This is a genomic window from Pseudomonas helleri (assembly GCF_045830615.1).
Lineage (GTDB): Bacteria > Pseudomonadota > Gammaproteobacteria > Pseudomonadales > Pseudomonadaceae > Aquipseudomonas > Aquipseudomonas helleri.
Window position 1 is genome coordinate 55,442 of record NZ_CP174501.1, and the last position, 112,467, is coordinate 167,908.

Annotated in this window: 105 protein-coding genes and 1 pseudogene (2 of these 106 only partly in view); 53 read left to right on the top strand and 53 right to left on the bottom strand. The window is 58.7% G+C overall.

All coding sequences use genetic code 11. From position 1 onward, the window contains the following. On the bottom strand, positions 1-154 hold the start of the coding sequence (locus ACJJU9_RS00285; RefSeq protein ID WP_048372446.1) for a 2OG-Fe(II) oxygenase. Its footprint begins 482 nt before the window's first position; 154 of the gene's 636 nt are visible here — the first part of the coding sequence; it begins with the start codon at positions 152-154; its stop codon lies beyond the left edge, outside the window. Between the two features lie 151 nt (positions 155-305). Between ACJJU9_RS00285 and ACJJU9_RS00290 the strand changes: the two genes are divergently transcribed. Further along, positions 306-1,058: a hypothetical protein gene (locus tag ACJJU9_RS00290; protein WP_407729815.1), complete on the top strand. Its 753-nt coding sequence runs from the start codon at positions 306-308 to the stop codon at positions 1,056-1,058. Positions 1,059-1,065: 7 nt separating this feature from the next. Here ACJJU9_RS00290 and ACJJU9_RS00295 read toward each other — a convergent pair whose 3' ends face one another. Further along, positions 1,066-1,419, bottom strand: coding sequence for a YkgJ family cysteine cluster protein (locus ACJJU9_RS00295; RefSeq protein ID WP_407729816.1), 354 nt, complete (start codon positions 1,417-1,419; stop codon positions 1,066-1,068). A gap of 147 nt (positions 1,420-1,566) precedes the next feature. Here ACJJU9_RS00295 and ACJJU9_RS00300 point away from each other — a divergent pair, with 147 nt between their 5' ends. Continuing rightward, positions 1,567-2,868 (top strand): NAD(P)/FAD-dependent oxidoreductase, encoded by a 1,302-nt coding sequence (locus ACJJU9_RS00300; protein ID WP_407729817.1) that lies wholly within the window; start codon positions 1,567-1,569, stop codon positions 2,866-2,868. 80 nt (positions 2,869-2,948) lie between these two features. Here ACJJU9_RS00300 and ACJJU9_RS00305 read toward each other — a convergent pair whose 3' ends face one another. Continuing rightward, positions 2,949-3,140, bottom strand: a complete 192-nt coding sequence (locus tag ACJJU9_RS00305; protein WP_256677163.1) for a DUF1127 domain-containing protein — start codon at positions 3,138-3,140, stop codon at positions 2,949-2,951. 169 nt (positions 3,141-3,309) lie between these two features. On the opposite strand from ACJJU9_RS00305, the gene ACJJU9_RS00310 reads away from it, so the two are divergent. Then, a complete protein-coding gene (locus ACJJU9_RS00310; RefSeq protein WP_153372468.1) occupies positions 3,310-4,746 on the top strand; it encodes a PLP-dependent aminotransferase family protein in 1,437 nt (478 codons plus the stop codon). Further along, the gene (locus ACJJU9_RS00315; protein WP_048387088.1) at positions 4,746-6,311 is read left to right on the top strand and encodes a phospholipase D family protein; all 1,566 of its coding nucleotides are present in this window, start codon (positions 4,746-4,748) and stop codon (positions 6,309-6,311) included. Before ACJJU9_RS00310 ends, ACJJU9_RS00315 begins: the two co-directional genes overlap by 1 nt. A gap of 2 nt (positions 6,312-6,313) precedes the next feature. On the opposite strand, the gene ACJJU9_RS00320 is transcribed toward ACJJU9_RS00315, so the two are convergent. Both ACJJU9_RS00320 and ACJJU9_RS00325 read right to left on the bottom strand, forming a co-directional pair. Beyond that, positions 6,314-7,459, bottom strand: coding sequence for an MFS transporter (locus ACJJU9_RS00320; RefSeq protein WP_048372432.1), 1,146 nt, complete (start codon positions 7,457-7,459; stop codon positions 6,314-6,316). A gap of 118 nt (positions 7,460-7,577) precedes the next feature. Beyond that, positions 7,578-9,071, bottom strand: coding sequence for an aldehyde dehydrogenase (locus ACJJU9_RS00325; RefSeq protein WP_048372429.1), 1,494 nt, complete (start codon positions 9,069-9,071; stop codon positions 7,578-7,580). 240 nt (positions 9,072-9,311) lie between these two features. Here ACJJU9_RS00325 and ACJJU9_RS00330 point away from each other — a divergent pair, with 240 nt between their 5' ends. Next, positions 9,312-9,674, top strand: a complete 363-nt coding sequence (locus ACJJU9_RS00330) for a cupin domain-containing protein (RefSeq protein ID WP_048372427.1) — start codon at positions 9,312-9,314, stop codon at positions 9,672-9,674. Between the two features lie 71 nt (positions 9,675-9,745). Here ACJJU9_RS00330 and rpmG read toward each other — a convergent pair whose 3' ends face one another. Both rpmG and rpmB read right to left on the bottom strand, forming a co-directional pair. Next, positions 9,746-9,901 (bottom strand): 50S ribosomal protein L33, encoded by a 156-nt coding sequence (rpmG, locus tag ACJJU9_RS00335; protein WP_003437824.1) that lies wholly within the window; start codon positions 9,899-9,901, stop codon positions 9,746-9,748. 11 nt (positions 9,902-9,912) lie between these two features. Beyond that, positions 9,913-10,146, bottom strand: a complete 234-nt coding sequence (gene rpmB, locus ACJJU9_RS00340) for a 50S ribosomal protein L28 (RefSeq protein WP_019410280.1) — start codon at positions 10,144-10,146, stop codon at positions 9,913-9,915. Positions 10,147-10,606: 460 nt separating this feature from the next. Here rpmB and ACJJU9_RS00345 point away from each other — a divergent pair, with 460 nt between their 5' ends. Beyond that, entirely contained in the window at positions 10,607-12,193 is a 1,587-nt protein-coding gene (locus ACJJU9_RS00345; protein WP_407729818.1) for an ABC transporter substrate-binding protein, read from the top strand. A gap of 3 nt (positions 12,194-12,196) precedes the next feature. On the opposite strand, the gene radC is transcribed toward ACJJU9_RS00345, so the two are convergent. Then, complete coding sequence (gene radC / locus ACJJU9_RS00350) at positions 12,197-12,871, bottom strand: RadC family protein (RefSeq protein ID WP_048372417.1); 675 nt, start codon at positions 12,869-12,871, stop codon at positions 12,197-12,199. Between the two features lie 122 nt (positions 12,872-12,993). On the opposite strand from radC, the gene coaBC reads away from it, so the two are divergent. From coaBC to ACJJU9_RS00390, 8 genes and pseudogenes are all read left to right on the top strand, one after another. Next, positions 12,994-14,202, top strand: coding sequence for a bifunctional phosphopantothenoylcysteine decarboxylase/phosphopantothenate--cysteine ligase CoaBC (coaBC, locus tag ACJJU9_RS00355; RefSeq protein ID WP_048372415.1), 1,209 nt, complete (start codon positions 12,994-12,996; stop codon positions 14,200-14,202). A gap of 5 nt (positions 14,203-14,207) precedes the next feature. Further along, on the top strand, positions 14,208-14,663 hold the full coding sequence (gene dut, locus ACJJU9_RS00360) for a dUTP diphosphatase (protein WP_407729819.1): 456 nt from the start codon (positions 14,208-14,210) through the stop codon (positions 14,661-14,663). 69 nt (positions 14,664-14,732) lie between these two features. Beyond that, positions 14,733-16,109: pseudogene (locus ACJJU9_RS00365) on the top strand (phosphomannomutase/phosphoglucomutase); the annotation flags it as partial. Positions 16,110-16,135: 26 nt separating this feature from the next. Beyond that, on the top strand, positions 16,136-17,044 hold the full coding sequence (gene argB / locus ACJJU9_RS00370) for an acetylglutamate kinase (protein WP_048387078.1): 909 nt from the start codon (positions 16,136-16,138) through the stop codon (positions 17,042-17,044). A gap of 211 nt (positions 17,045-17,255) precedes the next feature. Beyond that, entirely contained in the window at positions 17,256-19,286 is a 2,031-nt protein-coding gene (locus ACJJU9_RS00375; RefSeq protein ID WP_407729820.1) for a type VI secretion system tip protein VgrG, read from the top strand. Next, the gene (locus ACJJU9_RS00380; RefSeq protein ID WP_407729821.1) at positions 19,283-20,119 is read left to right on the top strand and encodes a DUF4123 domain-containing protein; all 837 of its coding nucleotides are present in this window, start codon (positions 19,283-19,285) and stop codon (positions 20,117-20,119) included. The genes ACJJU9_RS00375 and ACJJU9_RS00380 overlap by 4 nt, the downstream gene beginning before the upstream one ends. After that, complete coding sequence (locus tag ACJJU9_RS00385; protein WP_407729822.1) at positions 20,116-23,448, top strand: toxin VasX; 3,333 nt, start codon at positions 20,116-20,118, stop codon at positions 23,446-23,448. Before ACJJU9_RS00380 ends, ACJJU9_RS00385 begins: the two co-directional genes overlap by 4 nt. Then, positions 23,445-24,401, top strand: coding sequence for a hypothetical protein (locus tag ACJJU9_RS00390; RefSeq protein WP_407729823.1), 957 nt, complete (start codon positions 23,445-23,447; stop codon positions 24,399-24,401). Before ACJJU9_RS00385 ends, ACJJU9_RS00390 begins: the two co-directional genes overlap by 4 nt. A 68-nt stretch (positions 24,402-24,469) precedes the next feature. On the opposite strand, the gene pyrE is transcribed toward ACJJU9_RS00390, so the two are convergent. After that, entirely contained in the window at positions 24,470-25,111 is a 642-nt protein-coding gene (gene pyrE / locus ACJJU9_RS00395; RefSeq protein ID WP_407729824.1) for an orotate phosphoribosyltransferase, read from the bottom strand. 82 nt (positions 25,112-25,193) lie between these two features. Here pyrE and ACJJU9_RS00400 point away from each other — a divergent pair, with 82 nt between their 5' ends. Beyond that, a complete protein-coding gene (locus ACJJU9_RS00400) occupies positions 25,194-25,973 on the top strand; it encodes an exodeoxyribonuclease III (RefSeq protein WP_048372400.1) in 780 nt (259 codons plus the stop codon). A 60-nt stretch (positions 25,974-26,033) separates the two neighbouring features. Here the strand turns inward: ACJJU9_RS00400 and ACJJU9_RS00405 are convergent, their stop codons facing one another. Then, positions 26,034-26,972 carry a GlxA family transcriptional regulator gene (locus tag ACJJU9_RS00405; protein WP_407729825.1) on the bottom strand — a complete coding sequence of 313 codons (939 nt, stop codon included), beginning with the start codon at positions 26,970-26,972 and terminating at the stop codon, positions 26,034-26,036. A gap of 109 nt (positions 26,973-27,081) precedes the next feature. Between ACJJU9_RS00405 and ACJJU9_RS00410 the strand changes: the two genes are divergently transcribed. Next, a complete protein-coding gene (locus ACJJU9_RS00410; RefSeq protein WP_407729826.1) occupies positions 27,082-27,882 on the top strand; it encodes an SDR family NAD(P)-dependent oxidoreductase in 801 nt (266 codons plus the stop codon). A gap of 68 nt (positions 27,883-27,950) precedes the next feature. Here ACJJU9_RS00410 and ACJJU9_RS00415 read toward each other — a convergent pair whose 3' ends face one another. Together ACJJU9_RS00415 and rph are read right to left on the bottom strand one after the other, a co-directional pair. After that, a complete protein-coding gene (locus tag ACJJU9_RS00415) occupies positions 27,951-28,319 on the bottom strand; it encodes a DUF4870 domain-containing protein (RefSeq protein ID WP_048372394.1) in 369 nt (122 codons plus the stop codon). 34 nt (positions 28,320-28,353) lie between these two features. Then, positions 28,354-29,076, bottom strand: coding sequence for a ribonuclease PH (gene rph, locus ACJJU9_RS00420; protein ID WP_048389122.1), 723 nt, complete (start codon positions 29,074-29,076; stop codon positions 28,354-28,356). Positions 29,077-29,269: 193 nt separating this feature from the next. Here rph and ACJJU9_RS00425 point away from each other — a divergent pair, with 193 nt between their 5' ends. The 7 genes from ACJJU9_RS00425 to ACJJU9_RS00455 all read left to right on the top strand — a co-directional run bounded on the left by ACJJU9_RS00425 (position 29,270) and on the right by ACJJU9_RS00455 (position 36,004). Continuing rightward, positions 29,270-30,133 (top strand): YicC/YloC family endoribonuclease, encoded by an 864-nt coding sequence (locus tag ACJJU9_RS00425; protein WP_048389125.1) that lies wholly within the window; start codon positions 29,270-29,272, stop codon positions 30,131-30,133. A gap of 12 nt (positions 30,134-30,145) precedes the next feature. Then, the gene (gene gmk / locus ACJJU9_RS00430) at positions 30,146-30,766 is read left to right on the top strand and encodes a guanylate kinase (protein ID WP_407729827.1); all 621 of its coding nucleotides are present in this window, start codon (positions 30,146-30,148) and stop codon (positions 30,764-30,766) included. A gap of 168 nt (positions 30,767-30,934) precedes the next feature. Continuing rightward, entirely contained in the window at positions 30,935-31,198 is a 264-nt protein-coding gene (gene rpoZ, locus ACJJU9_RS00435; protein WP_016782707.1) for a DNA-directed RNA polymerase subunit omega, read from the top strand. Positions 31,199-31,258: 60 nt separating this feature from the next. Continuing rightward, entirely contained in the window at positions 31,259-33,364 is a 2,106-nt protein-coding gene (spoT, locus tag ACJJU9_RS00440) for a bifunctional GTP diphosphokinase/guanosine-3',5'-bis pyrophosphate 3'-pyrophosphohydrolase (RefSeq protein WP_048372386.1), read from the top strand. Positions 33,365-33,388: 24 nt separating this feature from the next. Further along, entirely contained in the window at positions 33,389-33,769 is a 381-nt protein-coding gene (locus ACJJU9_RS00445; protein WP_153432836.1) for a RidA family protein, read from the top strand. 72 nt (positions 33,770-33,841) lie between these two features. Next, on the top strand, positions 33,842-34,591 hold the full coding sequence (locus tag ACJJU9_RS00450; RefSeq protein ID WP_407729828.1) for a hypothetical protein: 750 nt from the start codon (positions 33,842-33,844) through the stop codon (positions 34,589-34,591). A 288-nt stretch (positions 34,592-34,879) separates the two neighbouring features. Further along, the gene (locus tag ACJJU9_RS00455) at positions 34,880-36,004 is read left to right on the top strand and encodes an IS481 family transposase (protein WP_407729199.1); all 1,125 of its coding nucleotides are present in this window, start codon (positions 34,880-34,882) and stop codon (positions 36,002-36,004) included. 368 nt (positions 36,005-36,372) lie between these two features. Here the strand turns inward: ACJJU9_RS00455 and ACJJU9_RS00460 are convergent, their stop codons facing one another. Beyond that, positions 36,373-37,233 carry an SDR family oxidoreductase gene (locus ACJJU9_RS00460; protein ID WP_407729829.1) on the bottom strand — a complete coding sequence of 287 codons (861 nt, stop codon included), beginning with the start codon at positions 37,231-37,233 and terminating at the stop codon, positions 36,373-36,375. Between the two features lie 188 nt (positions 37,234-37,421). On the opposite strand from ACJJU9_RS00460, the gene exbB reads away from it, so the two are divergent. From exbB to ACJJU9_RS00490, 6 genes are all read left to right on the top strand, one after another. Next, positions 37,422-38,402, top strand: a complete 981-nt coding sequence (exbB, locus tag ACJJU9_RS00465; RefSeq protein ID WP_048371195.1) for a tonB-system energizer ExbB — start codon at positions 37,422-37,424, stop codon at positions 38,400-38,402. Between the two features lie 6 nt (positions 38,403-38,408). Continuing rightward, a complete protein-coding gene (gene exbD / locus ACJJU9_RS00470) occupies positions 38,409-38,834 on the top strand; it encodes a TonB system transport protein ExbD (protein WP_019828186.1) in 426 nt (141 codons plus the stop codon). Next, on the top strand, positions 38,831-39,577 hold the full coding sequence (locus ACJJU9_RS00475; protein WP_048371193.1) for an energy transducer TonB: 747 nt from the start codon (positions 38,831-38,833) through the stop codon (positions 39,575-39,577). Before exbD ends, ACJJU9_RS00475 begins: the two co-directional genes overlap by 4 nt. Before the next feature lie 266 nt (positions 39,578-39,843). Continuing rightward, positions 39,844-40,764, top strand: coding sequence for a hydrogen peroxide-inducible genes activator (locus ACJJU9_RS00480; protein WP_153331249.1), 921 nt, complete (start codon positions 39,844-39,846; stop codon positions 40,762-40,764). A 9-nt stretch (positions 40,765-40,773) separates the two neighbouring features. Further along, positions 40,774-42,849, top strand: a complete 2,076-nt coding sequence (gene recG / locus ACJJU9_RS00485) for an ATP-dependent DNA helicase RecG (RefSeq protein WP_048371189.1) — start codon at positions 40,774-40,776, stop codon at positions 42,847-42,849. A gap of 80 nt (positions 42,850-42,929) precedes the next feature. Further along, positions 42,930-44,330: an HDOD domain-containing protein gene (locus tag ACJJU9_RS00490; RefSeq protein WP_407729830.1), complete on the top strand. Its 1,401-nt coding sequence runs from the start codon at positions 42,930-42,932 to the stop codon at positions 44,328-44,330. Positions 44,331-44,797: 467 nt separating this feature from the next. On the opposite strand, the gene ACJJU9_RS00495 is transcribed toward ACJJU9_RS00490, so the two are convergent. The 7 genes from ACJJU9_RS00495 to ACJJU9_RS00525 form a co-directional block, all read right to left on the bottom strand. Then, entirely contained in the window at positions 44,798-45,430 is a 633-nt protein-coding gene (locus tag ACJJU9_RS00495) for an ABC-type transport auxiliary lipoprotein family protein (protein WP_407729831.1), read from the bottom strand. After that, positions 45,427-46,365 carry an MlaD family protein gene (locus tag ACJJU9_RS00500; RefSeq protein WP_048371185.1) on the bottom strand — a complete coding sequence of 313 codons (939 nt, stop codon included), beginning with the start codon at positions 46,363-46,365 and terminating at the stop codon, positions 45,427-45,429. The genes ACJJU9_RS00495 and ACJJU9_RS00500 overlap by 4 nt, the downstream gene beginning before the upstream one ends. 1 nt (position 46,366) lies before the next feature. Beyond that, on the bottom strand, positions 46,367-47,170 hold the full coding sequence (locus ACJJU9_RS00505) for an ABC transporter ATP-binding protein (protein ID WP_048371183.1): 804 nt from the start codon (positions 47,168-47,170) through the stop codon (positions 46,367-46,369). Continuing rightward, a complete protein-coding gene (locus ACJJU9_RS00510; RefSeq protein WP_048371181.1) occupies positions 47,167-48,297 on the bottom strand; it encodes an ABC transporter permease in 1,131 nt (376 codons plus the stop codon). The genes ACJJU9_RS00505 and ACJJU9_RS00510 overlap by 4 nt, the downstream gene beginning before the upstream one ends. 79 nt (positions 48,298-48,376) lie before the next feature. Continuing rightward, positions 48,377-49,420, bottom strand: coding sequence for a DUF5924 family protein (locus tag ACJJU9_RS00515; protein ID WP_407729832.1), 1,044 nt, complete (start codon positions 49,418-49,420; stop codon positions 48,377-48,379). A gap of 185 nt (positions 49,421-49,605) precedes the next feature. Beyond that, positions 49,606-50,271, bottom strand: a complete 666-nt coding sequence (locus tag ACJJU9_RS00520) for a fumarylacetoacetate hydrolase family protein (RefSeq protein ID WP_407729833.1) — start codon at positions 50,269-50,271, stop codon at positions 49,606-49,608. Between the two features lie 23 nt (positions 50,272-50,294). Continuing rightward, positions 50,295-51,689, bottom strand: coding sequence for an FAD-binding oxidoreductase (locus ACJJU9_RS00525; protein ID WP_273221912.1), 1,395 nt, complete (start codon positions 51,687-51,689; stop codon positions 50,295-50,297). Positions 51,690-51,895: 206 nt separating this feature from the next. Between ACJJU9_RS00525 and serA the strand changes: the two genes are divergently transcribed. After that, the gene (gene serA / locus ACJJU9_RS00530) at positions 51,896-53,125 is read left to right on the top strand and encodes a phosphoglycerate dehydrogenase (RefSeq protein WP_048371173.1); all 1,230 of its coding nucleotides are present in this window, start codon (positions 51,896-51,898) and stop codon (positions 53,123-53,125) included. A 56-nt stretch (positions 53,126-53,181) separates the two neighbouring features. Here serA and ACJJU9_RS00535 read toward each other — a convergent pair whose 3' ends face one another. Further along, on the bottom strand, positions 53,182-53,607 hold the full coding sequence (locus ACJJU9_RS00535) for a DUF4399 domain-containing protein (protein WP_048371171.1): 426 nt from the start codon (positions 53,605-53,607) through the stop codon (positions 53,182-53,184). Between the two features lie 138 nt (positions 53,608-53,745). Here ACJJU9_RS00535 and ACJJU9_RS00540 point away from each other — a divergent pair, with 138 nt between their 5' ends. Further along, on the top strand, positions 53,746-54,246 hold the full coding sequence (locus tag ACJJU9_RS00540; RefSeq protein ID WP_407729834.1) for a transporter substrate-binding domain-containing protein: 501 nt from the start codon (positions 53,746-53,748) through the stop codon (positions 54,244-54,246). Positions 54,247-54,296: 50 nt separating this feature from the next. Here the strand turns inward: ACJJU9_RS00540 and ACJJU9_RS00545 are convergent, their stop codons facing one another. The 3 genes from ACJJU9_RS00545 to ACJJU9_RS00555 are packed head-to-tail and all read right to left on the bottom strand — an operon-like array spanning position 54,297 to position 58,096. Then, a complete protein-coding gene (locus ACJJU9_RS00545; RefSeq protein WP_407729835.1) occupies positions 54,297-55,550 on the bottom strand; it encodes a c-type cytochrome in 1,254 nt (417 codons plus the stop codon). A 12-nt stretch (positions 55,551-55,562) separates the two neighbouring features. Beyond that, on the bottom strand, positions 55,563-57,347 hold the full coding sequence (locus ACJJU9_RS00550; protein WP_048371167.1) for a GMC family oxidoreductase: 1,785 nt from the start codon (positions 57,345-57,347) through the stop codon (positions 55,563-55,565). A 2-nt stretch (positions 57,348-57,349) separates the two neighbouring features. Beyond that, complete coding sequence (locus ACJJU9_RS00555) at positions 57,350-58,096, bottom strand: gluconate 2-dehydrogenase subunit 3 family protein (RefSeq protein WP_153355300.1); 747 nt, start codon at positions 58,094-58,096, stop codon at positions 57,350-57,352. 296 nt (positions 58,097-58,392) lie between these two features. Here ACJJU9_RS00555 and ACJJU9_RS00560 point away from each other — a divergent pair, with 296 nt between their 5' ends. After that, the gene (locus tag ACJJU9_RS00560; protein WP_407729836.1) at positions 58,393-59,031 is read left to right on the top strand and encodes a dual specificity protein phosphatase family protein; all 639 of its coding nucleotides are present in this window, start codon (positions 58,393-58,395) and stop codon (positions 59,029-59,031) included. Here the strand turns inward: ACJJU9_RS00560 and ACJJU9_RS00565 are convergent. Next, positions 59,028-60,095, bottom strand: coding sequence for an aminopeptidase (locus ACJJU9_RS00565; protein ID WP_407729837.1), 1,068 nt, complete (start codon positions 60,093-60,095; stop codon positions 59,028-59,030). The two genes, ACJJU9_RS00560 and ACJJU9_RS00565, sit on opposite strands and share 4 nt — an antisense overlap. Positions 60,096-60,220: 125 nt before the next feature. Between ACJJU9_RS00565 and ACJJU9_RS00570 the strand changes: the two genes are divergently transcribed. Beyond that, complete coding sequence (locus tag ACJJU9_RS00570; protein WP_314916220.1) at positions 60,221-60,637, top strand: hypothetical protein; 417 nt, start codon at positions 60,221-60,223, stop codon at positions 60,635-60,637. Positions 60,638-60,641: 4 nt separating this feature from the next. On the opposite strand, the gene ACJJU9_RS00575 is transcribed toward ACJJU9_RS00570, so the two are convergent. Both ACJJU9_RS00575 and ACJJU9_RS00580 read right to left on the bottom strand, forming a co-directional pair. Then, entirely contained in the window at positions 60,642-60,875 is a 234-nt protein-coding gene (locus tag ACJJU9_RS00575) for a DUF1161 domain-containing protein (protein ID WP_048371159.1), read from the bottom strand. Between the two features lie 145 nt (positions 60,876-61,020). Then, the gene (locus ACJJU9_RS00580) at positions 61,021-61,452 is read right to left on the bottom strand and encodes an OsmC family protein (RefSeq protein WP_048371157.1); all 432 of its coding nucleotides are present in this window, start codon (positions 61,450-61,452) and stop codon (positions 61,021-61,023) included. Between the two features lie 215 nt (positions 61,453-61,667). On the opposite strand from ACJJU9_RS00580, the gene ACJJU9_RS00585 reads away from it, so the two are divergent. Next, the gene (locus ACJJU9_RS00585; protein WP_331368064.1) at positions 61,668-62,672 is read left to right on the top strand and encodes an LLM class flavin-dependent oxidoreductase; all 1,005 of its coding nucleotides are present in this window, start codon (positions 61,668-61,670) and stop codon (positions 62,670-62,672) included. An 83-nt stretch (positions 62,673-62,755) separates the two neighbouring features. Here ACJJU9_RS00585 and ACJJU9_RS00590 read toward each other — a convergent pair whose 3' ends face one another. Both ACJJU9_RS00590 and ACJJU9_RS00595 read right to left on the bottom strand, forming a co-directional pair. Then, a complete protein-coding gene (locus ACJJU9_RS00590; RefSeq protein ID WP_048371153.1) occupies positions 62,756-62,980 on the bottom strand; it encodes a DUF1161 domain-containing protein in 225 nt (74 codons plus the stop codon). A 118-nt stretch (positions 62,981-63,098) separates the two neighbouring features. Continuing rightward, on the bottom strand, positions 63,099-63,314 hold the full coding sequence (locus ACJJU9_RS00595) for a dodecin (protein WP_048371152.1): 216 nt from the start codon (positions 63,312-63,314) through the stop codon (positions 63,099-63,101). Positions 63,315-63,469: 155 nt separating this feature from the next. On the opposite strand from ACJJU9_RS00595, the gene ACJJU9_RS00600 reads away from it, so the two are divergent. Further along, positions 63,470-63,793 (top strand): YqjD family protein, encoded by a 324-nt coding sequence (locus ACJJU9_RS00600; protein ID WP_048371150.1) that lies wholly within the window; start codon positions 63,470-63,472, stop codon positions 63,791-63,793. On the opposite strand, the gene ACJJU9_RS00605 is transcribed toward ACJJU9_RS00600, so the two are convergent. Further along, positions 63,790-64,680 carry a LysR family transcriptional regulator gene (locus ACJJU9_RS00605; RefSeq protein WP_048389163.1) on the bottom strand — a complete coding sequence of 297 codons (891 nt, stop codon included), beginning with the start codon at positions 64,678-64,680 and terminating at the stop codon, positions 63,790-63,792. The two genes, ACJJU9_RS00600 and ACJJU9_RS00605, sit on opposite strands and share 4 nt — an antisense overlap. A gap of 113 nt (positions 64,681-64,793) precedes the next feature. On the opposite strand from ACJJU9_RS00605, the gene trpB reads away from it, so the two are divergent. The 3 genes from trpB (at position 64,794) to ACJJU9_RS00620 (ending at position 68,087) form a co-directional block, all read left to right on the top strand. Further along, the gene (gene trpB, locus ACJJU9_RS00610; RefSeq protein ID WP_331368062.1) at positions 64,794-66,014 is read left to right on the top strand and encodes a tryptophan synthase subunit beta; all 1,221 of its coding nucleotides are present in this window, start codon (positions 64,794-64,796) and stop codon (positions 66,012-66,014) included. Continuing rightward, a complete protein-coding gene (gene trpA / locus ACJJU9_RS00615; RefSeq protein ID WP_048389165.1) occupies positions 66,014-66,820 on the top strand; it encodes a tryptophan synthase subunit alpha in 807 nt (268 codons plus the stop codon). The genes trpB and trpA overlap by 1 nt, the downstream gene beginning before the upstream one ends. A gap of 121 nt (positions 66,821-66,941) precedes the next feature. Next, entirely contained in the window at positions 66,942-68,087 is a 1,146-nt protein-coding gene (locus tag ACJJU9_RS00620; RefSeq protein WP_407728679.1) for an IS481 family transposase, read from the top strand. 375 nt (positions 68,088-68,462) lie between these two features. Here ACJJU9_RS00620 and ACJJU9_RS00625 read toward each other — a convergent pair whose 3' ends face one another. The 8 genes from ACJJU9_RS00625 to phoB form a co-directional block, all read right to left on the bottom strand. Next, positions 68,463-68,888 carry a Bro-N domain-containing protein gene (locus tag ACJJU9_RS00625; RefSeq protein ID WP_407729838.1) on the bottom strand — a complete coding sequence of 142 codons (426 nt, stop codon included), beginning with the start codon at positions 68,886-68,888 and terminating at the stop codon, positions 68,463-68,465. Between the two features lie 470 nt (positions 68,889-69,358). Then, positions 69,359-69,784 (bottom strand): Bro-N domain-containing protein, encoded by a 426-nt coding sequence (locus ACJJU9_RS00630; protein WP_407729839.1) that lies wholly within the window; start codon positions 69,782-69,784, stop codon positions 69,359-69,361. A 479-nt stretch (positions 69,785-70,263) separates the two neighbouring features. Next, the gene (gene epsC / locus ACJJU9_RS00635; protein ID WP_048371143.1) at positions 70,264-71,190 is read right to left on the bottom strand and encodes a serine O-acetyltransferase EpsC; all 927 of its coding nucleotides are present in this window, start codon (positions 71,188-71,190) and stop codon (positions 70,264-70,266) included. Between the two features lie 89 nt (positions 71,191-71,279). After that, complete coding sequence (locus ACJJU9_RS00640) at positions 71,280-72,662, bottom strand: M16 family metallopeptidase (RefSeq protein WP_407729840.1); 1,383 nt, start codon at positions 72,660-72,662, stop codon at positions 71,280-71,282. A gap of 109 nt (positions 72,663-72,771) precedes the next feature. Beyond that, positions 72,772-74,430: a Na/Pi cotransporter family protein gene (locus ACJJU9_RS00645; protein ID WP_407729841.1), complete on the bottom strand. Its 1,659-nt coding sequence runs from the start codon at positions 74,428-74,430 to the stop codon at positions 72,772-72,774. 231 nt (positions 74,431-74,661) lie between these two features. Beyond that, complete coding sequence (locus tag ACJJU9_RS00650; RefSeq protein WP_048371137.1) at positions 74,662-76,002, bottom strand: hemolysin family protein; 1,341 nt, start codon at positions 76,000-76,002, stop codon at positions 74,662-74,664. A gap of 123 nt (positions 76,003-76,125) precedes the next feature. Continuing rightward, positions 76,126-77,448, bottom strand: a complete 1,323-nt coding sequence (phoR, locus tag ACJJU9_RS00655) for a phosphate regulon sensor histidine kinase PhoR (RefSeq protein ID WP_407729842.1) — start codon at positions 77,446-77,448, stop codon at positions 76,126-76,128. 64 nt (positions 77,449-77,512) lie between these two features. Beyond that, positions 77,513-78,205, bottom strand: coding sequence for a phosphate regulon transcriptional regulator PhoB (phoB, locus tag ACJJU9_RS00660; protein ID WP_407729843.1), 693 nt, complete (start codon positions 78,203-78,205; stop codon positions 77,513-77,515). 151 nt (positions 78,206-78,356) lie between these two features. Here phoB and ACJJU9_RS00665 point away from each other — a divergent pair, with 151 nt between their 5' ends. From ACJJU9_RS00665 to ACJJU9_RS00680, 4 genes are all read left to right on the top strand, one after another. After that, a complete protein-coding gene (locus ACJJU9_RS00665; protein ID WP_048371131.1) occupies positions 78,357-78,734 on the top strand; it encodes a hypothetical protein in 378 nt (125 codons plus the stop codon). 152 nt (positions 78,735-78,886) lie between these two features. Next, positions 78,887-81,703, top strand: coding sequence for a C2H2-type zinc finger protein (locus tag ACJJU9_RS00670; protein WP_407729844.1), 2,817 nt, complete (start codon positions 78,887-78,889; stop codon positions 81,701-81,703). Between the two features lie 3 nt (positions 81,704-81,706). Continuing rightward, positions 81,707-84,400: a C2H2-type zinc finger protein gene (locus ACJJU9_RS00675; RefSeq protein WP_407729845.1), complete on the top strand. Its 2,694-nt coding sequence runs from the start codon at positions 81,707-81,709 to the stop codon at positions 84,398-84,400. 3 nt (positions 84,401-84,403) lie between these two features. Then, the gene (locus ACJJU9_RS00680) at positions 84,404-87,235 is read left to right on the top strand and encodes a C2H2-type zinc finger protein (protein ID WP_407729846.1); all 2,832 of its coding nucleotides are present in this window, start codon (positions 84,404-84,406) and stop codon (positions 87,233-87,235) included. A 92-nt stretch (positions 87,236-87,327) separates the two neighbouring features. On the opposite strand, the gene ACJJU9_RS00685 is transcribed toward ACJJU9_RS00680, so the two are convergent. The 8 genes from ACJJU9_RS00685 to ACJJU9_RS00720 all read right to left on the bottom strand — a co-directional run bounded on the left by ACJJU9_RS00685 (position 87,328) and on the right by ACJJU9_RS00720 (position 96,569). Continuing rightward, positions 87,328-88,218, bottom strand: coding sequence for an ABC transporter permease subunit (locus ACJJU9_RS00685; protein ID WP_048371124.1), 891 nt, complete (start codon positions 88,216-88,218; stop codon positions 87,328-87,330). Further along, on the bottom strand, positions 88,215-89,135 hold the full coding sequence (locus ACJJU9_RS00690; protein WP_048371123.1) for an ABC transporter permease subunit: 921 nt from the start codon (positions 89,133-89,135) through the stop codon (positions 88,215-88,217). The genes ACJJU9_RS00685 and ACJJU9_RS00690 overlap by 4 nt, the downstream gene beginning before the upstream one ends. Further along, entirely contained in the window at positions 89,132-90,274 is a 1,143-nt protein-coding gene (locus ACJJU9_RS00695) for an ABC transporter ATP-binding protein (RefSeq protein ID WP_048371122.1), read from the bottom strand. The genes ACJJU9_RS00690 and ACJJU9_RS00695 overlap by 4 nt, the downstream gene beginning before the upstream one ends. Before the next feature lie 69 nt (positions 90,275-90,343). Continuing rightward, positions 90,344-91,438, bottom strand: a complete 1,095-nt coding sequence (locus tag ACJJU9_RS00700) for a polyamine ABC transporter substrate-binding protein (protein ID WP_273222166.1) — start codon at positions 91,436-91,438, stop codon at positions 90,344-90,346. 239 nt (positions 91,439-91,677) lie between these two features. Beyond that, a complete protein-coding gene (locus ACJJU9_RS00705) occupies positions 91,678-92,790 on the bottom strand; it encodes a polyamine ABC transporter substrate-binding protein (protein WP_407729847.1) in 1,113 nt (370 codons plus the stop codon). A gap of 184 nt (positions 92,791-92,974) precedes the next feature. Further along, positions 92,975-94,339, bottom strand: a complete 1,365-nt coding sequence (locus ACJJU9_RS00710) for an aspartate aminotransferase family protein (RefSeq protein WP_262125315.1) — start codon at positions 94,337-94,339, stop codon at positions 92,975-92,977. A 58-nt stretch (positions 94,340-94,397) separates the two neighbouring features. Next, entirely contained in the window at positions 94,398-95,756 is a 1,359-nt protein-coding gene (locus ACJJU9_RS00715) for a glutamine synthetase family protein (RefSeq protein WP_048371116.1), read from the bottom strand. A gap of 36 nt (positions 95,757-95,792) precedes the next feature. Then, entirely contained in the window at positions 95,793-96,569 is a 777-nt protein-coding gene (locus tag ACJJU9_RS00720) for a gamma-glutamyl-gamma-aminobutyrate hydrolase family protein (protein WP_048389183.1), read from the bottom strand. 278 nt (positions 96,570-96,847) lie between these two features. Here ACJJU9_RS00720 and ACJJU9_RS00725 point away from each other — a divergent pair, with 278 nt between their 5' ends. Both ACJJU9_RS00725 and ACJJU9_RS00730 read left to right on the top strand, forming a co-directional pair. Continuing rightward, positions 96,848-98,224, top strand: a complete 1,377-nt coding sequence (locus tag ACJJU9_RS00725; protein ID WP_048371112.1) for a glutamine synthetase family protein — start codon at positions 96,848-96,850, stop codon at positions 98,222-98,224. A 114-nt stretch (positions 98,225-98,338) separates the two neighbouring features. Further along, a complete protein-coding gene (locus tag ACJJU9_RS00730; protein WP_194289213.1) occupies positions 98,339-98,983 on the top strand; it encodes a TetR/AcrR family transcriptional regulator in 645 nt (214 codons plus the stop codon). Positions 98,984-99,141: 158 nt separating this feature from the next. Here the strand turns inward: ACJJU9_RS00730 and tauD are convergent, their stop codons facing one another. Genes tauD through tauA form a run of 4 tightly spaced genes read right to left on the bottom strand, consistent with a single transcriptional unit; the run spans position 99,142 to position 102,663 of the window. After that, positions 99,142-99,975 carry a taurine dioxygenase gene (gene tauD, locus ACJJU9_RS00735; RefSeq protein WP_048389187.1) on the bottom strand — a complete coding sequence of 278 codons (834 nt, stop codon included), beginning with the start codon at positions 99,973-99,975 and terminating at the stop codon, positions 99,142-99,144. Between the two features lie 55 nt (positions 99,976-100,030). Continuing rightward, positions 100,031-100,864 (bottom strand): taurine ABC transporter permease TauC, encoded by an 834-nt coding sequence (gene tauC / locus ACJJU9_RS00740; protein WP_048371105.1) that lies wholly within the window; start codon positions 100,862-100,864, stop codon positions 100,031-100,033. Beyond that, positions 100,861-101,655 carry a taurine ABC transporter ATP-binding subunit gene (gene tauB, locus ACJJU9_RS00745; protein ID WP_407729848.1) on the bottom strand — a complete coding sequence of 265 codons (795 nt, stop codon included), beginning with the start codon at positions 101,653-101,655 and terminating at the stop codon, positions 100,861-100,863. The genes tauC and tauB overlap by 4 nt, the downstream gene beginning before the upstream one ends. 27 nt (positions 101,656-101,682) lie before the next feature. Continuing rightward, on the bottom strand, positions 101,683-102,663 hold the full coding sequence (gene tauA, locus ACJJU9_RS00750) for a taurine ABC transporter substrate-binding protein (RefSeq protein WP_407729849.1): 981 nt from the start codon (positions 102,661-102,663) through the stop codon (positions 101,683-101,685). Between the two features lie 498 nt (positions 102,664-103,161). On the opposite strand from tauA, the gene ACJJU9_RS00755 reads away from it, so the two are divergent. The 9 genes from ACJJU9_RS00755 to ACJJU9_RS00795 all read left to right on the top strand — a co-directional run bounded on the left by ACJJU9_RS00755 (position 103,162) and on the right by ACJJU9_RS00795 (position 111,014). Beyond that, positions 103,162-104,511 (top strand): OprD family porin, encoded by a 1,350-nt coding sequence (locus tag ACJJU9_RS00755; RefSeq protein ID WP_048389194.1) that lies wholly within the window; start codon positions 103,162-103,164, stop codon positions 104,509-104,511. 311 nt (positions 104,512-104,822) lie between these two features. Beyond that, positions 104,823-105,461, top strand: a complete 639-nt coding sequence (locus ACJJU9_RS00760; RefSeq protein WP_048371098.1) for a peroxiredoxin — start codon at positions 104,823-104,825, stop codon at positions 105,459-105,461. Positions 105,462-105,662: 201 nt separating this feature from the next. Beyond that, entirely contained in the window at positions 105,663-106,256 is a 594-nt protein-coding gene (gene ssuE / locus ACJJU9_RS00765) for an NADPH-dependent FMN reductase (protein ID WP_048371096.1), read from the top strand. Between the two features lie 104 nt (positions 106,257-106,360). Continuing rightward, on the top strand, positions 106,361-107,326 hold the full coding sequence (locus tag ACJJU9_RS00770; RefSeq protein ID WP_048371094.1) for a sulfonate ABC transporter substrate-binding protein: 966 nt from the start codon (positions 106,361-106,363) through the stop codon (positions 107,324-107,326). 31 nt (positions 107,327-107,357) lie between these two features. Further along, positions 107,358-108,506: an FMNH2-dependent alkanesulfonate monooxygenase gene (ssuD, locus tag ACJJU9_RS00775; protein ID WP_407729850.1), complete on the top strand. Its 1,149-nt coding sequence runs from the start codon at positions 107,358-107,360 to the stop codon at positions 108,504-108,506. Between the two features lie 7 nt (positions 108,507-108,513). Further along, positions 108,514-109,320: an aliphatic sulfonate ABC transporter permease SsuC gene (gene ssuC / locus ACJJU9_RS00780; RefSeq protein WP_048390911.1), complete on the top strand. Its 807-nt coding sequence runs from the start codon at positions 108,514-108,516 to the stop codon at positions 109,318-109,320. After that, positions 109,317-110,123 (top strand): aliphatic sulfonates ABC transporter ATP-binding protein, encoded by an 807-nt coding sequence (ssuB, locus tag ACJJU9_RS00785; RefSeq protein ID WP_048371090.1) that lies wholly within the window; start codon positions 109,317-109,319, stop codon positions 110,121-110,123. Before ssuC ends, ssuB begins: the two co-directional genes overlap by 4 nt. A 31-nt stretch (positions 110,124-110,154) precedes the next feature. Further along, positions 110,155-110,370 carry a molybdopterin-binding protein gene (locus ACJJU9_RS00790; RefSeq protein ID WP_003444581.1) on the top strand — a complete coding sequence of 72 codons (216 nt, stop codon included), beginning with the start codon at positions 110,155-110,157 and terminating at the stop codon, positions 110,368-110,370. A gap of 185 nt (positions 110,371-110,555) precedes the next feature. Next, positions 110,556-111,014 carry an REP-associated tyrosine transposase gene (locus tag ACJJU9_RS00795; protein WP_048390913.1) on the top strand — a complete coding sequence of 153 codons (459 nt, stop codon included), beginning with the start codon at positions 110,556-110,558 and terminating at the stop codon, positions 111,012-111,014. Positions 111,015-111,106: 92 nt separating this feature from the next. On the opposite strand, the gene ACJJU9_RS00800 is transcribed toward ACJJU9_RS00795, so the two are convergent. The 3 genes in view from ACJJU9_RS00800 to ACJJU9_RS00810 are tightly spaced (at most 40 nt apart) and all read right to left on the bottom strand, a layout consistent with a single transcriptional unit that may run on beyond the window. Further along, a complete protein-coding gene (locus tag ACJJU9_RS00800) occupies positions 111,107-111,730 on the bottom strand; it encodes a class I SAM-dependent methyltransferase (RefSeq protein WP_153335948.1) in 624 nt (207 codons plus the stop codon). A 40-nt stretch (positions 111,731-111,770) separates the two neighbouring features. Further along, complete coding sequence (locus tag ACJJU9_RS00805; protein WP_407729851.1) at positions 111,771-112,415, bottom strand: methionine ABC transporter permease; 645 nt, start codon at positions 112,413-112,415, stop codon at positions 111,771-111,773. Beyond that, positions 112,405-112,467 carry the 3' portion of a methionine ABC transporter ATP-binding protein gene (locus ACJJU9_RS00810; RefSeq protein ID WP_153372532.1) on the bottom strand. The gene runs 1,059 nt beyond the window's last position, so the window shows 63 of its 1,122 coding nt (coding positions 1,060-1,122); its start codon lies off the right edge, out of view — the gene reads right to left on this strand; its stop codon occupies positions 112,405-112,407. The genes ACJJU9_RS00805 and ACJJU9_RS00810 overlap by 11 nt, the downstream gene beginning before the upstream one ends.

The window sequence follows — 112,467 nt, forward strand, 5'->3', positions numbered from 1 at the left end:
CGCCCTCAGTTGCACGTTTATGGCACTCAGCCGCCAGTTCGAGGGTCAAAGCCTCGGGCATAAAAATGTTTTGCTGTGACCATCCCTGCGCGTACAGGTCGTCGACGATGCGTAGCAACAGCGGGTGATCAGAGGGTATTTGCATGGCGCGCATAATATCGATACGCCTGAAAATCTGACAGCTCCGTCTAGCTGGCCACGCAGAAATATTTCATCTGGTCATTTAAAGCCTCTGGGGCGAGACGAATTCTCGACAAGTCCTACGCTGGCCCCGGACAATAGCGCCTAGCTGACAGGAGTCCTTCATGCGCCGCTTGTTTTTACTGTTAATGATGTGTTGTTCGTTACCCGCATGGGCAGACCACCTCGATGATCTATTCACCGTTGCCGGTTGGCCTGAGCAACGCGCGCATTTCACTGACGCCCTAAATGCCGCTCAAGAGCGCTACCGCAACAACTTGCCGCCTGCGGTTTACCAGGCGCTGGTCAACAACAGCAGCCAGCGTTTTGCCGCGCAGGCGATGGACCAGCGCGCCAAAGGGCAGATGCGCGAGAAGCTGCCGAATCCTGATCCAGCCCTGGCTTTTTTCCAGACAGAGCTGGGCAGTAAAATTGTGGCCGCTGAATTGTTGGCCACCCGCCGTGATCAGTTGGCCAAGCACGCGCAAGGCTTGCCGCGGGTTGAGGCGAGTGCCACGCGTCAGTTGCTGATTAACCATTTGTCCAATGCCTTGCCAGCGAGCGAGGCAGGGGCTGAGGTCACGCTGGCCATTGCCGGTGTGGCAGCAGACAGCCTGAGTGCGATGATTCCTGGCCTGCTGGGCAGCACGCAGGTACAAGGCGCGCTCAATGGCCAGCGCCAGCGGCTGATGGAGCAGATCGCAGGGGAGCTGGATAACACGTTGCTGTACGTGTACCGCGACTTGTCGGACCCGGAGCTGGAAGAGTTTGTGACGTTCGCGGAGTCGCCTGACGGCAAAACCTACTACCTGGCCGCATTGGCCGCGATCCGCGCCGGTTTGGCCGTAGGGCAAAGCACTTCAAGCCTGGCCCAATAACGGTGCGTTAAACCAGCACCTGACGGGTCCTGGCAATGTACTCATGCACCAGCTTCTCCGCGCTGGGGTGAATCATCTCCAGCGGGCGACGGCCATTAGGGCAGGGCAGCGTCGGCGTGGTGCCGAACAGACGGCAAATAAGCGGGCGTTCGTCATACACCGTGCAGCCATTCGGCCCCAGGTGCACACAGTTCAGCTCATTCAGGGCGGCTTCTTGCTCGGCTGCGGTCTTGCGCGGCAAACGGGCCATTTCCTCCGATGACGTGGTCACAGGCCCACAGCAGTCATGGCAACCCGGCACGCATTCAAACGATGGAATTTGCTGCCTGAGAAAGCGGATTTTATGACTGTTGCAGCTCATTTGTTGCCCATTGCACGTGAAAAGGCCGCAGAGTCTGCCTGAAAAGCTGCGGCCTAGACAGCACCGTACGGCCGGTCTTGCCCCTCGCGATTGGCACGGCTTATGCTCCGTAAAATTTTCCAAACATAAACAATCAGGATTACGCACATGAGCGCCCCCGTTCAGCGCAGCCAGCACACCGCCTCTTATTACGCCGCCAGCAGCTTGCCGCAGCCTGATCATCCGGCGTTGCAAGGTGACGTGGTGGCTGATGTGTGCGTGGTCGGTGGCGGGTTTTCCGGGCTGAACACGGCGCTGGAACTGGCCGAGCGCGGCATGAGTGTGGTCCTGCTTGAAGCCCATAAAATCGGTTGGGGCGCCAGCGGGCGTAACGGCGGGCAACTGATTCGCGGTGTCGGCCATGGCCTGGACCAGTTTGAAGGGGTGATCGGCAAAGACGGCGTGCGGCAAATGAAGCTCATGGGGCTGGAGGCGGTTGAGATCGTCCGCCAGCGCGTCGAGCGGTTCAACATCGCCTGCGACCTGACGTGGGGTTACTGCGACCTGGCCAACAAGCCCCGCGACCTCGAAGGCTTTGCCGAGGAGGCGCAAGAACTCCGCGATCTGGGCTATCGCCACGAAACCCGCCTGCTGCAAGCCAACGAAGTGCACACCGTGGTGGGCTCGGATCGCTATGTGGGCGGGTTTATCGACATGGGCTCGGGCCACCTGCACCCGCTTAACCTGGCCTTGGGTGAGGCCGCTGCTGCGGCGCAATTGGGCGCAAAACTGTTCGAAAACTCGGCCGTCACCCGTATCGATTACGGCCCCGAAGTGCGTGTGCACACCGCGCAAGGCTCGGTCCGGGCCAAAACCCTGGTGCTGGGCTGCAACGCTTACCTTCAGGGTTTGAACCCGCACCTCAGCGGGAAAGTCCTGCCGGCGGGCAGCTACATCATTGCCACCGAGCCGTTGACCCAAGCGCAGGCCCACGCCTTGCTGCCGCAAAACATGGCGGTGTGCGATCAGCGCGTGGCGCTGGATTACTACCGGCTGTCAGCAGATCGCCGCCTGCTGTTTGGCGGTGCCTGCCATTATTCGGGCCGCGACCCGCAGGACATTGGTGCTTACATGCGGCCCAAGATGCTGGACGTGTTCCCGCACCTTAAAGACGTGAAGATTGATTACCAGTGGGGCGGCATGATCGGGATTGGCGCCAACCGTTTGCCGCAAATTGGCCGCCTGCCGGATCAACCCAACGTGTATTACGCCCAGGCGTACTCCGGTCACGGGGTGAACGCCACGCACCTGGCGGGCAAGTTGCTGGCCGAAGCCATCAGCGGCCAGCACAGCACCGGTTTTGATCTGTTCAATCAGGTCCCGCACATCACCTTCCCGGGAGGCAAATACCTGCGCTCGCCGTTGCTGGCGCTGGGCATGCTCTGGCACCGGCTCAAAGAACTCGCCTGATTACTGTAGGAGCGAGCTTGTCTCGCGATCTTTTGATCTTTAAAAGCTCGCGAGGCAAGCTCGCTCCTACAGGGATTGTGTCAAGAGCGCCAAAACGGTTTGCGGCCTTCGTGTCTGGCCACTTCGGCGCTCAAGCCCACGTCTTGCAGTTGCTGCGCGTCCAGCTTGCGCAAGGCGCGGCGGGTGCGGGAGCGATGCCAGAACAGACTCCAGCGTCCCAAGTGTGTGGGCTGGCTGTTAGGTTTCGGGTGTACATCGCTAAAGGCATTCATCGCGCAGCTCCTTTTGACTCCATTGCATTGAGTCAGCATGATGGCCTTGCGCCGAAAACCATGACAGATTCAGCATTCAGCTATTAACTGCATACAGATGCGGGCTTTTAAGCGCTGAATCCTTGGTTTTTACCCTATCTGTACTGGTCCTCCTTTCAAGAGCCCCGCCATGACCCTTTACATCAACCTCGCCGAGTTGCTGGGTACACGCATCAAGCAGGGCTTTTACCGGCCCGGCGACCGCCTGCCGTCGGTGCGGGCCTTGAGCGTCGAGCACGGTGTCAGCTTGAGCACGGTGCAGCAGGCGTATCGCGTGCTGGAGGACCAGGCACTGGCGTCGCCGCGGCCCAAGTCGGGTTATTTCGTGCCGATGGAGCGCGAGTTGCCCGCTTTACCGGGCATGGGCAAACCGGCGCAGCGTCCGGTGGAGATTTCGCAGTGGGAGCAGGTGCTGGAACTGGTGCGTTCGGTGCCGCAAAAAGACGTCATACAGCTGGGGCGCGGCATGCCGGACGTGTACACGCCGACCATCAAGCCGCTGCTGCGTAGCTTGGCGCAAATCAGTCGGCGCCTCGACTTGCCCGGCCTGCATTACGACAACGTCTACGGCGTGCTGGCCCTGCGTGAGCAAATCGCGCGTTTGCTGCTCGATTCAGGCTGCCAGCTGGGCGCACAGGACCTGGTGATCACCACCGGTTGCCATGAAGCCCTGTCGTGCAGCATTCGGGCGGTGTGTGAGCCGGGCGATATTGTCGCGGTCGACTCGCCGAGCTTTCACGGCGCCATGCAAACCCTCAAGGGGTTGGGCATGAAAGCGCTGGAGATCCCCACCGACCCGCTCACCGGCATCAGCCTCGAAGCGCTGGAACTGGCGCTGGAGCAGTGGCCGATCAAGGCGATTCAGGTCACCCCCAGTTGCAACAACCCGCTGGGCTACATCATGCCCGAGGCGCGCAAGCGGGCGCTGGTGGCCTTGGCGCAGCGCTTTGACGTGGCCATTATCGAGGACGATGTGTACGGCGAACTGGCCTACACCTACCCGCGCCCGCGTACTGTGAAGTCGTTCGATGATGATGGCCGCGTGCTGTTGTGCAGTTCGTTTTCCAAGACCCTGGCCCCCGGCCTGCGCGTGGGTTGGGTTGCGCCGGGGCGGTATCTGGAGCGGGTGCTGCACATGAAATACATCAACACCGGCTCAACGGCGCCACACCCGCAACTGGCCGTGGCCGAGTTCTTGAAAAATGGCCATTTCGAGCCCCATTTGCGCAAGATGCGCACGCAATACCAGCGTAATCGCGACTTGATGCTCGGTTGGGTAAGCCGCTATTTCCCGCCGGGCACTCGCGCCAGCCGACCTCAGGGCAGCTTTTTGCTCTGGCTGGAGCTGCCGGACGGTTTTGACAGTTTGCGCCTCAACCGCGCGTTGCTGGCGCAAGGCGTACAGATTGCCGTGGGCAGTATTTTTTCGGCGTCCGGCAAGTACCGTCATTGTTTACGAATGAACTACGCTGCCAAACCGACGCTCCAGATCGAAGAAGCGGTGCGTAAAGTCGGCGAAGCTGCCAGCGCACTGTTGGCGCAAGCCACGAATCACGCCGAGCATTAATGGGGCACCACACGTTGAAATCACTGTGCATATTGCTGTTCGCGTTGTGGCTGGGAGGGTGTAGCACTGTGCAAGTCAACCGTGAGCCGAGTCAGGCATTACCGGCGTCGGGCTCGGCCTTTGGCCGTTCGATTCAGGACCAGGCGGCGGCGTATCAAGGCCGCTCGGGGTTTCGTTTATTGCCCAGGGGCAGTGAAGCGTTTTGGGCGCGCGCCGAGCTGATCCGCAACGCGCAGACCAGCCTCGATTTGCAGTACTACATCGTCCATGACGGGCTCAGTACGCGCATGTTGATCGACGAATTGCTCAAGGCTGCGGATCGCGGGGTGCGCGTGCGCATCTTGCTGGATGACACTGCCAGCGATGGGCTGGACGACATTCTGGCGACCCTTGCGGCCCATCCCAACATTCAAATCCGCCTGTTCAACCCGCTGCAACTGGGCCGCAGTACCGGCGTGACCCGGGCCATGGGGCGGCTGTTCAACCTGTCGCGCCAGCACCGGCGCATGCACAACAAGCTGTGGCTGGCCGACAACAGCGTGGCGATTGTTGGCGGGCGCAATCTGGGCGATGAGTATTTCGATGCTGAACCGGATTTGAACTTCACCGACATCGACCTGCTCAGTGTGGGGCCGGTGGCCGAGCAGTTGGGGCACAGCTTTGACCAGTACTGGAACAGCGCGCTGAGCCAGCCGATTGGCGATTTTGTTTCTTCGCGTCTGTCCCACGTGGAGTTGACCAAGGCCCGTGGCGCGCTGGAGGCTTCGCTCAAACAGTCGAAAGCGGCGCATCAGGTGCTGTATCAGCAGCTCGCCGCTTACGAAACCGATCCGCAACTGGACGTGTGGCGCAGTGAGTTGATCTGGGCGTGGAACCAGGCGCTGTGGGATGCGCCGAGCAAGGTGCTGGCGGAGGGCGAGCCGGATCCGCATTTATTGCTGACCACCCAATTGGCCCCGGACCTTTCCGGGGTCAACAAAGAGCTGATCCTGATTTCGGCGTACTTTGTGCCCGGTGAGACGGGCTTGGTGTACCTGACCGGGCGCGCCGATGCCGGGGTTGATGTGCGCTTGTTGACCAACTCGCTGGAAGCCACGGACGTGCCGATTGTGCACGGTGGCTACGCGCCGTATCGCAAGGCGCTGTTGGAACATGGGGTCAAGCTGTATGAGCTGCGCCGTCAGCCGGGGAGTACGGGCGGCAGCGGGTTGCACCTGTTCAAGCCGGGCTTGAGTTCTGATTCGAGCTTGCACAGCAAGGCGATGATCTTCGATCAGCGAAAGTCGTTTATCGGCTCGTTCAATTTCGACCCGCGCTCGGGTTTGTGGAACACCGAAGTCGGCGTGTTGGTGGACAGCCCGGAACTGGCCGCCCAGGCGCGCGACCTGGCCTTGCAAGGTATGTCGCACGCGTTGAGTTATGAGCCGGTGCTGGAGAAAGGGCAGATCGTCTGGGTGACCGAAGACCACGGCCAGTTGCACACCCTGACCCGCGAGCCGGGCAGTTGGTGGCGCCGGCTAAATGCGTGGTTCAGCAAGACGGTTGGGCTGGAGAAGATGTTGTAGTGCTAGGTGGCGGTTTGCTCCGCCCCGAATGCGCCTTGGCGCAGTACCAATATCACCAGGCCAAATGCCCCGGCGGCCATAAACAGCGGCAAGGCGTGGCCGCTGATCCATTGGCTGCCAGCGCCTGCAGCCAGCGGCCCGATCAGGCAGCCAATGCCCCACAACTGCGCCACGTGGGCGTTGGCCCGCACCAGGGCGTCGTCGCGGTAGCGTTCGCCAATCAAGATCAGCGACAAGGTAAACAGCCCGCCCGCGCTGGCGCCAAAAATCACCCACAGCGGCCAGATCAGCAAAGTGTTGAGCAGCAAAGGTACCGCCAGGCTCGACAGCATCAGCAGGACCGCACAACCGGTAAACAGCGAGCGCCGTGACACGCGGTCAGCCAGCGCGCCAATCGGCAGTTGCAGCAGGGCATCGCCCACCACCACGGTGCTGACCATCGCCAGAGCGATGTCGGCAGTAAAGCCCTGGCGCAGGCAATAGATCGGCAGCAACGTCAGAATCATCGCCTCAAAGGCGGCAAACAGCGCCACGGCCCAAGCAATGGCTGGCAAGCCGCGACAGAACTCCAGCAAGTCCTTGAAAGTCACTCGATACGCTTCAGTGACGGGCGCGCCGTCGCGGCCCAGCAACAGCAAGGGCGCCAGTGTCAGCAGGGCCACGCCGATCCAGAAGCCGTAATCGCCCTCTGAACCCACTACGCCCAGCAACAGCGGCCCGGACAGTTGGCTCAGGGCGTACGCGCAGCCATACAGCGCGACCAGGCGGCCGCGCCATTGCTCGACCACCAGTTGGTTGATCCAGCTTTCGCCCAAAATAAAAATGACCGTGAGTACCACCCCGATCAGCAGGCGCAGCACCAGCCACACCGGGTAGCTGGGCAGCAATGCCAGCAAGCCGATCGACAGGGCGCCCGCCCATAAGCACAGACGCATCAGGGCCGGTGTGCCTACGCGTGCCGCGAGCTTGCTGGCCACGCTGGCGCCTACCAGCACGCCGATGGCCGGCATGGCGGCCATGACGCCAATGGCAAACCCGCCGTAGCCCCAGCTTTCGAGGCGGAACGACACCAGCGGCATGCTCACGCCCAGCGCCAAGCCGACGCTGAGCACGGAGGCCAGCACGGCAAAATAGGTCGCCCAACGCATGTCTGTGCTCCAAAAAAAGATCAATGCAATGTGAGAGCGGGCTTGCTCGCGATGCCAGCGCAGCGAAGCGCCAGTACCGCGGGCAAGCCCGCTCCCACAGGGTGTTACACGTGTTGTGTTACAGCTTGATCCAGGTGGATTTCAGCTCGGTGTACTTGTCGAACGCGTGCAGCGACTTGTCGCGACCGTTACCCGACTGTTTGAAGCCACCAAACGGCGCGGTCATGTCGCCGCCATCGTACTGGTTGACCCACACGCTGCCGGCGCGCAGGGCTTTGGCAGTCAGGTGCGCCTTGGAGATGTCTGCTGTCCATACCGCTGCGGCCAGGCCGTATGGCGTGTCGTTGGCAATCTGGATGGCTTCGGCGGCGGTGTCGAAAGCAATCACCGACAGGACGGGGCCGAAGATTTCTTCCTGGGCGATTTTCATCGCGTTGCTCACGCCGTCGAAAATGGTCGGCTCAACGTAGGTGCCGCCGGTTTCCTGAAGGATCTGCTTGCCGCCAGTGACCAGTTTGGCGCCTTCGCTGTGCCCCGACTGGATGTACGACAGCACGGTGTTCATTTGCTGGGTGTCGACCAGCGCGCCCACGGTGGTCGATGGGTCCAGCGGGTTGCCCGGCTTCCACTCTTTGAGCGCTTCGATAACCAGCGGCAGGAAGGTGTCTTTGATCGAACGTTCGACCAGCAGGCGCGAACCTGCGGTGCAGACTTCACCCTGGTTGAAGGCAATGGCGCTGGCCGCCGCCTTGGCCGCAGCGTGCAGGTCCGGGGCGTCGGCAAAGACGATGTTCGGGCTCTTGCCGCCGGCTTCGAGCCAGACGCGTTTCATGTTGGACTCGCCCGAGTAAATCAGCAGTTGCTTGGCGATTTTGGTCGAGCCGGTGAACACCAGGGTGTCGACGTCATTGTGCAAGGCCAGCGCCTTGCCGACGGTGTGGCCGTAGCCCGGCAGCACGTTCAGCACGCCAGCAGGAATACCGGCTTCAACGGCCAATGCCGCGATGCGGATGGCGGTCAGCGGGGATTTTTCGGACGGTTTGAGGATTACCGAGTTACCGGTCGACAGGGCCGGGCCGAGTTTCCAGCAGGCCATCATCAGCGGGAAGTTCCACGGCACGATGGCGCCAACCACGCCAACTGCTTCGCGGGTGACCAGGCCGAGCTGGTTGTGCGGGGTGGCGGCGACTTCGTCGTAAATTTTGTCGATGGCCTCACCGCTCCAGCTCAGGGCGTTGGCAGCGCCTGGCACGTCGATGTTCAGCGAGTCGCTGATCGGTTTGCCCATGTCCAGGGTTTCAAGCAGGGCCAGCTCTTCGGCGTGTTGCTTGAGCAGGCCGGCAAAGCGGATCATCACGGCTTTACGTTTGGCTGGCGCCAGGCGGGACCAGGCGCCGGATTCGAAGGTCGCACGCGCGTTTTCTACAGCGCGTTGGGCGTCTGCGCTATCGCAGCTGGCGACCTTGCCCAGCAAGCGGCCATCGACCGGGCTGAGGCACTCGAACGTTTCTTTGGAGACCGCGTCGGTGTATTCACCGTTGATGAAGGCGCGACCTTCGATTTTCAGCTGTTGGGCACGTTGTTCCCAGTCACTACGCGTCAGGGTGGTCATTCGAGTGTCCTCCTCTTGATTGAAATACCTACGCCAGCGCGAGTGTAGCGTGGCGTGTCCGGAATGCTGGCCAATCATCCAGAATGATCGGCACGAGGCATGCGCCACCCTAAACCAGTGTCCTGGGGACTTTCAATATATTTGACAGAGAGGTCGTAAACAGCATGGCTTGTTCGTTTTAATAAACATAGACTTCAGGCTTTCACGCCTATCACGCTGTTATTTCGGGGGGATCAATCAATGAGCATTGAAAACGTCGTCGACTTCAACACCGCTAATACCCAGGCCGAGCGTTACACACCGGCCCCCGAGAAGCTCTTGAAGGGCAACCCTGAGCAAATCTTGCATAACCATTACGCCAGCGACTGTGGGCAATTAAATGCCGGTATGTGGGAAAGCGACGTGGGCCAGTGGGAGGTCAATTTCACTGAACATGAATATTGTGAAATTGTGCAGGGCGTTTCGGTATTGCGTGACCGAGAAGGTAACGCCAAGACCCTGCGGGCGGGTGATCGTTTTGTCATCCCGGCGGGGTTCAAAGGCACGTGGGAAGTGCTTGAACCCTGTCGGAAGTTTTACGTAGCGTTTGAACAGAAGTCCTGAGACGCCTGATTCAAGCAACAAAAAAGGCCCGTATCGTGAGATAGGGGCCTTTTTTGTAGAAGAAAAACCAATTACTTGATTTTGGCTTCTTTGTAGATAACGTGCTTGCGAACCCGCGGATCGAATTTTTTGATTTCGATTTTGTCCGGAGTGGTGCGCTTGTTCTTATCTGTGGTGTAGAAATGGCCTGTACCAGCGCTCGACACCAAACGGATCAATTCACGCATGATTAGCTCCCTTAGATCTTGCCAGCGCGACGGATTTCGGCCAGCACGACAGTGATGCCACGCTTGTCGATGATACGCATGCCTTTAGCAGATACGCGCAGACGCACGAAACGTTTCTCTTCTTCAACCCAGAAGCGGTGATGCTGCAGGTTCGGCAGGAAACGACGACGGGTTTTGTTATTTGCGTGGGAAATGTTATTCCCAGTCACCGGACCCTTACCGGTAACTTGACAGACTCTCGACATGCCTCAGCCCTCTAAAACCACATGCCCAACCCGGCATGGGTTGGCCGCTTAATCTCTCAGTCATTTGGCGCCAGGCGCCGCGTTTCTTTAAGGGTCTTACCGGCTACACCTACAAACGAAGGAACCGGGCCCCTAGAAAAGAGCGCTGCTTTATACCAGAAAGACTAAAGCGCAACAACATGCAGTGTGATTTCTAGTGATTAATAAAGGCCGCATTCTAGCTGCAATCCACGGTAAAGCCTATGCCGGGCGTGCGGCGACCGCTCGTCGCGAGATGAAAGGTTTCAGGTGAGGTGTCGGCCAATCTCGATACGGGCCCTGTCTTTGAAAATCAGAATCGGAGGGCACCGAGGGCATTGGGTGTTATTAAAAAGTAGTCATTTGGCAATCAGAACACTAGGGTAGGCGTTTTCCAGACTGCACTTGCAGATGGGCCAACGACTTGCAAAGGAATCAGAATATGCGTCTCGCTGCTGCCCCCTTTTTGCTCACCCTGTGCCTGAGCCCGTTGGCTCATGCGGCCACCTTGAGTGTGTGCACCGAGGCAAGCCCGGAAGGGTTCGATGTAGTGCAGTACAACTCGCTCACCACCACCAATGCTTCGGCAGACGTGCTGATGAACAGCCTGGTGAACTATGACGCCAAAGCGGCCAAGTTGGTGCCGGGCCTGGCGCAAAGCTGGTCAGTGTCGCCTGACGGCCTTGTGTACGAGTTCAAGTTGCACCCCGGGGTCAAGTTCCACACCACGCCTTACTCCACCCCGACGCGTGAGTTGAACGCCGATGACGTGCGTTTCAGCTTCGAGCGCATGCTCGACCCGGCCAACCCGTGGCACAAGGTGGCGCAGAGCGGCTTCCCGCATGCGCAGTCGCTGCAATTGCCCGAGCTGATCAAGAAGATTGAGACCCCGGATCCGCTGACGGTGCGCTTTACCCTCAGCCACCCGGACTCCACCTTCCTGCCGGCCTTGAGCATGGGCTTTGCGTCGATCTATTCGGCTGAGTACGCCGACAAGTTGCTCAAGGCGGGGACCCCTGAGCTGATGAACAGTCAGCCGATCGGGACGGGGCCGTTTGTGTTCAGCCGTTACCAGAAGGATGCCGTGGTGCGCTACAAGGCCAACCCGGACTATTTCGCCGGTAAACCTGCGGTTGACGCACTGATTTTTGCCATCACCCCGGATGCCAACGTGCGGCTGCAAAAACTGCGGCGCAACGAGTGCCAGATCGCCCTCTCGCCAAAACCGCTGGATGTCGATGCGGCCCTCAAGGACACCAGCCTGGCCGTCGCGCAAACGCCTGCCTTTATGACCGCATTCGTGGCCATCAACAGTCAGCATCCGCCGCTGGACAAGCCAGAAGTGCGTCAGGCCATCAATTTGGCGTTCGATAAGGGCACGTACCTCAAGGCGGTGTTCGAAAACAGCGGGCAGGCGGCCAACGGTATTTACCCGCCCAACACCTGGGGCTACGCCAAAGACCTGCCGGGTTATGCCCATGATCCGCAAAAGGCCAAAGAGTTGTTGGCCAAAGCGGGCCTCAAGGACGGCTTTAAAACCACGATCTGGACGCGCCCGACCAGTAGCGTCCTGAACCCTAATCCAAGCCTGGGTGCGCAGTTGTTGCAGGCGGATCTGGCGAAAATTGGCGTTCAGGCGGATATCCGCGTGATCGAGTGGGGCGAGCTGATTCGCCGCGCCAAGGCGGGCGAACACGATCTGCTGTTTATGGGCTGGGCGGGTGATAACGGTGACCCGGACAACTTCCTGACGCCGCAGTTTTCATGTGCAGCGGTGAAGTCCGGGACCAACTTTGCCCGCTATTGCGACAAAACCCTCGACACGCTGATCAGCCAGGGCAAAACCATCAGCGATCAGGACAAGCGCAGCGCGCTGTATCAAAAGGCTCAGGCAGAAATTCAGCAGCAGGCTTTGTGGCTGCCGCTGGCACATCCAACGGCCTACGCGTTAACCCGTAAAGACGTACAGGGTTATCAGGTAAGCCCGTTTGGACGTCAGGACTTTTCGACGGTTAGCGTGAAGCCTTAAGTGTCACATCCAGCCGTGTTCGACCATCGACAGCGGCTCACCTTCACCGACGATGAAGTGATCCAGCACCCGCACTTCGATCAGATCCAGCGCCTCAGTGAGGCGCTGGGTCAGGGTGCGGTCGGCCTGGCTGGGCTCTGAATTGCCGGACGGGTGGTTATGACAAAAAATAACGGCCGCCGCGTTGTGCGCCAGGGCCCGTTTGACCACTTGGCGCGGGTAAACGCTGGCGCTGTCGATCGATCCTCTGAACAGCACTTCAAAGGCCAGCATGCGGTGTTTGGAGTCCATAAACAGGCAGCCGAACACTTCGTGCGGCTCGTGTCGCAGCAAGGATTTCAAGTAGTCGCGAACCGCCTGCGGGCTCTCTAGCGCGGAGTCCCGGCGCAGACGCTCGGCCAAGTGGCGGCGGCCCATTTCCAGCACCGCTTGCAGTTGGGTGAACTTGGCGGGGCCGAGCCCGAGCTGTCGACTGAACGCCCCCAAATCCGCCTCCAGCAAGGCGCGCAAGCTGCCGAATTCGGTGAGTAAATGCCGCGCCAAATCGACAGCACTTTTGCCCGAAACCCCGGTGCGCAGAAAGATTGCCAACAGCTCGGCATCCGAAAGGCTGGCCGATCCGTGCTCCAAAAGTTTCTCGCGCGGGCGCTCGGCCGCGGGCCAATTTCTGATACTCATGACACCTCCGTGTGTGGGTGCGCCGCTGTTCCGTAGCAAGCGCTGTGTTATCTTAGCCCATCATTTTTGCGTGGCATTTGGCCATTTTCCGCGCAGTCATCATCGAACTAGAAGGCAGGCCTATGCAGCGGCTGTATCGAAAACGCATTGTTTTGGGCGTCGGCGGCGGCATTGCTGCTTACAAGAGTGCAGAGCTGGTTCGCCGCCTGCTGGACCAAGGCGCGGAAGTGCGCGTGGTCATGACGCGCGGCGGCAGTGAGTTCATCACCCCGCTGACCATGCAGGCCTTGTCTGGACACCCCGTTCATCTGGATTTGCTCGACCCTGCGGCAGAAGCGGCTATGGGCCATATCGAGCTGGCCAAATGGGCCGACCTGGTGCTGATCGCCCCGGCCACTGCAGACTTGATCGCCCGTCTGGCCCAAGGTCTGGCCAATGATTTGCTGACCACGCTGGTGCTGGCCACGGACGCCACCGTGGCCATCGCCCCGGCCATGAACCAGGCCATGTGGCGCGATCCGGCTACTCAAGCCAACACTCAATTGCTCCAGAGCCGTGGCCTCAAGGTGTTTGGCCCGGCCTCCGGCAGCCAGGCCTGCGGCGACGTGGGTTTTGGCCGCATGCTTGAAGCCGATGACCTGGTGCACTGCGCGGCCGAGTGCTTCCAGCACCTGGCGTTGACCGGCAAGCACGTGCTGATCACGGCAGGCCCGACCCAGGAAAACATCGACCCGGTACGCTACATCACCAACCACAGCTCCGGGAAAATGGGCTTTGCCCTGGCCGAAGCAGCGGTTGAGGCGGGCGCCCGCGTCACGCTGATCACCGGCCCCGTGCATTTGCCCACGCCTGATCGCGTCAGCCGCATTGACGTTGTCAGCGCGCGCGACATGCTCGCCGCGTGTGAGGCTGCGATCCCGTGTGACGTATTTATCGCGTCTGCTGCGGTTGCGGATTACCGCCCGGAAGTCGTTGCCCCGCAAAAACTCAAGAAAGACCCTACGAAAGGCGACGGCCTGCTGCTGCAAATGGTGCGTAACCCAGACATTCTGGCCACCATTGCAACGCGCCCGGACCGCCCTTTTAGTGTCGGCTTTGCCGCAGAGACCGAGCACCTGCTCGATTACGCCGCGCGCAAGCTGAAAGACAAAAATCTCGACCTGATTGTGGCCAACGATGTGGCTAACCCCAGCATCGGCTTCAACAGCGAAGAGAACGCCTGCAGCGTGATTGACCGCGACCTGCACGCCACCGTATTTGCCCAGACCAGCAAGGGCAAGATTGCCCGCCAGCTGATCACTTTTATCGCCGAACGTCTGAACCAGGTTTAACTCGAATGCACGCTTTGCAAGCCAAAATCCTTGATCCACGCATTGGTACCGAATTCCCGCTGCCGCAATACGCCACCCCTGGCTCCGCAGGCCTTGATCTGCGCGCCATGCTCAAAGAAGACACCGTGCTGGAGCCGGGCCAAACCCTGCTGATCCCGACCGGCCTGTCGATGTACATCGGCGATCCGGGCCTGGCTGCGTTGATCCTGCCGCGCTCGGGCCTGGGCCACAAACATGGCATCGTGCTGGGCAATCTGGTGGGTCTGATCGACTCCGATTATCAGGGCGAGCTGATGGTGTCTTGCTGGAACCGTGGTCAAACCGCCTTCAACATCACCATCGGCGAGCGTATCGCTCAACTGGTGCTGGTGCCGGTGGTGCAGGCGCACTTTGAGCTGGTCGAGGAATTCGATGAAAGCCAGCGTGGCGCTGGCGGTTTTGGGCATTCCGGCACTCTCTAACCCTTATTCGTGTTCCCCACACTCTTCAAGAATGGAGTCTTCCCTGTAATGAGCAGCCCTGCTTCGGTCGCCCCCAACTTCCCTGACACCATTTTTCGCGCCTATGACATTCGCGGTGTTGTGCCGCAAACATTGACCGCTGAAACCGCCTACTGGATTGGTCGCGCCATTGGCTCCCAGAGCCTGGCCGAAGGTGAACCCCATGTGTCGATCGGCCGTGACGGTCGTTTGTCTGGCCCGGCGCTGGTCGAGCGTTTGATCCAGGGCGTTGCTGACAGCGGTTGCAAGGTCAGCGATGTGGGCCTGGTGCCCACACCTGCGCTGTACTACGCGGCCAACGTGTTGGCGGGCAAGTCGGGCGTGATGCTCACCGGTAGCCATAACCCGTCGAATTACAACGGTTTCAAAATCGTGATCGCCGGTGACACCCTGGCCAACGAGCAGATCCAGGCGCTGCATACGCGCCTGAAAAACAACGACCTGACGTGGGGCGAAGGCAGCATCGAGCGCGTTGATATTTTGTCGCGCTACGCCGATGAAATTGTCAAAGACATCAAACTGGCCAAGAAGCTCAAGGTCGTGGTCGATTGCGGTAACGGCGCTGCCGGCGTGATCGCACCGCAACTGCTGGAGGCGCTGGGCTGTGAGGTGATCCCGTTGTTCTGCGAGGTGGACGGCAACTTCCCGAACCACCACCCGGACCCGGGCAAACCTGAAAACTTGGTAGACCTGATCGCCAAGGTAAAAGAAACCAACGCCGACCTGGGCCTGGCTTTCGACGGCGACGGCGACCGCGTGGGCGTGGTGACCAACACCGGCACCATGGTGTTCCCGGACCGCTTGCTGATGCTGTTTGCCCAAGACGTGCTGGAGCGCAATCCGAACGCCGAGATCATCTTCGATGTGAAGTGCACGCGCCGCCTGACCCCGCTGATCAAGGAATACGGTGGTCGCCCATTGATGTGGAAGACCGGTCATTCGTTAATCAAGAAGAAAATGAAAGCGACCGGCGCCTTGCTGGCCGGTGAAATGAGCGGGCATATCTTTTTCAAAGAGCGCTGGTTCGGCTTTGATGACGGCATTTACAGCGCTGCGCGCCTGCTGGAGATCCTCAGCAAACAACAGCAAACCGCTGAAGAGCTGTTTGAGACTTTCCCGAACGATATTTCTACGCCAGAAATCAATATCGATGTGACGGATGAGAGCAAATTCAGCATCATTGAAGCCCTGCATGACGCCCAATGGGGTGAGGCCGCCGAGCTGACGTCGATTGACGGCGTGCGCGTCGACTATCCACAAGGCTGGGGCCTGGTTCGCGCGTCCAACACCACGCCGGTGCTGGTGCTGCGATTTGAGGCTGATACCGAGGCCGAACTGCAACGCATCAAGGATGTCTTCCACGCCCAACTCAAGCGTGTGGCACCTGATCTTCAACTACCGTTTTGATCGACTGAGTTTTACCGGAGCCCTGAATGACCCTCGAACGTGATGCCGCCTCTAACGTCGCCAAGGTTTTGTCCGAAGCGCTGCCTTACATTCGCCGCTATGTCGGCAAGACGCTGGTCATCAAGTACGGCGGCAACGCGATGGAAAACGATGACCTGAAAACCGGTTTTGCGCGCGACATCGTGCTGATGAAAGCGGTGGGTATCCACCCGGTCGTGGTCCACGGTGGCGGCCCGCAAATCGGTGATCTGCTCAAGCGTTTGTCCATCGAGAGTCATTTTATCGACGGCATGCGCGTGACCGACTCGCAAACCATGGACGTTGTTGAAATGGTCCTGGGCGGTCATGTGAACAAGGAAATCGTCAACCTGATCAACCGTCATGGCGGCAGCGCTATCGGTCTGACCGGCAAAGATGCCGGTCTGATCCAGGCCAAAAAGATGGTGGTGAAGCGCCAGACCCCGGAAATGACCACGCCTGAAATCATCGACTTCGGTCATGTGGGCGAAGTCACCGGGATCAACACCGATTTGCTCAACATGCTGACCAAGGGTGACTTCATCCCGGTCATCGCGCCGATTGGTGTGGGCCCGGACGGTGAGTCGTACAACATCAACGCTGACTTTGTGGCGGGCAAAGTGGCTGAGGCGCTGAAAGCTGAAAAGCTGATGCTGCTCACCAACATTGCCGGTTTGATGGATAAGGAAGGTCATGTGCTGACCGGCCTGACCACCGCGCAGGTCGACGGGTTGATTGAAGACGGCACCATCTACGGCGGCATGCTGCCGAAGATTCGTTGCGCGCTGGAAGCCGTGCAAGGTGGCGTGACCACCGCGCACATTGTCGACGGCCGTGTACCGAACGCCGTACTGCTGGAAATCTTCACCGACACCGGTGTGGGCACGTTGATCAGCAACAGCAAGCCTGCTGCTTAAGCCTCAACCCTCCCGCTGTAGGCGCGGGCTTGCCTCGCGATCTTTTGACCGTTTAAAAGATCGCGAGCAAGCCTGCTACCACACAGATTTACGGATCTCCGACAACGAAGGCCGTATTCCCTCGTAAGTAGAGACTCCTCCTACATCCTGCGCTGTGCCCATCCTTTAGCGTTCACTCCTTTGCGCTGACCTCACGTCAGAGGAGTCATGGATGCCCGCATTTGCTCGCGACAACTCGTTCAGGCTGAACATCAGCCGTTGTCCTCATCCCGTTGAGGTGCTGGCTTTCAGCGGTGACGAAGCGCTCAACACGCCCTTTGCCTTTGACGTTGAGCTGGTGTGTGATCGCGCAGATCTGGACCTTGAAGCGCTGCTGCACACCCCGGCTTTTTTGGCCTTTGATGACCTTGAGCGCGGTATCCACGGGCAGATTTATCAGATCGTCCGATGCAGCCCTGGCAAGCGCTTTACGCACTATCGCCTGACGCTGGTGCCACGTTTGGCCTACCTGAAACACCGTACCAATCAGCGCATTTTTCAGAACCAGACCGCGCAGCAGATCATCGAAACCCTGCTCGAAGAGCACGGCATTCTCGGCAATGCGTACGGTTTCACGTTGCAATCGACCTACGAACCTCGCGAGTACTGTGTGCAGTACGCCGAGTCCGACCTGCATTTCATTCAGCGGCTGTGTTTTGAAGAGGGCATGCATTACCACTTCAAGCATTCGTCTGATGCCCACTACTTACAGTTCGGTGATGGACAGGCGGCTTTTACCTCGTTGCAACCGGCAACACCTTACATGCCCAGCGGCGGGATGGCGGCCGACTCGGCGGCGATTCAGGGGTTTGATCTGCGTTTGCAAACCCGAACCAACAGTACGGCGCGGCGTGATTACGACTTTAAAGCTGCCAGCCGCACGCTGGAGGCCGACAGCCAAAGCGACCTCAAACGGCGTGCGCTTGAGCATTACAGCTACCCCGGTCGCTTCATCAGCGATGCTCAAGGCGAGCGACAAAGCCAGCGAGCGCTGGAGCAGCATCAGAGCGATTATCGCCAGGCCAGCGGCCACAGTGATCAGCCGACCTTGAGCAGTGGTCACTTTTTAACCCTCAGCGAGCACCCTGTTAGCGACTGGAATGTGCCGTGGCTACTGACCCATGTTCACCATGAAGGCAAGCAGCCGCAGGTGCTTGAAGAGCAAGGTGGCCGCTTAACGCTCTTGCATTCGCCGGGCTTTAGCCAAGGCTATCGCAACCACTTTGTGGCGATCCCCGAGGGCGTGACGTACCGTTCGCCCGTGGTGTTTGCCAAGCCGCGCATCCATGGCAGCCAGACCGCCCGCGTTACCGGTCCGGCGGGGCAGGAGATCCACTGCGACGCGTTCGGCAGGGTCAAGGTCAGCTTCCATTGGGACCGCAGCGGGGCGAGCGACGACACCAGCAGTTGCTGGCTGCGCGTCGCCTCCAGTTGGGCGGGCGACAGCTATGGCGCGGTGACGATTCCGCGGGTCGGCATGGAAGTACTGGTCAGCTACCTGGAGGGTGATGTCGACCAGCCGGTGATTTCAGGCTGCCTGGTGTCGAGCCTGACCCCGACGCCGCTCAAACTGCCTGCCGATAAAACCCAAAGCACCTTGCGCAGTCGCAGCACGCCGGGCGGTGGCGGCTACAACGAATTGCGCCTTGAAGACCGCCAGGGCCAGGAAAAAATCTACCTGCATGCCCAGCGCGACATGCAGCAACACATTGAAAACGACAGCCGCTTGCAGATCGATGGCCAGCGCGAAGAAACCATCAGCGGCGCCAGCGTGGTGGTGCTCAAGGGCGAAGACCAGCAAACCGTCAGCGGCGATCGCAAAGTGCAAGTGCAAGGGAATGACTTCCAGGCCGTCGCCATGACCAGCCACACACGGGTGGGGATGGTTATGGCTGTTGAAGCCGGGGTGCACGCGCATTTCAAGGCCGGGGCCACGCTGGTGGTCGATGGCGGGCCACTGCTGACCCTGATGGCGGGCGGGCAGCACCTGCAACTGACGCCGGTGGGGATTTACAGCAGTTCACCGATCTTGCCGGGCGGGGTGCCGATACCGGGCATGCCAGCAGTGCCGGCCAGTACGGAGGGGGTCGAGGCCATGACAGCACTGGCGCTTGAGTCGCAAAAACGCGCCTTTGCCAGTGCCAGTGCTAAGCGGGCACCCGTGTGCCTGGCCTGCGAAGCCTTGCAGGAGGGGCAGATATGACCCGCGCATACCTGCTGCTCGACAGCCATCTGATCCCGAACATCTCTGCGCGCCTGTTTGAGTTGGCGAACATCACGGTTGCGCATTCGCTGTACCTGACTACCCGCTATGCCGAGATGGCTTCTTTTGGCCCGGTGCTGGTTAGCGTCGAACCGGGCAGTGCGCTGGCCAACACCTTTATTGAGCAATGGCAGGGCCGGGCGGGTATCTGGCTGGAGTCTGACGCAGACGAAACCCTTGTTTTAGAGCACCTGCGTAGCCTGATCCATGTCCGGCTTGCGGGCGATGTCACGGCTTTTTTCCGTTTCTACGACCCGTGCATTACCCGCCTGTGGTTGGCAGATCTGGCAGAGGCTGAGCGGGATCAACTGATGGGCCCGGTTCGCGTCATCAGGCTGCCGGAGGGTGTGGTTATCCAGCAGAACAACCCGCATCAACCCTGCGCCCGCTACGCGACGACGCCGTGGCTGACGTTGAGTGCGCAGACGCTGGAGCATCTGTGCCAAGCCCGGCGCGAGCACTTTACACAGCGCCTTGTTGAGCATGGCCAGCGCTACTTTGCGCCGTGTTTGCAGGGTTTGGACGAGCCGGCGCAACAGGCATGGGCGCTGGGTTGTCAGCGCAATGCGGCGCGCCACGGCTACAGCGCCGATGACGAAGTCATGGCCTGGGCAAGCCTGTATGCCGCTTACGGTGATGAGTTTCCCGAAGGCCCGGAGCATGCGGTCTATCGCCAGGTGTTGAGCCAGCGAGCAGTCGCCCCCGAACAGCGTCTGGAGCAGTTACTGGACGAATTGATGACGCAAATGAAGCCTGCAGAGCGTGCGCTATGAACCTTGATAAAAGTCTGGCTTCAATGGTCAACCTGTCTGATGCCCGGCGCGCCGCCAGTGCCTGCGAACACGTTGATATCAACAGCACCGTTCAACAGTGCCCGGCCAGCCAGCCGCATTTATTTGTCGTGCCGGTGCGTTACGCCCTCAGCGAAGAACCCGCCAGCCATCCGGCGTGCCAGCCCGGTACACAGACCCAAAGCCACCCGATGGCTGCGCGCCTTTTGCGCGCAGGGTTTGTCTATGTGTGGCAAGGCAGCGGCCCGTTGCAGCGCTATGCAGTGGCTGAAAACAACCTGCTGCTCAGCCAGGGACTGGATGAGGATGACACCGTCGTCCAGTCCGGCACCTTGAGTGGCTTGGCGCTGGCCAAGCAACAAGACGCCTGGCTGCTCTACAGCGAAATCCCCCTCAACCCGGCCGCCTGCGCCGGCCTGCACGACCCTCAACAGCGCGCCAAACGCATGCGTCTACTCGACCTGCGGCAAGTGGCCAATACGTTGCAAGCGCCGCATTGCGCGCCGTTGAGTGAATCGAAAAGTGTGATGGCCGAGTTGATTCCGAGCACCTATGACTTGGCGATGGCGATTGATTACCAGCGTCATCAACCGGCTTTACGCGCCAGTGCGGACCAACTGGGCAAGAAGGTCATGGCAGATCCGTCGCCCGACAACATCAAGGCCTACACCGATGCCATGCATTGGCTGCATGAGCGGGAAAAAGTGTCGGCGGGCTACCCGGCTGTGTCGGACGACGTCACGCCTCCGGGGGAATGGAGCGCTGAGCAATGGACTGCCACCCGCACACAAGACCTGATGGAGCGGGCTCATGTGCAGGCCCGCGGGTTGTTCACGGTATTGGCCTGCCTTGACGATGACCTGGGTGTTTTGCGCGACATCAACCATGAGCAAGAACTGATCGAGTCGCGGCATGAGCAATGGCAGGCCGATAACAACCTGCGGCTGAGTATTGGCGGGTTTGTGCGGAGTTTGATTACGGAGGATCCCGACGAAGTGATCGGTATGCTGGTTTACCGCTATCGGGAACAAGATATTGAACTGACGCGTGAGCAGGCGCAGATGTTGCTGGACACACGTACTCGGTTAGAACAACTGGCCAGAGAGCGTTACGCCGCCAATGTGCCTGATGGATCTCCATTCACCAAGCAGCAAGCCGATATTCGACTACACGAGATACATCTTCGCGAACAGGCTGCGGTTGCGCCGATCCGCGGGTTTATACCGCTGAAGTTTCATGACGAAATTATGGAAATGGTGCTTGAGTACCAGGTTAATAAACTCAGTAACACGCACAACACTCACGCCAGCGACAAAGTCGAACAATACATCGACCTGCCCGCCATGAACCAATGGCTCGACGAAACGGCCCCGAAACACTTTGATCACCTGAAAGAGCGACACGAAGCCCTGTATGCCGACCGTGGCGCCTACCTGCCGCGTCACCATAGCGGTACGTGGTTTGTGGATTATCAAGACAGCGACCACCGCCAATGGCTGGATGAACTGGCATTGGCCTGCCTGAGCGCGCAGTGCTTGCGCACAGTTGGCGCTGAGCAATATGCGGACTATGTGCGCAGTGCGGATGACGGGGCGTTAAGGCAGTTGTTTTATGGGTGGAGCCCCACACTCGAAGGCGCGGTCAATACCAACAGCCGCGCAACGGAGTTGATGGCTGCGCTAGAAGTTGAAAATCAGGCCAATGCGATGGCGGCGTTGAGCAAGGCGTTGGGGCCACAAGGTGTGAATATTCTGTCTGACCTTGGTGTTAGGTCGGGTAACGTCAATAGCTTGTGGAACACCCTTTTAAAGCGCTTGGGCGCGTCGTTGCTGCTGCTTGGCAGCAAAGCGGGCGAACCATTACAAGGGCCTTGGCTGGCGATAATGAGTGCCACCCGAGCGGGGCATCAAATTGGTTTGCGGTTAATAACCCAAGGTAAGCACCAAATGTTGGTGCAGTTTGGCAAGGCGGCAGAAGATCTTGCCCAATGGGTTAATACCACCGGTAAAGCCATCGGCCGTGGCCACATTGCAAAAATCGTCGACTCGCCCGCCGTTAAAAACAGCGGAGGGTTAATAGCCCTGACGGCGTTACTGCTCAATAGCTGGAATGCCAGTAATTATCTGGGGCAGGCCGGAGTACTGGAGGGGATGGATCAGCAGCGGATATACGACACTTATTCAGCAACGCTCTATGCCGGGGCGGCATTGGTGGCGGTAATTGATAGTCAGGTCAGGGGAGGGGTGAAGGACAAGGCGATTGCACTCAAGCTTCCCAATAATACTTGGGTTAGTGTCCCTGTTTTAACTCTTTTTGGGGGTGTGATTGGTGGTCTATCTGCAGGTGCTGCTGCTATGGAGTTTCTGTCTTTACAGAAACAGATAGAAAATGCTCACGGTACTATTGATCCGTGGTTAACGATGCGTCGAAATATAGTAGGTGGTCAAGTTATCGCCTTTGCAACTCAGGCTTTGTTCGGTTTGATTTATACCTTCAGAGCGGTTTCTGGAGGGCTCACAGTAAGCGCAGCAGTGGGAGGGTACTTGTTATGGATGGGGCCGCTTAATTTGTTAATTGCTGTACTAGGCGTGTTGTATCTGATTGCCTGGTATTTTCAGCAATCACCGATGCAAAGTTTTTTAAATAATTGCTGCTGGTCAAAGTCTCGCGCCCGCGATCTAAGTCCAATAAATTTGGATGCTCAGCAAGATGAACTTAATCGTTTGTACGGGATTCTTTATGTTCCTAGAATCAGCTTTGAATCCGAAGAGCAAAGTAGTGTGATGAGTTCTTTGCAGTCCGGTGTAGTGAATAGTTCGGTCAAAAAACTCACCATTGATCTGCCAGGAGCTGAGCCCAGTAATGTTTATCTTGAATTAAGTATGGTTGGCAATCCACTAGATACCCTAGCAATGCGTGAGCGGATAAAAAGTGGTGAGGGGAAATACTCTCCTGAAGAGTCCATGCAAGATGTTGGCAAATATTGGGTGCTCGCAAGTCGTTGTGAGTGGATTCCGCATACTCAAGGGCAGGGTTTACGCTTGAGCGGCCCATTCAACACAGTCCCTGACTTGTATGGCTCCAAACCCACAACAATATTTTTGCGCTTGCGATACAACACACCTTTAACTTCAATGCTAGGACTCCACAATTTTGTGGGTGGAGATCGAGGGGTGGCATTCACGTTGAGTGCCGCGACTGGAGTAATAGCTTTGCGTAATGACCCAACGCCAGAGTTGGATATCGCTAAGCGTTATCCGTTGGGCGGCCAACAGTGTTCAATTTTTTTGCAGCCAGGCATAAAACGATGAGCGCACCAACCGCCGGGACAAGTAACACTGGCTTGTTTTCACAGCGAGATTATTTGGCTCCCTTGCCAATACCAACAGGGGAGAAGCCAACCGATACACTGAACCTTGTTTGGAGAAAAAACGACATATTTATAGATATTGGTAATTACAGCATTGGTTCAGCTTTGATGATTTTATGGCCGATGGCATTGCTTTATTTTGGGATGGCTTTTGGGTTTTTGAGCATAGCACCTGACTTTAGTGAAATTATGTTTGTCATAGGCGGAGTCAGTACAGGCATTCCTGCGCTAATGCTGGCTAATATGCTTTACCGCCCAACCCCCTTACCCATTCGCTTTAATCGCCAACGCCGTGAAGTCTGCGTACCGCGTAAAGATGGCGAGTATTGGATTGTGCCCTGGGAAACGGTAACTGCCGCTGCGGCGCAGAGTTCTTCAGTCAGTCAAGCAGGTCGGAATACCTCAGGGATGCTGTTTATAGGCTTTGATAATCCAGACCCTCATGCTGAAGAAGATAACAAGCACTCTTATTGGGGTTTTAATTGCGGGGGGAATGAAGCGGCAATGTCAATGTGGGAGTGCATGCGCAGTTTTATGGAGATTGGTCCTCATGCATTACCGCAAACGAATGACTTTGAAGGCAGTCGTGGCAGTTTGAAAGGACGAGGAATTGTCTGGGGCACATGTTGTGAATACGCGAAAGGTATTTGGCTCCATTTGCGCGAGGGTGAGTTTTTTAAGGCCGCGTGGTTAATTATCGGTATCTTCATTTTCGGCGGCCCCATCGTCTTCATGCTGCAAACCTGGAAACTCTCCCCGCCACCAACCTTTGACGACCCCGACATCATCGAATGGTCCAAACCCCTTCCGCCCGAGCAATGGGCCAAGCGCTCCCCGGAACTGGAACTCGCCATCGCCCGGCGCGAAGCTGAATTGGCCGCACAGGCGGGTTAATCCGCACAAACAATACGGGGGAGGCGCGACAGGTGTCGTGCCTCCCCCGTGGGGAACAGCGGGGCTGTTTAGATCCCGTACTGCGCCCGGTAGGCTTCAACGGCTGGCAGGTGTTGCTTCAAGGTTTCGTCTTCGGCCAGATATTGCAGAACCTGGGTCAACGACACGATGCTGACCACCGGGATGCCGAAGTCGCGCTCGACTTCCTGGATGGCCGACAGCTCGCCATTGCCGCGCTCCTGGCGGTTGAGGGCGATCAGTACGCCGGCCGCTTTGGCGCCTTGGGCGTTAATGATTTGCATGACTTCACGGATGGCGGTGCCGGCCGTGATCACGTCGTCGATGATCAGGATGTCGCCTACCAGCGGCGAACCGACCAGGCTGCCGCCTTCGCCGTGGGCCTTGGCCTCTTTGCGGTTGAAACACCATGGCATGTCGCGATCATGGTGCTCGGCCAGAGCGACGGCGGTGGTCGCGGCCAAAGGGATGCCTTTGTAAGCCGGGCCAAACAGCACGTCGAAATCAATGCCGCTGTCAACGATGGCGGCGGCATAGAAGCGCCCCAGTTGAGCCAGCGCGGAGCCGGTGTTGAACAGGCCGGCATTGAAGAAGTAGGGGCTGGTACGCCCGGACTTCAGGGTGAACTCACCGAAGCGCAAAACGCCGCGATCAATGGCAAAACGGATAAAGTCGCGCTGATACGCTTGCATGAAAATGGCCCCAGATACCACGGATTTAGCTAATTAGTAAGACGGCGTGTATCATACACGCACGTGATTTTTGGGGCCATTTATGCGGATCATCAGTGTGAACGTCAATGGTATTCAGGCGGCAGTCGAGCGCGGTTTGCTCAGTTGGCTGCAGGCTCAGAATGCCGACGTTATCTGCCTGCAGGACACCCGCGCCTCCGCCTTTGAACTGGACGATCCAGCCTACCAGCTGGATGGCTACTTTCTGTACGCGTGCGAAGCTGAAGTCCCTGCCCAAGGCGGTGTGGCTTTGTACTCGCGGTTGCAGCCGAAAGCAGTCATCACTGGGCTTGGCTTCGAGACGGCCGATCGCTACGGGCGCTACCTGCAAGCCGATTTCGATAAGGTCAGCATCGCGACCTTGCTGCTTCCTTCGGGGCAGAATGGCGATGAAGACTTGAACCAGAAGTTCAAGCTAATGGACGATTTTGCACGCTATCTGGATAAGCAGCGTCGCAAGCGTCGTGAGTACATTTACTGCGGCTCGTTGTACGTGGCGCAGCAGAAGCTCGACATTAAAAACTGGCGTGACAGCCAGCAGTCTCCTGGTTTCCTGGCGCCTGAACGGGCCTGGATGGATGAGATTGTCGGCAACATGGGCTATGTCGATGCCCTGCGTGAAGTCAGTCGTGAAGGCGATCAGTACAGCTGGTGGCCGGACAACGAACAGGCCGAGATGCTGAATCTGGGCTGGCGTTTCGACTACCAGTTGTTGACCCCGGGTTTGCGCCGCTTTGTTCGCAGCGCTCGCTTGCCGCGTCAACCACGCTTCTCGCAACACGCGCCGTTGATCGTGGACTACGACTGGACACTCACTATCTAAGTGTTCTTTCGCTGTCATAAAAATGCCCGTATCCCACGATACGGGCATTTTTTTTGGCGGCTAAGCCTGCAAGTGCAGCGCCCGACGGAGCATTTGAGGTGGCTGGCCAAAGGCGCGGATAAAGGCTCGACGCATGCGCTCCGGGTCGCCAAAACCGCTCTCACGCGCCACGCTGTCGATACTGTGGGCACCGGACTCAAGCATCAAACGGGCCGCCTCAAGGCGTAGGTTCTCGATGGCCTTGGCCGGGGACTGGCCTGTTTCGCTGCGAAACAAGCGGCTGAACTGGCGAGGGCTCAAGTGGGCGACCTCGGCCAATTGCTCGACCGACAGCTCTTCGCGCAGGTGCTCCTTGGCGTAAGTCAGCGCGGTTTGCACGCGGTCGGACTTTGGCTCGAGTTCCAATAACGCGGAAAACTGCGACTGCCCGCCAGCGCGGCGATGGTAAACCACCAGCTTTCTGGCCACGTCACGCGCTACTTCTGCGCCCAAATCCTGCTCCACCAAGGCCAGGGCCAGATCAATGCAGGCGGTCATGCCCGCGCTGGTCCACAGCTTGCCGTCGACCGTAAAAATGCGGTCCTCTTCCAGCTTTACCTTGGGAAACGCCTCGCGAAAGGTACGGGCGTGAAACCAGTGCGTGGTGGCTTTGCGGCCATCCAGCAAACCTGCGGCTGCCAGCAGAAATGAGCCGGTACAGGCGGAAGCCAGGCGACGCGATGTAATCAGGGTGTCCTGCAAAAAAGGGATCAGCGCCGGTGTGGGTTCTATCAATTGGTTGTCGCCCAGCACCAGCACCGTGTCATAGCTGCGTTGCTTGAACGCCTGCGTCTCGACGCTAAAACCCATGGAGCTGGGCACCAGGCCGCCCTGCTCAGAGATCAAATCCACGCGATAGAACGATTGCCCGCTGAGCAGGTTGGCAAACTCAAAGATGGTGCTGGTGGACAGGCAAAGCATCTGAAAGCCGGGCGACAGAAGAATACCGATGGTGACCATGAGCATGTCCTGAAAGGTGGGATATATGACATTGCTGACATCACCATACGCTCATAACCTGAACCTCAACAAGGCCGACTCCTTACCCGGCCATTTTGGAGCAAGCGTTATGAGTGAACACAAAGGCTATGCCCTGGTTACGGGCGCTTCCTCGGGGATTGGTGCGGTGTATGCCGATCGTTTGGCGCAGCAGGGCTACGACCTGATTCTGGTGGCCCGCAACCAGCAGCGGCTGGAAGGTCTGGCGGCCCGGTTGACCGCGCAAACCCGGCGCGATGTTCAGGTGGTGGTCGCTGACCTCAACCAGCCTGACGATTTGGCGCGTGTCGCCGCCCTTTTGCAAGACGACAAGCGCATCAGTCTGTTGGTCAACAACGCGGGCGTGGGAGCCGGGGGCACATTGCTGGAGTCTTCCGTTGAAGCAATGGACGCGATGATTTTGCTCAACGTGCTGGCGCTGACGCGTCTGGCAAAAGCCGCTGCCGGTAACTTAGTCGAACAGGGCCGTGGCACGATCATCAACATTGCTTCAGTCGTCGCCGTGGCGCCGACATTGCTCAATGGCGTATATGGCGCAACCAAAGCCTACGTGCTGGCCTTCAGCGAATCGCTGCGCCACGAACTCAGTGATAAAGGGATCAACGTGCACGTCGTGCTGCCGGGTGCGACGGCGACCGAGTTTTTTGCAGCGGCCGGCATGTCGGTAGATGCCTTGCCGAAGACGATGGTCATGACCACCGAGAAGCTGGTCGACGCGGCGTTGGCGGGCTTGGCCCAAGGTGAGGCTGTGACGGTACCGTCTTTGCCGGACAGCGCAGATTGGGCGGCTTTTGAGGCGGCGCGCCAAGCGCTGTTACCCAACCTCTCGCGCAACGAACCCGCCGCCCGCTACGGCGTAACAAGCGCCTGATAAACCGGTAGGAGCGAGCTTGCCTCGCGATCTTTTGACCTAAAAAGATTGCGAGGCAAGTCTGGGGCTTACTTGATCGGCCGCCAGGTGAAAGGGTAGCGGTAGGCCACCCCGTCATTGGCTTTGACGCCGGCAATCACCACCAGCACCACGGCGCCGATAAACAGCAGGCCGAGCAAGACGAAGCCAATCAGTACAAACATCAGCACGTAGCAAATGGCCGAAGCAATCGCCACGGTGATCTGAAAGTTCAGCGATTCTTTGCCCTGCTCGTCAATAAAGGGGTCGCTCTCGCGCTTGAGCTGCCAAATGATCAGCGGCCCAATCAGGTTGCCAAACGGAAACCACATCCCCAGAAACGCCGCAAAGTGACAAAACATTGCCCATTGGCGGGCTTCGCGGCTCGGCTTGGGGTTTGAAAGGTCGAGCTCTGTCATGGCGTTCTCCTGTCGGTCATCAAGGGCTTAGCGATCAGTCTGCCAGCGCCGCTTGTTGCAGTGCGAAGATGTCGGTCATGCCTTGTTGAGCCAGTGCCAGCATGGCGTTCAGTTCGGCAGGCTGGAACGGCGCGCCTTCGGCTGTGCCCTGAACCTCAATAAAACCACCGGTGCTGGTCATCACGACGTTCAAGTCGGTTTCGGCTGCCGAATCTTCAGGGTAGTCCAGATCCAGCACCGGCTCGCCCTGGTACATGCCCACCGATACAGCGGCGATCATTTGCTTGATCGGGTCGCCGCCTTTGAGGCCGCCACGCTTTTTGATCACTTTGAGGGCATCAACCAGAGCCACCATGGAGCCGGTGATCGACGCGGTGCGGGTGCCGCCGTCGGCCTGGATCACGTCGCAATCGACGTACAGGGTGATGTCGCCCAGTTTGGACATGTCCAGCGCGGCGCGCAGCGAACGGCCGATCAGGCGCTGGATTTCCAGGGTGCGACCGCCTTGTTTGCCACGGCTGGCTTCACGCTGGTTACGCTCGCCGGTGGCGCGCGGCAACATGCCGTATTCAGCGGTCAACCAGCCTTGGCCCTGACCTTTAAGGAAGCGCGGTACGCCGTTCTCGACGCTTACGGTGCAGATGACTTTGGTGTCACCGAACTCGACCAGTACAGAACCCTCTGCGTGTTTGGTGTAGTTGCGGGTGATGCGGATCGGGCGGAGCTGATCGGCAGCGCGACCACTTGGACGTTTCATGTGGGATACCTGTACGGGACGGAAAACTGCCGAGCATTATAAAGGCCGTGACCGATCCGGGCACATTTAAAACGCAATCCAGTGTTGTAGCGCCTTTACGACAGACGCCATTTGGGGCCATCCGCTGCACTGCGCTACAATCCGCCCCCTTAATAGCCGCCCGGCTTCACTCATCAGATCGCGAGGTACCTCCATGGTGCACAGCATGACCGCCTTTGCCCGCGTCGAAAGCGCCGGCACTCAGGGAACCCTGAGCTGGGAGCTGCGTTCGGTCAACAGCCGCTACCTGGAGCCGCATCTGCGCTTGCCAGAGTCTTTCCGCGAGCTTGAAGGGGCGGTGCGTGAAGCGCTGCGCCAAGGTATTTCCCGAGGCAAACTGGAGTGCACCTTGCGCTTCACCGAAGAAACCACGGGCAAGCCGCTGCAAGTCGACCGTGAGCGCGCCGCGCAACTGGTGGCTGCTGCCGAAACCATTGCCAGCCTGATCAAGCAGCCCGCGGCCCTCAATCCGCTCGAAGTGCTGGCCTGGCCCGGCGTGCTGGTGGCCGATGCTGCCGACCCGCAGGCCCTCAACAATCAGGCGCTGGCGCTGTTCAAGCAAGGTCTGCAAGAGCTCAAAAACGGCCGTGAGCGCGAAGGCGCCGAGCTGGCGCGTTTGATCAGTGACCGTTTGAGCGCCATTGAAAGCGACGTAGAGACCCTGCGTGAGCTGGTCCCGCAAATGCTCGCCACCCAGCGGCAGAAGGTGCTGGATCGCTTTGCCGACATGAAAGCCGAGCTGGACCCTCAGCGCCTTGAGCAAGAAATGGTCTTGCTCGCGCAAAAGAGTGACGTCGCAGAAGAACTGGACCGTCTGAGCACCCACATTCTGGAAGTGCGGCGTGTGCTCAAGTCGGGCGGTGCTGCCGGCCGTCGGCTCGACTTCCTGATGCAAGAACTCAACCGGGAGGCCAACACCCTCGGTTCCAAGGCATTCGATCCGCGCAGCACCCAGGCTGCGGTCAACCTCAAAGTGTTGATCGAGCAGATGCGCGAACAAGTACAGAATATTGAGTAAGGCTTCCCCCACATGAACCACAGCACTGGCACTCTCTACATTATTTCCGCGCCTTCAGGGGCCGGGAAAAGCAGCCTGGTCAAGGCCCTGATCGACATTGAGCCGCAGATCCGCGTCTCGGTGTCACACACCACCCGGGCCATGCGCCCCGGCGAAGAGAACGGCGTGCACTATCACTTCGTCGAGCGCGAAGAGTTCGTGAAAATGATCGAGCACGGTGATTTTCTTGAGCGTGCTGAAGTGTTTGGCAACCTGTATGGCACCTCGCAAAGCTACTTGCAGCAGACGCTGGATGAAGGTCATGACCTGATTCTGGAAATCGACTGGCAAGGTGCCGAGCAGGTTCGCAAACTGATGCCTCAGGCACGTTCGATCTTTATCCTGCCACCGAGCCAACAAGCCCTGCGTGAGCGCCTGGACAATCGCGGGCAGGACAGTGCCGAGATTATTGACGGCCGTATGCGCGAAGCCGTGAGTGAAATGAGCCACTACGTCGACTACGACTACCTGATCATCAACGACGACTTTGCCGTGGCACTGGATGACTTGAAGGCCATTTTCCATGCCAGTCGTCTCCAGCAAAAGCGCCAACAGCAGCGCTACGGTAAATTGCTGGCCGAATTGCTCGGTTAATCAGCGCTTCCCAAAACCCCTGCAAGGGCTTTACATTGGCACTTACAGAGACGTTGGGCAGGGTGAGTGAAAAATCAGCGCTTCCCTAATGGCTGGTGATTTTTTAAACTGTCGAGTCCGCTCGCCCATCCGGGCAGCGCGCACATTGTATTTGCTACGAGGAAGACCATGGCCCGCGTAACCGTTGAAGACTGCCTAGAACACGTGGATAACCGCTTTGAGCTGGTCATGCTGTCTACCAAGCGTGCCCGTCAGCTGGCCACCGGTGGTAAAGAGCCTCTGGTTCAGTGGGAAAACGACAAGCCTACCGTTGTTGCCCTGCGCGAAATCGCAGAAGGCCTGATGAGCTACGAGTTTATCGCCAACGCTGAAATCGTCGAAGACGAACCGCTGTTTGCAGCGTTCGAGGACGAGTCCAACGAGGCGAACTAAGCCTATGCCCGGTCGACGTAGTACGGCGAAGGGTTCACAGTTTTGGCAGGAGGCTCCCTCATGCCGAGCATAGACGCCCTCGCCGACAGCTTGTCGACCTACCTCAGTGCGGACCAGGTCAATCTGGTCCGACGAGCGTATTTCTACGCAGAACAAGCCCACGACGGCCAACGCCGACGTAGCGGTGAGCCTTATGTCACGCACCCGCTGGCAGTGGCAAACATCCTTGCCGACATGCATATGGACCATCAAAGCCTGATGGCGGCCATGCTGCATGACGTGATCGAAGACACCGGTATTGCCAAAGAAGCGCTGGTTGCGCAGTTCGGTGAAACCGTGGCCGAACTGGTCGATGGCGTCAGCAAGCTGACCCAGATGAACTTCGAAACCAAAGCCGAAGCCCAAGCTGAAAACTTCCAGAAAATGGCCATGGCCATGGCCCGCGACATTCGCGTGATTCTGGTCAAGCTGGCAGACCGCTTGCACAACATGCGCACCCTCGAAGTGTTGTCCGGCGAAAAACGCCGGCGGATTGCCAAGGAAACCCTGGAAATCTACGCGCCCATCGCCAACCGGCTGGGCATGCACAACATTCGTATCGAATTCGAAGACCTCGGTTTCAAGGCGATGTACCCGATGCGCTCGGCGCGCATTTATCAGGCGGTCAAGCGCGCCCGGGGCAATCGCAAAGAGATCGTCAACAAGATTGAAGAGTCCCTCAGCCACTGTCTGGCCGTCGACGGCATTCAGGGCGAAGTGAGCGGGCGGCAAAAGCACATCTACGGCATCTATAAAAAGATGCGCGGCAAGCGTCGGGCGTTCAACGAGATCATGGACGTGTACGCGTTCCGCATCATCGTCGACAAAGTTGACACCTGCTACCGCGTGCTGGGCGCTGTGCATAATTTGTACAAACCGCTGCCGGGCCGCTTCAAGGACTACATCGCAATCCCTAAAGCCAACGGCTATCAGTCGCTGCATACCACGCTGTTTGGCATGCATGGCGTACCGATCGAAATTCAGATCCGTACCCGTGAAATGGAAGAAATGGCCAACAACGGCATCGCCGCGCACTGGCTGTACAAGTCCAGTGGCGACGAGCAGCACACCGGGACTCACGCCCGGGCGCGGCAATGGGTCAAGGGCGTGCTCGAGATGCAGCAGCGCGCCGGCAACTCCCTCGAATTTATCGAAAGCGTAAAAATTGACCTGTTCCCGGACGAGGTCTACGTCTTTACGCCTAAAGGCCGGATCATGGAGCTGCCCAAAGGCTCCACGGCGGTCGACTTTGCCTACGCGGTACACACCGACGTCGGCAACAGCTGCATTGCCTGCCGGATCAACCGTCGTCTCGCGCCGCTGTCCGAGCCACTGCAAAGCGGCTCCACGGTTGAGATCGTCAGTGCACCGGGCGCACGCCCGAACCCGGCCTGGCTCAACTTTGTGGTCACCGGCAAGGCGCGCACACACATTCGCCACGCGCTGAAACTGCAGCGCCGTTCCGAGTCCATCAGCCTCGGCGAACGTTTGCTGAACAAAGTGCTTAACGGCTTTAACAGCGCGCTGGACAAGATCCCCGCCGAACGCGTTCAGGCCATGCTCCAGGAATATCGCCTGGAACACATCGAAGACCTGCTTGAAGACATCGGCCTGGGCAACCGCATGGCATATGTCGTGGCCCGACGCCTGCTGGGCGAGGGCGAGCAACTGCCGAGCCCTGAAGGCCCGCTGGCGATTCGTGGTACAGAAGGCCTGGTGCTCAGCTACGCCAAATGCTGTACGCCGATTCCGGGCGACCCGATTGTCGGCCACCTGTCGGCGGGTAAAGGCATGGTCGTGCACCTGGACAACTGCCGCAATATCAGTGAAATCCGTCATAACCCTGAAAAATGCGTCCAGCTATCATGGGCCAAGGACGTTACCGGCGAATTCAACGTCGAATTGCGCGTCGAACTGGAACACCAGCGCGGCCTGATCGCCTTGCTGGCCAGCAGCGTCAACGCCGCCGACGGCAACATCGAAAAAATCAGCATGGACGAACGCGATGGTCGAATCAGCGTGGTCCAACTGGTAGTCAGCGTGCACGACCGTGTGCACCTGGCGCGCGTGATCAAAAAACTGCGCGCCCTTACCGGGGTCATCCGCATCACTCGTATGCGTGCGTAGCCACCTAATTACAAGGAGTCACCCATGTCCAAGACTGTAATCACCAGCGATAAGGCACCTGCAGCGATCGGTACTTACTCTCAGGCGATCAAGGCTGGCAATACCGTCTACATGTCCGGTCAAATCCCGCTGGACCCAAAAACCATGGAACTGGTTGAAGGCTTTGAAGCCCAGACCATTCAGGTGTTCGAAAACCTGAAGTCGGTAGCTGAAGCAGCGGGTGGCTCGTTCAAAGACATCGTCAAGCTGAACATCTTCCTGACCGACCTGAGCCACTTCGCCAAGGTCAACGAGATCATGGGCAAGTACTTCGAACAGCCGTACCCGGCACGCGCAGCCATCGGCGTTGCCGCACTGCCTAAGGGTTCGCAAGTCGAGATGGACGCCATTCTGGTACTCGAGTAATACCCTCGGCGCAGCACATTCATGCTGCGCCAACCCCCTCGCTTCTCCCCCCCGCTTTAAAAGGATTCCACTATGCGCAAAGCGCTAGCCTTGTCACTGCTCGCCGTATTACTGGGCGGCTGTGCCAGCGAACCTGCACCCCGCGATATCAGTGGCGTCTGGATTAACCAGGGCGCAATCGATGAAGCTGCCAAGGGCGGCAACCTGCGTGAAGCCTTGCTGGCTAACGGGCCGAACCTTGAATGGGACATCGACGCCAAAAACGCCAAAGCCAACTACACCAACGGCTTTGAGTGGGTCGAAGGCAAATTGACGCCTGGCCACAAGGGCGCCTGGCAAGTGGCGGTGTATGGCAGTTCGGCCATCGAGCTTAATGTGCAGGGCGCAGAGCTGGTTCAGGCCGCTTCAGACGCCGACCCTCAGCAGTCCTTTGTGCGCACATCCCTAAAGCTGAGCAGTGATGCCCCGTTGGGCACGAATTTCGAGTACGCGCTCAAGGCGGCCTATCTGGGCGGTCAGTGGCGTGTGATCAGCGGCGTGGGGCAGGGCAATACCGTGACCTTTATGCCGGACGGTCAAGTCAAAGGCCTGCCCAACAACAACGCCTACGCGCTGTGCATGGCGGGCGACTGCGCGTCCATGAGTGGCGAATACGACAGCCTGTGGCTGCAACAGGACGAAGTCGGCGCCGCGCATATCTTTGTGCGAAACGGCAACCGACTTGAAATCTTCCAGGCGCTGGACTCCGCCAAGCCTGACGAAATGCCCCAGCTCTACCCTGGCAAACAGGAATGGGTGCTGGAGAAACAGCCCGCTATGTAAACAGGCGTAGGAGCTGCCGCCCCGTCTTCGACGCCGCGCTGTCGCGCAGCAAACAGGCCGCCGAGTATCTTCAGCATCCCCCAATCGGTTCCCTCTCCTTCGGGAGAGGGCTAGGGTGAGGGGCTCTTGACTTGAGTACATATCCGTTGCTGCGGCAACGGCCACTTAGGGTTCCGGCCTTACGCCGCGTCACTTTGCAAAAGCGTGTAGAGACCGGACACATGGTTGACGGGTGTACGGGGACATGGTGGACACTTTTCGGTGAGCTAATTTCGCCGGAGAACCATCATGCCTTGGAATACGAGAGACGCCATGAGCCTGAAAGAAGAGTTCGTTGCTTTAGCACGGCAACCCGGCAGCAATAAACGCGAGCTGTGCCGACGATTCGGTATCAGCCCGCAAACAGCTTATAAGTGGCTAGAACGCTACAAAGCCCAAGGTAAACCGGGCTTAGAGGAGAAGTCCCGCAGGCCTAATATGAGTCCGAAACTGACTCAGGCCGGTTTGGAGTCTGAGGTCTTGGCGATTAGACAAGACAACCCTGCATGGGGCGGACGCACAATCAGCAGCCTGTTGAAAAATCGTATCGCCCCCAGCACCGTCACTAACATTCTGCATCGGCACGGCCTGATTCAGCCTTCTGACAAGGGGCCACCGGCCAAGCTGAGGTTTGAACATGCTGCGCCTAACGACCTTTGGCAGATGGATTTCAAAGGACACTTTGCGATGCAACAAGGCCGATGCCATCCCCTAACGCTGCTGGACGACCATTCCCGATTCAACTTGGCTATACAAGCTTGTGATAACGAGCGTGGGGACACGGTGCAGAAGAAGATGATCGAGGTTTTCCGAACTTACGGCTTGCCAGCCCGCATCAACGTCGATAATGGCCCGCCTTGGGGCTCACCGCGTAATCCCGGCGAGATCACGGAGTTGAGTATCTGGCTAATCCGCCTAGGCATCCGGATAAGTTTCAGCCGCCCTTATCACCCGCAAACCAATGGGAAAATTGAGCGTTTCCATCGTTCACTGAAAGCCGAAGTGCTCAATGGTCGGCATTTTTCTACGTTGACTGACGCTCAAACGGCTTTCGACCGGTGGCGTGAAATTTACAACCTACAGCGCCCCCATCAAGGGTTGGACTACCAGGTGCCAATGGACCGGTACCGGTCTAGTCCCTGGGCATATCCGCAGCAGCTATCGGAGTTTGAATACGGATCGGATGACGTATTGGCCAAGGTTTACCACAGTCGGTTTCGCTTCCAGAAACGTTATTTCAGCATCGCCAAGGGTTTGGTTGGGCAGCATATTGCTATACGCCCAAACCCAGAAAGCGATCAACTGTTTGACGTCTACTTCTGCCATCACTTTTTGCGAACTATCGACGTGAACAAACCGGACTACGGTTCATAATGTGTCCACTATGTCCCCGCACATGTGTCAACCATGTGTCCGGTCTCTACAAAAAGCGGCAAAGTAACCAAAACGCTTTTGCCCCTACCCCTCGGTGCCTCGCTTTGGCTCGGCATGCCCTCACCACAGGCCTTGCTCCGTAGGCCCGCCGCGATCGGCCATCCATGGCCGTGTCGCGGCTAACCCGGCGTCCTGCCGGGTTACCCACTGCGCAAAACCTGCGTTCGGCCAGCGTGGTTTAATGGGGCCTTTTAGATCAAGATCAAAAGCAAGATCTAGATCAAAAGATCGCGAGCAAGCTCGCTCCTACAAAGCCTTTAAAATCAATCACTTATTTTATGTTTGATAAGAGCTGCCGAAGGCTGCTCCTACGGTTTAATAGCGTCGAGAATCGCGGCATAGCCTTCACGGTAGCTTGGGTAGCGCGGCTCCCAGCCCAATGCTTTAGCCCGTGCGTTACTGCAACGCTTGCTGCCCGCACGGCGCACGCTCGCCTCTTCGGCCCATTCGGTCACACCCAGGCGCTCACGCAACCAGTCCACCACTTCAGCCAGCGGCGCGGGTGCGTTGTCGACACCGATGTAGCAGTCCTCCAGCGTTTTGCCCTGATCAGCCGCCTCCAGCAAAAAGGCCAGCAGCCCGGCAGCGTCATCGGCGTGAATGCGGTTGCCGTACAGCGGCGGGTTGACCGCAACCCGATAACCCTTGCGCACTTGCCCCAGCAGCCATTCCCGGCCCGGCCCATAAATGCCGGTCAGGCGCACGACACTGGCGGGTACACCGCTGCTCAGCGCCAGTTTCTCGGCCTCGAGCATGATGCGGCCGGAGTAATTGGTGGACTCGGCAGGGGAGGTTTCATCGACCCATTCCCCGTCTTGCTGCACATAAACGCCGCTGCTGGACACAAACAACAGGCGCTTGGGCTGCTGGTTATGCTGTTTGAGCCAGCTCAAGGTGTGCTTCAAGCCCTCAACATAAGCCGCCTGATAACCCGCCTCGTCGTGTTCGGTGGTCGCGGTGCTGTACACCAGGTAATCAATCTGGCCGGTCGGCCAGTCAGCCGGGCATGCCTCATTGAACAGGTCGCCTGCGACACCGATGACGCCTGCCGGCAAGCGATCGATGGAGCGGCGCAGCCCATAGACCTGCCAGCCTTTATCGAGCAACTGAGTGGCCAAGCGACTTCCGACATCACCGCAACCGACGATCAACGCTGTGGCATTGGACATCTCAAAACTCCTTACTAAATGTTACAAAAATGGCTGAACGGACACGACCAAGGTCGTGACATTTGAAAAAAACAAGTGCATTCGCTTTTGTTAACAAGAATTACTTGCAATAATAACGCATCGTTTGCCCTGGGTCTCAAGACGCGCTGTAGGGCAATTCTTCTTTTCTTTCTTCAGGTCCGGCTAGCATGACACGCAATCAACCCACCGCTTCGCCAACCCAGCTTTCGAGCCCTTCACGTCTATGGCGTGGGCTTGCGGCGCTGATGTTCAGCTTCTTGCTGGCACCTGCTGCGGCCTTTGCCGATGAGCCTGCTGCCCCCGCTGCACATTCTGCGACCGAAGCTGCGGCCCCTGCGCCTGTTGCTGCCCCTGTCGCGACCGACCCTGCCCTGGCAGAAGGCGCTGGCGCACCGGCCGAAGATGCACCACAAGTGATCGCCGAAGAAGACAACAGCCTGGGCATGGCCCACGACCTGTCCCCATGGGGCATGTACAAAAACGCTGACATCATCGTAAAAATCGTGATGATCGGCCTGGCCATTGCGTCGATCATCACCTGGACCATCTGGATTGCCAAAGGCTTTGAAGTCCTGGGCGCCAAGCGTCGTCTGCGCGGTGAAATCGCCAACCTGAAAAAAGCCCGTACCCTTCAGGAAGCCAGCGAAACTGCTGCCAAAGAAGGCACCCTCGCGCACCTGCTGGTACAAGACGCGATGGAAGAAATGCGCCTGTCGGCCAATAGCCGTGAGAAAGAAGGCATCAAGGAACGTGTGAGCTTCCGTCTTGAGCGCCTGGTAGCGGCCTGCGGTCGTAACATGAGCAGCGGCACCGGCGTGCTGGCAACCATCGGTTCCACCGCCCCGTTCGTCGGTCTGTTTGGTACCGTGTGGGGCATCATGAACTCCTTCATCGGTATCGCTAAAACCCAAACCACCAACCTGGCCGTGGTTGCACCGGGTATTGCCGAGGCCTTGCTGGCCACTGCACTGGGTCTGGTTGCAGCGATCCCTGCGGTAGTGATTTACAACGTCTTCGCCCGCTCCATCACCGGCTACAAAGCTCAGGTGGCTGATGCGTCGGCAGAAGTGTTGCTGCTGGTTAGCCGTGACCTCGATCACCTGCCGCCCGAGCGCAGCTCGCAACCGCACATGGTGAAAGTGGGGTAATCGGCCATGGGCCTGCATTTAAAAGAAGGCGATGACGATCTCGCCGAGAACCATGAAATCAACGTCACCCCCTTTATTGACGTGATGCTGGTGCTGTTGATCATCTTCATGGTGGCCGCACCGCTGGCCACTGTGGATATCAAGGTTGACCTGCCCGCTTCGACCGCCAAACCGGCGCCGCGGCCAGAGAAACCGGTGTTCCTCAGCGTCAAGGCTGATCAGCGCCTGTACCTGGGCGAAGAGCCGGTCACGGTTGAGGCGTTGGGTCCGACCCTGGATGCCAGGACTCACAACAACAAAGACACGACGATCTTCTTCCAGGCCGACAAAGGCGTGGACTACGGTGACTTGATGAGCGTGATGGATGCACTGCGCGCAGCCGGTTACTTGAAGGTAGGTCTGGTCGGATTAGAGACGGCAGCCAAGAAATGACCATAGCGCGCCAAAAGATGACGCGTTACGCAATCAGCTTGGCCGTGGTGTTGGGTGTCCATGCAGTGGCAGTGATTCTTGCCCTGCAATGGTCCAACCCACGGGCTATCGAACTTCCACCGCAAGCCATGATGGTTGATCTGGCGCCGATGCCAGCACCACCACCGCCTGCACCGCCGAAAGTGGTGACACCACCGCAACCACCGGCCCCTGTGGAAGAGTTGCCGATACCCAAGCTGGCTGAAGCGCCCAAGCCGAAGATCGCTGTTCCTAAACCGGTCAAACCCAAGCAAAAGCCTCAACCGCCCAAGCCTGTGGAAAAACCTGATCCGGTCAAAGAAAAGCCGTCAGAAGAGAAACCAAGCGACGCCACGCCGACCAAAGCGCCGACTGAAAAGTCTGCTGCACCGGCTCCTGGCCCGTCGCCACAACAACTGGCTGCCAAAGCCAGCTGGGAAGGTACGTTGCTGGCCCACTTGGGCAAGTACAAGAAGTACCCACCAGCGGCGCAGTCGCGAGGCAAGGAAGGTCTGAACCGTCTGCGCTTCGTGGTCGACGCTGAAGGCAAGGTGCTGTCCTACGAACTGGTAGGCCGCTCTGGCAACGCGGATCTGGACCGGGCCACCCTGGAAATGATTCGCCGGGCACAGCCATTGCCCAAGCCGCCGCCAGAAATGCTGACCAACGGCAGCATCGAAATCGTGGCACCGTTCGTTTATTCCATCGATAAACGTCGGCGTTAACACCAAAAAGGGCACCTCAGGGTGCCCTTTTTGCATGTTGGCCCCGCCCCTGTAGCCGCTGACGAGGTACGAAGGCTGCGATGCGGGCCACAGGACCGCCGTTCGGGGTCGCTTCGCAACCCATCGCAGCCTCATGCTTCGTCAGCGACTACAAAGCAGCGGATGAAACCTGCCGCAGTCACTGTGGTTCCCCGGGCAATGAGTGATAACGTGCGTCTATCGATTGCAGCCGTTATGCTTGGCTCGTCAATACAGGGACGCCCGCTATGACTCTTACTGAATTGCGCTACATCGTTACGCTCGCCCAAGAACAACACTTCGGCCATGCCGCCGAGCGTTGCCACGTCAGCCAGCCGACGCTGTCAGTGGGCGTGAAAAAACTGGAAGACGAACTCGGTGTGCTGATTTTCGAGCGCAGCAAAAGCGCTGTGCGTCTCACGCCAGTGGGTGAAGGCATCGTTGCCCAGGCGCAGAAGGTGCTTGAGCAAGCCCAGGGGATTCGCGAATTGGCCCAGGCCGGTAAGAACCAACTGACCGCGCCGCTCAAAGTCGGGGCGATTTACACCGTTGGCCCTTACCTTTTCCCACACCTGATTCCGCAACTGCATCGGGTCGCCCCGCAAATGCCGTTGTACATCGAAGAAAACTTCACACACGTGCTGCGCGACAAACTGCGCAACGGCGAGCTGGACGCGATCATCATTGCGCTGCCTTTCCATGAAGCCGACGTGCTGACGTTGCCGCTCTACGACGAGCCGTTCTACGTGCTGATGCCGAGCGAGCACCCGTGGAGCAAAAAAGACACCATCGACGCCAGCCTGCTCAACGACAAAAGCTTGTTGCTGTTGGGTGAAGGCCACTGCTTCCGTGATCAGGTGCTTGAGGCCTGCCCGACGCTGACCAAAGGCGCTGATGGCGCCAAGCACACCACCGTGGAATCCAGCTCGCTGGAAACCATCCGCCACATGGTGGCCTCGGGTCTGGGGATTTCGATCCTGCCGTTGTCAGCGGTCGACAGCCACCATTACGCCCCCGGCATTTTGTCGGTGCGCCCACTGACCCCGCCGGTGCCGTTTCGCACGGTAGCGATTGCCTGGCGCGCCAGCTTCCCTCGGCCAAAAGCCATTGAAATCCTCGCGGACTCGATCCGCCTGTGTTCCGTGGCCAAGCCACCTGCCGCGACGTAAGAAGCTGAAATGACTGAGTTGTCTAACGTGCCGGTCACCGTGTTCAAGGGCGTCGGTGAGGCCATGGCCGAGAAATTGGCCAAGGTCGGGCTCGAAACCGTTCAGGATGTGCTTTTCCACCTGCCATTGCGCTATCAGGACCGCACCCGTGTGGTACCGATTGGCGCGCTGCGGCCTGGGCAAGACGCCGTGGTCGAAGGCCGGGTGATCGGTCTCGACGTGGTGATGGGTAAGCGCCGTAGTTTGCTGGTGCGTATTAACGACGGCACCGGCGGCTTGAGCCTGCGCTTTTACCATTTCAGCAATGCGCAAAAAGAAAGCCTCAAGCGCGGCACCGAAGTGCGCTGCTATGGCGAGGCGCGGCCCGGCGCCTCGGGGCTGGAGATTTATCACCCCGAATACCGCGCCATTACCGGCGCTGAACCGCCACCGGTCGACACCACGCTGACGCCGATCTACCCGACCACCGAAGGCCTGACCCAGCAGCGCTTGCGCCAACTCAGCCAGCAAAGCCTGGCCATGCTGGGGCCGCGCAGCCTGCCGGACTGGTTGCCGCCTGAACTGGCCAAGGACTACCAACTGGCGCCGCTGGATGAGGCCATTCGCTATTTGCATCAGCCGCCCGCCGATGCCGATGTTGAAGAACTCGCGCTGGGCCATCACTGGGCCCAGCACCGCCTGGCGTTTGAAGAACTGCTGACTCACCAGCTCTCGCAGCAACGCCTGCGCGAGAGCCTGCGCTCGCAGCAAGCCCCGGCGTTGCCCAAGGCTAAAAAGCTGCCCAAACAATACCTCGCCAACCTGGGCTTCCCGCCCACGGGCGCGCAAGTGCGGGTGGGCAACGAAATCGCCTACGACCTCAGCCAGCCCGAACCCATGCTGCGCCTGATCCAGGGCGATGTGGGGGCGGGTAAAACCGTGGTCGCAGCCCTGGCCGCCTTGCAGGCGCTGGAGGCCGGTTATCAGGTGGCCTTGATGGCGCCCACTGAAATCCTCGCCGAGCAGCATTTCATCAGCTTTAAACGCTGGCTGGAGCCGCTGGGCCTCGAAGTCGCCTGGCTGGCGGGTAAACTCAAGGGCAAGGCGCGGGCGGCATCGCTTGAGCAAATCGCCAATGGCGCCCCCATGGTGGTCGGCACCCATGCGTTGTTCCAGGACCAGGTGCAGTTCAAGAACCTGGCGCTGGTGATCATCGACGAACAGCACCGCTTCGGCGTGCAGCAACGTCTGGCCTTGCGCAACAAAGGCGTGGGCGGGGTCATGTGCCCGCACCAGTTGATCATGACCGCTACCCCGATCCCGCGGACCCTGGCCATGAGCGCCTACGCCGACCTCGATACCTCGATCCTTGACGAATTGCCGCCCGGCCGGACCCCGGTCAACACCGTGCTGGTGGTCGACACGCGGCGGGTTGAAGTGATTGAGCGGGTGCGCGCGGCCTGCGCCGAAGGGCGACAGGCGTATTGGGTGTGCACCCTGATTGAAGAATCCGAAGAAATGACCTGCCAGGCCGCCGAAAGCACCTTCGAAGACCTGTCCAGCGCGTTGGGCGAGCTGCGCGTCGGCTTGATCCACGGCCGCATGAAGGCCGCCGAAAAAGCCGAAGTCATGGCCCAGTTCAAAGCCGGCGAGCTGCAATTGCTGGTCGCAACCACCGTGATCGAAGTCGGCGTGGACGTGCCCAACGCCAGCCTGATGATCATCGAAAACCCCGAGCGTCTCGGCTTGTCGCAACTGCACCAACTGCGCGGGCGCGTGGGCCGGGGCAGCGCGGCCAGCCATTGCGTGCTGCTCTACCATCCGCCGCTGTCACAAGTCGGACGTCAGCGTCTGGGCATCATGCGTGAAACCAACGATGGTTTTGTGATCGCTGAAAAAGACCTTGAACTGCGCGGCCCCGGCGAAATGCTCGGCACCCGGCAAACCGGGCTGCTGCAATTCAAAGTGGCCGACTTGATGCGCGATGCCGATTTGCTACCCGCCGTGCGCGACGCGGCCCTGGCGTTGCTGGAGCGCTGGCCGAGTCACGTCAGTCCCTTACTGGATCGCTGGTTACGCCATGGCCAGCAGTACGGTCAGGTGTAAAAAGATCGTTCAGTAAATACAGACGCGGCCGATCCAGTACCGGGTTATCAAATTTGAGTTGCACACATCGGATGCAGACCATGAGTAAAGTCGCTATTGCCCTCGCCGTTCCGAGCACGCCACCGGTTATTCAGCAGTTGCTCACTGAGCGGGCGGTTGCCTATCGAGAAGTCCTCGACCATCCGGGGCTCAACCCGGACAGCAAGGTCCAGGCCGTGCTGCTCGATGACACCGCTGGCGCCTTGATGGTGATGTTCGCCCAGAGCCAATTGCTTGACCTCAACCGCTTGGCCGACTTGATCGGGCGTCGCATGACCGCCGTTGCCCAAAGCCGGCTGCGCGAGATACTCGACCGCCACGGCCTGAAGCAACTGCCGGGTCTGCCGGCCATTACGCGTTCGTCTTGCCTGTATGAAGCGCAACTGCTGCAACAACCGCTGCTGCTGATCAGCTCGGGTGAGCCGGGCCTGTTACTGGAAGTCACCCGCGAAGACTTCCTGCGCTTGCTGGGCGTGGCCAACGCGGGGCGCTTTGGTGAGCCTCTGAGCGAGATCATCCTCAACCTGAACCGCCCTGACGACGACAGCGAAGCCATCACCCAGGCAGTCAAGGCCTTCACGGCGCGACGCATTCAGCAGCGGCTTGAAGCCACCATTGAAATACCGCCGCTGGCAGAGAGCGTGCGCAAAATTATGCGCCTGCGGGTTGACCCTGAAGTCACCATCGATGAAATCACCAGCGTGGTGGAAACCGACCCGGCGTTGGCGGCCCAAGTCATGAGCTGGGCATCGTCGTCGTACTACGCGGCGCCGAGCAAAATCCGCTCGGTTGAGGACGCCATCGTGCGCGTGCTCGGGGTCGATCTGGTGATCAACCTGGCCTTGAGCCTGTCACTGGGTAAAACCCTGAGTTTGCCCAAGGACAATCCGCAGTCCTGCACGCCGTACTGGCAACAGTCGATCTACACGGCGGCGGTGATTGAAGGCCTGACCCGCAGCATGCCGCGTGACAAACGCCCGGAAACCGGGCTGGCGTATCTGGCCGGGCTGCTGCACAACTTCGGCTACTTGTTGCTGGCCCACGTGTTTCCGCCGCACTTTTCGCTGATCTGCCGCCACCTTGAGGTCAACTCGCACGTTAGCCATAGCGTGATCGAGCAGCACCTGCTGGGCATCAGCCGCGAACAAATGGGTGCCTGGCTGATGCGCCATTGGGGCATGCCGGATGAATTGACCGCCGCGTTGCGTTTCCAGCACGACCCGGACTACATCGACGCCGATGCCGAATACCCGAATCTGGTGTGTATGGCGCTGGGTTTGCTGCGCAATCGCGGGGTTGGTCACGGGGCCTATGCGCCGCTGCCTGATGCGCTGTTCGAGCGCTTGAACGTGACCCGCGAAAAAGCCGAAGACGCGGTCAACAAAGTGCTGGAGGCCGAAGTGCTGCTGCGCGAACTAGCCAACAAATTCAGCCAGGCTTAAATCCTGTAGGAGTTGCCGCCCCGTCTTCGACGCCGCGCTGTCGCGCAGCAAACAGGCCGCCGAGTATCTTCAGCATCCCCCAATCGGTTCCCTCTCCTTCGGGAGAGGGCTAGGGTGAGGGGGCTCTTGACTTGAGTACATATCCGTTGCTGCGGCAACGGCCACTTAGGGTTCCGGCCTTACGCCGCGTCACTTTGCAAAAGCGGCAAAGTAACCAAAACGCTTTTGCCCCTACCCCTCGGTGCCTCGCTTTGGCTCGGCATGCCCTCACCACAGGCCTTGCTCCGTAGGCCCGCCGCGATCGGCCATCCATGGCCGTGTCGCGGCTAACCCGGCGTCCTGCCGGGTTACCCACTGCGCAAAACCTGCGTTCGGCCAGCGTGGTTTAATGGGGCCTTTTAGATCAAGATCAAAAGCAAGATCTAGATCAAAAGATCGCGAGGCAAGCTCGCTCCTACACAGGTTTGTCAATGTTGCGAGTGTGCCTGCCCTTGCTGGATCGCCCACTGCACCACTTGCGGCATCAGCGTGTCGGCTGCTTGGCCAAAGCCTGCGACAACCTGCGGCACCAGTGGATTGCTAAGCGGTTGGCGTGCTTCAAAACGTTTGGAGCTGATAATGCGCTGGTCGCTGCTGCGCACCAGTCGGGCGTTGTATTGCACCAGCACTTCCGGGCTTTTGCCGTTGTAGTGCGTCTGGAACGCCAACAACTCGCCCCCTAATTCGTAATCAGACTGCAAGTTGCTGTCATCGGTGCTCAGCGCCTGCACCCGGCCGTCTTGCAAGAAGGCGTCGAGCAGGCGATTGCGTAGCAATGCCGGGGCCGGGTCGCTCCAGCGCGCGCCCTTGTAGTTGCTGATCAGGTTGCCCTCGGGCACCACGGCGATGTTCTGGCTGTTCAGCGTGTTGCTGGCCATCGGCTTTTCAAGACGCAGCGACCACTTCACCGGGGCGCTCTGGCTGGCCGCAATCGGCGTTTGCGCATCGGGCAGGCGATACACGTCCACCACTTCGGGCTTGGGGAAAATCGAGCAAGCGCTGAGCAAGCTCAGGCTGGCGGCCAGGAAGAGGGAGCCTGCCAGGCGATAAGGTCGGATCATGGGGTGAATTCCTTGTTCTGCTCGCGGCCCAGCAAGTAACCGCTCGGGTTGGCTTCCAGACGCCGCGAAATGCCCCGCAGCGTGTTCAGCGTCTCGCGCAACTCATTGACCGCCGGGCCCAACTGATTAAGCCCTTGCAGCCCGCTGTTGAGCGAGGCTTCGTTGTTGTTGATCAGCGTATTGATGGTCGCCGTGCTCTGCTCCAGCGAGTGCATGGCCTGCTCGGCGCTGGTGAACACTTGCTTGCCCTGGCTGTTGAGCAAGCCGTTGGCGTTGCGCATCAGTGCGGTGGTTTGCTCCAGCGTGGCCGAGGCTTGCTTGCCCACTTGCGACAATTGCTTGAGGGTCTGCGCAATGTCGTTGCGCTGGTCAGCAATGGCGCTGGTGGTTTGCTCAAAGTTCGACAGGGTCTTGGCCACGCTGTCGACGTTCTCATGGGAGAACAGCCGGTTGGCGTTGTGCAGCAGGATGTTGATGTTGGCCAGCATGTCGTTGCCATCGGTCAACAGTCGGGCAATCGGCGAGGGCGAGGCCACAATCACCGGCAATTTGCCGTCTTTGCCTTTGAGCATCGGGCTGCCCGGATCACCGCCGCTGAGCTGGATGATCGAGGTGCCGGTCACGCCGGTCAGTGCCAGCTTGGCCTTGGTGTCGACTTTAACCGGGGTGCCGGCGGCCAGACGAATGCGCGCCAGTACGCGACGCGGGTCTTTGTCGTCCAGACGCAGTTCAATCACGTCACCGACCTTGATCCCGTTGTATTGCACCGAGCTGCCTTTGGATAAGCCGCTGACCGCCTCGTTGAACACCACTTCATAGTCCGTGAACGTATCGTCCATGCTCGACTTCGCCAGCCACAGGCCAAACAGCATGGCGCCTGCGACGACCAACACGCTGAACAGGCCGATCAATACATGATGGGCGCGGGTTTCCATGTCAATGCTCCTTACGCTGGGTTGCCGCTTCATACGCGGCGCGGCCACGAGGGCCATGGAAATACTCATGAATCCAGGGATCGTCGAAGTTTTCGACTTCGGCGATTGGCGCGGCGACCAACACCCGTTTTTGCGACAACACCGCCACCCGGTCCGTGATGGTGTACAGCGTGTCGAGGTCGTGGGTGACCAAAAACACACTCAAACCCAGCGCATCGCGCAGGGTCAGAATCAGTTGGTCGAACGCCGCCGCGCCAATCGGGTCGAGCCCGGCCGTGGGTTCGTCAAGAAACAGGATGTCCGGGTCCAGGGCCAGGGCGCGGGCCAGGGCGGCGCGCTTGATCATGCCGCCAGACAGCGCCGAGGGGTACTTATCGGCAGCCGACAGCGGCAGCCCGGCCAACGCCAGCTTGACCAGCGCCAGATGCTCGGCGTCGGGGCGGCTCAGCCCGGCGTGTTCGATCAAGGGCATGGCGATGTTTTCGGTAACCGTCAGCGACGAGAACAGCGCGCCTTGCTGAAACAGCACGCCAAAACGCCGCTCAATCAACGAGCGCTGGGCTTCGGGCAGGCTCAGCAGGTCTTGGCCAAACACTCGCACTTCGCCCTCTGTGGGGCGGCGCAGGCCGACAATGCTGCGTAACAGCACCGATTTGCCCGTGCCGGAGCCGCCGACTACGCCGAGAATTTCACCTTTGTACACATCCAGATCGAGGTGCTCGTGCACGGTCTGGGTGCCAAACCGATTGCACAGATCGCGCACTTCGATCACCGCCTCGCGGGGCGTCTTCGTTGGCGTACTCACCAGCCCATCTCCATAAAGAACAGCGCGGCCACGGCGTCGAGCAGGATCACGATAAAGATCGACTGCACCACGCTGGAGGTGGTGTGCGCCCCCACCGACTCGGCGCTGCCGCTGACTTTAAAGCCCTCAAGGCAACCGACGGCGGCAATCAAAAACGCAAAGAACGGCGCTTTGACCATGCCCACCAAAAAGTTTTTAACGCCGATGTCGGAGTGCAGCATCGAAATAAACATGTCCGGCGAGATGCCCAGCGACACCACGCACACCACTGCGCCGCCCAAAATCCCGGCCATCATGGCCAGAAAGGTCAGCATCGGCAGGGCGATCAACAGCGCCAGCACCCGTGGCACCACCAAAAGATCCATGGGGTCCAGGCCCAGCGTGCGGATCGCATCGATCTCTTCGTTGGCCTTCATCGAGCCAATTTGCGCGGTAAACGAACTGGCCGTCCGGCCCGCCAGCAGGATGGCGGTGAGCAGCACGCCAAACTCACGCAGAAATGAAAATGCCACCAGGTCGACGGTGTAGATCCCGGCGCCAAAATTGGCCAGCACCGTGGCCCCCAAAAACGCCACCACGGCGCCCACCATAAAGGTCAGCAGCGCCACAATCGGCGTGGCGTTGAGGCCGATCTGTTCGATCTGCGCCACCACCGGCGTGACGCGCCATTGCTTGGGGCGCAGCAGGTTGCGGGCAATGCTTTGCAGAATGACCCCGATAAAGCCCAGCAACTGCAGGGTGTCTTGCCAGAGCTTGTAGACCGCGCTGCCGATGCGGCTCAGCAGCAAAAGGCCGATATTAATTTCGACCGCTTTAACCGGCACGCAGAAGTCGCGCATCGAGGAATACACGGTTTGCAGCAGGGCGCGGTCGGCCTCGGGGAGTTTGGTGGCGCTGTCGGCCAGTTGGCTGACGCGCTCGGCGCCCAGCAACTCAACCAGCAACGACGCGCCTGCGGTGTCCAGGCGGGACACGTCGTCGAGGTCAATGTGGGTACTGGCGTCGTATTTGCCCGCGAGCTGTTCAGTCAGCTTTTTCAGCCGGGCATAATTGGCCAGCGTCCATTGGCCACTGATTATCAGCCGCGCAGGATTACTTGACGTGTCTAGTTGGGCATCGCCCGCCATGGCAGTAATAGTCGTAGGCTCCATGCTCAGTACGCTTAAACGCAGACCTTATGTAATAGCACACTCTCGTAAAAGTGTTTCAGTTTGCCTGTACATCGGTGGGCGTGGATTGATCTGTGTCGGTGACTTTGAAGCGCAGCACCCCAAGCATTTGCCCGTCTTCGGTCAACACTTTGACCTGCCAGCGCCCGGCCGGGTTGGGCGGGAAGTTCAGTTTGTGGGTCCAGGCCCGGTAGCCTTCCTTGCGTCCGCCGTGAATATCCAGGGCGATGCGGTCCACCTCTTGGCCGTTGAGCAGCCACACGTGGTAGATCCGCTCGTTGAGGCCACGGGGCGCATTGATCGAGGTGTAGGCATACAAACCCTGGCTGCGCAGCTGGCTGACGCTGATCTGCTCGATGCTCTCGCCGGGCGTGCGGCTCTGGACTTGCGTCGTGACCGCGACTTCGGTCATCCACAGCGTTGCGGGCGGTACCCACGAGCGTAGCAGCCAGCCCGACGCCCCCAGCGCGATGACGATCAGCGGCAATACCAGCCAACCGCGCCAGGTTTTAAGGGGCAGGCTGACCGCCATGCTAGGGATGGAAAGCAGCACGGCTGCGCCCAGCGCCAGTTTGTAGCTCTCGGCGGTGGTCAGATTGAGGATGATCGGCAGCGCAGTCAGCAGCGCCGCGAACAGCGCCAGCGTGTGCATGCCCAGGTACAGCCAGCGCCGTGGGGCCAGCCATTTGTAATACAGCGGGTCGGTGATGGTCACCAGCGCGGCGGCGCCCAGCAGGCCGGTAAACACCAGTTGGCCGCTGTTCCAGGTGGTGGTGATGAAAAAGAACGGCAGGACGAAAAACAGGCTTTCCTGATGGATCATCTGCGTTGCGTAACGCAGCAAAGGCGGGGGGATTTCGCGTTTAAAGACGCGAGCAAACCATTGGGTCAGGGTGTTTTCGAGCATCAGCCAGACCCAGCTCACCAGCAGGATCACCGCGATCCAGCGGGCCATGCCTTGCTGGCGGTCCACCAGAATAAAACTGCCCACACCCGAGCAAAAACCGAACAGCGCAATCAGCCCTGGGTAACGCTTCATCAACTCCAGGACGCGCTGTACGTAGTGGTTCCAGTTTGGCATTCGGTGATTCACATTCTGCGTAGGAAAAATCCACAACAGAATAACGGTTTAGCGCGGTTGGCGTCCGGGGGATTGCGCCCCGGTCGGCGAATACCCCGTAGGAGCCGCCGAGGAACGATGGCTGTGATCTTTTGGTGTTCAAGGTCAAAAGATCGCAGCCTGCGGCAGCTCCTACAGGGGGAGTATCAGCGAACGATGCTTTCGAAGCGGCTGGCGCCTGGCAGTTCCAGGACCAGTTCATCGCCCACGTTCAGCGGGCCAACACCCACCGGGGTGCCGGTCAAGATCACGTCGCCCGCTTGCAGCGAGAAGCACCCGGCCATGTACTGAATCATCGGCACAATCGGGTTGAGCATCATGTTGCTGTTGCCGTCCTGGCGCACTTCGCCGTTGATGGTCAGGCGAATGCCAATGTCAGTCACGTCCGGGAACGTGCAGCTCGGTACGAACGGTGCGAGTACGCAGGCGCCATCGAACGACTTGGCGACTTCCCACGGCAGGCCTTTAGCCTTGAGCTCCGATTGCTTGTCGCGCAGGGTCAGGTCCAGGCCCGGCGCGAAGCCCGAGATCGCGTCCAATACTTCTTCACGCGTTGGCTTTTGCGACAAAGGCTTGCCGATCAACACCGCAATTTCGGCTTCGTAATGCACCGAACCGCGTTCGTGCGGGATGGTAAACCCGCCTTCGGTCGGCACCACACAACTGCCGGGCTTGATAAACAAAAGCGGCTCAGTCGGGATCGGGTTATCCAGCTCTTTGGCGTGCTCGGCATAGTTACGCCCGATGCACACGACTTTGCCGATAGGAAAGTGAATCCGGGTACCGTCGACGTATTGGTGCTGATAGCTCATGGATCGACTCCGCTGGGGGGTAGTTAAACCGCAAAAATCTTGCCTGGGTTCATGATGCCGTTCGGGTCGAACACGGCCTTGAGGGCTTTCATATACTCGATCTCAACCGGCGAGCGGCTGTAGGTCAAGTAATCACGTTTGGTCATGCCCACGCCGTGTTCTGCCGAGATCGAGCCATTGTACTTCTCGACCGTTTCAAAGACCCATTTGTTGACCGTCGCGCACTTGGCAAAGAACTCGTCCTTGCTCAGGTTCTCGGGCTTGAGAATGTTCAAGTGCAGGTTGCCGTCACCGATGTGGCCGAACCAGACAATCTCGAAGTCCGGGTAGTATTCGCCGACGATGGCGTCAATTTCTTTCAAGAAGGCCGGTACTTTCGAAACGGTGACCGAGATGTCGTTTTTGTACGGCGTCCAGTGCGAAATGGTCTCGGAGATGTACTCACGCAGCTTCCACAGGTTGTGCAACTGGGTTTCGCTCTGGCTCATCACGCCGTCCAGTACCCAGCCTTGCTCGACGCAGTGCTCGAAGGTTTCCAGCGCAGTGTTGGCCACTTCTTCAGTGGTCGCTTCAAATTCCAGCAGCGCGTAGAACGGGCAGTCGGTGTCAAACGGCGAAGGTACGTCGCCACGGGCCATGACTTTGGCCAATGCCTTGTCAGAGAAGAACTCAAACGCCGTCAGATCCAGCTTGCTCTGGAAGGCGTGCAGCACCGGCATGATGGCATCGAAGTCGGCGGTGCCGAGCACCATGGCGGTCAGGTTTTTCGGTGCCCGGTCCAGGCGCATGGTGGCTTCGACCACAAAGCCCAACGTGCCTTCGGCGCCGATAAACAACTGGCGCATGTCATAGCCGGTGGCGTTTTTGATCAGGTCTTTGTTCAGTTCCAGCACGTCGCCTTTGCCGGTCACGACTTTCATGCCCGCCACCCAGTTGCGGGTCATGCCGTAACGAATCACCTTGATCCCGCCGGCATTGGTGCCGATGTTGCCGCCAATCTGGCTGGAACCGGCCGAGGCGAAGTCCACCGGGTAGTACAGGCCGTTTTCTTCGGCCAGGTTTTGCAGGGCCTTAGTGACCACGCCCGGCTGGCAAACCGCTGTGCGGTCGGTCAGGTTGAGATCGAGCACCTGGTTCATGTAATCGAAAGACACCACCACTTCGCCATTCGCCGCAACGGCCGCTGCCGACAAGCCAGTGCGCCCGCCCGATGGCACCAGCGCGACCTTGTGGGTGTTGGCCCAACGCACGATGGCCTGGACGTGTTCGATGGTTTTCGGGAAGACGATCGCGGTGGGCGCTGGAGCGAAATGCTTGGTCCAGTCCTTGCCGTAAGCATTAAGGGAATCAGCATCGGTAAGAACCTTGCCAGGCTCTACCAGGGTCTTCAGCTCTTCAATTACGGCAGGATGGGTCATCAACAGAACTCTCGAACAATTCATGGTCATCCTGAGTACGCTTCACGTCGCAGGAATGGGTGTTTAGCGGGGCGCTTATGCTAGCATACGACCCCCCCGTCGAATCGAGCCGTAGGACGATTCACGGTGCCGGTCTTCACGCCGGCCAGGCCAGCTCAGGCTGTCCATTCCCTGCCATTTTTTCTCTGGGACACAGGTTTACGCAGATGAGCAAGACTTCTCTCGATAAGAGCAAGATCAAGTTCCTTCTTTTAGAAGGCGTCCACCAATCCGCTGTTGAAGTACTGAAGTCTGCTGGTTACACCAGTATCGAGTACATCACCAGTTCCTTGCCTGAAGCCCTGCTGAAGGAAAAGATCGCTGATGCCCATTTCATCGGCATCCGTTCCCGTACTCAGCTGACCGAAGAAGTGTTCGACTGCGCCAAAAAACTGGTTGCTGTTGGTTGTTTCTGCATCGGCACCAACCAAGTCGATCTCAACGCTGCTCGCGAACGCGGTATCGCTGTATTCAACGCCCCTTACTCCAACACCCGTTCGGTGGCCGAGTTGGTGCTGGCTGAAGCGATCCTGTTGCTGCGCGGCATCCCTGAGAAAAACGCTTCCTGCCACCGTGGTGGCTGGATCAAAAGCGCGGCCAACTCCTTCGAAATCCGTGGCAAAAAGCTCGGTATCGTTGGTTATGGTTCGATTGGTACTCAGCTGTCGGTACTGGCTGAAGGCCTGGGCATGCAAGTGTTCTTCTACGACACCGTGACCAAACTGCCATTGGGCAACGCCACTCAGGTCGGCAACCTGCACGAACTGTTGGGCATGTCCGACATCGTGACCCTGCACGTGCCTGAAACCCCGGCTACCCAGTGGATGATCGGCGAGAAAGAAATCCGCGCCATCAAAAAGGGCGGCATTCTGATCAACGCCGCACGTGGCACCGTGGTTGAGCTGGACGCCCTGGCTGACGCGATCAAGGACAAGCACCTGATCGGCGCCGCTATCGACGTGTTCCCGGTTGAACCGCGTTCCAACGACGACGTGTTCGAAAGCCCGCTGCGTGGCCTGGACAACGTGATCCTGACCCCGCACATCGGCGGCTCCACCGCAGAGGCCCAAGCCAATATCGGCCTGGAAGTGGCAGAAAAACTGGTTAAGTACAGTGACAACGGCACGTCCGTATCGTCTGTCAACTTCCCGGAAGTGGCCCTGCCGGCTCACCCTGGCAAGCACCGTTTGCTGCACATCCACGAGAACATCCCGGGTGTGATGAGCGAGATCAACAAGGTCTTCGCCGAAAACGGTATCAACATCTCCGGCCAGTTCCTGCAAACCAACGAAAAAGTGGGTTATGTGGTGATCGACGTCGACGCCGAGTCCTCGGACCTGGCGCAAGAGAAGCTGCAAAGCATCAACGGCACCATCCGTTGCCGCGTGCTGTTCTAAATCGCGCGCAATAAAAAGGGAGACCCTCGGGTCTCCCTTTTTTTTGACTGCTGTACTTACTTCACATTAACCGTGATTTTCTTCGACACGATCACCGGGTCGAAGGCTTGGTGGCCAGTGTCGCCCAGCTCCAGTTGCAAGGTGTGTTTGCCTGGAGCCAGCGTCAGTTGGGTTTCAGTCTGCGCTTTGCCGAAATGCAGGTGGTGGTCGTCAGTCGGGATCACCTGGCCTGGCGCAATCGGCTGGTCTACATCGACCAGCAAGTGGTGATGGCCAGAGTGTGGAGCCGGATCGCCAGCGGGTTTGAGATCGATGCCTTCAATGCCGAACTTTACGGTGAAGGTTTTATCTACAGTGGCGCCATCCGCCGGGGAGATAATCGACACTTTTGCGCCCTCAGGCGCGGGAGTGGCAGCCAGGGCCAGAACCGAAGCGCCCATCAACACAGAAGCCAACGCAACACGAGACAGTAGAGCTTTCATTTGTATCTCCGGTTTTTGAAAAAATCGTCGGGCATGCACAACTTTGAGCAGATCCGCTGTCCAACGCCGCAGTTGACCAACATAAAGCAAAGCGAGCGCTCATTGCGAATCGCTTTCATTAAATTCAAAGGAGTGACCATGCGTTTTTTGCCAGGCCTGATGCTTTTATTGCCATTGGCGAGTCCTTTTGCTCACGCAGAACTGATGGACGACGTAAACGATCGTGGTGAATTGCGCATCGCACTTGAGGGCAATCAGGCCCCTTACAGCTTCCAGCAGGATGGCCACTTAACCGGCTTTGACGTCGAGCTGGGCGAAATGCTGGCCCGGGAGCTGGAGGTCAATTCCTCGCTCTTGGTCACCGACAGTGATGACCTGCTTTCGGGGGTAGAGAGCGGCAAGTACGACGTGGCCATCAATCACATGGCTATGACTCCTGAACTTCAGGATCGGTTCGATTTCAGTGAACCTTATTTAGCCTCGCCTGAGCTTGCGATCCCTTTTCAGAAAGACAACCCGGCGTTCCAGGGCAGCCTGGACAAAGCCTTGCAGCGCATCAAGGCGGATGGCCGTCTGGCGGCGTTGTCCGAAAAATGGCTGGCCAATGACGCCAGTGATCCCCAGGCTTCAGATCAATAACCCCAGGCGCTGCGCATGAGCGCCTGGGGCCATGGTGGGTGCCCGCGTCCTTAGTCGCGCAACGCCTTCACCTCTGCAGGTTTCACCTCGTCGCCTTTATTGCCCCAGCTGGTACGAATGAAATTGACCACATCGGCTACTTCCTGATCCGACAGCCTCCAGTCGAAACCCGGCATGGTAAAGGTTGAGGGCGCGGTGTGCGTGGCCGGCAAGGTGCCGCCTTTAAGCACAATGTGAATCAGCGAAGTCGGGTCATCTGATTGCAACACCGGGTTACCCGCCAATGCCGGGAACACGCGGGTGTAGCCATGCCCGTCGGTGCGATGGCAGGCTGCACAGTTGTCGATGTACACCGCCGCACCGCGCTTGCTGTCGTTACCGTTCCATAAGGCATCGGGCACTGTCGGGTCATACTTATGAGGTCTGTCTGCCGAATCGACCGCAGGCAATGTCTTCAAGTAGCGAGCGATAGCGGTCAGGTCGGCATCAGACATGTACTGCATGCTGTGTACGATCACGTCGCTCATACCGCCGAACACCGCGCTGCGATCACTGCGGCCGGTCTTGAGAAACTGCACCAGTTGTTCTTCGCTCCAACTGCCCAGGCCGTCCTTGTGGTCGCCGCGCAGGTTCTTCGCGATCCAGCCTTCCAGCGGCGCACTGCCCGACAGAAACGTGCTGCCCTCTGTCGCGCTCAAGGCTTTTTCCTGCATGGTCAACGCCCGTGGGGTATGGCATGCACCGCAATGTCCTAGACCTTCCACCAGATACGCCCCGCGACTGACCACCGGATTTTGCCCAGGGGCAGGGGCGAAGTCGGCCACTGCAGGGGCAAAGCTCCAGCGCCACATAGCCAATGGCCAACGCATGCTTAACGGCCAGGGAATATCGACCGCCCGATTCTCGGCAGCGACCGGCTTAACGCCCTGCATGAAGTAGGCATACAGCGCTTGCATATCGGCTTGGTTGACCCGCGCGTAAGACGGGTAAGGCATCGCCGGGTACAACGTGCTGCCGTTTTTGGCGATGCCATGGCGCACGGCGTTGTCGAAATCGTCAAAGCTGTAGGCGCCGATGCCGCTCGGGTCGGGAGTGATGTTGGTCGAGTAAATCGTACCGATCGGGGTATCCATGGGCAGGCCGCCAGCGAAAGGCTTGCCACCTTTGGCCGTATGACACGCCACACAGTCACCGGCTCGCGCCAGGTATTCACCGTGTTTGATCAAGGCTGCCTGATCGACTTCAGCAGCCAGCGCCGAAAAACTGCCTAGCAGGGCCAAGGTCGCGATAACAACTGTTTTCATGTTCATCGCTCCTTATGCCTGAACCAGCGGGCCGGGGTTTTTCAGGTACTGTTCGCGGATCGCCCGGGCCGACCAGTAGGTCAGCGCGGCCACAAGGCCGGTCGGGTTGTAACCCAGCCCCTGCGGGAACGCCGAAGCGCCCGGTACAAACACGTTGTGTACGTCCCACGATTGCAGGTAACGGTTCAGCGCACTGGTTTTCGGGTCAGTGCCCATGATCGCGCCGCCGTTCAGGTGAGTGGTCTGGTAGGACGCGGTGTTGAAGTGTTCACCCACTTTTTTACCGAGCAGGGCGATGGCTTTGGGGTTCATCGCCTCGGCGATCTTGCCCATTTTTTCCATCATGAAACGGTTCATTTTGATGTCGTTTTCTTGCCAGTCGAAGGTCATCCGCAAAAGAGGCTGACCGTAGGCATCGCGATAAACCGGGTCTAGATCGAGATAGTTACCACGGTAGGATTGATGCGCGCCGTGCGCGTCCATTGATACCTGGTGGGTGTAGTAATCGGCGGTGGCTTTTTTCCAGGCACTGCCCCAGGCCGGTGTACCAGGCGGGTTGGACGTGCCGGCAATGGGACGGCTGCCGGCCTGGTTGACCCACATCGGCGAGCCACCCACAAAGCCATGTGGCCCGTGGTCAAAGTTATCGGCGTTGAAATCATCAATGGCCACGCCATTACCGCCCGCGCCGATAAAGTTGTTGGTGTGCACCTCTTTATCGAAATAGGCCTTGATGGTGCCCATGTTCTGGTACGCGAAGTTTTTGCCGACCACCCCTTCGCCGGTTTTCGGGTCGTACGGTTTGCCGATGCCCGACAGCAGCATCAAGCGCACGTTGTGGAACTGGAAAGCGCCCAGAATCACCAGGTCTGCCGGTTGTTCGATCTCACGGCCCAGCGCGTCGATGTAAGTGACGCCCGTGGCTTTGCTCTTGGTGCTGTCCAGGTTGACCCGAATCACATGGGCGTCAGGGCGCAACTCAAAGTTGGGCAGCGGCTTGAGCGCGGGCAAAATGTTCACGTTTGGCGAGGCTTTGGAGTACATGTAGCAGACATAACCACTGCAGAAACCGCAGAAGTTGCACGGGCCCATTTGTGCGCCATACGGGTTGGTATAAGGCCCTGATGTATTGGCTGACGGCAGGTTATACGGCTTGTAGCCCACCTCAGTGGCCGCTTTCTGGAAGAGCTGGGCCGACACCGTGTTCTTTTGCGATACCAGCGGAAAGTGGTCGGAACGATCCGCCGCATACGGGTTGCCACCCCGGCCTTCGCCCACAATGCGGCCGTTCACGGTCCAGGCCTGGCCCGAGGTGCCGAACACTTTTTCGGCGTAATCGAAGAACGGTTCCAGTTCTTCATAACTGACGCCGAAGTCCTGGATGGTCATGTCCTTGGGGATAAAGTTTTTGCCGTAGCGTTCTTCGTAGTGGCTGCGCATGCGCAGTTCAATCGGGTCAACCCGAAAATGTACCCCCGACCAGTGCAACCCGGCGCCGCCCACACCGTTGCCAGGCAAAAACGCCCCCAACTGGCGATTCGGCAAGGCCACGTCATTGACGCTATGGCGAATGGTCACGGTTTCTTTCGATACGTCCTGAAAGAGCTTTTTGCGCACGCTGTACGTCAGTTCGTCGATGACCTGAGGGTAGTTACCGTCCGGATACGTGTCCTGCATCGGGCCGCGCTCGAGGGCTACAACGTTTAGACCGGCTTCGGTTAACTCTTTGGCCATGATCGCGCCGGTCCAGCCGAAACCAACGATGACGGCATCTACTTTTTTCATAACGGTCGACATGCTCAGGCCCTCTCGCCGCGAATGGAAACTGCCGGGAAGGGGTACTGCTCGTTGCGTTCGACCCAGTCCATAAAGTCAGCGCGAGCGCCGGGGAAGCCGATCATGGTCCAGCCGACCATGCCCTTGTTGCCGCCGTGAATGGGGTCACAAAAGAAGCCCTCCTTAGTGTTTTGCAGCAGGAAACTGAAAAACATCTTGGCCGGGACGTTCTCGAAGTGGGGCGTTCCGGCCTCCAACTGTTTGAGCACTTCGTCTCGGGTAGCGCTGTCTAGCCCAGCAAATGTTGAGTTATAGGTCTTTTTGCACAGTGCCTCCGTGGCAGCGATGCCCAAGCGGTAGATCTGTTTGGGCACAAGCTTGCTCTGCCAGCCCATCTCGGCCGGCGCATCGGTGTTGAACGGACCCTGCATGAACCACAGGGCGCCGCTGGCGTACGGTGTGTGCATTTGCCGGTCTATGTACTCCGGGACGCCAGCTTCCAGAGCGCCAGGGCCTTGCTCGTCGGCGGGGATCAGGCGTGCTACCGCAGCGTTCAGAAATGCCCACTCCTGGGCCGTGAAATACGTCGGCTCATAAGGTGTGGCAGGGGAAGACGTGCGCCCCACAGGTTCAGGTGTGGCTGTGGCGCCCGCAGCGGGTGTCGCCATGAGCACAGAACCGCCGAGGCCGGTGCTTGCCACAGTGACCACCGGAATCAGCGTTAGGGTTTTGCGCAAAAACTCACGCCGCGGGTTGTCTTGTTCAGACATGGGAGGGGCACCTCTTCAGACATTCACGGGTAGCAGTTGCTCAGTGGCAACTTTCATTTTGGCAGCGACAGGCGTCGCAGATGAGCTTAAAAAATAGGTATCAGCAATTAATAGTTACAAATACTAGCAGGTAAGAGGCGCAGCTGAATCGGTTCATGCGTAATTTTGCCGCACCTCAGCGCTGCAACAGCGCTGGCTAATCACGAATTTTTGACAAGTGGCTCACACAGTTTTTATCAGGCCTGACTCACCCTAGCGCCACCTCCTTATCCTTTAGTCGAAGTGGTTGTGCTGACATGCCCAAAGCCCGGTTTGCTCCTGCCCTGTGCCTGACATTATTGGCGGCGTTTTCGCTGCCCCAGGCGATGGCCGATGATTTTGCCGTGGCGCGCCCGGCCCAATGGGCGCAGCCGGTTGATGCGCAATACAACCTGTACCAAATGTCGCCCACGCTGTACCGCAGCGCCTTGCCTGATGACCAGGCCCAGCCGCTGCTGGACAAGCTGCACATCGGCACCGTGATCAACTTTTTGCCCGAAGCCGACAGCAGCTGGTTAAAAACCCCGGGGGTTGAACAAATCCAATTGCCGTACCGCACCAATCATGTCGATGACGCCGATGTACTGGCCGCCTTGCGCGCCATCCAGACGGCTCAGGCCCATGGCCCGGTATTGATGCACTGCAAACATGGTGTCGATCGCACAGGCTTGATGGCAGCGATGTACCGCGTGGTGGTGCAGGACTGGAGCAAAGAAGACGCCCTCAAAGAAATGACTCAAGGTGGCTTTGGCGAAAACTCGCACTTCAAGGATGGCGAGAAATACATGACGCAAGCCAACATTCCGAAACTGCGCCAAGCCCTGGCCAGCGGCGCGTGCAGCACCAGCCCGTTCGCCTCTTGTGTGGTCAAGAACTGGCTCAGCCCCAAGGTTTAAGGGTTATTGGCCTTGGCTAAAGGCCCGGCCCACTGGCGCAGCGCCGCTTTGCGCTGCAACGGTGGGAGCTTGCCCAACTGTTCAACCTCCTTGTAAAACACCGCCCAGTCACCGCCGGTTTGCTTGAACAACGCCGCAAAGGCCGGCACCCATTGGTCATACAACCCGAACGGCAGCAGCTTGGCGTTGTTCATTGGGGCATTGACCCACGCGTCGTAGCGGTTGTTGCCCGCCCATTGCTGGTCGCGAAGCGCACGGTATTCACGGCGCATTCGCTCAAACTCCGCGGCTTTGCGCTGGCGCATCTCAGCCGCTGGCAACGTTTGCGTGTACAGCTGCTGCAGGCGCTGGCGCGTGCTTAGAACCAAGGCAATAAACGCTTCGCGCTGCTGCAAACCCTTGGTGTTTGCCGCTGGCAGCCCTTGGTAGGCGCGCCATTGGCGCGTGCCTTCCTGCTCGACAAAGCTGGCAAATGACTCGTTGAACTCAGTGTCGTCCTTCACATAAAAACGCTGATGCGCCAGCTCGTGAAAAATCAGCGTGGCCAGTCGCTCATCGCCCCAGTGCAGCATGCTGTTAAGGATCGGGTCATCAAACCAGCCCAGGGTCGAGTACGCCTCAACCCCACTGACCCACACATCCATGCCTTGCTCGCGCTTGAGCGCGGCATCCCCACGAGCGGCACCCTGTGAGTAATAACCCCGGTAGGCCACGCACCCGGCCACCGGAAAGCAATAGGTGACCGGGTCGAGCGAAAACTCCGCTGTCGCGAACACATTCCACACCACATACGGTCGCTGGATATCGGCGTACAGGCGATAACTCTGGTTGTCAGGCAGCTTTAAATGTTCGCTGGCAAAGGTCCGGGCCGCTTGGGACCGGGCCAGATGTTGGCGCAGCACAGGGTCACGCTGAGGGTCGGCCACTACCTTGGCCACCGGCTCGCGGGCCTGCAACACGTGCCATTGGCCGGTGAGCAATTGCGAGTAGTAACCCGTACTGGAGCAACCGTTAAGCAGAGGCAATAAGGCGAGGGCAAGCAGGCAGCGAAAAGTCAGTGACATGGTGCGGTCCAGTGGGCGACAAATGCTCATCGAACACACCCTATGCGACGGGAGTGAAAAAGCACAGCACCCTGTAAGAGTGGTCTGGCGCTATGCTGATGCATCACATCCTGATGGACACTCCCATGCGCACGTTTTTGCTCTTGCTCACGGCCAGCCTGCTCAGCGCCTGTGCCAGCACGCCTCTGCCACCACACGATCCGAACATGGCCTGGGTTGATCTGGAAACCCAAACCGGCAAGTTGATCATGGCCGAGCGCCTGGATAACAAGCGCCTGAACGACGGGCGTTACTTTCAGGTAACCCCCGGCAGCCATGAGCTGATGGTGCGCTTTGACTACGAAGTGTTTATCGGCGGGATGGGCATGTTCAGCGAGCCGCAAGAGCGGTTGTGTTACCTCTCTGTCAACTACGCTGATTTCCAGCCCGGCCAACGCTACCGGTTGCAGGCACGCTCACTGGGCTTTAACGCTTACGCGCGGTTGTACAGCGCCGAAGGCAAGGTGCTGGCCGAGGAGCGGCTGGTGAACTGCCTGCCTTAGTCCGTCAGTTATCGTTTTTCTGATAGATGATCTTCTTCGTGCCGTTTTCGCACGAACCTACCACCATGTTCTGATCGTGTACTTCGTCATTGGTCACGATCTCGAGCGTGTAAGACGAAACGTTATTGGCCTGAATCTTGGCTTCGATTTCAGCCTTCAACTCGTCGCAAGGTTTGGGCGCTGCCCATACCGAGGTGGCCAAAGCACAACTGATTACCGCTAAAGCAAAACGTTTCATGATGAGACTCCCTTCTTGCAGAACGCACAGTAATGGTCAGACGCAATCGGCGGCTATTCGATCACATTCGGCGGTGTCTGCGAACTGTCCGGGCAAACGCCGCCCCCACTGCGATGCAGGCGGGGGCGTACGTCGGGTCTATCGATCAGGCCTGCAGCGTAGCGTCGAGGGTGATTTTGGCGTTCAGCACCTTGGACACCGGGCAGCCTTCTTTGGCTTTTTTGGTCAGCTCATCGAATTGCTGCTGGGTCGCGCCCGGTATTTTGGCCTTGAGGATCAAGTGCACCGCAGTAATCGCAAACCCGCCCTCGACTTGATCCAGGGTGACTTCAGCCTTGGTGTCGATGCTGTCGGCCTTAAGTCCGGCATCGCCCAAAATCATCGACAGGGCCATCGAAAAGCAACCGGCATGGGCGGCGCCGATCAGTTCTTCAGGGTTGGTGCCCTTGCCACCTTCAAAGCGGGCCTTGAAGCCATACGGTGCGTCGCGCAACACGCCCGTCTCGGTAGAGATGGAGCCGATGCCGGTTTTAAGGTCGCCTGCCCAGTGTGCCGATGCAGTCTTTTTAATACTCATACGTGCCTCCTGAAGAACGGCGTGAAGGTTTCACGCCTTGACTGGAGTTGTGAGGGTAGTCGGATCCACAAAGTTCATCCTGTCGGACAAATCGCATTTTTTTGTAGCTCAAATCATCGATGCCATTGAAACTCGGGTATATGCCCATATTGCTGTCATCACTGGCGGGTTTATGCGAGTGCCTCAACCTGCCCCTCACTTGGAGTAGCCAGCTGATGAAACGATTGTCTGATGTCAAATTCTCGACCCTCGACTTGGTGCCTGTGCGCGAAAACGGTAGCGCCGCCCAGTCGTTGCATAACTCGCTGGATTTGGCCCAACACGTAGAAAAGTTTGGCTACAACCGTTTTTGGGTAGCCGAACACCACAACATGGACGGCATCGCCAGCTCGGCGACCTCGGTGCTGATCGGTTATCTGGCCGGTGGCACCTCGACTATTCGCGTCGGTTCGGGTGGGGTGATGCTGCCCAACCACGCGCCGCTGGTGATTGCCGAGCAGTTCGGCACGCTCGAAAGCCTCTACCCTGGCCGCATCGACCTGGGCCTTGGCCGTGCGCCGGGCTCTGACCAAATGACCGCCCGCGCCCTGCGCCGTGAGCGTTCCGGCAGCGCGGACGACTTCCCGGAAGACGTCGCCGAGTTGATGCGCTACCTGGGCCCACGCACCCCGGATCAGCGAGTGATCGCCATGCCGGGCACCGGCACCAACGTGCCGGTGTGGTTGCTGGGGTCGAGCCTGTTCAGTGCGCAATTGGCCGGTGAGCGTGGCTTGCCCTACGCCTTCGCCTCACATTTCGCACCGCGTTTGATGCACGAAGCGATTCGCGTCTACCGCAACCACTTCAAGCCTTCGGCGGTGCTCGACAAGCCGTACGTGATGTTGGGTGTGCCGTTGGTCGCGGCCGATACCGATGAGCAGGCTGAATACCTGTCCACCTCCGTGCTGCAACGCATTTTGGCCTTGATGCGTGGGCAGAGCCTGGTACAGCGCGCGCCGGTGAAAACCATGGACGGGCTGTGGCTACCCCACGAGAAAGAAGCAGTGATGAGCTTTTTGGGCCTGGCGATGGTCGGCAGCCCCGAGAAAATCCGCGCCAAACTGCAAGTGCTGGTCGAACAGACCCAGGCGGATGAACTGATCTTTACCTGTGACCTGTATGAGCATGCAGACCGTATTCATTCCTACGAACTGCTGTCGCACGTCATGAAAGGGGCCTAAACCCACGTAAAACCTGTAGGAGCGAGCTTGCTCGCGATCTTTTGATCATTGAAAAGATCGCGAGCAAGCCCGCTCCCACAGAATCAGCCGCGCTTGTAAACGATATCTTTGGTGCCGCCTTCACACGAGCCCACGACTTTTCCGTCAGAGGCAGTGCCCTTGTCGACCACTTCCAGCGAATAGTGCGGGACGCCATTAGCATCAATCTTCGCAGCAATTTCGCTCTTCAGTTCTTCACAAGGCTTGCCCGCTGCGAAAGCAGTGCCCGCCAGACTCAGTAAAGCTACAGCCACTAAAATCTTTTTCATCGGTCAGTTCCCCAGATCAAAACAAAATGGGTGCGACACGACTGCTCATGTCGCACCCAGAGGGTTTAGCGGACTTTGTGGCAAACGGCCAGTTTGTTGGCTAAAAGTCTGACGCAGATCAGCTGCTGGCGATTCGGAAACCCACCTTGAGCGTCACCTGATAGTGCGCCACCTTGCCGTCCTTGATATGCCCGCGCGTGTCCAGCACCTCAAACCATTCCAGGTGTTTGATGGTTTTGTTGGCTTCGGCCAGTGCATGACTGATGGCGTCTTCTATGCTGCTTGGGGACGAGCCTACCAGTTCGATTTTCTTGTAGGTGTGATGGTCAGACATAACGTTCTCCTTTGTCGTCAATCAAAGCCTAGCAGCGAATCTGCTGAATACTTCGTGGGCCGTTCGCAAGGAAAAGTTCAGGTTTTTTGCACTTTCTGAAAACGGCGCAGTCGGACTAAACACGCACCCTCACTCACAAATGCAGGAGAGCCCTAATGGCTAGCAATACTTCACGTAAAGCGTCATTGCAAAGCATGGAAGCCGAGATCGAGAGCCTGCTCAAGTCTCTGGAGAGCTTCAAGCACGACGCGTCTGACGAGTCCAAGAAGACCCTTGGCGCCCTCAAAAGCAATGCCGAGAACGCGCTGAAACATTCGCGTCACCTGCTCAGCGACGCGTATGAAGAGGTCAAAGACAAAACTCGCGAAACCGCCATCGCCACCCGTGAATACGCACAAGAGCATCCGTATGCGACCGCCGGTGTTGCACTGGGTGCATTGGGTCTGCTGGCGGCTTTTCTGCTCTGCAAACGTAACTAATCTTGCGCTAGCTCAGCCTTGAGCCATTGCGCCAGTTGCCGAGCGCGCCCATCTGCGGCGCGCTTGGGCACCCACAACGCCAGCTGCGCCGGGGTTTGAGTAAAGCCCCACGGCGCAGCCAGGCGACCGGCCCGTACGTCCTCAGCCACTAACGGCTCGGGGGCAATCGCCACACCCAGGCCCGCCACTGCGGCCTCGAGCAAGTAGTACAAGTGCTCAAACCCTTGCCCGTAATTTAACGCCTTCGCATCGATCGCCTGTTGCTGTGCCCAACTGGGCCACGCCTGTGGTCGCGACGTGGTGTGCAGCAGCGGTTCATCCAGCAGGGCGCTGGCCGGTGCCTGACACAGTTGCGGGTAATGCGCGTAATGCGGGCTCAGCACCGGGCCGATGCGCTCACTGGCCAATTCGTACACCTGCATGTCGGCGGGCCATGGCGGCTCGGCAAACACCAGCCACGCGTCCAGCCCGGAGCGGCGCGGGTCCAGATCGCCTTCACCCGCCGACAGATGCAAGCGCAAATCCGGCAAGTCGGCTTTTAAACGGCCCAGACGCGGGATAAACCAGCGCGCCAGCAAACTGCCCGAACAGCCCAGCACAAACGGCGCGTCGACATGGCTTTGCGTGAGTTCGGTGCATACATTGCGCAAGCGATCAAAGGCTTCGCTGCTGGCATCGCGCAGACGGATCCCGGCATCCGTGAGCTTTAGGCCACGGCCCTCCTTCACAAACAGGCTGACCCCCAAGTGCTCTTCAAGCACTTTGATTTGCCGACTAACGGCACCGTGGGTGACGTTAAGCTGCTCGGCCGCCTGGCTGACGCTGTTTAGGCGGGCGGTGGCTTCGAACGCGCGCAGGGCGTTCAGGGGCGGGAGATCGCGGCTCATGGTATCTGTGAGTTTTCCTGACAGGTTGTGGCGATCTTATCGGTTTTCATCTGGCGTTGTCGCGCGTAAAGTCAGGCCCATCGACCTTCGCACCTCTTTATCTGGAGCGTCACATGACCCAATCCACATTGCGTAACGGCCCGGACGACAATGGCCTGTTCGGCTCATTCGGCGGCCGCTACGTCGCTGAAACCCTGATGCCGCTGATCCTTGATCTCGACCGCGAGTATGAGCTGGCCAAAAAAGACCCTGAGTTCATCAAAGAACTGGCCTACTTCCAGCGCGACTACGTGGGCCGTCCAAGCCCGCTGTACTTTGCCGAGCGCCTGACCGAGTTTTGCGGCGGCGCCAAGATCTACCTCAAGCGCGAAGAGCTGAACCACACCGGCGCGCACAAGATCAACAACTGCATCGGGCAGATTCTGCTGGCGCGACGCATGGGCAAAAAACGCATCATCGCTGAAACCGGCGCAGGCATGCACGGCGTTGCGACGGCCACCGTGGCCGCCCGTTTTGGCCTGCAATGCGTGATCTACATGGGCACCACCGACATCGAGCGCCAACAGGCCAACGTGTTCCGCATGAAACTGCTGGGCGCCGAAGTGATCCCGGTCGTGGCCGGTACTGGCACTTTGAAAGACGCCATGAACGAAGCGCTGCGTGACTGGGTGACCAACGTCGACAGCACCTTCTACCTGATCGGCACCGTGGCTGGCCCGCACCCGTATCCGGCGATGGTGCGCGACTTCCAGGCCGTGATCGGCAAGGAAACCCGTGAGCAGATGCAAGCCCAGGAAGGCCGCCTGCCGGACAGTCTGGTGGCGTGCATCGGCGGTGGTTCCAACGCGATGGGCTTGTTCCACCCGTTCCTGGACGACACCGGCGTTGAAATCATTGGTGTTGAAGCGGCCGGTTACGGTATTGAAACCGGCAAACACGCGGCCAGCCTCAACGGCGGCGAGCCGGGTGTGTTGCACGGCAACCGCACCTTCCTGCTGCAAGACGACGACGGCCAGATCATCGACGCCCACTCGATCTCGGCGGGCCTGGACTACCCCGGCATTGGCCCTGAGCACGCGTGGTTGCACGACATCGGCCGCGTCCAGTACACCTCGGTCACCGACGACGAAGCGCTGGATGCGTTCCATAAATGCTGCCGCCTTGAAGGCATCATCCCGGCCCTTGAAAGCGCCCACGCGCTGGCCGAAGTCTTCAAGCGTGCACCCACCTTGCCGGCCGATCACCTGATGGTGGTCAACCTGTCCGGTCGAGGCGACAAAGATATGCAAACCGTGATGCACCACGTCGAAAAGTCCCAGCAGGAGAAACACTGATGAGCCGCCTGCAAACGCGTTTTGCCGAACTCAAAGAACAGAACCGCGCTGCGCTGGTGACCTTTGTCACCGCCGGTGACCCGGATTACGCCACCTCGCTGGCCATCCTCAAAGGCCTGCCTGCTGCGGGCGCTGACGTGATCGAGTTGGGCATGCCCTTCACCGATCCAATGGCCGATGGCCCGGCGATCCAGCTGGCCAACATCCGTGCGTTGGGCGCCAAGCAAAACCTGGCGAAAACCCTGCAAATGGTGCGCGAGTTCCGCGAAGGCAACAGCGACACGCCGCTGGTGCTGATGGGTTACTTCAACCCGATCCACCATTACGGTGTGGCTAAATTCATCGCTGACGCCAAGGCGGCTGGCGTTGACGGCATGATCGTGGTCGACATGCCACCCGAGCACAACTCAGAGCTGTGCGACCCTGCGCAAGCGGCAGGCCTGGACTTCATCCGCCTGACCACCCCGACCACCGACGATGCGCGCCTGCCTAAAGTGCTCAATGGCAGCTCGGGCTTTGTGTACTACGTGTCGGTGGCAGGCGTGACCGGTGCCGGTTCCGCGACCACAGACCAAGTGAGCGAAGCGATTGCGCGCCTGCGCCGTCACACCGACTTGCCGATCAGCGTAGGTTTCGGGATTCGCACCCCGGAACAAGCGGCGGCGATTGCCCGCTTGGCGGATGGCGTGGTGGTGGGGTCGGCCTTGATCGACAAAATCGAAAACGCGGCCACCCCGGAACAAGCGGTCGACGGCGTGCTGAGCCTGTGCGCTGCCTTGGCCGAAGGCGTGCGGACTGCTCGCTAAAAGTCAAAAGCCCCCTCACCCTAACCCTCTCCCTGTATGGACCGGGGACATAGCGAACACAATGTTCGGAGACATCGCGAACACTTTTAATAGGACACATTGACCCCTTAGGAGGTGTGATGTGTCCTGGAAAGAGGTGTCCGCAGTGGATCTTCGTCTCGAATTCGTCGCCTTGGCTTTGGCTGAGGGCGCTAACATCAAAGCATTGTGCGAGCACTTCAATATCGGCCGCACCACTGCTTATAAATGGCTCAAGCGTTTCCAATGTGAGGGTAAAGACGGGCTGATAAATCGGTCCCGTCGACCCCACAGTTCGCCTAATCGAACTGCTCACGAGTCTGAGAAGCAGATACTGGCGCTTAATATCGAGCACACCGGCTGGGGGGCGCGCAAGATCAAGGGATGCCTTGAGCGGCGCGGCAACAACATGCCTGCAGCCAGTACGGTTCATGCCATTCTCAAGCGTAATGAGCGCATCGACCCTCATGCAGGTCTAGTCAAACCATTCATCAGATTTGAACACGAGCAGCCCAATGATCTGTGGCAAATGGACTTTAAAGGCCATGTGCCCATGCGTACGGGTCGCTGCCATCCATTGACACTTCTGGATGACCACTCGCGTTTCTTTTTAACTATCGCCGCCTGTGGCAACGAGCAGCGCAGTACCGTACAGGCCCATTTGATCAATGCGTTTCGCCATTACGGGCTACCTGAGCGCATGACGATGGACAACGGGGCGCCGTGGGGCGACGAGCCTGATGCGTATACAGGGCTGGAAATCTGGATCATGCGTCAGGGCGTAAGGGTGAGCCACTCACGCCCCTACCACCCTCAAACGCAGGGCAAGCTGGAAAGACAGCATCGCAGCATGATCAGGGAGGTTTTTAAGGGCTTGTGTCTGATTGACCTGCCCAGCGCGCAGTTCACGCTGGATGAATGGCGCAAGATCTACAACTACGAGCGCCCGCACGGTGGCATAGGCATGCAGGTACCAGCGTCTCGCTATACGCCCAGCGCACGGGAGTATCAGGAGGTGCTACCTGCCATCGAGTACGGTGCTGAGCTTCATGTGCGAAAGGTGCAGGCTAAAGGTGAGATCTACTGGCAGGGTCAGCCCTGGAGGCTCGGTAAAGGCTTTAAAGGCGAGCGTGTAGGTGTACAAGAGGGTATTGAAGATGGGCAATACGATGTCTTCTGGGGAAGCCATCGTATTGCGCAAATTGACAGAGTGACCGGGGTTGTAATATCAGGGAAAAAGCTTCGTTAACTGTTCGCTATGTCTCCGAACAAAGTGTTCGCTATGTCCCCGGTCCATACACTCCCGGAGGGAGAGGGGACTGATTGGGGGTTGCTGAAGATTTTTGGCAGCCTGTCACCCTTGCACTGAACCTGAGAACACCTCGGTAAAGCTCCCTCTCCCAGATGGAGAGGGACTGATTGGGGGTTGCTGAAGATTTTTGGCAGCCTGTCACCCTTTCACTTAACCTGAGAACACTTCGGTAAATCTCCCTCTCCCGGATGGAGAGGGACTGATTGGGGGTTGCTGAAGATTTTTGGCGGCCTGTCGCCCTTGCACTGAACCGGAGAACACCTCGGTAAAGCTCCCTCTCCCTCGGGAGAGGGTTGGGGTGAGGGCAAGGCTTCACCCGCAGCGCATGGCGGGCATCACTTCATGGGTCAGCCATTGGCGCAAATGGCGGTTCTCGGGGTGGTAGTGGTACAGCAACATCGCATACGCCCCCGATTCGCTGAGCATCAAGGTGTCTTGCACGGCGCCGTGGCTGCGGATCGGCAATTGCTGATGCTGATCAGCATCCAGCTTGGCCAACCCTTTACGCCCTAATGTACGGCCCATCAAACGGCCGAGATCGCGTGCGCAACACCACATTTGATCCCCCAGCCACACCACTCGCAATTGCAGGCGGTGACGCACAAAAATTCGGCTGTTAAGTGGCTCGGGGTCAACCTCGTAATGCGCCAAGGCACGTCGGGTGGCGGCGTGGTTGTTGAGCAGGGTGTGGGTGTAGTCGGTGTTTGAGCGGGGAGGGTCGGGTGTGATGGTTTTCATTTGGCTGCTTCCTAACGTATGGGTTGGAGCCGCTAAACATCACTTCCACATGATAGGTGGCGGCTGTACGCAGGTGTGGAAGACCGGGACGTTAGGCACCCGGCGCACTCGAGAGTGCCCCGCGCACAGCCACCATAAAACACAGACAATAAAAAACGCCTGATTGGGTGGCGCTGTGTGCGCCTAACGATATAAGGGCTTCCACACCCTGTCACTGATTTTGCAGTGACAGCCCCAAGACTAGGCCTGCCAACCCGGCCCCACAAGCGGGTCAACGCCGCTACGGGTTGCAGGAAATGTCCGAGAAACTGTAGCCGCGTACGAGGTACAGGGCTTTGTGTGAAGGGTTACTTCTGCGAGCCGTCGTCATTGTTAACGCTAAAAACCTGTAGGAGCGAGCTTGTCTCGCGATCTTTTAAACATCAAAAGATCGCGAGGCAAGCTCGCTCCTACAGGGGATGTGTGTTGTTTTAACCGCAGCGTATGGCGGGCACCACTTCATGGGTCAGCCATTGGCGCAAATGGCGGTTCTCGGGGTGGTAGTGGTACAGCAACATCGCATACGCCCCCGATTCGCTGAGCATCAAGGTGTCTTGCACGGCGCCGTGGCTGCGGATCGGCAATTGCTGATGCTGATCAGCATCCAGCTTGGCCAACCCTTTACGCCCTAATGTACGGCCCATCAAACGGCCGAGATCGCGTGCGCAACACCACATTTGATCCCCCAGCCACACCACTCGCAATTGCAGGCGATGACGCACAAAAATTCGGCTGTTAAGTGGCTCGGGGTCAACCTGGTAATGCGCCATGGCGCGCTGGGTGGCGGCGTGGTTGTTGAGCAGGGTGTGGGTGTAGTCGGTGTTTGAGCGGGGTGGGTCGGGTGTGAGGGTTTTCATGAGGTGCGGTTCCTGGGCGTTGAGGAACTGCCAATAGCCTTCCTACGGGCTGGGTGGCAGCCATGCGCGGGGTAGGAACCGGGTCCCAGGGTAACCGGCCACGTCGAAACGTGCCCGCGCACGACCGCCATGACTGATGGTACGGACACAAAAAAAGTGCCGCAATCAGAAAGGTGGACACTTGCGCGCCGAGGGTAAAAAAGGGTTCCTACGCCCTGTCACTGATTTTGCAGTGACAGCCCCAAGACTAGGCCTGCCAACCCGGCCCCACAAGCGGGTCAACGCCGCTACGGGTTGCAGGAAATGTCCGAGAAATCGCCCTCACCCCAGCCCTCTCCCTCCGGGAGAGGGAGCTTTACCGAGGTGTGTTCTCAGGGGCAGTGCATGGCTTGCAGGCCGCAGAACGTCTACAACATCCCCCAATCGGTTCCTTCTCCCTCCGGGAGAGGGCTAGGGTGAGGGCAAGGCATCACGCGGTTTTACTTCTGCGAGCCGTCGTCATGCTGCAAGTTGGCCTGGGTCAGGTTGCAGCCCGCCGGTACGCTGCGGGTGAGCCAGACGTTGCCGCCAATTGTCGAGCCTTTGCCAATGGTGATGCGCCCCAGAATGGTCGCGCCGGCATAGATCACCACGTCGTCTTCAACGATCGGATGGCGCGGGTGGCCTTTTTGCAGTTGGCCCGATTCGTCCGCAGGGAAACGTTTGGCGCCCAAGGTCACCGCTTGGTAGATACGCACACGTTCGCCGATGATCGCGGTTTCTCCGATCACCACGCCCGTACCGTGGTCGATAAAGAAGCTGCGGCCAATCTGCGCGCCCGGGTGAATATCAATGCCGGTGGAAGAATGCGCGATTTCTGCGCTGATGCGGGCGAGCAAAGGCAGGCCGGCGCGGTACATGTGGTGCGCCAGGCGATGGTGAATCACCGCCAGAATCCCCGGATAGCACAGCAACACTTCGTCGACACTGCGCGCCGCCGGGTCGCCGTGGTAGGCGGCCAGCACGTCGGTGTCGAGGATGCTGCGCAGGCGCGGCAAGGCCAGGGCAAAGTCCTGGATCAACACGGTCGCCGTTTCGTCCACGCCCGCATCCGGCAACCCTGCCTGACGCGCCGCGTAACGCAGTTCCAGCCGCGCCTGGGCCAGCAACGCATTAAGCGCTACATCGAGGGTGTGGCCCACGTAGAAGTCTTCGCTCTCTTCGCGAAGGTCGACCGGGCCCAGGCGCATCGGGAACAACGCGCCGCACAGGGCCTCTAGAATCTCGGCCATCGCGGCGCGTGAAGGCAGCTCGCGGCCGCCCAGTTCACCGCTGACACGGCCGTTTTGCGAACGCCACTGGTTACGGGCCGTGCGCAATTGGCCGACGATGGTTTGCAACTGCCAAGGGTTGGAACGTTCACTCACGCTGAATTCTCCGCGCGCTGGGGGGCTGATTGATCAGCCGCGAATGGGCAATGATTTTTACGGTATCAAACTGTTTCGGGCTTAGCCAATCAACGCGTGCGCCGACGCCAGATTCGCCAGCCCACGAACATCAGCACCAACACGCTCAACGCCGCCGCCAGCGCCACGGTCAAGCCGTTATAGCTGAGCAGCGGTTTCTCGATACGCACATAACCGGGCTTGGCAAACAAGTGGCGCAACGCGCTGTTGGCTTGCTCAAGTGTCACCGCCTGCAAGCGTTTGGACGGGTCGGCAAATCGGCCGCCGTCGTAGTCGCCCAAGGCGCTCCAGTAGTAATCAGCCAAGGCGCTGTTGCCCTGCACAGCCCAGGCCTGGCGCGCCACGGCGGCGTTTTTGAGGCGGGCAAAGGTCTGCGGGTCGAGGCCGTCCTTGAGCAAACGTTGCTTGAGTTCGCCCATCACCTGTTGGGCCTTGGCCACGTCATCGCGGGCAAGATCAGCGTTGAGGCTTAAAAAGCTCACGCCACCGAACACTTCGCGCTCGGCCCAGGGCCCGTAAGACAGCCCGTGCTTGAGGCGCAGCTCGCTGTACAACGACCACTCCAGGTAATCGCGCAGCAAATCCCAGGTTTCATCGTTCTGGTCGTCGATCACCGGCTCCGGCAGTAACCAATGCAGCTTGGCCGTTTCGCCGACCACACCGCGCACCAATGTGCGCTCGGTGTCAGCCTTGGCTTCGATGGCGGGCAGCGGCAGGTGGTCGCTGGGGTCGACCGGTTCGAGTGCGCCGTAGGTGCGCTCCAGATAAGCCGGCAGCAGGCGGTCGAGATCGCCGACCATGATCAGGGTCATGTTGTTGGGGGCGTACCACGTGTTGCGCACCGCTTCGAGCTGTTGGCGCGTGAGGTTATGTACCTCGGCGCGTTCGGCGCATTTGAGACCCAGTTCCACCGCCAACTGGTTGCTGGCGCTGTGCCCGAGGTCTTGGCGGTCCAGCCAGCGTTGCAGGTGCGAATAGTGGCCGCCGTCTTCGCGCTCAACCACTTGCTTGGCCTCGCTGATGCGCTGGTCGGTCATTTGCGTGCGGGTCAGCAGGCTCAGCAGCAGGTCGAGGATTTTGCGCTGGTTTTTCGCCGGGGCTTCGATCACGAAGGTGGTATCGGCGTTGCTGGTGTAGGCGTTCCATTCGCCGCCCAGCGCTTGCATGCGCTCTTCCAGGCCACCTTCGCCGCTGTCGTCGACGCCGCTGAACAATAAGTGCTCCAGCAGGTGGGGTAGCTGTTGATCGGCGCAACTGAAGTCATCCATGCCCACGCCGACCACCAAGCGAATGGACACATGGCCGCGCTCGTAGCCGGGCTTGAGGATCAGTTGCAAGCCGTTAGGCAGTTGATAGCCCTCTACGCTGAAGCGGTCGAGGGCAAAACTCTGAGCTGCTCCCAGCAGCACGCAGATAAACAGCAGGCAACGCATAAAAATCCCTGGATCTCTGAATCCGTTTTGAGAGGGCGAGTGGCGCAGCGCGTCAGTCTGTGCAGGTTAGACGCTGCTTACAGACTGACAACACGGTCGCGTGCAACGTTCAGGGTGAATGTAGGGTGTCGGCGTTGTCTTCAGGTTCCAGCGCGCCGGTATCGGTGTTTTCCAGCACCACGTAGGCGCTGCCGCAAAACAGTGAATTCAGGCGCTGCATGTCGGCAATCAGCTCCAGGTGCACGGAGCTGGTTTCGATGCTTTGGGTGATTTTTTGTTGCAAACGGTTCACGTGAGCGTGGGCCAGGCGCCGCTCTTGTGCGCGAAAGCGGCGTTTTTCGCGCAGCAGTTGGCGGGCGATGTGTGGGTCCGAGTTCAGGAACACCGTGAGGCCCAGGCGCAGGTTCTCGATGAGCTGCGTTTGCAGGTCTACCAGCTCTTCAAGCCCCGTGGCCGAAAATGAACGGCGTTGCGAGGTTTTCTGCTGCTGGACTTTGCGCAGCATGCGCTCGATCAGGTCGCTGGCCAGTTTGAGGTTGATCGCCAGTTCGATGATCTCGGCCCAGCGGCGGCTGTCGTGTTCGCCCGGGTCTTCTCGGGGCATTTGCGCCAGGTAGAGTTTGACCGCGCTGTAGAGCACTTCGACGTCATCGCTGAGGGTGCGCATTGCTTGCGTCATCGAGGTTTGTTTGCCGCGCAGAACGTCGAGCATATTGACCAACATGGTGTCGATCAGGTCGCCAATGCGCAGGGTTTCGCGCACGGCGTTGGTCAGCGCCAGGGTGGGCGTGTCGAGTGCAGCAGGGTCGAGGTGGCGTGGGGTGATGCTGCCGTTGGCGAGGTCGCGCTCGGGCAATAGTCGGGCACACAGCCGCGCCATGAGGCCGATGGTGGGCAGCATCAAGAAGCAGCGCGTGGTGTTGTAGAGCAGGTGGAAGCCGATGACCAGTTCCTGGGGCCTGAAGTTAAGGCTGTCCATCCAGTCCACCAGCGGCGTGAGCACCGGCATGATCAGTAGCAAACCGATCAATTTGTAGAGCAGGCTGCCGAGCGCCACCTGCCGCCCCGCCGTGTTTTGCATGCTGGTGCTGAGAAACGCCAGCACGCCGCTGCCGATGTTGGCGCCGATCACCAGGCCAACGGCCACGGGCAGGCTGATCACGCTGGCGCCGGCCAGGGTCGCGGTGAGCAGCACGGCGGCCAGGCTGGAGTACGAGACCATCGCAAACACCGCGCCGACCAGTGCATCGAGCAGCAAGTCGCCGGTCAACGAGGCAAAAATCACCTTCACCCCTTGGGCATGGGTGATGGGCGAGGCGGCTTCGACGATCAGTTGCAGCGCCAGAATAATCAGGCCCAGGCCAATCCCGACGCGACCCAGTTGCCCGGCGCGGGTTTGTTTGCGTGACAGGAAGAAGATCACACCCAAAAAAATCAGCAGCGGTGACAGCCACGACAAGTCGAAGGTCAGCACCCGAGCCATCAGCGCGGTCCCGACGTCGGCCCCGAGCATGGTTGCCAGCGCGGGTGTGAGCGTCATCAGGCCCTGGCCGACAAAGGAGGTCACCAGCAGGGCGGTGGCGTTGCTGCTTTGCACCATGGCGGTGACGATGATACCGGCGATAAACGCGAGTATCGGTCTGGACACGTTTTGCCCGATGACATGGCGCAAGTTCGTGCCGTAAACCCGCAAGATACCGGTTCGCACGATGTGCGTGCCCCAGATCAGCAGGGTCACGGCAGAGAGAAGATTGAGCAGGGTCAGCATGCTGGCTCCCTGTGGTCGATACTTTGGAGGATCAGATAGCTGCAGGCCGTTCTTACAGATGTTTCTTAAGCTGTAGTCGGCAATTGAGCAGAACGCCAGCATCGCACAGCTGGCGGTGTGTTGAAACATTTGTGAAACATTTGCATCTTCACTGTAGGAGCGAGCTTGTCTCGCGATCTTTTAAACATTCAAAAGATCGCGAGACAAGCTCGCTCCTACAGGAGGGTCGGGTTAATTGAGCTTAAGCACTTTGGCCAGGACGATTTTCGGGCCTTTCATCTTTTTGATGATGATGCGCAGGCCTTCGACTTCCAGTTGCTCTTCTTCTTCGGGCACGCGGTTGAGGGTGTCGTAGATCAGGCCCGCAACGGTTTCGGCCTCGACGTGGTCAAGGTCGACACCCAGCAAGCGCTCGATCTTGAACAACGGCGTATCACCGCGCACCAGCAGTTTGCCCGGCTGGTACGAGAGGATGCCGCGCTCAGCCTTGCGGTGTTCGTCCTGAATGTCGCCCACCAGCACTTCGAGCACGTCTTCCATGGTCAGGTAGCCGACCACTTTGCCGTCGGCTTCTTCCACCAGCGCAAAGTGCGCGCCGCCCTTGCGGAACTGCTCCAGCAGCTGCGCCAGCGGCATGTGGCGTGACACGCGTTCCAGCGGGCGGATCAGTTCTTCAAGGTTGAAGGTTTCGGGCAGGTGATCGAGGTCGGCCAGCTCAAGCAGCAGGTCTTTGATGTGCAACAGGCCGACAAAGGTGTTGGTGTCGGCGTCGTAGACCGGGTAGCGGCTGAACTTGTGACGGCGGAACAGCGCAAGGATTTCCTTGAGCGGTGCCTTGTAGTCCAGGGTCACCAGGTCTTCGCGTGAATTGGCCCAGTCGACCACTTCCAGCTCGCCCATTTCCACGGCCGAGGCCAGCACGCGCATGCCTTGGTCGCTCGGGTCCTGGCCACGGCTGGAGTGCAGGATCAGTTTGAGTTCTTCGCGGCTGTAGGCGTGGTCATGGTGAGCACCGGGCTCGCCTTGGCCGGCAATCCGCAAAATGGCGTTGGCGCTGGCGTTGAGCAGGTAGATGGCCGGGTACATGGCCCAGTAAAACAGGTACAGCGGCACGGCTGTCCACAGCGACAGGGTTTCGGGTTTGCGGATGGCCCAGGATTTAGGGGCCAGTTCGCCGACCACAATGTGCAGGTACGAAATGATGAAGAAGGCGGTAAAGAACGACACGCCCTTGATCACTTCAGGCGACTGCACGCCCAGCGCGCCGAGCAGCGGTTCGAGCAAGTGGGCAAACGCCGGTTCGCCGACCCAGCCCAGGCCCAGCGAGGCCAGGGTGATACCCAATTGGCAGGCGGACAGGTAAGCGTCGAGCTGGTTGTGCACGGTGCGCAGGATCTGCCCGCGCCAGCCGTTGACGTCTGCGATGGCCTCGACCCGGGTCGAGCGCAGTTTGACCATGGCAAATTCAGCCGCAACGAAAAAGCCGTTGAGCAGTACCAGGATCAGAGCAAAAAGAATCATGCCGAAGTCGGCGAAGAGTGTTGCGAGGGTCAAGCCAGGGGAAGGGTCCATGATGGAGTTTTACGGGTTCCAATATTCAACGAGTTGAGGGTTTCAGGGCCTGCATATGCAGGCCCCGGCCAAGCAATGTAGCGGCTGATGCGGTGCTTGCCTAGTGGGCTTTTGCCACACGGGTCAGCTGACGGAGGCGCTAATCCTGGGTTTTATGACCTGAACCGGGTCGAATTGGCAGGTAAAAGTGCTGCCGTGGCCCAATACGCTGCTGATGTCCAGGTGCCCGTGATGGCGCAATAGCACGTGTTTGACGATGGCCAGCCCCAGGCCCGTGCCGCCGGTGCTGGCGTTGCGGCTGGAGTCTACGCGGTAGAAGCGTTCGGTCAGGCGCGGCAGGTGTTTGTTGTCGATGCCGACCCCCGAATCCTGCACGCTCAGGTGCGCGCCCAAGTGGTCTGCCCACCAGCGAATGCGGATGGAGCCGCCGTCAGGGGTGTATTTGACGGCGTTGAACACCAGGTTGGAAAACGCGCTGCGCAGCTCGGCTTCGCTGCCCTTGAGGGCCACGTTGGTGTCGATGTCCAGGGTGATGGTCTGGTTGCGTTGCCCGGACAACGCCTGGGCGTCGCCCTTGATCGAGCGCAGCAAGGCGTCGATAGGCACAGGCTGGTTGTCCGAGGGGTAGTCGGTGGCTTCCAGCTTGGCCAGCAACAGCAGGTCATTGAGCAGCGTCTGCATGCGTTCGCCCTGTTGCTGCATTTGTGACAGCGGGCGCTTCCAGCGCGGGTTCACGTCATCGACGTTGTCGAGCAGGGTTTCCAGATAGCCGCAAATCACCGTCAACGGCGTGCGCAGTTCATGGGAGACGTTGGCAATGAAGTCTTTGCGCATTTGCTCCAGATGGTGGAGGCGGGTGACATCACGCACCAACATCAGGTGCTCGTTGTTGCCATAGCGGGTGATGTAGAGCTGGATGCGCAGGTGGTCGTTGACCGGCGAAGGAATTTCCAGCGGTTCGGCGTAATTGCCGTTGTCGAAATATGCCTTGAAGCGCGGGTGACGAACCAGGTTGCTGACCGGCTGGCCGCTGTCTTGCGGGGTCTTGAGGCCCAGCAGGGTTTCGGCGGCGCGGTTCCACCATTCCAGGTCGCCATGGCTGTCGAGCATGACCACGGCGTCTTTGAGGGCGGCGGTGGACTCTTGCACACGGTCAATCACCGCTTGCAGGCGCCCGCGTACGCGCTGGTCGCGGCGTTGCAGGTGGTAGATGCTGTCAAACACCTCGCCCCACAGGCCATAGCCATCGGGCGGTGCTTCGTCGGGTTGGTGATTGCGCAGCCAATCGTGCAGGCGCAGCAGCTGTTTAAGGGTCCAGCCCAGATAAAGGCCAAGACCGACGACCAGGCTCCAGCCGTAATACCCACTGATCAGCCCGATGAACAGGCAGCCGGTAATCAAAAGCAATAGATGGCGAATCAGAGTGCCATGCCAATTTGGGTTCAAGTCACACGTCCCGTTGTGAGCCTCACGCTAGAAGCGGCTCAGCCTTTAGCTTGCCGCTACTTCATTACGCTTTTGTGGAAAACCGATAACCGGTGCCGCGCACGGTTTGTACCAGATTTTCATACGCCTCGCCGAGGGCTTTGCGCAAGCGACGGATGTGCACGTCGACGGTCCGTTCTTCAACGTACACGTTGCCGCCCCACACTTGGTCAAGTAACTGGCCACGGGTGTAGGCACGTTCCTGGTGGGTCATGAAGAATTGCAGCAGGCGGTATTCGGTGGGGCCCATGTCGGCCGGGGTGCCGTCGATGGTGACGCGGTGACTGATGGGGTCGAGCAGCAGGCCGCCGATTTCAATCGGTGATTCGTTGTCGGCGGGGCCTGCACGGCGCAGCACGGCCTTGAGGCGGGCGACCAGTTCACGCGGGGAAAACGGCTTGGTGATGTAGTCATCGGCGCCCACTTCCAGGCCCTGGATCTTGTTGTCCTCTTCGCCCTTGGCCGTGAGCATGATGATCGGAATGTCATTGGTCAGTTCTTCGCGTTTCAGGCGACGGGCCAATTCGATCCCCGACGTGCCGTTGGGCAGCATCCAGTCCAGCAGAATCAGGTCAGGCTTACGGTCCACGATGATGGCGTGAGCTTCCTGAGCATTTTCGGCTTCCAGGCAATCGTAGCCAGCCATTTCCAAGGCCACCGCGATCATCTCGCGGATCGGTGCCTCGTCATCTACGATCAAAATGCTCCTGCCAACCATGCCGTAACCCTCGTGTCATTTAACTGTCTTGTGGCGCATTAGATAACGGAATTATTGCAGTCGTGTGACAGCTTTGGGCCTAAAAGCGCTCCGCAGATTAGTGGACTACGCTTTGATCTCAAATCGTACAACCACAAAAAGGACGATTCCGATGACTTATAACACTACTTCCCTGAAGGCATTGCTGCTGGCCGCCGCGCTGGCGCTTCCGGGGCTGGCCTTTGCTGACGAGCCGGCGATGGTCAAGGACGGTTTTCTGGTTGATCACGTCGGCTTGACGCTCTACACGTACGACAAGGATGCCGATGGTAAGTCGACGTGCTACGACACCTGCGCCAAAAACTGGCCACCGCTGCCTGCCAAGTCCGACGCCAAAGACATGGGGGACTGGAAAACGACCGAGCGCACAGACGGTACGAAGCAATGGGTCTACAAGGACAAGCCGCTGTACACCTTTGCAGGCGACAAGAGCCCTGGTGAAAAAACCGGCGACGGCAAAGGTGGTGTTTGGCACGTGGCCAAGCCATAAACCTTTAAAGCAGGCCCGCTCATTCGTGGGAACGGGCTTGCTCGCGATTCAGTGATGCACAGACCTCCAGCTCATGACTGTCATTTCTGACAGCAGACGCGCTCACCTCTTCAGCGCATGCTGTATGGCAGGTCACTCCCAAGAGCTTGCCCATGACGTCTCTCCATGGCCATACGCCGACGCTAGCCGTTATCGACCCGCGCGGTTTGCCGATTCGCACGGTGGCGTTTGCGTGCTCAGTGGGCGGGCAAATACCCGAGCAACGGGTGACGCAGAGTGTGTTCGACCCCATGGGGCGGTTGGTGGCACAGCGCGACCCGCGTGTGTTCGCGAACGTTACGGCTCCCGCTAATCTGCTGACCGTGTTCAGCCTGTCCGGTCAGGTGTTGGCCACTGACAGCAGCGATGCGGGGTGGCGGGTCAGCCTGGCGGGTGAGGCCGGGCAGATGCTGGAGGTATGGGACGCCCGCGAGAGTCATTGGCAAACCGCTTATGACGACTCGATGCGCCCGGTCAGCGTGACTGAAAACCGTAGCCATGTGATCGAGCGTTTCAGTTATGCGCAGCCCAACGCGCAGAGCGCCCGGCACAACCGCTGCGGCAGGTTGCTGCGCCACGACGATCCGGCGGGTACGCGGCACATGACCGAATACGGTCTGGCAGGCGGAACGCTGGAAGAAACCCAGCAGTTTTTGCGTAGCCTTGACCTGCCTCATTGGCCCGAGCCTGAGGCCCAGCGCGACCTGTTGCTGGAGGAGGCCGACCCGCTTATCAGCCGCTGGCACTTCAACGCCGCTGGCGAAGTGCTCCGCCAGACTGATGCCAAAGGGCATCAACAACACTTCAGCCACACCGTGGCCGGGCAACTGCGCGAAACCGGCCTGCAAATCGCGGGCAGCAGCGCGGTTAAAACCCTGGTCAGCAACATCCGCTACAACGCCTTTTCTCAGGTCGAAAGCGAAACCGCTGGCAATGGCGTTATCACGAATCTGATCCACGAATCGTCGACCGGCCGTCTGGCTCGGCTACAGACGCAAGCGCCCGGTAAACCGTTGTTGCAAGATTTGCACTACCGCTACGACCCGGTCGGCAACCTTGTTGAGATTGAAGACACAACCCTGACCATCCGACATTTTGCCAATCAGCGCATCGAGCCCATTCGCCGCTTTACCCACGACAGCCTCTACCAACTGATTGCAGCCAGCGGTTGGGAGACTGCCAAGCCGTCACTCGGCCCGGACCTGCCGGCCTGGCAGGCTTCGGACACCAGCCAGGTGGTCAATTACAGCGAAACCTATCGCTACGATGCGGCGGGCAATCTGCTGGAGCGCATTCACCAGGGGGCGATCAATCACACGCTGTCGATGCACATTGCCCCACACAGCAACCGCCTTATGCGCAGCGGCGAGACGGAACACAGCTACGACGCCAATGGCAATTTGCTGATCTTGCAGTCCGGCCAATCCCTACAGTGGGATGCTCGCAATCAACTGTGCGCAATCGCCCAAGTCACCCGTCAGCACGCCGCCAACGACGAGGAGCGCTATATCTACGGCGGCGGAGGCAAACGCCTGCGCAAAGTCCGCACCTGGCAAGCGCAGGCCAACAGTCACACCGCCGAAACCCGCTACTTGCCGGGGCTGGAAGTGCGCAGCAACAGCGCCAGCCAGGAACACCTTGAGGTCGTCACGCTTCAGGCCGGGCGGTGCCGCGTGCAATGGTTGCATTGGGACATACCGCCCACCGGCCTTGGCAACGATCAGTTGCGCTACACCCTCGACGACCACTTGGGTTCCAGCACGCTGGAACTGGACGATCAGGCCCAACTGATCAGCCAGGAAACCTACTACCCGTTCGGCGGCACCGCGTGCTGGGCCGGGCGCAGTGAAGTGGAAGCCAGCTACAAAACCATCCGTTACTCAGGCAAGGAACGCGATGCCTCAGGGCTGTATTACTACGGCTATCGCTACTACGCCCCGTGGCTGCACCGCTGGCTGAACCCCGACCCAGGCGGCGCCATAGATGGGCTGAACCTGTATGGGTTTGTCGGCAATGACCCGATGGGGCATGTGGATGCGGACGGGCGGATCAAGCGCCGGGCGGATGGCAGCGTGATTGCCGAAGCAGCAGGGTCAGACTCAGGGCTTGAGCAATTAAGAAACGACTATTTAGGGGATGAGTCATTAGGCAGTTTCAGCGACATCGGTAGTGCGCCGCCGACCCCGGCACCGTCTATCAGTGATTTTGATGAAGGCCTGCTCTCACCGCCCAACTCGCCTACGCCCTCTATCAGTGATTTTGATGAGGGACTGTTTGAGCAATACGACTCGATCGTAGGGGGCTTGCCTGCACCTGTTACAGAGCCTCAGCCTGGGACGTCTTCGCAGGGCACATTCCGAGTGCCTGCTGTGCCAGCACTTAGGCGCTTTTACTGTGGTGCGGCTGGTTGCTTTAAAGGTTTTACAAGGAAGGACAATCTAAATGAGCACCTGCTCATTCATACCGGCGAGAAGCCGTACCTGTGCACTGAGCCTGGATGCTCAAAGACCTTCAACCGGAGCAGCCATCTTAAGACTCACTCGCTGATTCATACCGGCGAGAGGCCGCACACGTGCACTGTGCCTGGATGCTCAATGAGCTTTAGCCTGAAGGGCAGTCTTAATAAGCACTTGCGAACTCATACCGGCGAGAGGCCGTACCCGTGCACTGTGCCTGGATGCTCAATGAGCTTTAGCCAGAAGGACAGTCTTAATAAGCACTTGCGAACTCATACCGACGAGAGGCCGCACACGTGCACTATGCCTGGATGCTCAATGAGCTTTAGCCGGAAGGATACTCTTACGACTCACATGCGAACTCATACCGACGAGAGGCCGTACCTGTGCACTGCGTCTGGATGCTCAAAGAGCTTTGGCCTGCAAGGCAGTCTTACGCGTCACATGCGAACTCATGCCGGCCGGAGTACTTAGCCCATGACGTCTCTCCACGCCCATACGCCGACGCTAGCCGTTATCGATCCGCGCGGTTTGCCGATTCGCACGGTGGCGTTTGCGTGCTCAGTGGGCGGGCAAACACCCGAGCAACGGGTGACGCAGAGTGTGTTCGACCCCATGGGGCGGTTGGTGGCACAGCGCGACCCGCGTGTGTTCGCCAACATTACGGCTCCCGCTAATCTGCTGACCGTGTTCAGCCTGTCCGGTCAGGTGTTGGCCACTGACAGCAGCGATGCGGGGTGGCGGGTCAGCCTGGCGGGTGAGGCTGGGCAGATGCTGGAGGTATGGGACGCCCGCGAGAGCCATTGGCACACGGCTTATGACGACTCGATGCGCCCGGTCAGCGTGACTGAAAACCGTAGCCATGTGATCGAGCGCTTCGCTTACGCCAGCGCCAGCGCGCAGAGCGCCCGGCACAACCGCTGCGGCCGGTTGCTGCGCCACGACGACCCGGCGGGTACGCGGCACATGACCGAATACGGTCTGGCAGGCGGAACGCTGGAAGAAACCCAACAGTTTTTGCGTAGCCTAAACCTGCCTCACTGGCCCGAGCCCGAGGCCCAGCGCGACCTGTTGCTGGAGGAGGCCGACCCGCTTATCAGCCGCTGGCACTTCAACGCTGCTGGCGAAGTGCTCAGCCAGACCGATGCCAAAGGGCATCAACAACACTTCAGCCACACCGTGGCCGGGCAACTGCGCGAAACCGGCCTGCAAATCGCGGGCAGCAGCGCGGTTAAAACCCTGGTCAGCAACATCCGCTACAACGCCTTTTCTCAGGTCGAAAGCGAAACCGCTGGCAATGGCGTTATCACGAATCTGATCCACGAATCGTCGACCGGCCGTCTGGCTCGTTTACAGGCACAAATACCCGGCAAACCGTTGTTGCAAGATTTGCACTACCGCTACGACCCGGTCGGCAACCTTGTTGAGATTGAAGACACAACCCTGACCATCCGACATTTTGCCAATCAGCGCATCGAGCCCATTCGCCGCTTTACCCACGACAGCCTCTACCAACTGATTGCAGCCAGCGGTTGGGAGACTGCCAAGCCGTCACTCGGCCCGGACCTGCCGGCCTGGCAGGCTTCGGACACCAGCCAGGTGGTCAATTACAGCGAAACCTATCGCTACGATGCGGCGGGCAATCTGCTGGAGCGCATTCACCAGGGGGCGATCAATCACACGCTGTCGATGCACATTGCCCCACACAGCAACCGCCTTATGCGCAGCGGCGAGACGGAACACAGCTACGACGCCAATGGCAATTTGCTGATCTTGCAGTCCGGCCAATCCCTACAGTGGGATGCTCGCAATCAACTGTGCGCAATCGCCCAGGTCACTCGCCAGCACGCCGCCAATGACGAGGAGCGCTATATCTACGGCGGTGGAGGCAAGCGCCTGCGTAAAGTCCGCACCTGGCAAGCGCAGGCCAACAGTCACACCGCCGAAACCCGCTACTTGCCGGGGCTGGAAGTGCGCAGCAACAGCGCCAGCCAGGAACAGCTTGAGGTCGTCACGCTTCAGGCCGGGCGGTGCCGCGTGCAATGGTTGCACTGGGACGCACCGCCCACCGGCCTTGGCAACGATCAGTTGCGCTACACCTTCGATGACCACCTGGGTTCCAGCACGCTGGAGCTGGACGATCAGGCTCAACTGATCAGCCAGGAAACCTACTACCCGTTCGGCGGCACCGCGTGCTGGGCCGGGCGCAATGAAGTGGAGGCCAGCTACAAAACCCTTCGTTACTCAGGCAAGGAGCGCGATGCCACAGGGCTGTATTACTACGGCTATCGCTACTACGCCCCGTGGCTGCACCGCTGGCTGAACCCCGACCCGGGCGGCGCCATTGATGGCTTGAACCTGTATGGGTTTGTCGGCAACGACCCGATGGGGCATGTGGATGCGGACGGGCGTATACGCGTGCGCAAGCTCTCAGACGTGGAGCTCGGGGAGGATTGGATTGTGGACGCAGTGGGGGCAGCCCCTGAAATGACCGGCGCGCAAGCCCGAGCGTTATTGGCCGATGACGATACACAAGACAGTAAAGCTGGAGATTTTGCACTCGCGGCGGAGGTTGCAGATGCAGACCTTCAAGAGAGTGATTTTCAAGATCAGTTTCAGCAGATCATGCAGAGTTTGCCGGCGGCTGTTGCAGAGCCTCAGCCCGGCACCTCTTCGCAGAGCACATTCCGAGTACCTGCTGTGCCAATACTTAGGCGCTTTTACTGTGGTGCGGCTGGTTGCGGGAAAGGCTTTAAACAGAATAACCATCTTAAGGATCACTTGCTCACTCATACCGGCGAGAAGCCGTACCCGTGCACTGAACCTGGATGCTCAATGAGCTTTAGCCTGAAGGGCAATCTTAATAATCACTTGCGAACTCATACCGGCGAGAGGCCGTACCCGTGTACTGCGCCTGGATGCTCAACGAGCTTTAAAACTCTCACCCAACTTAGTAATCACTTGCGAACTCATACCGGCGAGAGGTCGCACCTGTGCACTGTTCCTGGATGCTCAATGAGCTTTAGCCGGAAGGAAACTCTTACGAATCACATACGAACTCATACCGGCGAGAGGCCCTACCTGTGCACTGAGCCTGGATGTTCAAAGAGCTTTAGCCGGAACAGCAGTCTTGCGCGTCACATGCGAACTCATTCCGGCCGGAGTACTTAGCCCATGACGTCGCTCCACGCCCATACGCCGACGCTAGCCGTTATCGATCCGCGCGGTTTGCCGATTCGTACGGTGGCGTTTGCGTGCTCAGTGAGCGGGCAAATACCCGAGCAGCGGGTGACGCAGAGTGTGTTCGACCCCCTGAGGCGGTTGGTGGCACAGCGCGATCCGCGTGTGTTCGCGAACGTTACGGCTCCGGCCAATCTGCTGACCGTGTTCAGCCTGTCCGGTCAGGTGTTGGCCACTGACAGCAGCGATGCGGGGTGGCGGGTCAGCCTGGCGGGCGAGGCCGGGCAGATGCTGGAGGTATGGGACACCCGCGAGAGCCATTGGCAAACCGCTTATGACGATTCGATGCGCCCGGTCAGCGTGACTGAAAACCGTAGCCATGTGATCGAGCGCTTTGCCTACGCCAGCGCCAGCGCGCAGAGCGCCCGGCACAACCGCTGCGGCAGGTTGCTGCGCCACGACGACCCGGCGGGTACGCGGCACATGACCGAATACGGTCTGGCAGGCGGAACGCTGGAAGAAACCCAGCAGTTTTTAAGTAGCCTTGACCTGCCTCATTGGCCCGAGCCCGAGGCTCAGCGCGACTTGTTGCTGGAGGAGGCCGACCCGCTTATCAGCCGCTGGCATTTCAACGCTGCTGGCGAAGTGCTCAGCCAGACCAATGCCAAAGGGCATCAACAACACTTCAGCCACACCGTGGCCGGGCAACTGCGCGAAACCGGCCTGCAAATCGCGGGCAGCAGCGCGGTTAAAACCCTGGTCAGCAACATCCGCTACAACGCCTTTTCTCAGGTCGAAAGCGAAACCGCTGGCAATGGCGTTATCACGAATCTGATCCACGAATCGTCGACCGGCCGTCTGGCTCGGCTACAGACGCAAGCGCCCGGTAAACCGTTGTTGCAAGATTTGCACTACCGCTACGACCCGGTCGGCAACCTTGTTGAGATTGAAGACACAACCCTGACCACCCGACATTTTGCCAATCAGCGCATCGAGCCCATTCGCCGCTTTACCCACGACAGCCTCTACCAACTGATTGCAGCCAACGGTTGGGAGACTGCCAAGCCGTCACTTGGTCCGGACCTGCCGGCTTGGCAGACTTCGGACACCAGCCAGGTGGTCAAATACAGCGAAACCTATCGCTACGATGCGGCGGGCAATCTGCTGGAGCGCATTCACCTGGGGGCGATCAATCACACGCTGTCGATGCAGATCGCCCCACACAGCAACCGCCTTATGCGCAGCGGCGAGGCGGAACACAGCTACGACGCGAATGGCAATGTGCTGATCTTGCAGTCCGGCCAATCTCTACTGTGGGATGCCCGCAATCAACTGTGCGCAATCGCCCAGGTCACCCGTCAGCACGCCGCCAACGACGAGGAGCGCTATATCTACGGCGGTGGAGGCAAGCGCCTGCGCAAAGTCCGCACCTGGCAAACGCAGGCCAACAGTCACACCGCCGAAACCCGCTACTTGCCGGGGCTGGAGGTGCGCAGCAACAGCGCCAGCCAGGAACACCTTGAGGTCGTCACCGTTCAGGCCGGGCGGTGCCGCGTGCAATGGTTGCACTGGGACACACCGCCCACCGGCCTTGGCAACGATCAACTGCGCTACACCCTCGACGACCACCTGGGTTCCAGCACGCTGGAACTGGACGATCAGGCCCAACTGATCAGCCAGGAAACCTACTACCCGTTCGGCGGTACCGCGTGCTGGGCCGGGCGCAATGAAGTGGAAGCCAGCTACAAAACCCTTCGTTATTCAGGCAAGGAGCGCGATGCCACAGGGCTGTATTACTACGGTTATCGCTACTACGCCCCGTGGCTGCACCGCTGGCTGAACCCCGACCCGGGCGGCGCCATTGATGGCTTGAACCTGTATGGGTTTGTCGGCAATGACCCGATGGGGCATGTGGATGCGGATGGGCGGATCAAGCGCCGGGCGGATGGCAGCGTGATTGCTGAAGCAGCAGGGTCAGATTCAGGGCTTGAGCAATTAAGGAACGACTATTTAGGGGATGAGTCATTAGGCAGTTTCAGCGACATCGGTAGTGCGCCGCCGACCCCGGCACCGTCTCTCATTGATTTTGATGAAGACCTGCTCCCAGGGTCCTACACGCCTGCGCGCTCGGTCAGTGATTTTGATGAGGGGCTGCTTTCGCCACCCAGCTTTGAGGAGCAATACGACTCGATCGTAGGGGGCTTGCCTGCACCTGTTACAGAGCCTCAGCCTGGGACGTCTTCGCAGGGCACATTCCGAGTACCTGCTGTGCCAAAACCTAAGCTTAAGCGCTTTTACTGTGGTGCGGCTGGTTGCTTTAAAGGTTTTAAAAAGAATAGCCATCTTGAGTATCACTTGCTCTCTCATACCGGCGAGAGGCCGCACCCGTGCACTGAACCTGGATGCTCAATGAGCTTTAGCCAGAAGAGCAATCTTAATAGTCACTTGCTCACTCATACCGGCGAGAGGCCGTACCCGTGCACTGAGCCTGAATGCTCAATGAGCTTTAGCCGGAAGGGCAATCTTAAGACTCACTTGCTCACTCATACCGGCGAGAGGCCGCACCGGTGCGCTGAGCCTGAATGCTCAATGAGCTTTAGGCAGAAGAGCCAACTTAATGATCACTTGCTCACTCATACCGGCGAGAGGTCGTACCTGTGCACTGCGGCTGGATGCTTAAAGAGCTTTAGCAACCAAAGCAATCTTACGCGTCACATGCCCACTCATACCTGCGCGAAGCCGTACTGGTGCACTGCGCCTGGATGCTTAAAGAGCTACAGCCAGAAGGCCCATCTACAGCATCATCAGAAAATCCACAGTCGGTGAAAGTGCTTTTGAGCGCTGCGCTCACGTTCCCCGCACCCATAAAAAAACCTCGCCCCCCTGTGACAGGAGGCGAGGTTTTTTAAATCGCAGTCTTAAGCGGCGTCAGGCGACTTTGGACGGCGTACATCGGGTTGTTTCCAGGACTCGGCAGCGGCTTCGTCGATGGCTTGCTGGATGGCTTTTTTGCGATGCTCTTCAGCGCGGCGACTGAAGAACCACACCAGGAAGGTCACCAGCGACACCGCCAGCAGGATCAGGCTGGCCACGGCGTTGATCTCGGGTTTAACCCCCAGACGCACGGCCGAGAACACTTCCATCGGCAAGGTCGTGGAGCCCGGGCCGGACACGAAGCTGGCCAGTACCAGGTCGTCCAGCGACAGGGCAAAGGACATCATGGCGCCCGCCGCCAGTGACGGAGCGATCATCGGGATGGTGATCAGGAAGAACACCTTCCACGGCTTGGCCCCCAAGTCCATGGCTGCTTCTTCGATGGACAGGTCCAGTTCACGCAGACGCGCCGACACCACCACCGCCACATAGGCCGCACAGAACGTGGTGTGAGCGATCCAGATGGTGACGATGCCGCGCTCTTGCGGCCAGCCAATCATCTGCGCCATGGCTACGAACAGCAGCAACAGCGACAGACCGGTGATCACTTCAGGCATCACCAGCGGCGCCGTCACCAGGCCGCCGAACAACGTGCGGCCCTTGAAGTGACTGATACGGGTCAGCACGAAGGCCGCCAGGGTGCCGAGCGCGACCGCTGCAATCGCCGTGTAGCAGGCGATTTCCAGTGAGCGCATGACCGAGCCCATCAGTTGGGTGTTGTCGGTCAGGCCGGTGTACCACTTCAGCGACCAGCCGCCCCACACCGTCACCAGTTTGGAGGCGTTGAAGGAGTAGATCACCAGGATCAGCATTGGCAGGTAGATGAACAACAGCCCTACCACCAACATAAAGCTAGAGAAACGGATGCGCTTCATATCTTGCCCTCCAGCTCTTTAGCCTGGCTGCGGTTGAACAGGATGATTGGCACAATCAGGATCGCCAGCATGACCACCGCCAGTGCAGAAGCTACCGGCCAGTCACGGTTGTTGAAGAACTCTTGCCACAACACTTTACCGATCATCAGGGTTTCCGGTCCGCCCAGCAGTTCCGGGATCACGAACTCGCCCACCACCGGGATAAACACCAGCATGCAGCCCGCGATGATGCCGTTTTTAGACAGCGGAACGGTGATTTTCCAGAAGCTGTTGAAGGTGCTCGAACCCAAGTCAGACGCGGCTTCCAGCAAGCTGTGGTCGTGTTTGACGAGGTTGGCGTACAACGGCAGGATCATGAACGGCAGGTACGAGTAGACGATACCGATGTACACCGCGGTGTTGGTGTTGAGGATCTGCAACGGTTGATCGATCCAGCCCATGGACATCAAGAAGCCATTGAGCAGGCCGTTGTTGCTCAGAATGCCCATCCACGCATATACGCGGATCAGGATCGCCGTCCAGGTCGGCATCATGATCAGCAGCACCAGTACGGTCTGCATCTCTTTGCGCGCGTTGGCGATGGCGTAGGCCATCGGATAGCCGATCAGCAGGCACAACAGCGTGCTGATAAAGGCCATCTTCAGCGAGCCCAGATACGCGGCGATATACAGCTCATCGTCGCCCAACATGGCGTAGTTGCCCAGGTTCAGCAGGATCTCGAGCTTCTGATCAACGTAGTTGAGGATCTCGGTGTACGGCGGAATCGCAACGTCTGCCTCAGCAAAGCTGATCTTCAGAACAATGAAGAACGGCAGCATGAAAAACAGAAACAGCCACAGGAATGGAATCCCGATGACCACATGACGGCCACCGGGGGTTATTCGTTGCAGTCGGCGTTTAAGCTTTCGCATGTTCATGAGCGCAGTACCACGCCGCTGTCGTCTTCCCACCAGACATAGACCTGATCGTCCCAGGTCGGACGAGCGCCCTGGCGTTCAGCGTTGGCCACGAACGATTGCACCAGCTTGCCGCAGGGCAATTCGACGTAGAACACCGAGTGGCCGCCCAGGTAAGCGATGTCATGCACCTTGCCGCGCGACCAGTTGTACTCGTAGGCCGGCTTTTCGGTGGTGATCAGCATTTTTTCCGGGCGGATCGCGTAGGTAATGTGTTTGTCTTCGACCGAGGTGGTCACGCCATGCCCGACGTAAATGTCGTTTTCCAGCTCCGGGCTGTTGATGCGCGCGTAGCCTTCGGCGTCGTCGACCACTTCACCTTCGAACAGGTTGACGTTACCGATGAATTCGCACACCAGGCGGCTCACCGGGGTTTCATAGATGTCGATCGGGCTGCCGATCTGGGCGATCCAGCCCAGGTGCATGATCGCGATGCGCTGGGCCATGGTCATGGCCTCTTCCTGGTCGTGGGTCACCATGACGCAGGTCACGCCGACGCGCTCGATGATTTCCACCAGCTCCAGTTGCATCTGCGAACGCAGTTTTTTGTCCAGCGCACCCATGGGTTCGTCGAGCAGCAGCAATTTAGGACGCTTGGCCAGCGAACGGGCCAGGGCCACACGCTGGCGCTGACCGCCCGACAATTGGTGCGGTTTGCGCTTGGCGTACTGGGTCATGTGCACCAGCTTGAGCATTTCGCCAACGCGGGCATCGATTTCAGCGCTCGCCATTTTGTCCTGCTTGAGGCCGAAGGCGATGTTTTGCGCCACGGTCATGTGCGGGAACAAGGCGTAGGACTGGAACATCATGTTGATCGGCCGCTCATAGGGCGGCAGGTCGGTGATGTCCACGCCATCGAGAAAAATACGGCCCTCTGTTGGGCGCTCGAAACCGGCGAGCATGCGCAGCAAGGTGGATTTGCCCGATCCCGATCCGCCGAGCAAGGCGAAGATCTCGCCTTTGTTGATTTCCAGGGACACATCGTCCACTGCAATCGTCTCGTCGAATTTTTTCGTGACCCGGTCGATTTTGACCAGAACCTGTTTAGGGGTCTGATCGCCCTCGAGGGCTTTCTTATAGGCGCCGGAGGCAACAGCCATTTACGAAACTCCCAACAAATTTAGCAGCCCGAACAAGAGGCTCGGGCCTTGGATAGGTGGTCTTGCGAGCTATTTACCCGTTTTGACCTTAGTCCACGAACGCGTCATCAGACGCTGAATGTTCGGCGGTAGCTCGGTCGAAACGTAAGCCTTGTCCAGCACCGCCTGGGTTGGGTAAACCGCTTCGTCGGTGCGAATGGACTCATCCATTACCTTGTCAGCCCCAGGGTTTGGGTTGGCATAGCCAACGTAGTCACTGACCTTGGCGATGACTTCAGGTTGCAGCAGGTAGTTGATGAATGCGTGTGCTTCTTTAACGTTGCTGGAGTCTTTTGGAATGGCCAGCATGTCAAACCACAGGGCGCCGCCTTCCTTGGGCACGACGTAGGCAATGTTCACGCCTTTTTTCGCTTCTTCGGCACGGTTTTTGGCCTGGAACACATCACCTGAGAAGCCAATCGCTACGCAGATGTTGCCGTTGGCAAGATCGGAAATGTACTTGGACGAGTGGAAGTAGGTGACGTAAGGACGCACCGCCAACAGGGTTTTCTCGGCCTTTTTGTAATCTTCAGGGTTGGTGCTGTTGGCGTTCAGGCCCAGGTAATTGAGCACGGTCGGCATCATTTCATCGGCCGAATCCAGGAACGACACGCCGCAGGCTTGCAGCTTTTTGATGTTCTCTGGCTTGAAGACCACGTCCCACGAGTCGATTTTGTCGACGCCCAGGACTTCTTTGACTTTATCGACGTTGTAACCAATGCCGTTGGTGCCCCACAGGTACGGCACGGCGTATTGGTTGCCCGGATCGTTCTGCTCAAGACGCTTGAGCAAGGCAGGGTCCAGGTTGGAATAGTTGGGCAGCTGCGATTTGTCGAGCTTTTGGAAAGCGCCCGCTTTGATCTGTTTGCCCAGGAAGTGGTTAGACGGCACAACCACGTCATAACCGGTACGGCCAGCCAGCAGCTTGCCTTCCAGCGTTTCGTTGGAATCGAAGACGTCATACACCGGTTTGATGCCAGTGGCCTTTTCAAAATCGGCCAAGGTATCGGGTGCTATGTAGTCCGACCAGTTATAAATGTGCACGGTGGGAGCTGCTTGAACGCTGACTGCAAGCGCTAAACCGGCTCCGACCATCAAGGTCTTGCGAAACAGGGAAATAGACACGTGGTGGTCCTCTAAATAGTTGGGCCTGAGTTGCCCGTGTCTTCCGGCAGCTGAACCGCTAAAGACAAAACCGGCGCGCAACTTACCCTCGATAAACCTGCACAGCAAAGTTTTCTGCGATTTATTGCGATAACACGCTGATTTCACATGAAATCTGGCCCGTAGGAGCGAGCTCGTCTCGCGATCTTTTGATCTTTTAAAAGATCGCGAGGCAAGCTCGCTCCTACAGGATTGCCGTGTTACTTACCGGATTTGATCTTGGTCCAGCTGCGGGTCAGCAGGCGCAAGGTTGCAGGTGGCAAGTCACTGATCGCGTACAGATGTTCTTTGACTTCATCCGACGGATAGATGCTTGGATCACCCGAGATGTCTTTATTCACCAACGGTGTTGCAGCTTTGTTACCGTTCGGGAAACGAACACTGTTAGTGATCTCGGCCATCACTTCCGGTTCCAGCAGGTAGTTCATCCAGGCGTAAGCGGCATCAACGTTTTCGGCATCTTTAGGGATGGCGACCATGTCGTAGAAGCTGCCAGCACCTTCTTTCGGGATGGTGTACTTGAGTTTGACCTTGTCACCGGCTTCTTTGGCGCGGCTGATGGATTGCTCCAGGTCGCCCGAGTAGCCCACTGCAACGCAGATGTTGCCGTTGGCCAGGTCAGAGATGTACTTGGAGGAGTGGAAGTAAGCGATCGAAGGGCGAACCTTGAGGAACAGCTCTTCGGCTTTCTGCAGATCGTCTTTCTTCTGGCTGTTGGTCGGCAAGCCCAGGTAATGCAGCGCCACCGGCAGCATTTCGGTTGGCGAGTCGAGCACGCTCACGCCACATTTTTTCAGCTTCTCGATGTTCTCGGGCTTGAAGATCACGTCCCAGGAATCAATGGTGTCGACGCCCAGAGCGGCTTTGACCTTCTCAGGGTTGTAGCCGATGCCAATGGTGCCCCACATGTACGGGAACGCAAATTTGTTGCCCGGGTCACTGGCATCGCCAACGGCTTTGAGCAGAGCAGGGTCGAGGTTTTTCCAGTTAGGCAGCTTGGACTTGTCCAGCTCCTGGTAAACGCCGGCTTTGATCTGCTTGGCCAGGAAGTTGTTGGATGGCACGACGATGTCGTAGCCAGACTTGCCCGCCAGCAGTTTGGCCTCGAGGGTCTCGTTGCTGTCGAACACGTCGTAAACCACTTTGATACCGGTCTTGTCTTCAAACTTTTTGACGGTATCGGGTGCGATGTAATCGGACCAGTTGTAAACGTGCAGCACTTTGTCTGCTGCTTGTGCTGCCCCGGCCATCACACCCATCAAGGACAGGGCGAGAAGGGTCTTGCCAGCTTTTTTAAAACCTGATGCCTTCATCTGTAATGCTCCAATTGTTCTTTTAAACCACCGATTCAGTGACCTGATGTCAGGGTAACCAAAGCCGGCGGCTAGTCTGGCAAGATCCAGGGCAGGCTTTCAAGGGAAGAGCCTTGATTCTTAAGGCTCTAAGCGCAATTGCCTACATAAAATCCGCAGTTTTCTTGCGCCCAAAGCCTAGCAGTTAACCCTGCAATGCTTCCAAGGTCAGATCCAGGCACTTACGCGCCTTGGTCACCAACTCATCGATCTCGTCTTTGCTGATGACCAGCGGTGGCGCGATGATCATGGTGTCGCCGACGGCGCGCATGATCAGGCCGTTATCAAAGCAGAACTGGCGGCAGATCATGCCCACACCCCGGCCTTCATAACGTTTGCGAGTGGCTTTGTCCTGCACCAGTTCAATGGCGCCCAAGAGGCCAACACCGCGCACTTCGCCCACCAACGGGTGATCGTTGAGTTCGCGTAAACGCTTTTGCAAATACGGTGCCGTTTCGGCGTTGGCCTTCTCGATAATTTTTTCGTCGCGCAGGATGCGGATGTTTTCGAGGGCAACGGCGGCGGCAACCGGGTGACCGGAGTAGGTGAATCCGTGGTTGAAATCGCCGCCTTCGTTGAGCACGGCCACCACTTCATCGCGCACGATCAGGCCGCCCATCGGGATGTAGCCCGAGGTCAGGCCCTTGGCGATGGTCATCATGTCGGGTTTGAGGTCGTAGAAATCGCTGCCGAACCACTGCGCGGTACGGCCAAAGCCGCAGATCACTTCGTCAGCCACGAACAGAATGTCGTACTTGGCGAGGATCTCTTTGATGCGCGGCCAGTAGGTGTCTGGCGGAACAATCACGCCACCGGCGCCTTGAATAGGCTCGGCAATAAAAGCACCGACGTTGTCGACGCCCAGCTCAAGGATCTTTTCTTCCAACTGATTGGCCGCCCAGATACCGAACTCTTCGGGGGACATGTCGCCGCCTTCACCGAACCAGTACGGTTGCGGGATGTGGGTGATGCCCGGGATCGGCAAGTCGCCCTGTTCGTGCATGTAGGTCATGCCGCCCAGGCTTGCGCCCGCCACGGTCGAACCGTGGTAGCCGTTTTTACGGCTGATGATGACTTTCTTGTTCGGCTGGCCTTTGATCGCCCAATAGTGGCGAACCATACGCAGCATGGTGTCGTTGCCTTCCGAACCGGAACCGGTGAAGAACACGTGGTTCATGCCTTCGGGGGCAATGTCGGCGATGACTTTGGACAGCTCAAGCACCGGCGGGTGAGCGGTCATAAAGAACAGGTTGTAGTACGGCAGTTCGCGCATTTGCTTGCTGGCGGCATCGGCCAGTTCGTCACGGCCATAACCAATGGCAACACACCACAGGCCGGCCATGCCGTCGAGAATCTTGTGACCTTCACTGTCCCAGAGGTACACGCCCTTGGCGTGAGTGATGATGCGCGGGCCAACTTCTTTCAATTGCTTGAAGTCACTGAAAGGGGCCAGGTGGTGATCGTTGCTCAGTTGTTGCCAGGCTTGCGTTTGCGGGTTCTTGCTAGTCATACAGCTCTCCTTTTATTCAGTTGGGGGGCCGCACCTTCCAGGCGCGACCCCCGGCGTGTCAGACGGCGAACAGCAGGAATTCCCGCTCCCACGAACTGATGACGCGCTTGAAGTTCTCATGTTCGGCACGTTTGACGGCGACGTAACCGGTGATGAACTTGGTGCCGAGGTACTTCTCGACAGTCTTGCTGTTTTCCATCCGCTCCAGGGCGTCTTCGATGGTCAACGGCAAGCGCAGGTTGCGGCGTTCATAGCCGCGCCCTACTACAGGCGCGCTTGGGTTGATACCTTCGACCATGCCGATGTAGCCACACAGCAAGCTGGCAGCAATGGCCAGGTACGGGTTGGCATCGGCGCCCGGCAAACGGTTTTCGACGCGGCGGTTTTGCGGGCCGGCATCCGGTACGCGCAGGCCGACGGTGCGGTTCTCTTCGCCCCATTCCACGTTCACCGGCGCTGAGGTATCAGGCAGGAAGCGGCGGAAGGAGTTCACATTCGGTGCAAACAGCGGCAGCAGTTCAGGGATGAACTTCTGCAACCCGCCGATGTGGTTGAGGAACAGCTGGCTCATGGTTCCGTCTTCATTGGAGAAGATGTTTTTGCCCGTGGCGATGTCGATGATGCTCTGGTGCAAATGCATCGCGCTGCCCGGCTCGCCGGTCATGGGCTTGGCCATAAAGGTGGCGGCCACGTCGTGCTTGAGCGCCGCTTCACGCATGGTGCGCTTGAAAATCAGGATCTGGTCGGCCAGCGACAGGGCATCGCCATGACGGAAGTTGATTTCCATCTGCGCGGTGCCGTCTTCGTGGATCAGGGTGTCCAGATCCAGCTCTTGCAGCTCGCACCAGTCGTACACGTCTTCGAACAGCGGATCGAACTCGTTGGCCGCTTCAATAGAGAAGGACTGACGACCGGTTTCCGGGCGACCGGAGCGGCCGACCGGCGGCTGCAACGGGTAGTCCGGGTCTTCGCTGCGCTTGGTCAGGTAAAACTCCATTTCTGGCGCCACGATCGGCTGCCAGCCGTGGTCGGCATAGAGTTTAAGGACCTTTTTAAGCACGTTGCGCGGTGACAACTCAATCGGGTTGCCCTGCTTGTCGTAGGTGTCGTGAATCACTTGAGCGGTTGGCTCAATGGCCCAGGGCACAACATATACTGCGTTCTGATCGGGACGGCAGACCATGTCGATGTCGGCCGGATCGAGGAGTTCGTAATAGATGTCGTCTTCGACGTAGTCGCCCGTAACGGTCTGCAGCAATACGCTCTCGGGCAGGCGCATGCCTTTTTCGGCAATGAATTTGTTGGTCGGCGAGATCTTACCGCGGGCAATGCCGGTAAGGTCGGCGATCATGCATTCGACTTCTGTGATCTTGTGGTCTTTCAACCAATCGGTGAGCTGGTCGAGGTTGTTACTCATAAATGCCTCTGGGCTGAGTTTCCTGACTTGAATAAGTCAGGCGTTTACTGACGCATCGGCGTCGCGTTGGTGCGCGCGCCGTCTGCAGGCATCTCCGAATGCCTGGAAGATTGCGAGGTAAATCGGGTTAGAGCTTACCTGCCATTCGGGGTGCCATTGAACTGCTAAAGCAAAAGCCTTGCCGTGTTCTACCGAGACGGCTTCTACCAGCCCGTCCGGCGCGGTGGCTTCAATGCGCAGCCCCGGGGCCAACTGGTCAATGCCCTGGGTGTGAATCGAGTTGACGTCAAAGTCGCTCGGCAGGCCCAAACCCGCCAGCACGCCGCCCGGTTGAACGTGCATGGCATGGCTGGGACCGTACTGCACCTCAAGCGGTGCGCTCGGGTCTTCACGGTGCTCGATGAAACCGTCGACTTCGTGCAATTTCTGGTGAAGTGAGCCACCCAGGGCTACATTTAACTCTTGGAACCCCCGGCAAATGCCGAGCACCGGAACGCCGGCTGCCAGTGCGGCGCGGATCAAGGGGAGGGTGGTGCGATCACGTTCAGGATCATGCAGCGTGCCTGGCGCGCTGGCCGGGCCGTGATACAAATGCGGTTCGATATTGGAGGGTGACCCGGTAAAGAGCAGGCCGTCCAGACCGTCCAGAATATCGGACGGTTGTATGAGTTCTGCCAGAGACGGCAGGATCAGAGGCAAGCCTTTGGCTGCCACCGCGACAGCTCGCACGTACTTATCGCCAGTGATGTGATAAGGATGCAAACCGATCTGCTTGGTGCAGGCGGTGACGCCGATTATCGGCAGGCGTGACATGTAACACCCCGGTATTATTGCTGTTATGGGTTTGAATCGAGCTTAGCCTCGTTCATTTTTTTACACAACACCCCCGTAAAAAATACAACACGGCCCGCTCAAGCCTGCGGGTAGTGAAGCGATATAAGGGCGAAATTCGCCCTAAAATGCGTCAAAAATGCCCTTCGAGCGCTTTTTTGGGGCAAAAAATAGGTTGCTTGACTTCGGTATGCCGTTCGGGTTGACTGAAACCCGTAGCGCTCAATGATTGATATTTTTAACAACAAAGGTGTTGCATCATGTCGGTACCCCCGCGTGCCGTTCAGCTTAACGAAGCGAACGCGTTCCTTAAGGATCATCCTGAGGTTCTGTACGTAGACCTTCTAATTGCGGATATGAATGGTGTGGTGCGCGGCAAGCGCATCGAACGCACCAGCCTCCACAAGGTTTACGAGAAGGGCATCAACTTGCCTGCCTCTTTATTTGCCCTGGATATCAATGGCTCAACGGTGGAAAGCACCGGCTTGGGTCTGGACATCGGCGACGCAGACCGAATCTGTTATCCAATCCCTGACACCCTGTGCAACGAGCCATGGCAAAAGCGCCCAACCGCGCAACTGCTGATGACCATGCACGAACTTGAAGGTGACCCTTTCTTCGCCGATCCGCGCGAAGTACTGCGTCAAGTTGTTACCAAATTTGACGATCTTGGCCTGACCATTTGCGCAGCCTTTGAGCTGGAGTTCTACCTGATCGACCAGGAGAACGTAAACGGCCGCCCACAACCGCCACGCTCCCCGATTTCCGGCAAGCGCCCGCACTCGACACAGGTTTACCTGATCGACGACCTCGACGAATACGTCGACTGCCTCCAGGACATTCTGGAAGGTGCCAAAGAGCAAGGCATTCCGGCTGACGCCATCGTTAAAGAAAGTGCCCCGGCGCAGTTCGAAGTGAACCTGCACCACGTTGCCGACCCGATCAAGGCCTGCGACTACGCGGTACTGCTCAAGCGTCTGATTAAAAACATCGCCTACGACCATGAGATGGACACCACCTTCATGGCCAAGCCTTACCCAGGCCAGGCAGGCAACGGGCTGCACGTCCATATTTCGATTCTGGACAAAGATGGCAAAAATATTTTTGCCAGCGAGGATCCCGAGCAGAACGCCGCATTGCGTCACGCGATCGGCGGTGTGCTCGAGACCCTACCGGCGCAGATGGCGTTCCTTTGCCCTAACGTCAACTCCTACCGTCGTTTCGGCGCACAGTTCTACGTGCCGAACTCGCCGTGCTGGGGCCTGGACAACCGTACGGTCGCGATCCGCGTACCGACCGGTTCTTCCGATGCCGTGCGTATCGAACACCGGGTTGCCGGTGCCGATGCCAACCCGTACTTGCTGATGGCGTCTGTGCTGGCCGGTGTTCACCACGGTCTGACCAACAAAATCGAACCGGGTGCTCCTGTAGAAGGCAACTCCTACGAGCAAAACGAGCAAAGCCTGCCGAACAACCTGCGTGATGCACTGCGTGAGTTGGACGATAGCGAGGTCATGGCCAAATACATCGATCCAAAATACATCGATATTTTTGTGGCCTGTAAAGAGAGCGAGCTGGAAGAGTTTGAACACTCCATCTCCGACCTCGAATACAACTGGTACCTGCATACCGTATAAGCGATTGCAGTACTCAAGAAACGCCACGGGCTTTACCGCCCGTGGCGTTTTTTTTGCGCTGTGCAATCGGTTGACCCGGCTCGTACAATGCCTGCAGCCCCGCAGGAGACACCCATGACGCGCCTCGCCACACCACGAGCCACCCCTCGCAAACCTCGCGCACGCAGCCAGGGCCGAATTGATTCGATCCTTGCCGCCGCCCGGACCTTGCTGGCGACACAGGGCGTCGCCAGCCTGTCGATTTACAGCGTGGCCGAGCATGCCGGTATCCCGCCGTCATCGGTGTATCACTTCTTCGCCAGCGTGCCTGCCTTGCTCGAAGCCCTGACCGAGGATGTGCACGGAGCTTTCCGCGCCTGCCTGCAAGCGCCCATCGACCACGACGCATTAGCGACCTGGCGTGATCTGTCACGGGTGGTCGAGCAGCGCATGATGACTATCTACAGCGAAGACGCAGCGGCCCGGCAACTGATCCTGGCGCAGCACGGCCTTACCGAAGTCACCCGGGCCGACCGTCAGCACGACCTGGAACTGGGGCAACTGCTGCACGCGTTGTTTATGCGCCATTTTGAATTGCCAGTACTGCCGCAAGACGTCGACGTATTCGCCTTGGCAATGGAGCTGGGTGATCGGGTGTATGCCCGCTCGATCCAGTTGCACGACAGCATCACCCCGCGCATGGCCGAAGAAGGCCTGCGCGTGGTGGATGCGTATTTAGGGTTATACCTGCCGCCGTTTTTGCCAAAACGACAACCGTAAAGCTCCCTCACCTGGAGGGAGAAGGAACCGATTGGGGGATGTTGTCGATATTCTGCGGTCTGCAAGCCATGCTCTGAACCTGAGAACACCGCGATTAAGCTCCCTCTCCCTCGGGAGAGGGCTGGGGTGAGGGGCAAAGGACGTGCGCCGCTTTCAAATCAGAACGGCGCATCACCCAAAATGGTCGCGCGGTGCATCACGCGACGGTTGGGGCGGTAGTCGTCCACGGCGTAATGCTGGGTGACGCGGTTGTCCCAGAAGGCCACGTCGTTTTCTTGCCAGCGCCAGCGGATGGTGTATTCAGGGCGGGTGGCGTGGGCAAACAGCAACTTCAAAATTGCGTCGCTTTCGGCCTCTGACAGCTCATTGATTTTGGTGGTGAAGCCTTCGTTGACGAACAACGATTTACGCCCGCTCACCGGGTGCGTGCGCACCACCGGGTGGGACAGCGGCGGGTTGTTTTTGCGGGTCTGTTCCCAGCGCGCGAGGTCTTCGGGGGTCGAGCCAAAACGCTCCAGCGGGAACGATTTGGTGAAGTCGTGGGTGGCGGTCAGGCCGTCCAGCAGCACTTGCAGCGGTTTGGACAAGCCCTCAAAGGCCGCGATGCCGCTGGCCCACAAGGTATCGCCGCCGAAGGCCGGCAGTTGCTTGGCGCTCAAGACCGCACCCAGCGCAGGGGTTGGCAAAAAGGTCACGTCGGTGTGCCACACCGCGTTGTCGCGTACGTCGGTCACGGCCGTGTCCAGCACCAGCACTTCAGGCTGCTCCGGTACGTTGGGGTAAATCGGGTGAATGTGCAGGTCACCAAAGTTGGCGGCAAAACGCGCTTGCTGTTGCGGGGTGATGACCTGGTTTTTGAAGAAAATCACCTGGTGCTGAAGCAACGCCTGCTCGATGGCATCGCGCTGTTCCAGGCTCAGTGGTTGGGTCAGGTCAACGCCGTCAATCTGGGCGCCAAGGGCAGAGCTAATGGGGGTAACGGTCAGGCTCATGGTCGTCTCGCTAGCAGCGCGCCGATGGGTCGGCGTCGTGTGATATTCGGTGTAATTAGTGAACCTGGCCGTGCCACGGCACCAGTTTGCGTTGCAGGGCGCGCAGGCCCATTTCCATGGCGAAGGCGATGATGGCGATCACCAGAATGCCCAGCACCACTACATCCGTGACTAAAAACTGTGCGGCAGACTGCACCATAAAACCCAGGCCGCTGGTGGCGGCGATCAGCTCTGCCGCAACCAACGTCGACCAGCCGACCCCGAGGCCAATGCGGATACCGGTCAAAATATCCGGCAAGGCGCTCGGCATAATCACATGGCGGATCAACTGCCAGCGCGTGGCGCCCAACGACTGTGCGGCGCGGATCTTGGCCGGGTCGACGGTACGCACGCCGGTGGCGGTCGCAATCGCAATCGGGGCAAAAATCGCCAGGTAAATCAGCAGCACTTTCGACAGTTCGCCAATGCCGCACCAGATCACGATCAGCGGCAAGTAAGCCAGCGGCGGGATCGGGCGGTAGAACTCGATCAGCGGGTCAAAAATGCCCCGCGCAATGCGGTTATGGCCGATGGCAATGCCCACCGGCACGGCGGTCAAAATCGCAAAGCCAAGCCCCAGGCCGATACGGCTCAGGCTCGCGCTCAAATGCTGCCACAGGGTGGAATCCATGTAGCCTTTGGTCGCCAGCAACCAGCCTTTTTCCAGCACGGCAGACGGTGGCGGTAAAAACAGCGGTTCGATCAAGCCGGCGGCGGTTACGCCCCACCAGGCAAGGATCAAGGTGGCGAGGGTCAGCACGCTGATCCAGCGTGTGCTCAGGCTGCGCTTTGCCGGGCGCGGCGCGTGAGGTGCAGCAACGGGGGCTGCGGCGACTTCATAACTGCTCATGCGCGCTCCTGCCGCTGGGCGGCACCACGTTGTGAAAACACTCGTTCAAGTACGTGTTCACGGGTTTCGATAAAGCGGGGGTCGGACTTGATCGAGCGAGCGGACTCGCCAGCGTTATAACGCTGACCGAAATCCAGGGTCAGGCGCTCAACAATACGGCCAGGGTTGGGCGCCAACAGAATCAGATCCGTGGCCAAAAACACGGCCTCTTCAATGTCGTGGGTAATCAGGAACACGGGTTTGTCGGTGCGTTTGCACACTTGCAGCAACAGCTCTTGCATCTGTTCACGGGTGAACGCATCAAGGGCGCCGAAGGGTTCGTCCATCAGTAGCACACGCGGGTCGGCCGCCAAAGCACGGGCCAGGCCCACACGCTGGCGTTGACCGCCGGACAGCTCCCACACACGGCGCTTTTCAAAACCTGACAAATCCACCAGCGCGAGCATTTCACGGGCACGCGCTTCGCGTTTGCTGCGTGCCACGCCGGCCAGTTCCAGGCCGAAAGCAACGTTGGCCAAGACGTCTTGCCAAGGCAGCAAAACGTCGTCTTGAAACACCACGCCGCGTTCAGCGCTCGGGCCTTTGACCGGGGCGCCATCCAGAGTGATGCGCCCGGAGCTAGGTTCAACAAAACCGGCAATCAGGTTGAGCAGCGAGGTTTTCCCGCTGCCCGAAGGGCCAAGTGCGACCAGCAGCTGCTGAGGTCCGAGATTGACGGAAATATCCGACAGCACCGGCTCAGCTGCGCCTGGGTACTGTGCGCTGATGCGCTCCAGTGATAACAAGGCCATGACGGTCGATTCCTCAGTTGGCGTGGGTTATTGAGTGACGAACTGGGCGGTCACTGACGGTGCGTAATCCGGCAGCACAGCGTCGACCTTGCCTTGCTCTTTCAGGAAGGCGGCGGTGTCCGTCAGGGCTTTGGTGGTCGGTGCACCCAGCAACACTTTTTGTTCAGCCGCTACCGGGTAAACGTTGCCTTCCAGCAGGCCAGGAATGTCAGCGGCCTTGGCGCCGGAGAGCTTCTCTACCTTGGCGACGTTGCTTGGGTTGGCAACCCAGGATTTAGGGTCCTTGTTGTAGTCGGCGTAGGCATCCAGGGTAACTTTGGCGAATTCCTTGACGATTTCCGGGTGCTTGGCCGCGTAGTCCTTGCGCACAATCCAGGCATCAAAGGTGGGGGCGCCGAGCTTGCCCAGTTCGCCAGAGGTAATCAGCACTTTGCCGCTGTCCTTGGCCACACCCAGTGCCGGGTCCCACACGTAAGTGGCGTCGATATCACCGCGCTTCCAGGCCGCGATAATGGCCGGTGGTGCGAGGTTCAGGATGGTCACTTTGGACGGGTCGATGTTCCAGTGTTTCAACGCTGCCAGCAGGCTGTAGTGGCCGGTCGAGACAAACGGCACGGCGACTTTTTTGCCTACCAGGTCTTGTGGGCTGTTGATGCCGGAGCCGTTGCGGGCTACCAGGGCTTCAGCACCGCCAATCTGGGTGGCGACCAAAAAGGTTTCGACCGGAACACCGCGGGTGATGGCGGCGGTCAGCGGGCTCGACCCCAGGTAGCCGATTTGCACGTCGCCCGAGGCGATGGCGGCAATGATGTCGGCACCGTTATCAAATTTTCGCCAGTTGATTTTGGCGTCGGTAGCTTTTTCGTAAACGCCGTCAGCCTGGGCCACTTTGGCCGGGTCAACGGTGGTTTGGTAAGCCACGGTTACGTCGTTGGCCGCTTGCGCAAAGAAACTGGCACCGGCCAGAGAGAGTGCAGCCAAAAGGCGTAGGGGGGTGTTCAGTTTCATCTGGGGGAATCCTCGGCTGGCGGCCGTTAATTGGCTGGATGCGAGGTTAAATGATCTAAGAATGAGTAAATAAATAACTTTTATGCATTAGCTTATGAAGTAATTGATCCTTCTTAACGTGCGCGCGCACGAGCTTTAACGGGTTTTTCCGGTCGCAGAAAATCGCTTCAGCGCCGTGACATGAACGCTTATTAAAAATTTCATAAAAATCTATTTATAAATAAGACCAAAGGCCGATAGCATCCGCCCGCGTGGTCGTAGGAAATTTCCTTTAATATGCCAATAAGTTATGAAGGATCTTGAAATAATTCTTTTTTGGTTTATAAAAAAGTCTTTAACCTACGCACGCACCGCAGAGGACTAGACAAAGGTCGTAAACCTCAAACGTTACGATTGACTTGGCAGTCACTGTCTGGCGCTAATCGCGCATCTGGAGCACCGAGACGTCAGATTTCGGGCTAAAGAACTACAAAAATTAGAATTCAAAGGAGCAGCACCATGAAGAAGTCCACCGTAGCCGTGGCTGTAGCCCTCGGCTTGCTGGCGCAACAAGCGAGCGCTGAAGGGTTCATCGAAGACAGCAAAGCGACGCTGAAACTGCGTAACTTCTACATCAACACCGACAACCGCGACGCAGGCACTAAAGCTGCAGGCGCTCAGAGCAAGCAAGAAGAGTGGGGCCAAGGCTTCCAGGTGGATTACACCTCGGGCTTTACCGCAGGTACTGTGGGTTTCGGTCTGGACGCTATCGCTCTGCTGGGCGTACGTCTTGATTCGGGCGGCGGCACCAACGGCGCTACCTCGACGTCGTACGGCGGCACTGTGTTCCCGAGCAAGTCCAACGGCAAAGCGGTTAATGACTTCTCAAGCCTGGGCGTGACTGCCAAAGCCAAGTTCTCCCAGACCGAACTGCGTTACGGCACCCTGATGCCGAAACTGCCGGTCATCTCCTATAACGATGGTCGTCTGCTGCCACAGACCTTTGAAGGTGGCCAGGTCACCTCCAACGAGATCAAGGACCTGACCCTGATCGCCGGTCAGATCGAGCACGTTAAAGGCCGTAACTCCAGCAGCAACGAACAAATGTCCATTGGTGGTGCGAACGCTCGTACAGCCAACAGCAACAAATTCGTCTATGCCGGTGGTGACTACAAAATCAACAAGGACCTGTTGGTTCAGTACTACTACGGCAACTTGGACAAGTTCTACAAACAGAACTTCCTGGGCCTGGTCCACAATTGGGCAATCGGCCCGGGCGTGTTGAAGTCTGACCTGCGCTACTTCAACAGCAAAGACGACGGCCGTAATGGTTACGACCCTGCGTACTACAGCAGCGGCAACTACCAGAGCCTGGCGAGCGGCAAAGGCAAGGTCGACAACAACCTGTACAGCGCCTTGTTCCTGTACTCGGTTGAAGGCCACACCTTCGGTGGCGGCTACCAGGTCAGCAACGGCAGCAGCGACTTCCCTTGGCTGAACCAGGGCGACGGTTCGTCGAACTACACCATCACCGACTCGCAAATCCAGAAGTTCGGCCGTGCTGGCGAACGTACCTGGCAAGCACGCTACTCGTATGACTTCGCCAAGGTTGGCGTACCTGGCCTGACCGCCGGTGCTGTGTACCTGCGCGGCAACAACATCGACACTTACAACGCCAGCAAAGTACAAACCAACGATGGCGCAACCGAGTGGGAACGCGACATCACCGTGGCTTACGTTGTTCAGGAAGGTGCTCTGAAGAACCTGGGCTTCATGTGGAAAAACGCCATGTGGCGCAACACCATTGCTGGCCAGCGCAACCAGGACGAAAACCGTGTGATCGTGAGCTACTCGATCCCACTGTTGTAAGTCTGTTGTAGCGAAAAAAAGTAAGACGTAAAAGTAAGAAAAATCCTGCCCGGCGCAATGCCGGGCAGGGTGTTTACCGAAGGGCCAGACGGCTCATTCGTAACACATTGAGTAGTCGCAGCTCCTTGCCGCTCCCCTTGCCTAAACCTGAATCCAGAGTGGACCTGGTGCTTTGTCGCGTCCAATGAAACAGTTTTTAGTATTCCTTTTGGTTCTAATTAAATCGATATTTATTCTTTTTAATTAGTTGGTGGAGCAGGCAGAGTAAGCCCATCACGCCCTGCCACTCACGACAAAAAAGGAGCTGCACCATGAGCCTAAGACTTGGCGATATCGCCCCCGATTTCGAACAGGATTCCAGCGCTGGCACCATCAAGTTTCACGATTGGCTGGGCGACAGCTGGGGCATTTTGTTTTCTCACCCGGCTGATTTCACGCCGGTGTGCACCACTGAACTGGGCTTCACCGCCAAGCTCAAGGATGAGTTTGCCAAGCGTGGCGTCAAGGCCATCGCGCTGTCGGTTGACCCGGTAGACTCGCACCACAAGTGGATTGGCGACATCAACGAAACGCAAAACACAGTCGTCAACTTCCCGATCCTGGCCGACGCCGATCGCAAGGTCAGCGACCTCTACGACCTGATCCACCCTAACGCCAGCGACACCCTTACCGTGCGTTCACTGTTCGTGATTGACCCGAACAAAAAGATCCGCCTGACCATTACTTATCCGGCCAGCACGGGGCGTAACTTCAACGAAATTCTGCGTGTGGTTGATTCGCTGCAACTCACCGACAACTACAAAGTGGCCACCCCGGCCAACTGGCAAGACGGCGACGAAGTCGTGATCGTGCCATCGCTCAAAGACGAAGACGAAATCAACAAACGCTTCCCTAAAGGTTATCGCGCTGTGAAGCCCTACCTGCGCCTGACGCCACAGCCAAACAAGTAACGACCGTATTCATCACCTTCAAAGTCACAGGGTTTTGGCCGTTTCGACGGCCTTTTTTTTGCCTGCCAATTCATATGCGTTTAAGGAATAAACAAATGAACAAATATGATTTATGGATATAAAAAACACCTGTTAAGGTCAGTTCCATCTAAGCGAAAACGCTGACAGAAAATTGAAAAATTTCATTCAAGGAAACCGTAAATGCTGGTTGTGACAATCGGAGGTAGCCCAAGTCAACGCTCCCGTTCCGGGGTGTTGCTGGACCGCGCCAAACACTGGCTCAACCAGAATGGCGTCGAAGTGGTGAGTTACCAGGTACGTGACTTTCCGGCTGAAGACCTGCTGCATGCGCGTTTCGACAGTCCAAAAATTATCGACCTGCTGGAGCAGATTGAGCGGGCCGACGGCCTGGTGATTGCGACTCCGGTGTACAAGGCCTCTTTCAGCGGTGCGCTGAAAACCATCCTCGACCTGCTGCCTGAACGTGCCTTGAGCCACAAAGTGGTGTTGCCCATCGCGACCGGCGGCAGCATCGCCCACATGCTGGCCGTGGACTACGCACTGAAGCCCGTGCTGTCGGCGTTAAAGGCCCAGGAAATGCTGCACGGCATCTTTGCCGAAGACAGCCAGATTGCTTACGGCGAAGGCAGCGCTCAGGCGCAGTTGGTGCCGGTGCTGGAACAACGTTTGAACGAGTCACTGGAGCACTTTTACAGCGCCCTGGCCCGTCGCCCAAAACCGCTGGACCCCGACATCCTCAACGAGCGCCTGCGCACGGCTCGCTGGAGTATCTGAACTTACTCACAACTGTAGGAGCGAGCTTGCCTCGCGATCTTCGGATCTTTTAAAAGATCGCGAGGCAAGCTCGCTCCTACAGAACAAAAATAAAGGAGAGCGCCATGCGCCCTGTCATTTTGCGTCGTGGTTTGGCCACATTGCTGGCTGCAGCAGTGTCATTAGGCGTGGCATTGCAAGCCCAGGCCGATACCGTACGTATTGGCTACCAGAAGTACGGCACGCTGGTGCTGCTCAAGGCCAAAGGCACGCTGGAAAAGCGTCTGGCCGATCAGGGCGTGGACGTGCAATGGACTGAATTTCCGGGCGGCCCACAGTTGCTGGAAGGTCTCAACGTAGGCTCCATCGACTTCGGCGTAACCGGCGAAACCCCGCCCGTGTTTGCCCAGGCTGCTGGTGCCGACCTGCTGTACGTCGCGTACGAGCCGCCAGCGCCGACCAGCGAAGCGATTCTGGTGCCCAAAGACTCGCCTATCACCTCGGTCAAAGACCTCAAAGGCAAAAAAGTTGTCCTCAACAAAGGCTCCAACGTGCACTACCTGCTGGTGCGCGCCCTTGAAGACGCCGGCCTGAAATACACCGACATCCAGACCGTCTTCCTGCCGCCTGCGGACGCCCGTGCCGCCTTTGAGCGTGGCAGTGTTGATGCCTGGGTTATTTGGGACCCGTACCAGGCCGCCGCCGAGCAACAACTGCACGCCCGTACGCTGCGTGACGCGACCGGCATTGCTGACAACCACCAGTTCTACCTGGCGACCAAACCGTTTGCTGAAAAGCACCCCAAAGTCATCGAAACCCTGATCGAAGAGGTGCGCAATGTCGGTGAGTGGGCCAAGGCACACCCTGACGAAGTGACCCAGCAGGTTGCTCCGCTGCTCGGCCTGCCGGTCGATATCACCGAAACCTCGGTGAAACGCCAGGGTTACGGCGCGCAGTTCCTGACCCCGGAAGTGGTCAACGCGCAGCAAAAAATTGCCGACAGTTTTTACCAGCTCAAGCTCATCCCCAAGCCGTTGACGATTAAAGACGTGATCTGGACGCCGCCCGCCACTGCGGCCACAGCCCCTTAATGCTTGCCGTACCCCTTTAGGAGACCACTCCATGAGCCTCAACATTTTCTGGTTCCTGCCTACCCACGGAGATGGCCATTACCTTGGCACCTCCGAAGGTGCTCGCGCTGTTGATCACGGTTACCTGCAACAAGTGGCGCAAGCCGCAGACCGCCTGGGTTTTGGCGGGGTACTGATCCCGACTGGACGCTCATGCGAAGACTCCTGGCTGGTGGCCGCCTCGCTGATCCCGGTGACCCAGCGCCTGAAATTCTTGGTGGCCCTGCGCCCCGGCATTATTTCGCCCACCGTTGCGGCGCGCCAGGCGGCGACCCTGGACCGACTGTCCGGTGGCCGTGCCCTGTTCAACCTTGTCACCGGCGGTGACCCGGACGAACTGGCCGGTGACGGCCTGTTCCTGAGCCACGAAGAGCGCTATCAGGCCTCGGTGGAATTCACCCGCATCTGGCGCCGCGTACTGGAAGGCGAAACCGTTGACTACGACGGCCAGCACATCCAGGTCAAAGGCGCCAAGCTGCTCTACCCGCCGATCCAGCAACCGCGTCCGCCGCTGTACTTCGGTGGCTCGTCAGAAGCAGCGCAAGACCTGGCCGCCGAACAGGTTGAAATGGTTCTGACCTGGGGCGAGCCGCCGGCTGCGGTCGCAGAAAAAATCCAGCAAGTGCGCGACAAGGCCGCCAAGCTCGGCCGCACCGTGCGCTTCGGTATTCGCCTGCACGTGATCGTGCGTGAAACCAACGAAGAGGCATGGAAAGCCGCCGACAAACTGATCTCGCACCTGGACGACGACACCATCGCCCGTGCCCAGGCATCACTGTCGCGCTTTGACTCGGTAGGCCAGCAGCGCATGGCTGCGCTGCACGGCGGCAGCCGCGACAACCTCGAAGTCAGCCCTAACCTGTGGGCGGGCGTGGGCCTGGTTCGCGGCGGCGCGGGCACGGCACTGGTCGGTGACGGCCCAACCGTTGCGGCGCGGGTCAAGGAATACGCAGACCTGGGCATCGACACCTTTATTTTTTCGGGTTATCCCCACCTGGAAGAGTCGTACCGCGTGGCTGAACTGCTGTTCCCGCACTTGGACATCGAGCGCCCGGAACTGCCGAAAAGCGCAGGCTATGTGAGCCCGTTTGGCGAAATGGTCGCCAACGACATCCTCCCTAAAGCTGCGTCGCAGAACTGAGGCGAGAATGAGTACGGCAAAGGCTACAAGCCTTCATAAAATCGCCCACACGTTTGCCCCCTGGGCATTGCCCGTGTTGCTGTTGGCGGTGTGGCAGTTGTCGGTGTCGGCGGGCTGGTTGTCGACGCGGATCCTGCCCTCACCCATTGCAGTGATTGAAGCGGGCGTGGAGTTGGTACGCAGTGGCGAGATCTGGAAACACCTCGCCATCAGCGGTTGGCGTGCCGGTGTGGGCTTCGCGATCGGCGGCAGCATCGGCCTGGCGCTGGGCTTTATCACCGGCCTGTCGAAGTGGGGCGAGCGCCTGCTCGACAGCTCGGTGCAAATGATCCGTAACGTGCCGCACCTGGCGCTGATCCCGCTGGTGATTTTGTGGTTCGGCATCGACGAGTCAGCGAAGATTTTTCTGGTGGCGTTGGGCACTTTGTTCCCGATCTACCTCAACACGTATCACGGCATCCGCAACGTCGATCCGGCGCTGGTAGAAATGGCGCGCAGCTACGGCCTGTCGGGTTTCAGCCTGTTTTGGCAAGTGATCCTGCCGGGCGCGCTGCCGTCGATTCTGGTCGGTGTGCGCTTCGCCCTGGGCTTTATGTGGCTGACGCTGATCGTGGCTGAAACCATTTCCGCCAGCTCCGGCATTGGCTACCTGGCGATGAACGCCCGGGAGTTCCTGCAGACTGACGTGGTGGTCTTGGCCATTGTGATGTACGCGATCCTCGGCAAGCTGGCAGACACTGCCGCCCGAGGTCTGGAACGTGTCTGGTTGCGCTGGCACCCGGCTTATCAAGTGCCAAAAGGCGGTGCCGCATGACAGCTCAACAACCTCCGCATTTGCGTCAGGGCATCCCGCTGGTGGTCAAGGGCCTGCAAAAAGCCTTTGGCGATCGTCTGGTGCTGCGTGGCATCAACCTGCACATTCCGGCAGGCCAGTTTGTCGCCATTGTGGGCCGCAGCGGTTGCGGCAAAAGCACCTTGATGCGCCTGCTGGCCGGGCTTGACCAGCCCACGGGCGGTGAACTGCTAGCCGGCAGCGCGCCGCTGCAAGAAGCGCGTGAAGACACACGCTTAATGTTTCAGGAAGCGCGCTTGCTGCCCTGGAAAAAAGTCATCGACAACGTGGGCCTTGGCCTCAAAGGCGACTGGCGGCCAAAAGCCCTCAAGGCGCTGGAAGAAGTCGGCCTGGCCGAGCGCGCCAATGAATGGCCGGCGGCCTTGTCGGGCGGGCAAAAGCAGCGTGTAGCGCTGGCCCGCGCCTTGATCCACCAACCGCGTTTGCTTTTGCTGGACGAACCTTTGGGTGCACTGGATGCGCTGACCCGCATCGAGATGCAACAACTGATCGAACGCCTGTGGCGCCAGCATGGATTCACCGTATTACTGGTGACCCATGACGTCAGCGAATCGGTTGCGATTGCTGACCGGGTCATCCTGATCGAAGACGGTGAAGTGGGGCTCGACCTCACCGTCGAACTGCCGCGCCCTCGGGTGCGTGGTTCACATCGACTGGCGGCACTGGAAACCGAAGTGCTTCACCGAGTGCTCGCTTTACCTGGCTCGCCACCTGAGCCAGACCCTGTTGCACCGCTGCCTACGCAACTGCGTTGGGCGCTTTAAACCTACTTTTCTCAAGACAGGAATCGACACCATGACCATCAAAGCCATCAACGTTCGTAACCAATTCAAAGGCCACATCAAAGAAATCGTCCTGGGCGACGTACTGTCCGAAATCGACGTACAAACCGCCTCCGGCATCGTCACCTCCGTCATCACCACCCGCTCGGTCAAAGAGCTGGAACTGGTGGTCGGCAGCGAAGTGATCGCCTTCGTAAAATCCACCGAAGTGTCCATCGCCAAGTTGTAACCCATGCCAAGACCCACAACCCCGAAAGGCGCGAGCCCTTCGGGGTTTTTTTATGGGTGAAAAGATCGCGAGGCAAGCTCGCTCCTACAGAGGGTTTTGGACATATTCAGAACCACAGGCGGGGTCCGCTATTGCCGCGACGACACTAACCTTTTTCTTTTGATGCTTATTCACAAGGAAAGGGAATGGCGGATTCGGCTCATGGATGTCGGTTACGAACAGGAAGATATTCCGAAAGTGGCCGTATTTATCTGGTCACTGCAGTGGTGAAAAATCGTGAGCCGTTCTTCAGTGATTTCCTTGTTGCTCGCTTATTGGTCAATGAACTGAAGCGAACTCATCAAGAGCGTTACGTCACATCACTGGCGTGGGTCGTGATGCCGGATCACTTTCATTGGCTGATCGAGCTCAAGCACGCCAGTCTTTCAACGGTGATGCAGCGCACAAAATCACGTGCGGCCATGAGCATTGGCGTGGCACAAGGAAGCCCGCTCAAGCTTTGGCAAAAGGGCTATCACGACCGGGCAATCCGTTATGACGAAGATGTGGTTCATGCTGCCCGCTATATCGTTGCCAACCCCTTGCGGGCAGGCTTGGTCAAGCGTTTGGGTGACTACCCTCACTGGGATGCCATCTGGCTATAAACACACCGCCCCACTGTAGGAGCGAGCTTGCCTCGCGATCTTTTAAACGATCAAAAGATCGCGAGGCAAGCTCGCTCCTACAAAAAAAGGGGTTACTTACGCCAGACACTCACCAGCCATGGTTGCTGATCGCGGGGCAGGCCGGTGGGGCGGTAGTAGTGTTCGAGCTCGGTAAAACCCGCCGCAGTGAGCAGCGCGCGCCAGTGTTCGAGGTCGTGATACGCGCCGTAACGCTGGCCATTCCAGCCTTCTCGGTTGTCGCCGCGCGGGTTGGAGCTGAGCAGCACGCCGCCCGGTTTGAGGCTGGCGTGCAGTTCACTCAGCACGCGCTCAAGCGCTTGGGTCGGGACATGAAATAACGAGGCGTTGGCGAAGATGCCGTCAAAGCGCTCAGCCGGCAGATCTAGCTTGAGAAAGTCCTGGTGCCACACTTCACAGCCGCTGTCTTCGCGGGCCATTTGGGTGAAGCGCTCGGTACCGTCCAGGCCGATGGCGACATGCCCCAAACGGGTGAAGGCTTGCAGGTCGCGGCCAGGGCCGCAGCCGAAATCCAGAATCGTGAACGGCGCCGCGCCCTGAAGGTGGCGCAGCAAGGCGTCGATGTTCTGGCTGACGTCGTGGTCGCGCGTGCCTTCGCGAAAGCCTTCGGCACTCTGCTGGTAATGCGCCAGGGTGGTGGCAGCAATCTGTTCGAGGGTGGTGGGGTCCAGGGTCATTGCAGGCTCGGTCGGCGGCGGTGTTGCCGCCGACTATACCTCAGCGTTTGTTCAGCACACGCGCCAAACGATCGCCGCCGAGCTGAATCACCGCCACCAGCACCACCAACAAAACAATCACGGTGAGCATGACCTGGGTGTCAAAGCGCTGGTAACCGTAGCGGTAGGCAATGTCGCCCAGGCCCCCGGCACCAATCGCCCCGGCCATGGCCGAAGAGTTGATCATGGTGACGATGGTGATGGTAAAACCCCCGACAATGCCTGGTAACGCTTCAGGCAGCAGCACGTGCCTGATGATGTGATGCCGTTTGCAGCCCATCGCCTGGGCAGCTTCGATCAGCCCGTGATCCACCTCGCGCAGGCTCACTTCGGCAATGCGCGCAAAAAACGGCGTGGCGGCGATGGTCAGCGGCACGACGGCCGCCCACACACCGTAAGTGGTGCCGACAATCAGCCGGGTAAACGGAATGAGCGCCACCATCAAAATCAGAAACGGGATGGAACGGAACAGGTTTACAAACGCGCCCAGGGCTTTGTTCAGCGCCGGGGCTTCATAGATGCCGCCCTTGCCGCTGGTGACCAGAATCACCGCCAGCGGAATACCCAGAATCAACGCAATAAGTGACGACACGCCGACCATCAAAAAGGTGTCGATCACGCCCTGCCATAAACGATCAAACCCCATAGCCCAGCACCTCGACTTGTTGTGCCCATTGTTCAGCGCGCTTGCGCAGTTC

What these genes read in the sequence shown, in the direction of transcription:
- ACJJU9_RS00290 (WP_407729815.1), top strand. Translation starts at nt 306, where the DNA reads ATGCGCCGCTTGTTTTTACTGTTAATGATGTGTTGTTCGTTACCCGCA.
- ACJJU9_RS00295 (WP_407729816.1), bottom strand. Translation starts at nt 1,419, where the DNA reads ATGAGCTGCAACAGTCATAAAATCCGCTTTCTCAGGCAGCAAATTCCA.
- ACJJU9_RS00300 (WP_407729817.1), top strand. Translation starts at nt 1,567, where the DNA reads ATGAGCGCCCCCGTTCAGCGCAGCCAGCACACCGCCTCTTATTACGCC.
- ACJJU9_RS00305 (WP_256677163.1), bottom strand. Translation starts at nt 3,140, where the DNA reads ATGAATGCCTTTAGCGATGTACACCCGAAACCTAACAGCCAGCCCACA.
- ACJJU9_RS00310 (WP_153372468.1), top strand. Translation starts at nt 3,310, where the DNA reads ATGACCCTTTACATCAACCTCGCCGAGTTGCTGGGTACACGCATCAAG.
- ACJJU9_RS00315 (WP_048387088.1), top strand. Translation starts at nt 4,746, where the DNA reads ATGGGGCACCACACGTTGAAATCACTGTGCATATTGCTGTTCGCGTTG.
- ACJJU9_RS00320 (WP_048372432.1), bottom strand. Translation starts at nt 7,459, where the DNA reads ATGCGTTGGGCGACCTATTTTGCCGTGCTGGCCTCCGTGCTCAGCGTC.
- ACJJU9_RS00325 (WP_048372429.1), bottom strand. Translation starts at nt 9,071, where the DNA reads ATGACCACCCTGACGCGTAGTGACTGGGAACAACGTGCCCAACAGCTG.
- ACJJU9_RS00330 (WP_048372427.1), top strand. Translation starts at nt 9,312, where the DNA reads ATGAGCATTGAAAACGTCGTCGACTTCAACACCGCTAATACCCAGGCC.
- rpmG (WP_003437824.1), bottom strand. Translation starts at nt 9,901, where the DNA reads ATGCGTGAATTGATCCGTTTGGTGTCGAGCGCTGGTACAGGCCATTTC.
- rpmB (WP_019410280.1), bottom strand. Translation starts at nt 10,146, where the DNA reads ATGTCGAGAGTCTGTCAAGTTACCGGTAAGGGTCCGGTGACTGGGAAT.
- ACJJU9_RS00345 (WP_407729818.1), top strand. Translation starts at nt 10,607, where the DNA reads ATGCGTCTCGCTGCTGCCCCCTTTTTGCTCACCCTGTGCCTGAGCCCG.
- radC (WP_048372417.1), bottom strand. Translation starts at nt 12,871, where the DNA reads ATGAGTATCAGAAATTGGCCCGCGGCCGAGCGCCCGCGCGAGAAACTT.
- coaBC (WP_048372415.1), top strand. Translation starts at nt 12,994, where the DNA reads ATGCAGCGGCTGTATCGAAAACGCATTGTTTTGGGCGTCGGCGGCGGC.
- dut (WP_407729819.1), top strand. Translation starts at nt 14,208, where the DNA reads ATGCACGCTTTGCAAGCCAAAATCCTTGATCCACGCATTGGTACCGAA.
- argB (WP_048387078.1), top strand. Translation starts at nt 16,136, where the DNA reads ATGACCCTCGAACGTGATGCCGCCTCTAACGTCGCCAAGGTTTTGTCC.
- ACJJU9_RS00375 (WP_407729820.1), top strand. Translation starts at nt 17,256, where the DNA reads ATGCCCGCATTTGCTCGCGACAACTCGTTCAGGCTGAACATCAGCCGT.
- ACJJU9_RS00380 (WP_407729821.1), top strand. Translation starts at nt 19,283, where the DNA reads ATGACCCGCGCATACCTGCTGCTCGACAGCCATCTGATCCCGAACATC.
- ACJJU9_RS00385 (WP_407729822.1), top strand. Translation starts at nt 20,116, where the DNA reads ATGAACCTTGATAAAAGTCTGGCTTCAATGGTCAACCTGTCTGATGCC.
- ACJJU9_RS00390 (WP_407729823.1), top strand. Translation starts at nt 23,445, where the DNA reads ATGAGCGCACCAACCGCCGGGACAAGTAACACTGGCTTGTTTTCACAG.
- pyrE (WP_407729824.1), bottom strand. Translation starts at nt 25,111, where the DNA reads ATGCAAGCGTATCAGCGCGACTTTATCCGTTTTGCCATTGATCGCGGC.
- ACJJU9_RS00400 (WP_048372400.1), top strand. Translation starts at nt 25,194, where the DNA reads ATGCGGATCATCAGTGTGAACGTCAATGGTATTCAGGCGGCAGTCGAG.
- ACJJU9_RS00405 (WP_407729825.1), bottom strand. Translation starts at nt 26,972, where the DNA reads ATGGTCACCATCGGTATTCTTCTGTCGCCCGGCTTTCAGATGCTTTGC.
- ACJJU9_RS00410 (WP_407729826.1), top strand. Translation starts at nt 27,082, where the DNA reads ATGAGTGAACACAAAGGCTATGCCCTGGTTACGGGCGCTTCCTCGGGG.
- ACJJU9_RS00415 (WP_048372394.1), bottom strand. Translation starts at nt 28,319, where the DNA reads ATGACAGAGCTCGACCTTTCAAACCCCAAGCCGAGCCGCGAAGCCCGC.
- rph (WP_048389122.1), bottom strand. Translation starts at nt 29,076, where the DNA reads ATGAAACGTCCAAGTGGTCGCGCTGCCGATCAGCTCCGCCCGATCCGC.
- ACJJU9_RS00425 (WP_048389125.1), top strand. Translation starts at nt 29,270, where the DNA reads ATGGTGCACAGCATGACCGCCTTTGCCCGCGTCGAAAGCGCCGGCACT.
- gmk (WP_407729827.1), top strand. Translation starts at nt 30,146, where the DNA reads ATGAACCACAGCACTGGCACTCTCTACATTATTTCCGCGCCTTCAGGG.
- rpoZ (WP_016782707.1), top strand. Translation starts at nt 30,935, where the DNA reads ATGGCCCGCGTAACCGTTGAAGACTGCCTAGAACACGTGGATAACCGC.
- spoT (WP_048372386.1), top strand. Translation starts at nt 31,259, where the DNA reads ATGCCGAGCATAGACGCCCTCGCCGACAGCTTGTCGACCTACCTCAGT.
- ACJJU9_RS00445 (WP_153432836.1), top strand. Translation starts at nt 33,389, where the DNA reads ATGTCCAAGACTGTAATCACCAGCGATAAGGCACCTGCAGCGATCGGT.
- ACJJU9_RS00450 (WP_407729828.1), top strand. Translation starts at nt 33,842, where the DNA reads ATGCGCAAAGCGCTAGCCTTGTCACTGCTCGCCGTATTACTGGGCGGC.
- ACJJU9_RS00455 (WP_407729199.1), top strand. Translation starts at nt 34,880, where the DNA reads ATGCCTTGGAATACGAGAGACGCCATGAGCCTGAAAGAAGAGTTCGTT.
- ACJJU9_RS00460 (WP_407729829.1), bottom strand. Translation starts at nt 37,233, where the DNA reads ATGTCCAATGCCACAGCGTTGATCGTCGGTTGCGGTGATGTCGGAAGT.
- exbB (WP_048371195.1), top strand. Translation starts at nt 37,422, where the DNA reads ATGACACGCAATCAACCCACCGCTTCGCCAACCCAGCTTTCGAGCCCT.
- exbD (WP_019828186.1), top strand. Translation starts at nt 38,409, where the DNA reads ATGGGCCTGCATTTAAAAGAAGGCGATGACGATCTCGCCGAGAACCAT.
- ACJJU9_RS00475 (WP_048371193.1), top strand. Translation starts at nt 38,831, where the DNA reads ATGACCATAGCGCGCCAAAAGATGACGCGTTACGCAATCAGCTTGGCC.
- ACJJU9_RS00480 (WP_153331249.1), top strand. Translation starts at nt 39,844, where the DNA reads ATGACTCTTACTGAATTGCGCTACATCGTTACGCTCGCCCAAGAACAA.
- recG (WP_048371189.1), top strand. Translation starts at nt 40,774, where the DNA reads ATGACTGAGTTGTCTAACGTGCCGGTCACCGTGTTCAAGGGCGTCGGT.
- ACJJU9_RS00490 (WP_407729830.1), top strand. Translation starts at nt 42,930, where the DNA reads ATGAGTAAAGTCGCTATTGCCCTCGCCGTTCCGAGCACGCCACCGGTT.
- ACJJU9_RS00495 (WP_407729831.1), bottom strand. Translation starts at nt 45,430, where the DNA reads ATGATCCGACCTTATCGCCTGGCAGGCTCCCTCTTCCTGGCCGCCAGC.
- ACJJU9_RS00500 (WP_048371185.1), bottom strand. Translation starts at nt 46,365, where the DNA reads ATGGAAACCCGCGCCCATCATGTATTGATCGGCCTGTTCAGCGTGTTG.
- ACJJU9_RS00510 (WP_048371181.1), bottom strand. Translation starts at nt 48,297, where the DNA reads ATGGCGGGCGATGCCCAACTAGACACGTCAAGTAATCCTGCGCGGCTG.
- ACJJU9_RS00515 (WP_407729832.1), bottom strand. Translation starts at nt 49,420, where the DNA reads ATGCCAAACTGGAACCACTACGTACAGCGCGTCCTGGAGTTGATGAAG.
- ACJJU9_RS00520 (WP_407729833.1), bottom strand. Translation starts at nt 50,271, where the DNA reads ATGAGCTATCAGCACCAATACGTCGACGGTACCCGGATTCACTTTCCT.
- ACJJU9_RS00525 (WP_273221912.1), bottom strand. Translation starts at nt 51,689, where the DNA reads ATGACCCATCCTGCCGTAATTGAAGAGCTGAAGACCCTGGTAGAGCCT.
- serA (WP_048371173.1), top strand. Translation starts at nt 51,896, where the DNA reads ATGAGCAAGACTTCTCTCGATAAGAGCAAGATCAAGTTCCTTCTTTTA.
- ACJJU9_RS00535 (WP_048371171.1), bottom strand. Translation starts at nt 53,607, where the DNA reads ATGAAAGCTCTACTGTCTCGTGTTGCGTTGGCTTCTGTGTTGATGGGC.
- ACJJU9_RS00540 (WP_407729834.1), top strand. Translation starts at nt 53,746, where the DNA reads ATGCGTTTTTTGCCAGGCCTGATGCTTTTATTGCCATTGGCGAGTCCT.
- ACJJU9_RS00545 (WP_407729835.1), bottom strand. Translation starts at nt 55,550, where the DNA reads ATGAAAACAGTTGTTATCGCGACCTTGGCCCTGCTAGGCAGTTTTTCG.
- ACJJU9_RS00550 (WP_048371167.1), bottom strand. Translation starts at nt 57,347, where the DNA reads ATGTCGACCGTTATGAAAAAAGTAGATGCCGTCATCGTTGGTTTCGGC.
- ACJJU9_RS00555 (WP_153355300.1), bottom strand. Translation starts at nt 58,096, where the DNA reads ATGTCTGAACAAGACAACCCGCGGCGTGAGTTTTTGCGCAAAACCCTA.
- ACJJU9_RS00560 (WP_407729836.1), top strand. Translation starts at nt 58,393, where the DNA reads ATGCCCAAAGCCCGGTTTGCTCCTGCCCTGTGCCTGACATTATTGGCG.
- ACJJU9_RS00565 (WP_407729837.1), bottom strand. Translation starts at nt 60,095, where the DNA reads ATGTCACTGACTTTTCGCTGCCTGCTTGCCCTCGCCTTATTGCCTCTG.
- ACJJU9_RS00570 (WP_314916220.1), top strand. Translation starts at nt 60,221, where the DNA reads ATGCGCACGTTTTTGCTCTTGCTCACGGCCAGCCTGCTCAGCGCCTGT.
- ACJJU9_RS00575 (WP_048371159.1), bottom strand. Translation starts at nt 60,875, where the DNA reads ATGAAACGTTTTGCTTTAGCGGTAATCAGTTGTGCTTTGGCCACCTCG.
- ACJJU9_RS00580 (WP_048371157.1), bottom strand. Translation starts at nt 61,452, where the DNA reads ATGAGTATTAAAAAGACTGCATCGGCACACTGGGCAGGCGACCTTAAA.
- ACJJU9_RS00585 (WP_331368064.1), top strand. Translation starts at nt 61,668, where the DNA reads ATGAAACGATTGTCTGATGTCAAATTCTCGACCCTCGACTTGGTGCCT.
- ACJJU9_RS00590 (WP_048371153.1), bottom strand. Translation starts at nt 62,980, where the DNA reads ATGAAAAAGATTTTAGTGGCTGTAGCTTTACTGAGTCTGGCGGGCACT.
- ACJJU9_RS00595 (WP_048371152.1), bottom strand. Translation starts at nt 63,314, where the DNA reads ATGTCTGACCATCACACCTACAAGAAAATCGAACTGGTAGGCTCGTCC.
- ACJJU9_RS00600 (WP_048371150.1), top strand. Translation starts at nt 63,470, where the DNA reads ATGGCTAGCAATACTTCACGTAAAGCGTCATTGCAAAGCATGGAAGCC.
- ACJJU9_RS00605 (WP_048389163.1), bottom strand. Translation starts at nt 64,680, where the DNA reads ATGAGCCGCGATCTCCCGCCCCTGAACGCCCTGCGCGCGTTCGAAGCC.
- trpB (WP_331368062.1), top strand. Translation starts at nt 64,794, where the DNA reads ATGACCCAATCCACATTGCGTAACGGCCCGGACGACAATGGCCTGTTC.
- trpA (WP_048389165.1), top strand. Translation starts at nt 66,014, where the DNA reads ATGAGCCGCCTGCAAACGCGTTTTGCCGAACTCAAAGAACAGAACCGC.
- ACJJU9_RS00625 (WP_407729838.1), bottom strand. Translation starts at nt 68,888, where the DNA reads ATGAAAACCATCACACCCGACCCTCCCCGCTCAAACACCGACTACACC.
- ACJJU9_RS00630 (WP_407729839.1), bottom strand. Translation starts at nt 69,784, where the DNA reads ATGAAAACCCTCACACCCGACCCACCCCGCTCAAACACCGACTACACC.
- ACJJU9_RS00640 (WP_407729840.1), bottom strand. Translation starts at nt 72,662, where the DNA reads ATGCGTTGCCTGCTGTTTATCTGCGTGCTGCTGGGAGCAGCTCAGAGT.
- ACJJU9_RS00645 (WP_407729841.1), bottom strand. Translation starts at nt 74,430, where the DNA reads ATGCTGACCCTGCTCAATCTTCTCTCTGCCGTGACCCTGCTGATCTGG.
- ACJJU9_RS00650 (WP_048371137.1), bottom strand. Translation starts at nt 76,002, where the DNA reads ATGGACCCTTCCCCTGGCTTGACCCTCGCAACACTCTTCGCCGACTTC.
- phoB (WP_407729843.1), bottom strand. Translation starts at nt 78,205, where the DNA reads ATGGTTGGCAGGAGCATTTTGATCGTAGATGACGAGGCACCGATCCGC.
- ACJJU9_RS00665 (WP_048371131.1), top strand. Translation starts at nt 78,357, where the DNA reads ATGACTTATAACACTACTTCCCTGAAGGCATTGCTGCTGGCCGCCGCG.
- ACJJU9_RS00670 (WP_407729844.1), top strand. Translation starts at nt 78,887, where the DNA reads ATGACGTCTCTCCATGGCCATACGCCGACGCTAGCCGTTATCGACCCG.
- ACJJU9_RS00675 (WP_407729845.1), top strand. Translation starts at nt 81,707, where the DNA reads ATGACGTCTCTCCACGCCCATACGCCGACGCTAGCCGTTATCGATCCG.
- ACJJU9_RS00680 (WP_407729846.1), top strand. Translation starts at nt 84,404, where the DNA reads ATGACGTCGCTCCACGCCCATACGCCGACGCTAGCCGTTATCGATCCG.
- ACJJU9_RS00685 (WP_048371124.1), bottom strand. Translation starts at nt 88,218, where the DNA reads ATGAAGCGCATCCGTTTCTCTAGCTTTATGTTGGTGGTAGGGCTGTTG.
- ACJJU9_RS00690 (WP_048371123.1), bottom strand. Translation starts at nt 89,135, where the DNA reads ATGAACATGCGAAAGCTTAAACGCCGACTGCAACGAATAACCCCCGGT.
- ACJJU9_RS00695 (WP_048371122.1), bottom strand. Translation starts at nt 90,274, where the DNA reads ATGGCTGTTGCCTCCGGCGCCTATAAGAAAGCCCTCGAGGGCGATCAG.
- ACJJU9_RS00705 (WP_407729847.1), bottom strand. Translation starts at nt 92,790, where the DNA reads ATGAAGGCATCAGGTTTTAAAAAAGCTGGCAAGACCCTTCTCGCCCTG.
- ACJJU9_RS00710 (WP_262125315.1), bottom strand. Translation starts at nt 94,339, where the DNA reads ATGACTAGCAAGAACCCGCAAACGCAAGCCTGGCAACAACTGAGCAAC.
- ACJJU9_RS00715 (WP_048371116.1), bottom strand. Translation starts at nt 95,756, where the DNA reads ATGAGTAACAACCTCGACCAGCTCACCGATTGGTTGAAAGACCACAAG.
- ACJJU9_RS00720 (WP_048389183.1), bottom strand. Translation starts at nt 96,569, where the DNA reads ATGTCACGCCTGCCGATAATCGGCGTCACCGCCTGCACCAAGCAGATC.
- ACJJU9_RS00725 (WP_048371112.1), top strand. Translation starts at nt 96,848, where the DNA reads ATGTCGGTACCCCCGCGTGCCGTTCAGCTTAACGAAGCGAACGCGTTC.
- ACJJU9_RS00730 (WP_194289213.1), top strand. Translation starts at nt 98,339, where the DNA reads ATGACGCGCCTCGCCACACCACGAGCCACCCCTCGCAAACCTCGCGCA.
- tauD (WP_048389187.1), bottom strand. Translation starts at nt 99,975, where the DNA reads ATGAGCCTGACCGTTACCCCCATTAGCTCTGCCCTTGGCGCCCAGATT.
- tauC (WP_048371105.1), bottom strand. Translation starts at nt 100,864, where the DNA reads ATGAGCAGTTATGAAGTCGCCGCAGCCCCCGTTGCTGCACCTCACGCG.
- tauB (WP_407729848.1), bottom strand. Translation starts at nt 101,655, where the DNA reads ATGGCCTTGTTATCACTGGAGCGCATCAGCGCACAGTACCCAGGCGCA.
- tauA (WP_407729849.1), bottom strand. Translation starts at nt 102,663, where the DNA reads ATGAAACTGAACACCCCCCTACGCCTTTTGGCTGCACTCTCTCTGGCC.
- ACJJU9_RS00755 (WP_048389194.1), top strand. Translation starts at nt 103,162, where the DNA reads ATGAAGAAGTCCACCGTAGCCGTGGCTGTAGCCCTCGGCTTGCTGGCG.
- ACJJU9_RS00760 (WP_048371098.1), top strand. Translation starts at nt 104,823, where the DNA reads ATGAGCCTAAGACTTGGCGATATCGCCCCCGATTTCGAACAGGATTCC.
- ssuE (WP_048371096.1), top strand. Translation starts at nt 105,663, where the DNA reads ATGCTGGTTGTGACAATCGGAGGTAGCCCAAGTCAACGCTCCCGTTCC.
- ACJJU9_RS00770 (WP_048371094.1), top strand. Translation starts at nt 106,361, where the DNA reads ATGCGCCCTGTCATTTTGCGTCGTGGTTTGGCCACATTGCTGGCTGCA.
- ssuD (WP_407729850.1), top strand. Translation starts at nt 107,358, where the DNA reads ATGAGCCTCAACATTTTCTGGTTCCTGCCTACCCACGGAGATGGCCAT.
- ssuC (WP_048390911.1), top strand. Translation starts at nt 108,514, where the DNA reads ATGAGTACGGCAAAGGCTACAAGCCTTCATAAAATCGCCCACACGTTT.
- ssuB (WP_048371090.1), top strand. Translation starts at nt 109,317, where the DNA reads ATGACAGCTCAACAACCTCCGCATTTGCGTCAGGGCATCCCGCTGGTG.
- ACJJU9_RS00790 (WP_003444581.1), top strand. Translation starts at nt 110,155, where the DNA reads ATGACCATCAAAGCCATCAACGTTCGTAACCAATTCAAAGGCCACATC.
- ACJJU9_RS00795 (WP_048390913.1), top strand. Translation starts at nt 110,556, where the DNA reads ATGGCGGATTCGGCTCATGGATGTCGGTTACGAACAGGAAGATATTCC.
- ACJJU9_RS00800 (WP_153335948.1), bottom strand. Translation starts at nt 111,730, where the DNA reads ATGACCCTGGACCCCACCACCCTCGAACAGATTGCTGCCACCACCCTG.
- ACJJU9_RS00805 (WP_407729851.1), bottom strand. Translation starts at nt 112,415, where the DNA reads ATGGGGTTTGATCGTTTATGGCAGGGCGTGATCGACACCTTTTTGATG.